The sequence below is a fragment of the Pseudophaeobacter profundi genome, from assembly GCF_029697505.1.
In the GTDB taxonomy this organism is placed as follows: Bacteria; Pseudomonadota; Alphaproteobacteria; order Rhodobacterales; family Rhodobacteraceae; genus Pseudophaeobacter; species Pseudophaeobacter profundi.
Genome location: NZ_JARJEF010000003.1, coordinates 226,551 through 340,126, shown reverse-complemented (window position 1 = coordinate 340,126; position 113,576 = coordinate 226,551). Strand labels below are relative to the sequence as shown.

Sequence of the window (113,576 nt, the reverse complement as noted above, 5' to 3'; positions counted from 1 at the left end):
AGCACTGGTGCTCGCCTCGGGTGTTCCAGATCAGATTGGTCAAAAAACTCTGGGGGTTGTAATCGCGCAGCTTGGCGCAGTCAGTCAGCGCCCCATTGATCATGGTGCTGCCCTGGACCAGCTCTGCGCGTTCTGCCGCAAACAGATGCCCATGCACCCTGGCCCCGGAAATCTGCGCCAGCCAGGTTTCAAAATCCTCAAACAGTTCGGAAAAGCCCTGAAACACCGAATAGCGGTTCGACGTAACACTTTTGACCGACCAGTGGCTGGGAAACCGGCTTTGCATGTACAGGCCGGGGCGACTGCGCGTGCGGCGCTCTACCGCCTTGGCAAAAATGCGGTCGATCTTGCCGGGGTTGGGTTCGGTGCGCGTCAGCGCCCTGGCACCATCGGTCAAGAACGCCTGATACAACCGATCCGCCCGTGGCCAGATCTTGCGCGCGACAAAACAGTCAGAGCGCCGCAGCAGTTGCAGGTGGTCATCGTAGAACACATGCGGTTTGCCCTGAAAATCGAATTTCGACAGGGTCAGAGAGCGGCTCTCGATCCGGCTGGAATGTTTCCGCGCCAAGGTCTGAAAATAACTTTCGTCCGGGATCCAGACCTTTTGGAAGTAGCGATCATAGCGCGCGCGTTCGCGATCCTGCAGGATCGCCGTCAGGGTCTGCCGGGTCAGGCACCACCATTGGCTGCCCATATGCGGCACCAGGCCCGCCGGGATGCGCCGACGCATCCCCAGCCTGCGCTGCAGATCGACATAGCGGTCAAACAGATAGCGATGCCTTTTCCATGAAAACGGAAACCGCAGGGTAAAGCGTTCCACATCCAAACCGCCGACGATCCAGGGCACATCAGCAGTGGTGGCGCTTTCGATGAAATCGGTCTGCGGCCGCGCCTCCAGATAGGCGGCCAGCTCCTCTGCCGGGCGTAGCGGCAGGCAAGACCCCGAGGACAGGTAGACATGGCGGACCTCTGCAAAGTCCTGCAACATCAGGGTCGCGGCAGATTGCGACGCCGCGACAATGCCCCAGGTGCCCCATTCGCAGCGATGCCGTGTGCAGAACCGGACCAAGGGATCTGACGCCAAACCTTGACGAAACCTTTGAAAGACGGCCTCATCGACGTTCTTGTCCACATGCAGCACCACAGGACAACCCGCTGCCGTCCAGTGTCGCGCCACCTGTTCCGCCCGCTCCAGAGCAGTGTGCACCAGCATGACAATACCAACCGAAGCGGCGCTCATGCCCAGTTTCCCTTGGACATCAGGCCCAGGATCTCTAGCTGACGCCAGTTGATGTATTTCTCGCTCCATTTGCACCACAGCTCTGGCTGCTGTTCCAGCGCTTCGGCATAGGCCTTGTATTCGCGGGAATTGGCATAGTGCTCGCTGCGCGCCAGCTCTTCCTGAGCCTTGGCCCCCAGCGTATCAAGAAACTTGGTATGCAGCAGCGCGCCGCTGGCTTTTTCACCGCCGTCGGTTTCGTAAACCTGGTTCAAGCCGCGCGGCAACAAGGCATGTGTCGAGCTGACATAGGCATAGCGGCGATCCCATTTCACCAGCGGGATCTTGTTCAGGGCAGGCGCATTGCGCGGCGCATCGGCAAAGAACACCCGCGCGCGTGGCCCGCCCTGGATCCACAGATTGCCATACATCGGGTTCTTGCTGATGGTGTAATTGCCGCTATCAAACCAATTGGCGATCTCCAGCGGGTTTTGCCCAGCGTGATAGGGGGTCTCGCCCAGCGGCCCCTTGGGGTAGGTATCTATCAACATGGCAGAAAAACTGCGGATGGCCGAACTATCCAGCCAATCGGTCAGTGCCTGAATGGGCCGGGTATCACAGAAGGGATAGATAAACAGCTCATCCGGGTCGACCACCAGAACCCAATGCCCATGGGCGTATTTGCGTTTCAGGTAGTTCATCCAATCAACGCCATAATGCGCCCGCCGATAGCTCGCCTGGGTTTGCCACAGCGACACGTCATCCATGCCCTGCAGATAGGCCACCGTATCATCGTCAGAATCGTTGTCGACAAACAGGAAATGGTTGATCCCGAGCTTGCGGTAATAGTCTAGAAAATAGGGAAGCCGGATCTGTTCGTTGCGCATGGTGCAGACCAGCAGAACATCACTAGGCTGGATCGCGCGCGTATTGTCCTGCAGGCAGCTCAGCTCAGCCGATTTACGTAGCGCCCGCACCAGCCTGCGCTTGCGCCGAACCCGCATACGGTAAGAATCCCAAAGCCCCACAGTCCCTCCACGCCTGTTCTATGCCCCGTACCAGACGCAATGGCACATACTGCGACACATTCTGTAGCAGGGCCAAATCGGCATGGACCCAGGGTAATTCCAGGGCCGCGAAACGGCCTACCACAGGCCGCAATATGTCATGGAAAACTTCTATAAACAACGAATTTAGAAGCGGTTAGGCGGCCTCTTTACGGCTGACTATTGTCTGCCTGCCCCCATGCGCCCGGTTCGGGTGACCTTACCACTGCAACCGTGGCATCAACCCCGCCGCACAGAGCTGCGCCGGGCCACGATAGAGCTGCGCCTTTTCATGCCATAAATCCGGCGCGCCCATCAGCCTGTCATAGTAGCCATCAAAATCTTGCGGTGTGTGAAAATGCTGCTGGCGCTGCTTTTCACTTGCCGATTTACCAACAATCTCCGGCAGGAACTTGCTGTGCAGCAAAACGCCCGCAGGCTGCAGCCCGCCCGGCCCCTCGTATATCTCGTTCAGGCGCGGCGGCAGCAGGGAATGGGTTGAGTTCACATAGGCATACCGTCGATTCCAACGAACCAGTGGAATCTTGTTCAAGGTCGGAGAGCGCTCTGGGCGGTCTGCGAAAAACGCCCGTTCCCGTACCCCCCCCTGTAGCCAGAGACTGCCCATCGGGCTCTGGCGGGTGGCGCGGTAGGGGCCTGTGTCGAACCAGTTCAACACCGCGCAGGGGTCCTGCCCCGGCCTATACTGGTGGCTGTCCAGCGGCCCCTTGGGGAACAGATCCAGCATCATCGCGCCAAAGCCGCTGCGCCCCTGCGCCGCCAGATGCGCCGTCAATGCCTGCAGATCATGGCTGTCAATGCCATCATAGGTCAGCAACTCATCCGCATCGACCGTCAAACACCAATGCCCATGACCATAGCGCAGCTGCAGCCAGGCACTCCAGTCCAGGCCAAAGCGCGCCGCGCGATAGCCATCTGCAACCTGCCATAGCGAGACATCCGGTTGATCGGTCAGATAGGCAGCGCTGCCATCCGTGCTGGCATTGTCGACCACCAGAAACTGCGAGACGCCGAGGCGGCGATAATAGTCCAGAAAATAGGGCAAGCGCACCGCTTCGTTGCGCAGCACCACAAAGGCCAGAATATCCTGCGCTGCAATCTCGCTGGTGCGGTCCACCAGGGGCATCAGACGGTGCCGCGCCCGCAGGGCACGCCACAGAAGTTTTCGACGCTTCAGGCGCAGCCGATAGCGCGCAGCCCAGCCCGGCAGGGCGGATGCGGCGGCATGGGGCTGCGCCACCAGATCAGGCCTCGTAGTGGCCCGTCTGGTGCCAGGCCCAGGCGTCGGCAATCATGGTATCCAGGGTTGACCGGCGCGGTTCCCAGCCCAGATCGGTGACCGCGCGGGTCGAGCCAGACACCAATTTGGTACAGTCACCAGCCCGGCGCGGGCCGGTATTGCAAGGCACCGGGCGGCCCGTAACCGCAGCGCCACGGTCCATGACTTCGCGCACCGAAAAGCCGCTGCCGGTGCCCAGGTTGAACACCTGGCTGCCCTTGCCATCCTCTAGCCACTTCAGGCCCAGAACATGCGCGTCAACCAGATCGCAGACATGCACATAATCACGGATGCAGGTGCCATCAGGCGTGTCGTAATCGGTGCCAAAGATGGTCAGCGCGTCGCGCTTGCCGTCGATCGCATCCAGCACCAGTGGCACCAGATGGGTCTCGGGGCGGTGGAATTCACCCACCTCGGCCTCGGGGTCGGCACCGGCCACGTTGAAATAGCGGAAGATCACCGAATTCAGCCCGGCAGAGGCGCCAAAATCCTGCAGGATATCTTCGACCGCACGTTTAGAGGCACCATAGGCATTCAGCGGCAGTTGCGGCGTGTTTTCATCCAGGACCACGTTGTCGTGTTCACCATAGGTGGCGCAGGTGGAAGAAAAGACAAAGTTCAGACAGCCCGCCGCCACGGCTGCCTCGATCAGGTTAAGCGAGCCACCGGTATTATTCGCCCAGTAACGGCCCGGTTCGCTCATGGCTTCGCCAACCTGGCTAAGGGCGGCAAAATGCATCACTGCCACCGGCTTGTACTTGGCAAAGACCTCGTCCAGCCGGGCACGATTCTTCAGATCCCCCTGTTCAAAGGGACCAAATTTAACCGCATCCTTCCAACCAGTTACCAGGTTATCATAGGTGACAGGTGTATATCCCGCCGCTCTTAGCGCCTTGCAGGCATGAGATCCGATATAGCCGGCACCGCCGGTCACAAGAACAGTCGTCACGTTGATTTACGCCTTTCACAGCCCTGGTATCTATTGGTCACTGCGGGCATGCGATCAACAGATGTTTTCATCTAAAGCCTTCCGCCGTCTCGCTTATTCAGCGGCCTTGTCGATCTGGGTGACCTTGTTCAGATGCGCCATCAGATCGTCGCGCAAATCAGGACGGGACAGGGCAAAGGACACCGTCGCCTGCAGGAACCCGGCCTTGGAGCCGCAGTCAAAGCGCTCGCCCTCGAAACGGAAACCCGAAACCGGCACATCCGAGCCAATATCCTGGGCGATCGCATCGGTCAGCTGGATTTCCCCACCAGCCCCAGATTTCATCTGGCGCAGGTTACGCAGCACCGATGGCCCAAGGATATAGCGCCCGATCACCGCCAGGTTCGACGGCGCCTCAGAGGCTTTGGGCTTTTCCACCATACCCTTGACCGACACGACAGAGCCGTGATCTTCGGCAACATCCAGCACCCCGTAAGAGCTGGTCTGTTCCGGGGCCACTTCCATAGCTGCAACCATATTGCCGCCGGTTTCGTCGTAGGCTTCAACCATCTGCTGCAAGCAGGGTTTCTCGGCGGCGATGACGTCATCCGGCAGAATCACTGCAAAGGGTTCATTGGCAATCAGGCGACGGGCGCACCAAACAGCATGGCCGAGCCCCATGGCGCGGTGCTGGCGAATATAGGCGATGGCGCCGCTATCCATATAGGTGTCTTTCAACACCTCCAGCAGTTGGTCCTTGCCCTTTTTGCGCAGCTCCTGTTCCAGCACTGGAGAGTGATCAAAATAATCCTCCAGCGCGCCCTTGCCGCGCGAGGTAACAAAAATGAATTCCTTAATGCCAGCCGCGCGGGCCTCGTCGATGGCATATTGCACCAAGGGACGGTCAACCAGTGTCATGATCTCTTTGGGGACCGATTTGGTTGCCGGCAAAAAACGCGTGCCCAGACCGGCCACCGGGAAAATTGCTTTTGTTACTTTTTTACGCATGGAGTTCTCACTCTTTCACATCAATAATTTGGTCAAATATCACAGGACGTCTACCGATCAGTCCGCAATACAAGCGCTCCACATTCATTGTCTCGCCATCGGCCGCGCCCAACATTCATGCAGGGAAGGCCTGAGCCTCCCCTATCATTATTGTGAACCGAATCCATGACTGATCTCAACTACAGCGCGGCAAAACGAGACAAAACCTGCTCATTTCAGGGAATATTTACGCTAATTTTCACCCATTTTCGCCATCATCGCCTCTAGTCGCGCCACATCTTCGGGATTGTTCAGCTCCCAGAACTCTCGCCCGCGCGCGGAAACCTCAACACAGAGAATCTTGCGGCCATTTTCCAGGAAGCGCAGCTGCTCCAGCCCTTCCAGCTGTTCCAGCGGGCCAACTGGCCAGCTGGGATAATCCGCCAGGGCATCCGGCCGATAGGCATAGACCCCGACATGATGAAAGACCGGCGTCAGGTCCTCGGCGGCAAACTGTTCAGCGCAAAAAGGTACCACCTCCTTGGAGAAATACAGCCCGCTGCGATCGCGGCCAAAAACCGCAGTGGTGCCGCCAACGCGCCCCGCCGCCCGATCAGCCAGCAGGCTGTTCAGCGTTGCGCCGTCACATTGCAGCACCGGCGTTGCCAGGCCCATTTCAGGCGCAGCGCGCAGCCCCTTGACCAGGTCTTCGATAAACCAATGCGGGGTCAGCGGCGCATCGCCCTGCAGATTTACCACCACCTCATAGCCGCCGCCCAAGGCGGCATGGGCTTCGGCGCAGCGTTCGGTGCCATTGCCACAGCTTTCGGCGGTCATCACCACCTCGGCACCAAAGCCTTCGGCGGCCTGACGGATGCGGTCATCATCCGTTGCCACCACCACCCGATCGACCCCCTGCACCGCACAGGCAGCACGCCAGGACCGTTCAATCAAGCTGCGCTTTTCACCGCTCGCCCCGGTCAATGCGACCAGCGGTTTGCCGGGGTAGCGCGTCGAGGCATAGCGGGCAGGGATGACGATCAGGACGGACATCAGGCTTCTTTCAGTTCAACATCAGGGGCATAGGCAATGAAAAAGGGATTGGCATAATCCTCTTTGCCGTAGAGCAGCGGCGAATGATCGTCAAAGCGTACCACTTTGCCGCCCGCACCAGACAAGACCGCGTGGCCTGCAGCGGTATCCCATTCCATGGTGCGGCCAACGCGGGGGTAGATATCCGCCTCGCCTGTGGCCACCAGGCAGAACTTCAAGGAAGATCCCGCGCTCTTGCTGTCTTTGACGTTATACTTGCCAATGTAGTCCTCTGTCGCCTGATCGCGGTGCGATTTCGACGCCACCACCATCAGCGCGGTATTGTCGCTTTGTGCAACGCTCAGGACGCGGGTCTCGCCGATCACCTGCGGATCAAAGACGCCGGCTGCGCTGGTTTCTTCCACGGTAGAGCCATCCGCCAGGGTAAAGAACATCCGCTGTTTCGCAGGCGCATAGACAACACCACGGGTGGGTACACCTTTTTCAACCAAGGCAATATTCACAGTGAAATCACCACGGCGGTGGATGAATTCTTTGGTGCCATCCAGCGGATCCACGATCAGGAAGGTATCGCCACGCGTCTTGTGCGATTCGGATTGCTCCTCGGTCACCAGCATTATGTCAGGGAAGGCACTGCGCAGACCGGCCGAGATCAGGGCATCGGCTGCCTCGTCCGCAGCGGTCACCGGGCTGTCGTCAGACTTTACCTTTACGTCAAAATCGTCGGAATTGTAGATTTCCATGATCTTGTCGCCAGCTTCGATTGCCAGGCGACGGATCACCGGAATTAGTGCTTCATAGGTCATGCACAGCCCCCACGTTGAACGGGTTAATTGAAAATTTTTCTCTGCCCCCTTATGCTGATTACAGGATGGATCAGCAAGAAGTCCGTTCAGTTATCAGCAGGCTCGTGTGGCCACAGCACAGATCGCAGGCAAAATGTTTCAGGTTCGCCCCGAAGAGACGAGGTTTTACAGCGCCATTTCGCTGCTGGAAGTAGTATTCCACTCTATCGTGCGCAGCGTCCGTTCCAAGCATAACAATGCGCTGATCGCCCTGGCGATGAACATCATGCAGGCGGTGATCTTTGTTGCCCTGTTCTACGTGATGTTTGCAGTGATCGGGCTGCGTGGCTCGGCGATCCGGGGGGATTTCCTGCTCTACGTGATGTCGGGCATCTTTCTGTTTCTGACCCATACGAAAACCGTTGGGGCCGTGGCCGGTGCCGAAGGCCCTGCCAGCCCGATGATGCAGCATGCGCCGATGAATACCATGGTGGCGATTCTCTCGGCGGCGATTGGCTCGCTTTATATTCAGACGGTTTCGCTGTTCCTCATCCTCTTTGTCTATCATGTGGCCTTTACCCCACTAGAAATTGAACAGCCTATCCAGGCTTACGGCATGGTGCTGCTGGCCTGGTTCACCGGTGCGGCGGTCGGGCTGGTGTTTCTGGTACTCAAACCCTGGTCCCCCGGAACGGTTGGCATTTTGACAACTGTCTACCAGCGGGCAAATATGATTGCCTCGGGCAAGATGTTTTTGGCCAATACCCTGCCCAGCTCTATGCTGGCGATGTTTGATTGGAACCCGCTGTTTCACTGCATCGATCAGGCAAGGGGCTATACTTTTATCAACTACAACCCGCATTTCAGCAGCTGGCAATATGCCGCCTGGGTGGCGCTGGCGCTGGTCATGATTGGCTTGATGGGTGAATTCTATACCCGCCGCCATGCCTCTATCAGCTGGAACGCACGGCGCTGAAACGTATCGCCTTTATGTGCAGTCACGCGACTGGCTCTCCTGCTTTGATTTTGCATGTTCAAAGCGTTCGTCCATAAACCTGAAACACAGGTTTGTGGCAGCACGCCCTTTCCATTGAGAGGTCATGCCACGCGCCCCCGGTCCCGCTGCGGGGCTTGGCGGGGGCTCAGGTCACCACCCGCAGCGTCAGATTGATCCGCCCGCCCTTGGGCAGCAACCGGGAAGAGCCAAAGCGGATCCTGTCCACCCCATGATAATTCAGCCGCGCCGCGCCGCCCATCACCACCACATCGCCTGAATTCAACCAGAGCCGATCCGTCGCCCCACCTCGGCGGGTGTCGCCCATGCGAAACAGCCCGTCATCGCCCAGGCTGATCGACACCACGGGATAGGAAAAATCCGCCTCGTCCTTGTCCTGATGCAGCCCCATCCTGGCATCCTTGCCATAGTAATTCAGCAAACAGGACTCTGGCTGCCGCTCCAATCCGGTGAGATCCTGCCAGATATCCAGCACCGGCTGCGGGATATCTGGCCAGGCCTGACCCTTGGGGTGGCAATCGGCATAGCGGTATCCAGCCGCGTCGGCATACCAGCCAAAATCGCCAGCCGAGGTCATCCGCACCGACATCTTGCCGCCACCTGGCACCGCAGGCGAAAACAACGGTGCCGCCCGCAGAATCGGTCGCAACACATCGATCAGGGTGCGCTGCGCCGCAGGACCCAGATACCCTTTGTGAATTTCAAACCCACGCAATCGCAGCATGCTCATGGTGATTAGCCCGTTCTTAACCCTCTCCCGTGCAAAAAAGCGCACTGAATCGCAATTCTCGATGCGTTCAGGCGGTTGCAGGGGCAATTTCTGCTCCCTATATACGCCGTGACGCAGTGAGGTGCAGACCCCACTGCAACAAAATCGGGGCCTGGATGCCACAACGGGTTCAGGCCGCGGGTAATCGCCTTAGTAAGTAAAGGGATCAAAATGAGCAAAGTTATCGGGATCGACCTCGGAACCACCAACTCTTGTATCGCCATCATGGATGGGTCGCAGCCGCGCGTTATCGAAAACGCCGAAGGCGCACGCACCACACCATCGATTGTTGCCTTCACCGACGACGAGCGTCTGGTCGGCCAGGCTGCCAAGCGTCAAGCTGTAACTAACCCTGAAAACACCGTCTTTGGTGTCAAGCGTCTGATCGGTCGTCGCTTCAACGACGAAGACCTGGCCAAAGACAAAAAGAACCTGCCCTTTGCCCTGGTGAACGGTGGCAATGGCGATGCATGGGTTGAATCCAAGGGTGAGAAATACTCCCCTTCGCAGATTTCTGCCTTCATCCTCGGTAAGATGAAAGAAACCGCCGAGTCCTATCTCGGCGAAGAGGTGACACAGGCCGTGATCACCGTTCCTGCCTATTTCAATGACGCCCAGCGTCAGGCCACCAAAGATGCCGGCAAGATTGCTGGCCTCGAAGTGCTGCGCATCATCAACGAGCCAACAGCCGCTGCGCTGGCCTATGGGCTCGACAAGGAAGAAACCCAGACGATCGCGGTTTATGACCTTGGTGGTGGTACCTTCGACGTGACCATCCTGGAAATCGACGATGGCTTGTTCGAAGTGAAATCCACCAACGGCGACACCTTCCTTGGCGGTGAAGATTTTGACATGCGCATCGTCAACTACCTGGCGGGCGAATTCAAAAAAGAACACGGCGTTGACCTTACCAAAGACAAGATGGCACTGCAGCGTCTGAAAGAAGCCGCTGAGAAAGCCAAGATCGAGCTGTCCTCTTCCAGCCAGACCGAAATCAACCAGCCCTTCATCTCGATGGATCCTTCCTCGGGCCAGCCGCTGCACCTGGTCATCAAACTGACCCGTGCCAAGCTGGAAAGCCTAGTAAACGACCTGATCAAGGCCTCGATGAAGCCCTGCGCCGCCGCTCTGAAAGACGCCGGCCTGTCCGCCTCTGACATCGACGAAGTCGTTCTGGTCGGCGGTATGACCCGGATGCCAAAAGTCTTTGAAGAGGTAACCAAATTCTTCGGCAAGGAGCCACACAAAGGTGTGAACCCTGACGAAGTGGTTGCCATGGGTGCTGCCATTCAGGCCGGTGTTCTGCAAGGTGACGTCAAAGACGTTGTTCTGCTCGACGTGACCCCGCTGTCCCTGGGCATCGAAACTCTGGGCGGTGTCTTCACCCGCCTGATCGACCGCAACACCACCATCCCGACCAAAAAGTCTCAGGTCTTCTCGACCGCCGAAGACAACCAGTCGGCTGTGACCATCCGGGTTTTCCAGGGTGAGCGCGAAATGGCGGCTGACAACAAGATGCTGGGCCAGTTCAACCTGGAAGAAATCCCACCAGCGCCTCGCGGCCTGCCACAGATCGAAGTGACCTTTGACATCGACGCCAACGGCATTGTGTCGGTTTCGGCCAAGGACAAAGGCACCGGCAAAGAGCAGGTCATCACCATCCAGGCTTCCGGTGGTCTGTCCGACGCTGACATCGACCAGATGGTCAAAGACGCCGAAGACAATGCCGAGGCCGATAAGGAACGTCGCGAGCTGATCGAAGCCCGCAACCAGGCCGAAAGCCTGATCCATTCGACCGAAAAGCACGTCGAAGAGCATGGCGAAAAAGTGGATCCTTCCACTGTCGAAGCCATCGAGCTGGCCCTGGCTGCTCTGCGCGACGATCTGGAAGGCGAAAATGTCAACGCCGAAAAGATCAAGGCAGGCATCCAGAACGTCACCGAGGCCTCCATGCGTCTGGGCGAAGCCATCTACAAGGCTGCTCAGGAAGAGAGCGGTGAAGAGCCATCTGCTGCCGACAGCAATGAAGGCCCCGGCGATGATGACATCGTTGATGCCGAATTCGAAGATCTGGACGGCGACAAGCGCTAAGGTCTGAACACTTGGCCGCAACGGGCCGGTCCGAGCACGGGCCGGCTCGTTGTCGTTGAGGCAGCAGGGGTAAACCGATGTCGAAACGCGATTACTACGAGATTCTCGGCGTAGCCAAAGGCGCCAGCGCTGATGAAATCAAGAAGGGCTTTCGCAAGAAGGCCAAAGAACTGCATCCGGACAGCAACAGCGATAACCCGGATGCGGAAGCACAGTTCAAAGAGGCCAACGAGGCCTATGACGTCCTGAAAAACGCTGAGAAAAAGGCCGCCTATGATCGCTTTGGTCACGCTGCCTTTGAAAACGGCATGGGCGGTGGCGGCGGCGGCCGTGGTCCCGGCGGCCCAGGTGGCGGCAATGGCGACTTCTCCTCTGCCTTCTCTGATGTCTTTGACGACCTGTTTGGCGATTTCATGGGGGGCCGTGGTGGTGCTCCGGGCGGCGGGCGTCAACGCGCCTCTCGCGGGGCTGATCTGCGCTACAACCTGCGGGTCTCTCTGGAGGAGGCCTATTCCGGGCTGCACAAGACCATCAAGGTGCCCACCTCAGTGGCCTGTACCGCCTGCGACGGATCCGGCGCCGAAGGCGGGGTCGAGCCAACCACCTGTCCGACCTGCTCGGGCATGGGTAAAGTACGCGCCCAGCAGGGGTTTTTCACGGTAGAACGCAGCTGCCCGACCTGCTCGGGGCTGGGCCAGATCATCAAGAACCCCTGTAAATCCTGCCATGGCCATGGCCGCACCGAAAAGGATCGCTCCCTCTCGGTGAACATCCCGGCCGGCGTGGAAACCGGCACCCGCATTCGCCTTGCTGGCGAAGGCGAAGCTGGCCTGCGCGGTGGGCCTCCGGGCGATCTCTACATCTTTGTCGAGGTAGCGCCACACGGTCTGTTTGAACGTGACGGCAACAATCTGTATTGCCGGGTACCCGTCTCGATGGCCAAAGCGGCCCTGGGCGGCGCCATAGAGGTGCCCACCATCGACGGTGGCCGTGGACGGGTCCAGATACCCGAAGGCAGCCAGTCCGGCCGCCAGATGCGCCTGCGCAGCAAGGGCATGCCCGCCCTGCGTGGCGGCGGTGTTGGCGATATGTTCATCGAACTGGCGGTGGAAACCCCGGTGAATCTGACCGCCCGGCAAAAGGACATTCTGCGCGAATTCGAGGATCTGTCGGAAGACACCACCAACCCCGAATCCCGCAGCTTCTTTTCCTCGGTCAAGGGCTTTTGGGACGGCATGAAGGGGTAAGCGGCCATCCCGGAAACGCCTTCGTCTGGCGTTTCGGCGCTCAATCAAAATGCTACCATCAAAAGCGCCCCTCCGGGGGCGTTTTTCTTTTGCCTCTCTCTCTGTCCGCCTAAGCTGAAAGCCTCTGCATCCGCAAAGGAAAGGAATCATGGCACAGGGTAAGACACGCAATGCAGCCACCCTGCCCCTGTTTCCAGATGCCCCCCTGACCGGGGACCGCCCGGCCAAAGCCGGTGCGGCTCTCTCCACCGGTCGCCTGCCCTCCTACATCAAAGATCACCGCAGTCGGCTGCGGGACCGGTTTCGCGACGGGGGCGCCGCTGCCATGCCCGATTACGAACTGTTGGAACTGGTGCTGTTTCGATCGCTACCGCGGCAGGACGTCAAACCGCTAGCGCATCAGCTGCTGAAACAGTTTGGCGATTTCAGCCGGGTTGTAAGCGCCCGCCCGGAACGGTTGGCCCAGGTTAAAGGTGTCGGCGAAGCCTTGATCACCGATCTCAAGGTGCTGGAGGCCGCCGCCCAACGCATGGCCCGCGCCAAGGTAATGCGGCGGCAGGTAATTTCCAGCTGGGACGCCCTGCTGGACTATTGCCACACGGCAATGGCCCATCGCAGTACCGAGCATTTTCGGGTGCTGTTTCTGGACCGCAAGAACTGCCTGATCGCGGATGAGGAACAGGCGCGTGGCACCGTCGATCACGTACCCGTCTACCCGCGCGAAGTGGCCAAACGGGCTCTTGATCTCAATGCCAGTGCGGTGATTCTGGTGCATAATCACCCATCGGGCGATCCTTCGCCCTCGGCCAGTGACATTGACATGACCGAACGGGTCAATCAGGCGCTCTCTCCCTTGGGGATTGTCCTGCATGACCACCTTATCATCGGCAGCGCCGCAGAGCTCAGCTTTCGCAGCGAAGGCCTGCTATAGTGCCACCGCACGGCAAGGCCGCGCCAAATGACGCTAGCGCACCCAGACTTCGACCCTGCGGTTGACCTGTCGGCCCCAGTCGCTGTCATCGCAGGCCATGGGAAGGGCCTCGCCAAAGCCATCGACCTCTAGATCTACACGTTCGACCCCGATGGTCTCTGCCGCTTCCAGCACCGCCCGCTGCACCCCTTTTGCCCGTTTGATGGCAATGGCACGGTTGCCAGAGGCTGGGCCTTCGCCATCGGAAAAACCAACGAATTTCAATGTTTTTCCATCATATAACCCGGTTTCCAACGCCCGGGCCAATTGCGCGATATTGCTGCGTGACTGGGCGTCTGGCCGGGCCGATCCGGTTTCGAACCGAAACGAGATACTCAGCCGCTGAAACCCGGAAAGCACCTGTACCAGCCGCTGCAGCTCTGCCAGATCCACCTCTGGGCCAGCGGCAAGGATGGCATTGCTCAGCCGGTCGCCCTGGGCATTCAGTGAAATCATCTCGGGGGCCTGATCGACAAACCCGGCGCGGCGAATAACGATCTGTGCCCCCGGACCGCGCACATAGCCCAGGAAATCGCGCGCAACCTTGGGCAGGCGGCGCTGAGGCAGATACAAAAACATCGGCGCGGTCAGCGGGTAGTCTTCGGTCTTGATCCCGCGGCGATTAGCCCGCAGGGAAAAGCCACAAGGCCCCGTCAGCGTCAACATGCGCGCGGTGCCTGTGTCAGAAAAGCTTGCCATTCCAATCGCAAAAGGATCTGTGGCAACCCGCCGTACCAAGTTCTTTTCCCGTTCGTGATAGCGCAGCCCCCCTGCCAGCTGCCGATCTGAGGCGGCCAGCACCCGATCTTGAAAGGCCTGGGTCATCCCCGACCCCGCCACTGGCAAATGCAGCGAAATCGGTGCATCCGGTCCGCCCAGGACCTGCCAGTTGTCGATCTCGCCAGAAAACACCGCCGCCAGTTGCGGTAGGGAAATCCGCGTCACCGGGTTTTCCCGCGATACCACCGGCACCATGGCATCCAGCGCAACGATCCTGCTGCGGCTGGCCGTGGTCATGTCACCAAGCCCCACCGCACGGGCCTGGGTCTGCTCTCCCGGTCGCATCTCGCGTAGGGCCATGACGATATCAGCCTCCTGCGCGATCAGATCACGAAAGCCATCATCCGTTGTGCCAACCAGAAAGGAAAACCGCGCTGCCGGGGCCCCGTCCGGGCGCAGCAGAGTATAGTCGAAATCACCGCCGGACAGTGTCTCGCGGCGGGTTTGATAGCCATTGCGCAGTGCAAAGCCTTCGATCAATGCCGGCAGCAGAACCTCTGCCATGTTTGCAGACCCCGACAGGGTCACTTCGGCGACAAAATCAGACAGGCTGGGGCAGCCCGGCCCGTCACAACTGACACCAGATCCATCCAGGGTCAGCTCTCCGAACTTTGTCTCAACCCGGTAGAATTCACCGTCGAATCCCAACAGGTTACCGGTGATTTCAACCACACCGTCCGGCGACGACAGGGTAACATCCTGCGCCTGCGCGAATTTCGGAGAGACAAAGAGGAGCAGTGCGGCGCAAACCGCCGCACGAAAATCGAGCATGTGAAATCCTGAAGTAGCCGAAAATTACCTAGAGGCGATTTTCAGGTTTTCTACCAGATTATTCAACACCAGAAAGTCACCCGTGGCACTGCAATCTGGCACGGTGAGGGTTAAATCGCGGCTTTGCACCCGTCCGTCCGATATACGCAGGCTTTGCGCGGCGATTTCACGGCCACAGTTGATCTCGGTAATTTCGGTCTCGATGCTGATTTCGATATCGCCTGCCGCCTTGGCCCCTGCATGATCCGCATCGCGGCTAAAGCTGTAGATCTCGGCCAGGTGCGGCACCAATTGCGCCGGATCCCCTAGTTGCAGCAACAGCCCGGCCCCCTGCGCCGGATCCGCACCATGCCAGACATGGCCCGCTTCGCCATATTGGGCGCCAAATTCACGTGCATGGATTTCAAAGCCGCTGTTGCCGCGCCATTGCAGCACAACCCGATCAACGCTGGCCATATCGGGTACTGTCACCTGGACAACCCTACCCGCCGAGGCCAGCGCGACAGCCGGAGCAGACGATGACGATGACGATGACGATGACGATGACGAGGGCACCACGATAAAGGTTGCAGTACTGGCAAGCGCAGGGACCACCAGATCCAATGCGCCGTCTTCATCCAGCGTTTCTGTAACCATCATGCCCTGGTGGTGCAGGGTAATACGTTCCCCCGGACGACAGGGAGCAGAAACCTGTAGCTGCACCAAAGCGCCGGGCAGCGTCTTGCCCTTAGCCTGAAGCGCACAACCGGCAACCGGAACCGCCGGGACAGCCTGGACAGCCCCCTCTGGGGCAGAGATCTGCGGCTTGGCCGAGGTGAGTGTAATTTTTTCAATCGCAACGGGTTGAGCCAAAGCCGGATCCTGCGGCAGCTGCGGTTGCGCGGCCTCTGCCTGTCGCATCTGCGGCTGGTGATCCGCAGAAGGCTGCATCATGAAACCGATTCCCAAAGCACAGGCGGCAGTCGCGGCGCTTATCAGAATGACACGTTTATTCAGCATCTTACCCTCCAGAACCAAGCATCAACATTTACATTTGGCGCCTTGATTTAAGGCTGTAAAAGAGGCCGGTTTATGGCCACCACCTGAAGAGATTCAGGCATTCGCCCGTCATTTCCGCCTGCAAAACCCCCGTCACAAGGGGTGGGGCAAGCGGTGACGACATTGAAAATATGATTGGCCAAAAAGAATTAACCCCAGCCAAGGGCCGGGGTCATTCACGCGGATTTTATGGCTGCCCTGACCGCAGCTGCGGTCAGGGCAGGATCATTGCTGGCTGGGGGCTTAGGTGATGCGCCCGTGGCAGTGTTTGAACTTTTTACCAGACCCGCAGGGGCATTTGTCATTGCGCGAAGGGTTGCCCCAGGTCTGTGGATCATCTTCGACAAAACCGGGTGCCGCATCCTCGGGGGTGCCTGCCGGGGCAGGCGCGCCCCCCAGGGCCATCTGCTGCATGGCCGCCTGACGCGCCGCCATTTCCGCCAGCATTTTTTTCTGCTCTTCCTCGGTCATCGGCCGCACACGGCTGAGCTGCTGGGTCACATCCTGACGCAGCGAGTCGAGCATGGTTTCAAACAGCTGAAAGCTTTCGTTTTTGTATTCGTTCAGCGGATCGCGCTGCGCATAGCCACGGAACCCCACAACAGAGCGCAGATGCTCCAGTGTCAGCAAATGTTCACGCCATTTGGCGTCGATGGTCTGCAACAGCACCTGCTTTTCGATGTTGCGCATGCTTTCCGGGCCGAAGGCTTCGGCTTTTTCCGCCATCATCTGATTGGCGGCATCATTCAGGCGCTCAGCCATCTGTTCATCATCGACGCCTTCTTCGGCGGCCCAGTCGGCAACCGGGGCATCCATGCTCAGCTTTTCCAGAACAGCCGCGTGCAGCCCATCGACATCCCACTGTTCGGCATAGGTTTTTGGCGGCATATAGGTGTCGATAATCTCTTCGATCACCTCTTCACGCATATCGCCAACAATCTCTGACAGATCCTCGGCGGCCATAATTTCACGACGCTGACCAAAGATCACCTTCCGCTGATCGTTCATCACATCGTCAAACTTCAGCACGTTTTTACGCATGTCAAAGTTACGGCCTTCGACCTTGGCCTGGGCGCGTTCCAGCGATTTGTTCACCCAGGGGTGAATGATCGCCTCGCCTTCCTTCATGCCAAGGCTGGACAGCACTTTATCCAGACGTTCCGAGCCAAAGATCCGCATCAGATCGTCTTCCAGGCTCAGATAGAAACAGGTGCGCCCCGGATCGCCCTGACGGCCAGAACGGCCGCGCAGCTGGTTATCGATGCGGCGACTTTCGTGGCGCTCAGAGGCCATCACACAGAGACCGCCGGCCTCAAGGACCTTTTTCTTTTCTTCCGCGTGTCTGGCTTCTTCATCGGCGCGCAGGGCGACAGGATCGGCATCCGGGTTGGCCTCTAGCGCGGCCATCACCATCATATCGACGTTGCCGCCAAGCTGAATATCGGTGCCGCGCCCCGCCATATTCGTGGCGATTGTCACCGCGCCAAGCCGACCGGCATCCGCCACAATCTGCGCTTCCTGCTCGTGATGGCGGGCATTCAGCACATTGTGTTTGATGCCTTCACGCTCCAGCATCTGGCTCAGCAGTTCTGATTTTTCAATCGAGGTGGTGCCCAGCAGAACCGGCTGCCCCTTGGCATGGGCTGTTTTGGTTTCATCCACCATAGCCTGAAATTTTTCAACCGCGGTGCGGTAGACGCGGTCGTCTTCGTCGACACGGGCAATAGGTTTGTTGGTGGGTACTTCGACCACGCCCAGACCGTAGATTTCGGTAAATTCTTCGGCTTCGGTCAGGGCGGTGCCGGTCATGCCGGACAGCTTGTCATAAAGGCGGAAATAGTTCTGGAAGGTAACCGAGGCCAGCGTGGTGTTTTCCGGCTGGATGGTGACCTCTTCCTTGGCTTCGATCGCCTGGTGCAGCCCCTCAGAGAGGCGGCGCCCCGCCATCATCCGGCCAGTAAATTCATCAATCAAGACCACTTCGCCATCGCGCACAATGTAGTCCTTGTCGCGCTGGAACAGCTTGTGCGCCCGCAAGGCGGAGTTGACGTGATGCACCACTGTGGTGCTCTCGGGATCATAGAGCGACGCTTCCTCATCCAGAAGCCCATGCTCTCGCAGGGTTTTCTCGAGAAAATCGTTACCCTCTTCGGTGAAGGTCACACCGCGGGTCTTTTCATCAATCTCAAAATGCTCTTCCGACAGGAAGGGGATCATCTTGTCGATGGAAATATACAGTTCCGAACGATCCTCGGCCGGGCCAGAGATAATCAGCGGCGTGCGGGCCTCGTCGATCAGGATCGAGTCGACCTCATCCACGATGGCAAAATTGTGCTGTAGCTGGAACACCTGGTCCAGGCTGGGCTTCATGTTGTCGCGCAGGTAGTCAAAGCCAAGTTCGTTATTGGTGGCATAGGTGACGTCGCATTTGTAAGCGGCCATCTTTTCATCTTCGGGCTGGCCCGACCAGATCACGCCGGTTGTCATGCCAAGGGCGTCAAAGACCTTGCTCATCCATTCCGAGTCACGCTTGGCCAGGTATTCGTTCACCGTCACCACATGGACACCGCGCCCAGTCAGCGCGTTCAGATAGGCCGGGAAGGTCGCCACAAGGGTTTTGCCCTCGCCGGTTTTCATCTCGGAAATGTTACCCTGGTGCAGAAAGATGCCGCCCATCAGCTGGGTGTCAAAGGCCCGCAACCCCAGCGCCCTGCGCGCGGCTTCGCGGACATTGGCAAAGGCCTCTGGCAGCAGGGCGTCCAGGTTTTCGCCGTCCAACGCCCGCTTGCGCAGTTCTTCGGTCTTCGTTTTCAGCCCCTCATCGCTAAGCTTTTCGAACGTCTCTTCCAGCGCATTGATCTTTGCAACCAGCGGCCGTGTCGCCTTGATTTTGCGGTCATTCGGTGTTCCGAAAACCTTTTTGGCGAGTGTTCCGATACCCAGCATGTGTTCTCCAACGATCCTCTTATTGGCCTCTGTATCAGGCAGGCTTGCCCGTCGCGGTCTCAACCCATAAACAACGGGGGAAACGACGGTCCTGCCCTAGGCCTCTTTGGGATGTAAGGGGCAGGAAAATAAGTGTCAACGCCGCGCCCCGTTGCGGCCCGGGAATAGGAAGAATTCAATGCGTAAAGGCCTCACTTTTCTGCGTGGTACAGCACTGGGCATATTTTTGGCCCTGCCCCTGCCTGCATTGGCTGCGCCACATGCCAATACCGTGATCGCAACCGTTAATGGCGAAGCCATCACCCTGGGTCACATGATCATGGCCCGCGACAGCCTGCCCGAGCAGTACAAACAGCTGCCCGATGATGTGCTGTACAACGCGATCCTTGATCAGCTGGTGCAACAGACCGCGCTGAAACAGGAACTGCACGGCGGCGTGCCCCAGTACGTAAAACTGGCCGTCGACAACGAAGAGCGCGCCCTGCTGGCCGCCAATGTCATCGACAAGGTAATGGAAGCCGCCAGCCAGGAGGACGACCTGCGCCAAGCCTATGAGGATAAATATTCCGATGGCGATGGCGGCGATGAATTCAACGCAGCGCATATTCTGGTCGAAACCCAGGAGGACGCGCTGGAAATCAAGACAGAGCTGGACAGCGGCGCTGACTTTTCCACCATGGCCAAGGAACGCTCTACCGGACCATCCGGGCCAAATGGCGGCGATCTGGGCTGGTTCACCCGCGGTCGCATGGTCCCTGAATTCGAAGAAGCCGTGCTGGACCTGCGGGCCGGCCAGATCTCTGCCCCGGTTGAAACCCAGTTCGGCTGGCACCTGATCCTGCTGAAAGAGCGCCGCAAGACCGCCGCCCCCGCCTTTGAAGAGGTCCGCGAAGTGCTGAGCCAGGAACTGAAAGATGCGGCCGTCGAGGCCCGCGTCAGCGACCTGACCGCCGCCGCCGTGATTGAACGCCCGGAGATTGAAGATTTCGACCCGGAAATCCTGCGCGACCTTAGCCTAGTGAGGAACTGATCATGGGCAACAGCCTGCCCCGCTCTCCGCTTGCCCCAGCGGCCTTTCCGGATTTGCCGGTGATCAAGGGCCTGCGCCTCTGCGCTGGCTCCGCTGGTGTCAAATATAAGGATCGCAACGATGTCATGCTGGCCGTGATGGATCCAGGCACCACCGTCGCCGGCACCTTCACCCGGTCCAAAACCCGATCAGCACCAGTGCGCGACTGCCAGGCCAAATTGGGCGGCGACAGCAGTACCGGCGCTGCCATTCTGGTGAACTCTGGTAATTCCAACGCCTTTACCGGCCATTATGGCCAAACCTCGGTGGCGGAAATCACCGCTGCGGTGGCGCAGATTACCGGGCTGCCGTCTGCACGCGTCTTTACCGCCTCGACCGGGGTGATTGGCGAACCGCTGCCGCATGACCGCATCATTGCCCAGATTGCGGCGTTGAACGATGGGCTGCAGGATACCGCGCTTGAGGCCGCCGCCGAGGCGATCATGACCACCGATACCTTTGCCAAGGGCGCGTCGGCCAAGGTTACCGTTGAGGGCAAGACCGTCTCTATCGCCGGTATCGCCAAGGGGTCGGGCATGATCGCACCCGATATGGCCACCATGCTGGTCTATATCTTTACCGACGCCAAAATCCCGCAGGAGCCACTGCAGGCAGAGCTGAGCCGCCTCTGCGACCGCAGCTTCAACTGCATCACCGTGGACAGCGATACCTCTACCTCGGACAGTCTGATGCTCTGTGCCACCGGGGCCTCTGGCGTTGATGTCACCAATCAGCCTGAGTTTTCCCAGGCACTAGAAGCTGTTATGCTCGATTTGGCGCATCAGGTCGTGCGCGATGGTGAAGGTGCCACCAAATTTGTCGAAATCCAGGTCACCGGCGCCGTTTCAGATGCAGAGGCCAAGACACATGGGCTAGCCATTGCCAATTCACCGCTGGTGAAAACCGCCATCGCCGGGGAAGACCCCAACTGGGGACGTGTTGTCATGGCCATTGGCAAATCTGGTGCGGCAGCGGACCGCGACCTGCTCTCCATCTCTTTTGGCGATGTTCTGGTGGCGGAAAAGGGCTGGGTCAGCCCCAGCTACCGCGAAGAGGACGGGGCCGCACAGATGCGCCGTGACGAGATCACCATCAAGGTGGATCTTGGCCTTGGCGAGGGGCACTGCACCGTCTGGACCTGCGACCTGACCCACCAATATATCACCATCAATGCGGACTATCGCTCATGAAGGTGGTTCTGGTCTCGGCGGTTGCCTTGATTGATGTCGAGGGGCGGGTGCTGCTGGCACAGCGGCCAGAGGGCAAATCCATGGCCGGACTTTGGGAGTTTCCCGGTGGCAAGATCGAGCCAGGCGAAACCCCAGAGGCCGCCCTGGTTCGTGAGCTGCAAGAGGAGCTGGGAATCGATACCTGGTCATCCTGCCTCGCACCGCTGACCTTTGCCAGCCATAGCTACGATAGCTTCCACCTGTTGATGCCGCTGTTTGCCTGTCGCAAATGGAACGGTATTCCCCAGGCCCGCGAAGGGCAGACGCTGAAATGGGTGCGCCCGCAAGAGTTGCGAAACTATCCAATGCCGACGGCCGATATTCCGTTGATCCCCATTCTGCGGGACTGGCTCTGAACGAGGGGTTGCAGCCAACGGGCTGCGGCCCGCCCCTGCCCCTTTGCACTGTGCTGGCAACTCGTCCCGTGGGGTTGCCTTTTGCTCCGGCAGACAACCGGCGCCAACCATCGACCCTCCGTAAAAATACTCGGATTGGCAAAATAACCCGCCGCGCGAATCGCTGGAAACCTTTTGTTAACCAATTTGGCAAAATATGGGCGCAGTCTTAACAAGCCCACCCAGAGCCAACGGCTTTCCTGGGCAGATCCTAAGCCGATAGCTACCCCTCTGCGGGGTCTTTGCAAGGGATCTGCGGAGCGGCCATACAGGCAATACCTATCTACGCAGCCCGCTGCGGAGCGCATATAAAGGTCCCCAAGGTCCGCCCGCGCTCTACCATATTTCAAGACCACCACTCACTCGCAGAACCGGGGCGGCCAATCTGGCCGCCCCAAGCGTGCTCGCCGCGCAGCCCTAAGCGTGCTCGCCGCGCAACAGCGCCGCTGGAGCGGGCAGAAACGCATACGCGCCCCCAGACGCAGCAAAGGCCCCCCAACCATCAATGGATCGCCAAACACATCTGCCAGGGCGCTGCATGTGCAAAAGCCCCGGCATTTCTGCCGGGGCTTCTTGATTTCAGATCCAGACGCTTGCCCAAAATCAGGCGGGCTGTAGATCGATATTTCAGGATCAGATCAATCCAGGCTACGTTCAACTTCCTGGCGTTCAAAGATCTCGATGACGTCGCCTGCGCGCACATCTTCGTAGTTTTCAAAGGCCATGCCGCATTCCTGACCGGACTGCACTTCGGCAACCTCGTCCTTGAAACGCTTCAGGGTCTTCAGCGTACCTTCGTGGATAACCACGTTGTCACGCAGCAGGCGCACACCAGCGGACCGGCGGGCAACACCTTCGGTAACCAGACAGCCTGCAACCTTGCCAACGTTAGACACCTTGAAGACATCCTTGATCTGCGCGTAGCCGATAAAGGTTTCTTTGATCTCGGCGCTGAGCAGACCGGAAGCGGCCTTTTTCACATCGTCGACCAGATCGTAGATCACCGAATAATACCGGATCTCGACGCCCTTTTGGTTGGCCGTGTTCCGGGCCGAGGTATTGGCCCGGACGTTAAAGCCCATGACCGGTGCGCCGGAGGCTTCGGCCAGGCCGATATCGGTTTCGGTGATGGCGCCCACACCAGAGTGCAGCACCCGGACGCGGACTTCATCGTTGCCGATTTTTTCCATCGCCTGAACGATGGCTTCGGCAGAGCCCTGCACGTCAGCTTTGACCAGGATCGGCAGCTCAGAGACGGTTTCGTCATCTTTCGCCTTCTGCATCAGCTGTTCCAGGGTTGTCGCAGCGCCGGCAGCGGCGCGCTTATCCTTGGCAGCCTGAGCACGATATTCAGCAATCTCGCGCGCCTGGGCTTCGGTTTCTGTCACGTTCAGAACGTCGCCCGCTTCAGGTGTGCCGTTCAGGCCAAGGACCTCAACAGGGACCGAAGGGCCGGCTTCTTGCACGCGCTCGCCCTTGTCGTTGATCAGCGCACGGACCTTACCGTATTGCTCACCGACAACAAAGATATCGCCCTGACGCAGGGTGCCGTTCTGAACCAGAACAGTGGCGACGGGGCCACGGCCCACATCCAGCTGCGCTTCGATCACGGCGCCCTGGGCAGCACGATTCGGGTTGGCCTTCAGTTCCAGGATTTCAGACTGCAGTGCAATGGCTTCCAGCAGTTGGTCCAGACCCTGGCCAGTATGGGCCGAAACCTCGACGTCCTGCACGTCGCCAGACATCGCTTCGACGATGACTTCATGCTGCAGCAGATCGGTGCGGACCTTCATGGGGTCAGCAGCCGGTTTGTCGCATTTGTTGATCGCCACGATCATCGGAACCTCGGCCGCCTTGGCATGCGCGATGGCTTCAACGGTCTGCGGCATCACCGCGTCATCCGCCGCGACAACCAGAACCACGATATCCGTGACCTGTGCACCGCGCGAACGCATCGAGGTAAAGGCTGCGTGGCCAGGGGTGTCGAGGAAGCTCAGCACCGCGCCACTTTCGGTGGTGACCTGATAGGCCCCGATGTGCTGGGTAATACCGCCGGCTTCACCGGCCACAACGCGGGCGTTGCGGATGGCATCCAGGATCGATGTCTTACCGTGGTCGACGTGGCCCATGATGGTGATGACAGGTGGGCGTGGCTGCAAGTCTTCAGCCTTGTCTTGCACTTCGTTGATCACATCTTCGACGTCAGACGCCGAGACACGCACCACTTTGTGGCCGAATTCTTCGATGATCAGTTCCGCAGTATCAGCATCAATGGTCTGATTCTGTGTCACCATCATGCCCATGTTCATCAGCGATTTGACAACCGCGCCAACACGTTCGGACATCCGATTTGCCAGCTCGGAAACCATGATGGCTTCGGGCAGCTGCACTTCGCGCAGAACCTTTTCGCGCTCGACCGTGCCCATGGCTTTTTGCCGGGCGCGCTCTTGCTTGCGCTTCATCGAAGCCATGGAGCGGTGACGGTTGCCCGCGCCGCCGGTGGCCTGACCCAGTGTCAGCTTGCCGGAACGACGGCTGTCATCTCCGGTCCGCCCCTTGTTGCTGCGACCACGCTCTTCGCGTTCACGATCAGATTTTCGCGGGGTCTGGGCAGGTGCCGGTTTGGAAGCGGGCGCACGGGGGGCCGCAGCTTCGGAAGGGGCCGCAGCAGCCTTGCTACTGGCAGCGGGCTCGGCAGAGCGCTTGGCTGCCTCTGCGGCTTCAAGCTTCTTGCGCTCTTCCTCTTCGGCCTTTTGACGGGCGCGCTCTTCGGCTTCGCGCTGTTCGCGTTCCTTGGCCTCGGCCTCGGCCCGGCGACGGGCGCGGTCTTCTTCGCGGGCTTTCTCTTCAGCGGCACGATTGGCCGCGTCTTCGACTTCACGCGCCTTGGCAGCCTGCAACGCCTTCAGGCGGCGGCTCATCTCTGCATCGGTAATACCAGCGGGCCGACGGGATCCGTCGGTTGCAGGCGCGGCATTGCCGCCCTTGTTGCCACCCGGCTTTGGCACCACAACGCGCTTGCGCTTGGTTTCCACCACGACATTCTTGGTCCGCCCGTGGCTAAAGCTCTGTTTTACATTCCCAGGCCGGGAACCGCCGCCACGCAGACCCAAGGTCTTTTTGCCGTCACTATCGCTCATAAAGCTCTTTATCCTTCTGTGCGGCCGTTGCCGCCCACCATTTCGCGCAAACCCTGCAATCGTTGCGCCTCGTCTACAACACGTTTGCTGAGTCCACCAGAGGCGAGCGCCGCATGTATCACAGTTTGGCGCCCAAATGCCATCCCCAGCTCGTCAGCCGTCAGGCACCCGATGAATTTTCCCCGATGCGGGGTACTCAATTTTGATTTGCCACGCCCTGATCCATCACTTGCTTGAATCAGGACCGTGGCTTGTTCTTTACCCAGCCAATCCTTGACTTTTTCATAGCCACCAACGGCCTGGCCCGATTTTCGCGCCAGGCTCAGCAGGTCCACCAGGCGGCGCAGTGTCTGCCGCTCCACCTCATCGGGCAAATCCTCCGGCAGAGTCACCGGCGCTTTGAAACCACGGGCAAAGAGTTTTTTCTTTACCGCCAACTCCAGCGCTTCGCGGCTGGCTGTCACATAAACCCCACGCCCCGGCAATTTGCCAAAGATATCGGGCACAACCTGCGACTCAGGCCCCATCACAAAGCGGAGCAGGCCCTGCTTGGGCTCTGACTCGCCGGTCGCAATACATTTGCGTTCCGGCCCATCTTCGTGATTTTTGCTGGCGCCTGCGCGACCCATATCGTTCTCTCCTGTCCGAAACCCGAGGCTTACGCCTCGGCTTCCTCTGCATCATCTTCAATGCTGTCTTCAGCATCATCGCTATTGCCAAGCAGATCATCAGGATCCACCCAGCCCAGCATGACCCGTGCGGTCATCACCAAGTTCTGTGCCTCTTCCAGGCTCATGCCAAAGGGCTCCAGAATGCCGTCGTCCTTGATCCGCTCGCCGTTGTCATTGGTCCAGCCACCGGCCAGTTCCCAATCTGCACAGGTTGCAAAATCTTCCAGCGTCTTGATGTCGTCCTTGGCCAGGGCCTCGATCATCGGCGGGGTCAGACCTTCAAACAAGATCAGGCTGTCCTCGGCGCCCAGCGCGCGGGCGGCATCAATCGCGGCCTTTGCCTTGGCTTCCAGATGGTCGCGGGCACGGGCCTGCAATTCAGAGGCCGTGGCCTCATCCACACCATCAATCACCAAGAGCTCGTCGAGCTCGACATAGGCGACCTCTTCAAGGTTGGTAAAGCCTTCGGAAACCAGCAACTGGGCAAAGAATTCGTCCAGATCCAGCGTTTCCATGAAGAGACCGGTGCGCGCTTCGAATTCCTTCTGGCGGCGGGCCGATTCTTCTTCTTCGGTCATGATGTCGATATCAAGCCCGGTCAGCTGCGAGGCCAGGCGCACGTTCTGACCACGGCGACCAATCGCCAGGCTCAGCTGCTCTTCCGGCACGACAACTTCGATCTTGCCGGCTTCTTCGTCCAGAACAACCTTGGACACTTCGGCGGGCTGCAGCGCGTTCACCAGGAAGGTGGGCTGATCATCGTTCCATGGAATGATGTCGATCTTTTCGCCCTGCAATTCGTTCACAACAGCCTGAACCCGGCTGCCGCGCATACCGACGCAGGCACCAACCGGATCAATCGAGCCGTCGTTGGAGATCACGGCAATCTTGGCGCGCGAACCGGGGTCGCGGGCAACCGCCTTGATCTGGATAATGCCGTCATAGATTTCGGGCACTTCCATTTTGAACAGTTCGGCCATGAATTCTGGCGCGGTCCGGCTCAGGAAGATCTGCGGGCCACGGGGCTCGCGGCGCACGTCCTTGATGTAGCAGCGGATACGGTCATTGGGGCGATAGCTTTCGCGGCCAATTTTTTCATTGCGACGCAGGATGCCTTCGCCCGCACCCACATCAACAATGACATTGCCGTATTCTTCGCGTTTGACCAGCGCGTTGATGATGGTGCCCGCGCGATCCTTGAACTCTTCGTACTGGCGGTCCCGTTCTGCTTCGCGCACCCGCTGCAGAATAACCTGCTTGGCCGATTGCGCCGCGATACGGCCCATTTCCACTGGCGGGACCTCTTCGACAAAAGTGTCCCCGACCTTGGGGTCTGCCATATATTGCTTGGCCTGCTCGACGGTGAATTCAGCCTGGTAGTTTTCCAGCGCGTCATCCTCGACGACCGAGCGCACACGGGTAAAGGTCGCCTTGCCGGTCTTGCGGTCGATCGACACGCGGATGTCCATCTCGCTGCCATAGCGGCTCTTGGCGGCGCGGGCGAGGCTTTCTTCCATCGCGTCAACCACCAGACCGGGGTCGATCATCTTTTCGCGTGCCACAGCTTCGGCAGTTTGCAACAGCTCTAGCTGGTTTGCAGAGGTGATAGCCATTACTTAGTCTCCCCTTCGGGCTCTTCGGCCTCGATCTCGTCAAATGCGTCTTCGTTCAAGGTGCCGGCCGCTTTGCGCTGACGCAGCATTTCCGTGATCAGATCATCGGTCAAAACCAGCTTGGCATCGGACAGCCAGTCAAATTTCAGACCAATGGTAACGGTTTGGCCCTGATCGTCGATATTGATCAGAACTTCATCATCTTCGGTGCCGGCCAGCTCACCCTTGAAGCGGCGACGGCCCCCGACCAGCTCATCTGTTTCCAGCTTGGCCTCGTAGCCTTCGAACATATCAAAGTCCTTCAGCCGGGTCAGCGGCCTGTCGATACCGGGGCTTGATACCTCCAAAGTATAAGCATCCAGAATCGGGTCTTCAACATCCAGCGAGGCGCTGACTGCGGTGGAAATCGCCGCGCAATCATCCACCTCGATGCCGCCGTCTGGCTTGTCGGCCATGATCTGCAGCGTGGTGGTTTTGCCGGACATCAGGCGAATACGAACCAACTCATAGCCAAGATCCTCGATCACAGGGATAAGGATTTCGGCCAATCGGCGGTCAATCGCAGCTTTGGCAATAAGGTCGTTGGTCATTTGACTTCCCACAATCGGGTTGGCCACAATCGGGTTGGGCATTGGATTTAGCGTCCCATCAGGACACAAAAAAACGGGCGCGCGGCCCGTTGACTAATCCGGTGGTGTCTTGAACCAGAGCTCAACACGCCGCTGTTGAATTGCCATATACGCCCCTTGTTCCGAATCTGCAAGGGGTGGAGAGTATTGTTCTCCACCCCCCACTCAGTTTACTCAGTTACAGGAGCATTTCCTGACGCCTTCATGATGTCGATTCCTCGACGGCAATCAGACTTGTTATGATAGCCCTCACTTGAAACCGAGATAATGTTTCCATTTGCGGCAACATAGCGCCAGCGCCACTCGCCTGCGGCGTCATTGTACATTTTGTACATTGCTGATCCCCTTTTGATGTCAGCATTCAATTTTGCCGATTAGCACTTGACGGAGTCCATCCATCGTGAGAATCTCACGGTGTCAGATACAGACATCCGTCGCCAACCGACGGTTTAAAGGTGCTCACGCGGGTCGAATCGGTGAGTACCTTTTTATATTTACCGCTAACTTTCCCTTACGTCGAGTCCAGCGACACACTATTTGGTGGGTGATATTTTTTCTTTGCACTACAATTAGTGGTTAAGCCAAGCGTAAAGCACTCTAAGTTCGCCACCAGCGCTCGGCGATACGGCCATCGTCCAGGGCGGATTGCTGCCCCACCACGCGGGGAATGCCCACATCCGATCGGGTCGCCAAGGCCATATCCTCGGCTGAGGGGTGATAAAGAAAGCCACCGCGTTTCAACAGCTCGGCTGGCTGCGGCAGGGCCGCCACATCGACAAAGCCATCACGCAGGGCCTCAGCCCGGACAGCGGCATCGGGAATGACAATCACCTCCAGGCTGTCGACCCACCCATCCTGACCGTCCTTATAGTGACCCGCCACCTTGGTGGCGCGAAAGTGCCGCCCCTCCTGGGCGCGGTCCACCTGATAGCAGCCGGTACCGATCAGCTGTGCCAGCGGCAGATCAACTGCACCCTGCGGCGCAATTGCATAGCCCGCCCCCGCCAGCAGATAGGGCAGATGCGGATTGGGATGGGACAGGTGGAATTCAACCTGATGCGCCCCCAGTGCAACCATCGACAGCTGTTCAACACCCGGCACGACCAGATTCACCAGCGAGGCCACAACATCTGCTGCCTGCAAGGGGCTGCCATCATGGAAGACAACATCCTGGCGCAAATCAAACTGCCAGATGCGGGCGTCCGAACGGCTGTGCCAGCTGCTTGCCAGTTCGGCCCGCAACAGGCCATCCGGGGCAATTTCGGTCAGACAGTCCAGCACCGCACCGCGCGCCACCAGATCCAACAGCCCACCATCGCGCGGCAGCGCCAGACGCAAGGTGCCACCGGGCCGCGGTGAAGCAGCCAAAGAGGTTCCTGTCGCGGCCAGCAGGGCTGCGGCAGCACCAGAGGTAAACAGCGCGCGGCGGTCGATACGGGTCAAGGCAACAGTTCCTTGGCAATACGGTCCATGGCCAGCACCAGCTCTGCACTGATTCCCGGCTCTGACAAAGCATGCCCCGCATTGCGCACCATGATCAATTCGGCATTTGGCCACAGCTCTGACAGTTTCCAGGCGGATGCGGGCGGGCAGATCATATCATAGCGCCCCTGCACGATCACGCCCGGAATATGTGAAATCCGGCCGACATTGGCCAGGATCTGCCCGTCAAAATCGAGAAAGCCACCATGGGTGAAATAATGGTTCTCCAGTCGGGCAAAAGCGCGGGCATAATCGCCGGGCCCCTCGACAGAGGTGCCATTGGAATGGATCGAGGCCAGGGCATTTTCCCAGGCGGACCAGCTGCGGCCCAGCCGGGTTTCTTCCGCCCTGTCGCCCGAAAACAGCCGGGCATTATAGGCGGCGATCATATCGTCGCGCTCTGACTGCGGGATCGGAGCGACAAATTTGGCCCAGGGCTCCGGCCAGAACCGCCCAGCGCCGCCACCGTAAAACCAATCAAGTTCGCCTTTGGTCATCAAGAAGACACCGCGCAGCACGATCTGCATCACCCGCTCCGGGTGGGTCTGGGCATAGATCAGTGACAGGGTTGCCCCCCAGCTGCCGCCAAAAACCACCCACGTCTCTATCTCTAACTGGCGGCGAATGAGTTCCATGTCGGCGACCAGATGCCAGGTGGTATTATCTTCACAAGAAGCATGCGGCTGTGAACGGCCACAGCCACGTTGGTCAAACAGGATGACGCGATAGATCTTGGGGTCAAAATAGCGCCGCATTGCCGGGCTGCTGCCGCCCCCTGGCCCACCGTGACAAACCACCACAGGGATGCCACGTGGATTGCCAGATTGCTCAACATATATCTTGTGTCCCTGCCCCACCTCGATCATTCGCTGATCGAAACTGTCAAGCGGGGGGTAAAGATAGTGCACAGCGCGCTTTTGATCCGTGTATTTGTCCATTACTGACCTAGATGACATCATAGGCTACAAAAGAACATACGGAGACAGGAATGCAAGCGCCTCAATCCACGGTCGACCCGGCAGAAATCGCAAAATTCGAGGCCATGGCCGCTGAATGGTGGGATCCCAATGGCAAATTCAAGCCATTGCACATGCTGAACCCCTGCCGTCTGGACTATATCACCAGCCAGATCGCCGCCGAGTTCGATCGGGATCTGACCCAACCAGAGCCTTTTGCTGGGCTGCGCTTACTGGATATCGGCTGCGGTGGCGGGCTGTTGTGTGAACCCATGGCACGGCTTGGCGCCAAAGTCACCGGCGCCGATGCCGCCGCTGGCAACCTGCCGGTGGCGCGGCTTCATGCCGAACAGACCGGGCTGCAGATCGATTACCGCCATACCACCGCCGAAGACATGGCCGCGGCTGGCGAACAGTTCGACGTGGTGCTGAACATGGAGGTGGTGGAACATGTCGCCGATCCGCTCAGCTATCTGACTGCGACGCAACAGCTGTTGAAACCGGGCGGGCTGGAAATCTGCTCCACCATCAATCGCAACCCCAAAAGCTATGCCATGGCAATCTTTGGTGCCGAGGTGGTGATGCGCTGGCTGCCGCGCGGCACCCATGAATGGCATAAATTCATCACCCCCGATGAATTGGCAGAGCTGTTGCAGCAGGCCGGGCTGACCCCGGTAGATCGCAAGGGGTTTGTCTTTAACCCGCTTAGCTGGAACTGGTCGATTTCCGACCGTGATCTTTCGGTCAATTACGTAACCGCCAGCATCAAAAAGGCGTAGTCTGCGCTGGGTTTTGCCTATCTCTTCTGATGCGATGCAGCTCGAGTTGCCCCTCCTATCCTTTTGTATAGGAGGCCTGCACCTTTGCGGCCTTGGGCTTGGGGGGCAAAGCCTATAGGGCCATTTCAAATAAGGCTTTTGCGCCTGTCTTCACGCCAGTGATCACAGGCCGCAACACACCTTTTTGAGACCCCGCCCAGGGCTTGGCCCTGGTTCTGCCACCACTCACACCTCGACAGGGGGCTCAAACGCAACAAGGGATGCCTGATCGCAGGCATCCCTTGCTTTTTACTACCGAACTATTTCCGATTTCTTGCGGCACAGTCGCAAGGCCCAGAGGCCGGTTGCGTCGCTTCAGCGGGCCGCGTCAGGCGTTGGATTCCAGCTTTACCCGCAGTTCACGCAGAATTGGCAAGGTCGCCCGGACGCGTTCACCACCCAGATCGCTGACCACTTCAGAAATCAGCGGCACGATGCTGGCCAGCGCCGCATCACGGGCCTGTCGTCCAGCCGGGCTGATCGCCACCATCTTGCGCCGGGCATCATCCCAATCCGGGCGGATATGCACGTAGCCGGCAACTTCCAGTTTGTTCAGCGTATTGGTCATCGCGCCGCGCGTCACATGAAAGGCCTTGGCCAATTGCGCCGGGGATCGCTCAACCCCGGTACGTGTCAGGTGATTGAGCACGGAAAAATGTGACAGTTCCATCCCCTTTGGCAGGGCTTTGCCCAGACGGGCCCGCGCCAGCTGGTCCGCCATCAGGATCTCGCTGAACAGCGAAACCGCCAGGGAGTGGGTTTCTTCCATCACGGACTGTCAAACTCTCGGTCATGGGTCAGAGCGGGGATACGCCTGCGTGCTTGTGCCACTTTATCACGGTCAAGATCAACGTAGCTTATCCCCGGTTCGCGCCCTGCATCCGACAGGATTGCACCCCAGGGATCCACCACCAAAGAATGGCCATAGGTCTTGCGCTGCGCGCCCCGGCTGGTTTTGTGCAGACCCGTCTGGGCAGCGGCCAGAACATAGCAGCCGGTTTCGATAGCGCGGGCCTGTAGCAGGGCGTGCCAATGGGCCGCACCGGTCACGGGCGAAAAGGCTGCTGGCGCAATCAGGATCTCGGCCCCTGCCTTGGCCAGCGCCCGGTGCAGATGGGGAAAGCGCAGATCATAACAGATGGTCAGCCCCAGCGTGCCAAAAGGCGTCTTGGCGATCACCGCGCGATTGCCCGGCCGGTAGCCATCTGATTCGCGAAACGTTTCTTCCGGGGTGACCGCCACATCAAACATATGAATCTTGTCATAGCGTGCCACCACCTCGCCCTGCGGCGAGATCAGGAACTGGCGATTGGCAAAGCGGCCATTCGCATCGTCACCGGTCTTTACCCCGAAAGATCCCAGCGACAGCCAGATTCCATGCTTGGCGGCACAATCGCGCAGGGCGGCAAGGCTGGGGTCTTCGGCTTCCAGATGAAGCACTGACTGCTGATGCGTGCGGCTCAGCGAGACACAGTTGGAGACCTCTGGTGTCAACACAAACCCGGCGCCATTGGCCGCAGCCTCTCCAATCAGGCGCTGTAACAGGGCCAGGTTTTCTACCGGGCTATCGCTGGAGGTGATCTGCAACAGGGCAGCGCGCATCAAATATCCCTTCTGCTATTTGGGTTTACCTCAGACAGCAAGCAGGGCGTCCAGCTTGCCGGCCTGTTCCAGCGCGTACAGATCATCACAGCCGCCTACATGGGTGTCACCAATAAAGATCTGCGGCACGGTATAGCCGCCATTGGCCCGCGCGATCATCTCGGGTTTGCGCTCCGGATTGGTCAGCACATTGACCTCGGAAAATTCCACGCCCTTCTTGTTCAACAGGCGTTTGGCCGCGTGGCAAAATCCACAAAGCGGCGAGGTATAAATTTCAACCATAGTCTTCCAAGGCTCCATATCCGGTTGCTGAGTTTCTGAGGTATATGGGGGGATATTGCAATCTTTGCCAGTAGCTGCCCGGTAAATCACGCCCGTGTGACCCGCGCCAAAACCGCGACCCGCACCTCTGCGGCGCCCGCCCCCAGGCAGGCTTCGGCGCAGGCCGACAGCGTCGCCCCCGATGTCATCACATCATCAACCAGCAAAACCACCCGGCCCCTCAGGCTTTCGATCTGGCGCGGATGCACTGCTATGACATCTTGCATCACTGCAAATCGCTGCGCCCGCGTCTTGCCCTCTAGGCTGGGGGTCTGTTTTGTCCGCTTCAACAGGTCGGGCCGATAGGTCAGCCGCGCCTGACGCGCCAGTTTTTCTGCCAAAAGGGCCGATTGATTGTAGCGTCGTTTCAGCAAACGCGACCAATGCAACGGCACCGGGCAGATCAACGGATCACCGCACAGCAACGGCGCGGCCACCCGTTGCAGCCAGATTGCAGCAGGCGCGGCCAGCTCGGTGCGGTCGCCATGCTTCAGCGCCATCACCAGGCTGCGTGCCGTTTCCTTGTAGATCATGGCTGCCCGCCCCCGGCTCCAGGGTCGCGGTTGTTGCATGCAATCGTCACATTCCAGCCGGTGGTCATCTGCCTCACCGGGCAGCGGCAGGCCGCAGCCGTCGCAGGTGGTGCCACTGATGAAATGCGCCCCGACCCAGCAGGTGCCACACAGGCCGAAATCCTGTTCCACCAAATCGCCGCAGCCCAGGCATTTGGCGGGATAAACAAGTGAAACAGCAGTTTGAAACTGCGCGCGCAACATTTACATAGCTCCTATGACGCAAGCACCCAAATCACAGCCCGACCTGTTTGACCGCCAGACCCTGGCGACCCATCGCAGCCGCCACCAGCCTGCGGCGCTGTTTCTGCATGACCTTGCCCGCGACGAGGTCGAAGATCGCCTGAAACTGGTAAACAGAGTCTTCAAACACCCTTCGATTGTGACTCCTTTTTCGCAGGTTTGGCAGGATTCGTTTCCCAAGGCCAAAATCATCCCCGACGCGGATGTGCTGGATCTGCGTCCCGGCAGCCATGATCTGATCATCCACGCCATGGGGCTGCACTGGGCCAATGATCCGGTTGGCCAGCTTATCCAATGCCGCCGCGCCCTGACCGAAGACGGCTTGCTGCTGGCGATCATGCTGGGCGGGCGCACCCTGCACCAGCTGCGCAGCGCCCTAGCCGAGGCCGAAACACAGGTCTGTGGCGGGCTGTCGCCGCGTATTGCCCCCATGGGGGAGGTCCGCGATCTGGGTGGGCTGCTGCAACGGGCGGGATTTGCCCTGCCCGTGGCCGATGTGGTGCCGCTGACGGTCGAATACCGTGACAGCCTGCATCTGATGCGGGATCTGCGCGCCATGGGCGAAGGCAATGCGCTGAGCACGCGGCTGAAACAGACCAGCCCCAGGGCGCTCTTTTCCCGGACCGAAGCGATCTACCGAGAGCACTTTGCCACCAAGGACGACCGCCTGCCTGCCACCTTTGAGCTGGTCTGCCTGACCGGCTGGTCGCCCTCGGACAGCCAGCAGCAGCCCCTGCGCCCCGGATCCGCCAAGATGCGCCTGGCCGAAGCCCTGAAGGTGCCGGAAACAAAACTACCCGATTAGCGCCCTGGCGAGCGCCCCGCACTGTTCCATAAGAAAAACAAATGCCTGCGCCAATGTGATCCGATTGGCCTTTGGCCTCGTAACACTCTATCTTATGGCGAATTGTGACTTTCGCCATGGTTTCCATACGCAAAGCTTTGCCGCAGATACAGGACCACCACCCCCATGCTGGATTCTTCCCCCCCCGCCACCTGCCCCGCCCATGCACCAGCCGATCACCCCAAGATCAAGGGCGAGAAGGTCGGCGTTCTGCTGGCAAACCTCGGCACGCCGGACGATTATAGCTATTGGCCAATGCGCCGCTATCTGAGCGAATTCCTGTCGGACAAGCGGGTGATCGACTACCCCGCCTGGAAATGGCAGCCGCTGCTGCAGCTGATCATCCTCAGCAAGCGGCCGTTTTCATCCGGTGCGGCCTATAAATCCATCTGGAACCACGACAAGGGCGAAAGCCCGCTGATGACCATCACCAAGGATCAGACCGCCAAAATGAAATCGGTCATGTTCGAACGCTACGGCGATCAGGTCATGGTGGATTTCTGCATGCGCTACGGCAATCCGTCGACGCAGGAAAAGGTCCGCGCCATGGTTGCGGCAGGCTGCACCAAGATCCTGTTTATGCCGCTTTATCCGCAGTACGCAGGTGCCACATCAGGCACCGCCAACGATCAGTTTTTTCGCGCCCTGATGCAGGAAACCTGGCAGCCTGCGGCCCGCACCATCCCGGCCTATTTTGACGATCCCGCCTATATCGAGGCCCTGGCGCGTTCGGTCGAGGAGGCCTACGCAAAGGCCGACAAACGCCCCGACATTCTGGTGGTCTCCTACCACGGTATGCCAAAACGCTATCTGATGCAGGGCGACCCCTATCATTGCCAGTGTCAGAAAACCACGCGGCTGCTGCGTGAACGACTGGGCTGGGACGGGACTGAAATCACCACCACCTTTCAATCAGTCTTTGGCCCCGAAGAATGGCTCAAACCCTATACCGTCGATCACGTTGCCACCCTGGCCAAGGAGGGCAAGAAAAGCATCGCGGTAATGGCCCCGGCCTTTTCCGCCGATTGCATCGAAACCCTGGAAGAGATCAACGAAGAGATCAAAGAAAGCTTTGAAGAAGCTGGCGGCAAGGAGTTTCTGTATATTCCCTGCCTGAACGACGACGACGATCACATCGCTGCCCTTGCCGGCGTGATCGAGAATAATCTTAAAGGTTGGCTGGACTAATCTGTCTTCCCCTGTCCAAATAGGATCCAATATTGGATTGTCGTGACAGCGACAAACGGGGAGAGAAATAAATGAGTCTTGCGCATTGGGTCGATGCCCTGAAATCCCATTGGGGCATCACCGCCGAGCTAAGCCGGCTTGATGGGGAATATGACCTGAACTTCAAGGCCCAGGCCAGCAATGGCCGGGGCTATATCCTCAAGGCCATGCGCCCCGGCTGTGACAGCTGGCTGGTTGAAATGCAGGTGCAGGCCTTTCAGCATATTGCCAGCCGCGCCCCCGATCTGCCCTGCCCCAGGGTGATTGCCGCCAGCGACGGCGCGACCATGTGCCTGATCACCGATGAGACGGGCGCTGAACGGCTGTGCTGGATGCTCGAATGCCTGCCGGGCAAATGCTACGCCAGGACCAACCCCAAGCTGCCCCCCCTGATCCATGAGATCGGAGCAACACTTGGCGGTGCGGGCAAGGCGCTGGCCGATTTTCAGCACCCCGGACTGGCACGTGACTTCAAGTGGGATCTGATGCAGGCCGACTGGATAGGCTCTGAACTTGCCGCCATATCAGAGCCTGCACGGCAGAGCCTGATCCGCGACATAGACACAGAATTTTCCAAGTTAGAGCCTATTTTGGCGCAGTTACCCAAGCAGGCCATCCACAATGACGCCAATGATTATAACATCATGGTCGCGGGTGAGCTGACAGAGCCGCGCCAGGTCTCGGGCCTGATCGATCTGGGCGATATGTGCGCTGCGCCGCGGATCTGTGATCTGGCCATTGCCGCCGCCTATATCGTGCTGGACCAGGCCGACCCCGAAGCCGCGCTGGCCGCATTGGTGGCCGGATATCACGCGGCCTATCCGCTAACCCCGCAAGAGATTGATCTGATCTATCCGCTGCTGCGGGCGCGACTGGCGGTTTCGGTGGTGAATTCCACCCTGATGGCCCGCGAAAATCCCGATGATCCCTATGTGACCATCTCGCAGGCACCAGCCTGGCGCTTTCTTGAAAGCCATGATCTGAATCCCGCATTGGTTTCCGCCCGCCTGCGCGCTGCCTGTGGCCTGCCAGTTGTTGATGGTGCCGATCGGGTCATGGACTGGATCGCATCCGAACGCGGCAATTTTGCCCCACTGATGGGCGAAGATCTTGGCGCGGCACCAATGGGCGCGCTCTCGGTTGAACATTCGACCTGGCCGCAAAACCCCTTTGACATGCCCCTGAGCGAGGCTGCCCGTGTGGGCGAAGAATTTGAAGACGGCGGGCGCATCTGGCTGGGCTATTACCACGAACCCCGGCTGATCTATGCCGAACCCGCCTTTCGCAAAGGCCCCTACAAGGCCAGCAATCGGCGCACCGTGCATTTGGCGGTGGATGCCTTTGCCCCGGCGGGCACGCCGATGTTTGCGCCGCTGGCAGGCGAGGTCTTTGTGGTGGAAAACCGCACCGGGCATCTGGACTATGGCGGTGTCATAATCCTGCGCCACCAGACCCCGGCAGGGGATGCCTTCTATACGCTCTATGGCCACCTGGACCCGGAATGTTGCGACAGGCTGCAGCCCGGCGACCAAATCGACAAAGGCGCCGAATTCTGCCGCCTGGGCGATGCGACCCAGAATGGCGGCTGGGCGCCGCATGTGCATTTCCAACTGGCACTCACCACCAAGGGCATCGAGGCCGACTGGCCCGGTGTTGGCGACCCGGATGAAATGTACATGTGGCGGGCGATCTGTCCCAATCCTGCGGCGCTGTTGAACCTGCCGGATGAAAAATGCTGCTTTGCCCCGACGAGCAAGGATGACATCCGCCAGGGACGGCGGGATCACTTTGGCGGCAATCTCAGCCTGACCTACAGCGATCCGGTGATGCTGCTGCGCGGCTGGAAGCACCACCTGTTTGATGAATGGGGACGCCCCTATCTGGATGCCTATAACAACGTGCCCCACGTCGGCCATGCCCATCCGCGCATTCAGGCCGTCGCGGCAGATCAGCTCAAGCGGATGAATTCCAACACCCGCTATCTACACCCGGCCCAGACCGCCTTTGCCGACAAGATTCTGTCAAAGATGCCCGGTCATCTGGATGTCTGCTTCTTTGTCAATTCCGGCACCGAAGCAAACGAACTGGCGCTGCGACTGGCCCGCGCCCATACAGGCGCCAAGGGCATGGTGACACCGGATCACGGCTATCACGGCAATACCACCGGGGTGATTGATGTCTCGGCCTATAAATTCAACGCGCCGGGCGGGGTTGGCCCCTCGGACTGGGTTGAACTGGTCGCGGTGGCTGATGACTATCGTGGAGCGTTCCGCCGCGATGATCCGCAGCGGGCCCAGAAGTTTGCCGATCTGGTGGATCCCGCCATTGCCGCACTGCAAGCGCGGGGTCAGGGCATTGCCGGCTTCATCGCGGAAACCTTCCCCTCGGTTGGCGGCCAAATCATCCCGCCAAGGGGCTACCTGCCGGCCGTCTATGAAAAGATCCGCGCCGCTGGCGGCATTTGCATTGCCGATGAGGTCCAGACCGGACTGGGCCGTCTGGGCGACTATTACTTTGGCTTTGAACACCAGGGGGCCAGCCCCGATATCGTGGTGCTTGGCAAACCCATCGGCAATGGCCACCCCCTTGGTGTGCTGGTCACCAGTCGCGCCATCGCTGACAGTTTTGCCAATGGCCCAGAGTTCTTCTCCACCTTTGGCGGATCGACCCTGTCGTGCCGCATGGGCAAGGAAGTGCTGGATATTGTCGATGACGAGGCCCTGCAGGACAATGCCCGCCAACGCGGTGCGGCATTGATTGCAGGCCTAAAAGCGCTTGAACAGAGATACCAATCTGTCGGCGATATCCGCGGCATGGGGCTGTTTCTAGGGGTAGAGTTGATCAACCCGGACGGTTCCGAGGCCACGGCGCTGTGTTCCTACGTCAAGAACCGCATGCGCGACCACCGCATTCTGATCGGCAGCGAAGGACCCAAAGACAATATCCTGAAAATCCGCCCCCCGCTGACCATCGACGCCGAAGGGGTCGAGATGATCCTGGAGGTGCTGGACAGGGTTCTAGCCGAAGCAGAGCCGGGCTAAAGCGGCGCTTTGCACCCTGCTGCCTTATCAGACCTGCCCAGCGGGTTTGATAAGGTGGGCCAAGTCAATTCAAGTGCGGTCAATTCAAACGCGGTCAAATTACCGGCAGCCGCAAATAAAAAAGGCGGTGATAAATCACCGCCTTTTCTAAATCATATGCAGAGCAATTAGCTGCTTGCAACAGCTGCGCCAACCAGGACGAGCAGCAGCAGGGGCAGAATGATGCCGCTGGAAGAGCTGGTTGCAGCTTCTTCGATTACGACGGGCTCTACGATAGGCTCTGCCAGGTTGCCAGCAGTAGCGGTGGATGCAGCAGCGGTCAGAGCGGCTGCGAGTACAAGTTTGTTCATGTTAACCTCCAGAATTAGCGCAGACCCAATAGATCTACGCAACCAAGACTTACCTCGTGATTTTTTCTAACCAGTAAACCCTCAGAATTGCAATTGCTTGTTGCGCTTTTTCGCCCCTCTGACAGTGCGATGTGGTTAAATAAGCAACACTTGTGTGCCCACCTGTGTCAGGGCAAACAGCTCTGAGATGTGCTCGTTATAAAGCCCGATACAGCCGTTCGAGGATTTGCGGCCAATCTTGCGTGTGTCATGGGTTCCGTGGATGCGGTAGAACTTCCAGCTTAGATATAAAGCGTGTGTTCCCAGTGGGTTATCAGGTCCAGGTGGAATGTAAGACGGCCATTCTGGATTGCGCTTTAGCATATTTGGCGTTGGTGCCCAGCCGGGACCGTCCACTTTACGGATGATTGATGTTCGCCCCCGACGGGTCAGATCATCGGACAGCGGCACGGAAGAGGGGAAAAGCCGGTAGTTATTCCCATCTTCAGACCAGTAGTGCAAAGCGCGGCTATCGATATCGACGAGAATCGCCCCTTTGCGCAGGTGATCAAAGTAGGGCTGCCAGCGTTTTGCCCGAAAGGCCGAGATATTGCGCTTTACCGGCGGCTCTGGCTCGGGCGGCGGGCGCAGCGGGTCAAAGGCTTGATCATCCTCAGGTTCTGGCGCCACCTGAGACAGTGCAGGCGTGGCAATCATGGCAGCAGAGCCAGCAAGAAACTGCCGACGGGTGCCGCTAGCTAATAGTGTAGGTTTCATCTGAAATATATCCTGCGCGTATTCATCCGGGCTGGGTCATAGTATGGCCGGAATGCCTCAGTCGCAAATCAAACCATGTATTTTCCCTGCAGTTTTCTGCCGGCCTGTTTGCGCAACCGCCACAGGAAGGCTAAGTGCTGGTGCGAATGATAAAGTGAGAAGCAAGATGAAGCGCGTTTTTCTGATCTTGATGGCTGCCACCCTGACGCTGGCAGCGGCCTGTACGCCCACATCTGAAACCGGCAGCGGTGGCAAGGCCTACCGCATTCGCAACGCCGATAAGGTACAGTTGCGCATGCTTGATTCCGTCAATGCCCTGCGCCAGGCCTCGGGCGCGGCACAGGTGCAGCTGAACGCGCAGCTCAATGCTGCGGCGGCCACCCATTCACGCGATATGTCGGTACAAAACCGCCCCTGGCATTTTGGCTCTGACGGGTCCTCGCCTTTGGACCGGGTTGCACGTACCGGCTATAGCGGCACGGTACAGGGGGAAAATATCTCTGAAACATACGAGAACGAGCTACAAACCCTGACCGCCTGGATGGAAGAGCCAAGCACCCGTGCGGTGATTCTGGACCCGAAGGCGATCAACATGGGATTTTCCTGGTTTCAGGAAAACAACGGCAAGATCTGGTGGACCCTGGTGATGGCCAACTAAGCCAGTCCCGTGCATCTGCATTCACGGGACTTGTCCTCCCGGCTTGATTTCGCATGTTTTCAGACGCGCAAGAGCGGTACTTCTCTCGCGCGACATGCCCTGGTCTTGGCCTGACCAGCCGGTCATCCGCTAGCCAGATCGCGCCACGGCTAGCTGCGGAAGCTCCATAAGCATAATCTTCCAGAGGATGTCGGGGCTGCAGGCGAAACCGCCTTTCGTGCTTGGCTTTGGAACTGAACGGTGGCCGGGCAAGGCATCCCCTGCCCGACCGGTTTCTCAGCCCTTCAGTTGCAAAGCAGCGTTTGGGAACGGATAGCCAAAATCATCCACTTCACGCCGGGAAACCTGTTGGAATCCAAGCGACATGTAGAAGCCGAAAGCCTGTTGATTCGCGATGTAAACCTCAAGGGATAGCTCCCCTTTCTGGTCCAGCGCATGCGCAATGAGCCTGCGCCCAACGCCCATACCTTGCCTGTCTGGCGCAATGAATATCCCGCCGATATAACTGCCCAGCAAGCTGATAAAACCAAGAGCCTCGCCGTTATGGCAGGCAACCCAGGTCTCGGCTGTTGGCAAGTATTCTGTCTCGATCAGGCGACGTTGCTCGATAAGCCTTGGCACACCGATGAACGGATGTGCCTTCAGCGAGGCGGCAAACCAGATGCCCAACAGGTTTTCGACATCCGTCTCTCTATCGAAAGGACGGATCAATATGTTTTGAGTTTTCATGGAAACTCCGAAGAAGTCATACACAATGGTTCGGCTACTAAATGTGCCGAGCGATACCGCCAGATGCGGTGAAATCTAGACCTCTGTGCATAAATCTCCTTCTGTGATCGCCCCAAAGTAAATCGCAGGGCCGATGTTCGCAACCAAAACTGTCGGCTCCGCGCCGACAGTGTGCTCTGCAAACCCTTTGTTTTCCTTCAGATAGTCCGCCCAGTCCGCACTCTGGTCAGCGCGGTAGCGGATCACTAGGCCCGCAGGGCGATCGGGGTGCCATCGCGCACCATGGCGTAGATTTCCTCGATCTCTTCGTTGCGCACGGCAATACAGCCTGCCGTCCAGTCCGACACCCGCCCTGCGCGCTTGCGGGCCTTCCTGTCGTTTGGCTCACCATGGATGAAGATTTCCCCGCCCGGCGTTTTGCCAAGGGCTGCAGCACGGGCGCGATCTTCCGCATTGGGATAGGAAATCCCCAGCGACAGATGAAAGGCACTGTTCGGGTTGCGCCGGTCGATACGGTACACCCCTTCTGGCGTTTTGCCATCGCCTTCGACCCGTTTGGGGCCCTGCGGCGCAAAGCCGAGATCCATCTTGTAATCGCGCAGAACCTCCTGCCCATGCAGAAGATAGATTTTGCGCGCGCCCTTGTTGATCACAAGGCTGGTCACCTCTGGTCCGGTATAAGACTTAAACCGGCTGACCTGAGTTGGCCCGCCGCACCCTGCCACTGCCACACTCGCAACTGCGCTTAATCCGAATGCCCGTCTGTCCATGTGTCTTCCTGTCTGACCTGCCAATATCTGGGCTGTATCGCCCTTGTCAGCGCCATACCGCAAATTGAAGCAAAGTCAAAATCACAACTTGTTATCTTTTGGCTGATCCGCTGCCCGGGCTGAAACAACGCCTGAACCCGGCAGCGCGGACCGATCCGCGTTGACCATGTTTTCAATGGCTTTCAGCCGCTCCAGTACCTCGTCACGATAGGCATCGGTGCGCTCGCCCTCTTCGGCGGAATGTGCATCCTGCATCGAGTTGACGATCAGACCCACCAGCAGGTTCACCACCGCAAAGGTGGTCACCATGATAAATGGCACAAAGAAGGCCCAGGCATAGGGGTAGACCTCCATCACAGGCCGCACGATCCCCATCGACCAGCTTTCCAGCGTCATGATCTGGAATAGGGAATAGCCGGATTGCCCAAGACTGCCGAACCATTGTGGAAAGCTCGCGCCAAACAGCTTTGTTGCCATCACCGAGCCAATGTAGAAGATGATCGCCATCAGCAGAAACACCGACCCCATGCCCGGCAGCGCGGTGACAAAGCCTTCGACCACCCGGCGCAGGCTGGGGGCAACGGACACGACCCGCAAAACCCGCAGGATACGCAGCGCCCGCAAGACCGAAAACCCCTGCGCGCCTGGCACCAGGGCAATGCCCACGATGACAAAATCAAACAGGCTCCACCCGCTAAGGAAAAACCGCAGGCGGCGCACAAACAGTTTAATCAGGATCTCGACGATAAATATGCCAAGGCAGATCTTGTCGATAAGATGGACCATCTCGCCCATCCGCGCCATCACTGGCTCAGAGGTTTCCAGCCCAAGCGTCACCGCGTTGACCAGAATAACCGCCATGATGAAACGGGTAAATCGCGCGTCTTGCAAAAGCCCATCCAGGCGTTCGGTCACTGTCATCAGATTCTATCCAAGTTCGGTCTTGCAGGCGGCTGCGCATGGGCTGCAGCTGCGGTCAATCATTCAGGGTGAAACTGGCAACCAGTTCAGTATGAGCGGACCATCTGAACTGATCCACAACCTGCACCCAATTCAGCCGGTAACCCGCAGCCACCAGCGTTTTGGCATCACGGGCAAAGGTCACAGGGTTGCAGGACACATAGGCAATCACCGGCAGGCGCGCGGCCGCCAGCTGCGCCACCTGGGCCTCGGCACCGGCGCGCGGGGGATCAATCACCGCCGCCTCATAGTGGGCGCCAAAGGGTTTCAGATCTTCCGGCAGCAGCGGATTGCGGAACAGATCACGCACCTCGGCCTGTAGCTTCTTCAGCCCTTTGCCCTGACGCCAGCCCGCCTGCAGCGCGGCAATCATATCGGCCTCACCCTCCAGCGCGTAGACTTCGGCATTGGCAGCCAGTGGCAGTGAAAACGTCCCGCAGCCGGCAAAAAAGTCGACGATGCGCTTGGCGCCCATGGTGATTTCTTGCACGGCGGCCAGCAGCGCCGCTTCGCCATCACGGGTGGCCTGCAAAAAGGCACCGGGCGGCGGGCAGACGCGAGCCGAGCCAAAACTATGCAAGGGCGGCTGTTCCATCGCCACCTGCTCGTCCTGCCAGGTGAGGCGAGCAACCCCGTGCTGCCCCCCAAGCCCGGCCAATTCGGCCCGCAGATCACTGTCCAGCGGCTTGCCGTCACGCACCAGCACATCCAGCCCGGTTTCAGACTGGGTCAACGTTACCGATAGTGGCGTTTTGCGGCTGGCCCCCGCCATTGCCAGGGCCTCGGCCAGGGGGATGGCCGCAATCAGCGCCGGGTCCAGCAAAAGGCAATCGGGAATCGGCGTGATCACCCCAGAGGCACGGCCATGAAACCCGGCCATGGCCCCCTTTTTGGTGCGCCGGACAGCCAGCGTGGCGCGGCGACGCGACTGCGACGGAGACGTATGGATCGGGCGGAAGCTGGTCTCCAGCCCCTGTGCCTCCAGAGCATTTTTCACGATATCCTGCTTCCAGGCTGCGACAAAATCATCGCTGGCGTGCTGCAACTGACAGCCACCGCAGGATTTATAGTGGCGACAGGGCGCCTGAATGCGGTGCTCGGATGGCGTCTCGATCCGAATATCGGTCAGCTGCGTGCCCTGCCGCACACCGCTGACCTGTTCATCTGGCAGGGTACGGGGCGCAAAAAGCGGGCCGAGGGCGACACCATCGCCTTGGTGTCCAAGGCGGGTGATGGTTGCTGTGGTTCTGGCTACATCTGTCATCTGGGCTAGATAGCGACTGTCGGCCCGCTAAAAAAGGTGAAAACCCGGCCAAGGCAACAGAAAGCCGGTTTTAGTGCAAATACACAGCCCCGCCACCGATTGCCCGCCAACTCACTCGGCCAACTCACTCGGCGGCTGTGCTCTCTTCCTCATCCGTGCAGATGAAACCGCCGGACTGACGCGACCAAAACTGCGCATAAAGCCCACCCTTGGCCAAAAGCTCGGCATGGCTGCCAACCTCGGCGATTTGGCCCTGCTCCATCACGATGATGCGGTCCATTTCGCTTAGCGTGGACAGACGGTGGGCGATGGCCAGAACCGTCTTGCCATGCATGACCCGCTCCAGGGCCGACTGGATCAATGCCTCGACCTCGGAATCCAGCGCAGAGGTTGCCTCATCCATGATCAGGATCGGCGCATCCTTCAGGATTGCCCGCGCCAGCGCGATCCGCTGCCGCTGCCCGCCCGACAGTTTCACGCCCCGCTCGCCCAGATAGGCGTCATATCCCTGCCGCCCCTGCCCGTCTTGCAGATCCAGAATGAAATCATGCGCCTCGGCCTGTTTCGCCGCCGCGATCAGCTCTGCCTCGCTGGCGTCAGGGCGACCGTAAAGAATGTTCTCACGGGCAGAGCGATTGAACATCGCGGTTTCCTGCGTGACCATGCCGATCTGGCTGCGCAGACTATCCTGCGAGACCGTCGCGATATCCTGACCATCAATCAGGATCCGGCCCTCTTCCCCCTCATAGAGCCGCAGTAAAAGCGACACGAGGGTGGATTTCCCTGCGCCGGAGGCCCCGACAATACCCAGTTTTTCCCCCGCTTTGATCTGCAGGGATACATTGCGCACCCCACCCACATCGCGCCCATAGGCAAAGCCCACATCATCAAAGGTGATCTGCCCTGCGGCCGCCGACAGGGGCGTCGCTTCGGGGCGATCTTCAACCCGATCCGGACGGCTGAGGGTCTTCATGCCGTTTTCAATCTCGCCAACGTTTGAATAGATCGCCATCAGGGTAAAGCTGACCCAGCCGGTCATCTGTGCAATCCGAATGGAAACCGCACCAGCAGCCACGATATCGCCCTCGGTGGCGGATCCGTCGCGCCACAGCATCAGCGTCGCACCAATCAGCAAGACCGGCAGCAGCCCCGCCAGCGTCATCAGGCAAAACCGGAAGGTTGCCGCCAGATAGCCAAACTCCAGCGCAGTCTCGCGGAATTGCACCATCGCATCCTGGGCGCTGCGTTCCTCATGGTCGGCATGGGCAAACAGCTTGACGGTTTTGATATTGGTGATGGTATCCACCACCTGCCCCGAAACCATGGCCCGTGCCCCGGCCCGTTTGCCCGACCGCTGCCGCACCCGCGGCAAGAACCAGCTGATCATGGCAAAATAGCCCAGCAGCCAAAGGCCAAACAGCAGCGTGATGCGCAGATCGATTGCCCCCAACAAGGCCATCGACCCCGCCAGAGATGCCAGCGCAAAGGCCACCACGTTGATCACTTCGGTCGCCACCGAGGTCACCGCCGAGGCCGTCTGCATCTGTTTCTGCGCAATACGACCCGCAAAATCATCGTCAAAGAAGCGCACCGACTGACCCAGGGTCCAACGGTTGAGCCGCGACAGTACCAGCGGATTCACATTGGGCTGCACCACAATCGCATTGGACGCCGCCGACAGGCCAAACAGCACTGGCCGCAGGATCAGGAAAAAACCCAATGCGCCCAGAATGACCACAATATTGCCCATGGTGAAAAACTGCTCTGGCCCGCTTGCCAGAGAGGTATCAATCACCAGCCCCAGGATATAGGCGGTGCCGGCCTCCATCGCGCCGGCCAGGGCAGAAAACCCCGCCGCCAGGATCAGCATCGGCCAGGCACCCGACAGGCACCACATCATAAAGGCGCCCAGGGTATTGGGGGGGGCGCCCTTGGCGGGCTGAAATGCGTCGATGAGATTGCCTATCTTCATTCTGCTGCCTCGATATTCAAAAACCCACCAGATTGCCGGGCCCAAAACTGGGCGTAGAGCCCTTGGGCCTGCAGCAGATCCACATGGCAACCCTGTTCTGCAATCCGGCCCTGATCCAGTACCAAAATGCGGTCCATCTGTGCGATGGTGGACAGCCGATGTGCAATTGCAATCACCGTCTTGCCCTGCATCATCCCATAGAGCGTCTGCTGAATTTCGGCCTCGACCTCGGAATCCAGTGCCGAGGTGGCCTCGTCCAGCAGCAGGATCGGCGCATCCTTTAGAATCACCCGCGCCAAGGTCACCCGCTGGCGTTGCCCGCCCGATAGCTTCACGCCACGCTCGCCCACATGGGCATCATAGCCGCGCCTGCCCTGGGGATCTTCGAGATCCAGAATGAAATCATGCGCCTGCGCCTGTTTGGCGGCAGCGATGATATCCGCCTCGCTTGCATCAGGGCGGCCATAGAGCAGGTTATCGCGCACTGATCGGTGCAACAGGGCGCTGTCCTGCTGCACCATGCCGATGGCGCTGCGCAGCGAATCCTGCGTGACATGGCGAATGTCCTGATTATCTATCAGGATTTGCCCGGCATCGGGGTCGTAAAACCGTAAAAGCAGCTTGACCAGCGTTGACTTGCCCGCGCCAGATCGCCCTACAAGGCCAATCTTTTCCCCAGGCTTGATCGCCAGATCAAGGTGATCCAGACCGCCGGCCTCGCGGCCATAGTGATGCGACAGATCCTTCAGCACAACCGCGCCCTGTGTCAGCTGTAGCGGCTTGGCCTCCTTGGCATCCACCAGATCAATCGGTTGCGCGATGGTCTCCATCCCCTCGGCCACTACGCCAAGCTGGCGGAAAAACGACGTCAGCGCCCACATGATCCAGCCGGTCATCGCGTTCAGCCGCAGGGTCAGCGCCGTCGCCGCCGCCACCACCCCGGCAGAGGCCGCGCCAATCATCCACAGATGCAGGGCCCAGCCCACCACACCCACAATCAACAGCCCGTTCAAGGTAACGAGAACAGCATCCATCACAGTGAAAATCCGCATTTCCTGCTGAAAGGTCTCGCGGGTGTTTTCAATTGCCTCTTTTGCATAGGATAGTTCACGGTCGTCATGGGCAAACATCTTGACCGAATGAATATTGGAATAGCTGTCCACCACCCGGCCCGTTACGGTTGAACGCGCATCGGACGCCGCCTGGCTGGCCGGCCCGACGCGCCGGATCGTCCAGCGCACCAGCAGCGCATAAAAGCCAAACCAGACCAAAAGCGGCAGCATCAGCCGCGCATCGGCCACCATCAGCATGATCGCCGCGCCAACCAGATAGGCCAGCGAAAAGGTGATGGCGTCAAAAACCTGAAACACCACCTCGCCCGCTGCTGGCGGCGTTTGCATGATGCGGTTGGCAATGCGGCCGGCAAAGTCGTTTTCAAACCACGACACAGACTGGCGCAGCACATGTTTATGGGCGCGCCAGCGGATCAGGGTGCCGAAATTCGGCAGGATCGCATTATTCAGCAACAAGACATCAGCCAATTGCAGGATCGGCCGCAGCAGCAGAATGAACAGCCCCACCAGGATCAGCTCTGTCCCGTGCTGCTGCCAGACCTGCTCGGGCGTCTTGCTCAGCAGATCCACCACCCGGCCCATGTAATAGATCAGGCCAACCTCGATCGCCGCAACCACCACCGACATGCAGGCCGTCAGTATGAAAACCATGCGAAACGGCACAGTATAGGCCTTTAGAAAGGGCCATAGCCGGGTCGGCGGTTGGTCCGTTTCGCGATAGTCGCAATAGGGATCAACAAGATTTTCAAAAAAGCGAAACATCGGAAGTGCGCTCCAACGGATGTGATCAAATGAGACGTGCAGTATTGCAGATAAGGCGTGATACGATGCCCGCCAAGGCGCGGGCGCGATAACCTTAGCTGGACCAAATGCAGTGGTGCATATGCATCCCACCCGGCATAAGTGTCTTGGCTCTGCTCCGGATACTTAAAATATCTCTGACTGTCACCCCCGGCTAGGCCCCGCAGCTACGCCCCGGTGGTTTCGGTCTGGGGATGCCGCGCGTTATTTCAACCGCTGCAACAGGTCTTCGCGGGTCAGCTCAAAGCCGGACTCAATCCAGGCCTGCTGCAATTTCTTCAGCGCAGCGCCAAGCGCGGGTCCAGACAGATCCGGCATCAGATCCGCCGCCACAACCGGAAAGACAGCCGCAGCTCCGCGCGCCAGATCAGGCTCTAAATAAGGGGAAACCGGCTGTTCCATCAAGGCTGCGCGCAACAGACAGGCAGATCGTGCCATGTCAGATCCCAACTGATAGCTCAGCTTGCTGGCCCTGTCGGAACCAGTCGCAGCGCTGCGCAGCTGCTGCAATCGGCGCGCCTGCGCCTTGCTGAGGCGCAGATAGGGCAGCAACTCTTCGCCGCCCAGCGCCGCCAGTCTGCAGATAGGATCGGGTTTTATGGCAGCCCCAGGATTATCCTGGCACTGCACATCCTGCAGATGAACCAGCGGCGCCAGGGCGCGATCATGGCTGCCGGGCAACACCTGCCCCAGCACCCCCAGCTGGCGCATCACCGCAATCGCCGGGGCGGGATCAGCGGCAGCAAGCAGTTTCAGCATTTCGCTGCTGACCCGTTCAAGTGAAAGCTGCGACAGCCCTTCCAGATTATTCGCAATCGCCGCCAGAGCATCAGGATCAAACCCCGCCTGGGCATCGCCATACCAGGCGTGAAAGCGAAAATACCGTAGGATACGCAGGTAATCTTCGCAGATGCGATTCCCTGCCGTACCGATAAAGCGCACCCGCCGGGCCTGCAGGTCAGCCAGCCCCTGCAGCGGGTCAACCAGGCTGCCATCGGGGCGGGCATAAAGCGCATTCATGGTGAAATCGCGCCGGGCGGCGTCCTCGGCAATATCTTGGGAAAAGGCCACGACAGCGCGGCGACCATCGGTGGTCACATCCTTGCGAAAGGTGGTCACCTCATGCGGGATATGATTGGCCACCAGCGTCACGGTGCCATGGTCGATCCCGGTGGGGATCGCCTTGATCCCCGCCGCCTGCGCCAGGGCCAGCACCTCTTGCGGCGTGGCATCAGTGGCAATGTCGATATCCGAAACCGCCACCCCCATCAGCGCATTGCGCACACAGCCGCCGACAAAATAGGCCGCCGCACCCTGTACCGTCAGCGCCGCGCAGACCTGCTGCGTTGCCGGATTCTGTAACCAGGGCTGCGCCGCAAGAGAGGTCATTTCTGCATCACTTTAGCAAGGTTGAACAACATCCGCGCGGTGGCGCCCCAGATGTAATAGGGCCCAAATGGCACGGTATAATAATGTCGGCGGGTGCCGCGCCAACTGCGCGCAGTGACGGTATATTTTGCCGGATCCAGCAGATGCGACAGCGGCACGGAAAAGACTTCGGCAACCTCGCCGACCTCTGGCCGGATCTCAAAATCTTCATGCAGCAGCGCCACCACCGGGGTCACCTGAAAGCTGGTCACGGTTTCATGGCTGGGCAGCTGGCCGATAACATCGGGCAGGTCTTGCGGCAGGCCAATTTCTTCCCAGGCTTCGCGCAGGGCCGCGGCGATCACATCGGCGTCGCCTGCATCAACCTTGCCACCGGGAAAAGCGATCTGGCCAGGGTGGTGTTTCAACGCCGACGACCGTTTGGTCAGGATCACCCGTGGCTGATCAGCCTGGGCCAATGAAATCGCCACCAAGACCCCGGCCGGACGCAGCCTGCGCGGGCGAGGCACCACAAGATCGGGGTTGAGGTCAAAATCCGAAGACCCGGCCTGCCCTGCCTCGCCCGCCTGCCCCTGGGTCTGTGACTTGGACAGGGCGGCCTGCAATGCCTGCCGCAGATCAGTCACCTGTTGCGGTTTCCGCTTCAAAGCCAACGCTCGCCGGGTCCAGATCGTAATGGGCGCTACAGAACTGGCAATCCGCCGTGACACGGCCCTCGTCGGTGGTCATGGTTGCGATGTCCTTCGCCGAATAGATCGACAGGCTTTGGCGCACGCGTTCTTCAGAACAGGTACAGCCAAAATGCACTGACTGGGCATCATAGACCCGTGGCTGTTCTTCGTGGAACAGGCGCAGCAGCAATTCGGTTGGCGTGACCGAGGGTCCGATCAGTTCCAGCTCTTCGACCGTGGCCATCAAGGTATTGACCCGGTGCCAGTTCTCGGCGGCTTCGCCTTCAACAAGATCCTCTGGCTGAAGCGTGGAGCCCGTGCCCTCGGCTCCGCCCGCCACAAACGGAGAGGCCTTGGGCATATGCTGCAGCATCATGCCGCCGGCACGCCAATGTTCTGCCACACCGGGACTGGACGATTTGCCAAAGCTTAGGCTGAACACCGTCGGCAATTGTTCTGACTGGGCAAAATAGGCACCGGCACAGGCCGCCAGCGACGGCCCGTCCAGGGCAGCAATGCCCTGATAGGGTGTGGTATCTTCGCCCTGGTTAATCATCACCGCAAAATAGCCCTCGCCCACCTGATCAAAGGGGGCTGCATCGGTCAACCGATCCGCATCATAGCTGGCATAGGCGCGAATGCGTGCGGGATCGCCCTCTTTTTGCGGCGCATAATAATCAGTGGCGATCATCCGCACCGCGCCTTTGGACTGAACCTGCAGCGACAGTTTCCAGCGCAGCTTCACCGTCTGGCCGATCAAGGCGGTCAGCAGGGCCATCTCGGCGACCAGGGCTTCGACCTGCGGCGGGTAATTGTGCTGTTTAAGGATACCATCCAGCGCAGAATCCAATCGCACCACACGACCGCGCATATCCGACGCATCAAGCTGAAAGGGCAGGACGGTATCGTCCCATGCGATTTTTGATCCAAGCGTCATTTTTGATCCAAGAGCCATGGGGGTTTCCTTAAGCGCCGAGGGTTGGCATATCGAGCCTATATAGGGTTTTCCACAATAGAGTGAAGGGGGCGATATGATCAGACGATTCGGAGAGCGGCCACAGCTGGGTCAAAACTATCGCATGCGCCCCGGTGTCTATGCAATTTTGCCCCGTGATGGCCAGGTCTTGCTGACCCGCCAGCTAGAGCCCGGCCCGGAAATCCAACTGCCCGGAGGCGGCATTGATCCAGGCGAATCGCCCCTTCCGGCGCTGCACCGCGAAGTGTTTGAGGAAACCGGCTGGTCCATTGCGGCCCCCCGGCGGCTGGGCGCATTTCGCCGCTATACCTTCATGCCGGAATATGACCTCTGGGCCGAGAAGCTCTGCCAGATCTATGTCGCCCGCCCCCTGCGCCGGTTGGGCCCACCCGCCGAAAGCCAGCATCAGGCCGTCTGGTTGGCACCACAGGATGTCATATCCTGCCTGGGGAATCCGGGGGATCGGCATTTTGCGCAGCAGTATTTCTGCAAGCGCTAGCGCGGCGCGATTTTCGCGCCGTTTAAGACCCTAAATCAGGGACCTTCGAATTCAAACAGGGTCGCAGAGACGTCATCTTCCAGCCCGTGTTCCGACGACATGATCTGCGTCAGGTTCCAGTATAGGTCATCCAGGAATTCCTTGCCGCTCTGGCCCCGATCACATTTGTCGATCAGGTCCAGCAGCCCCTCTGTCTCCAGCATCTCGCCGTTTTCCAGCCGCGCCTCGGTGAAACCGTCGGAATACAGCAGTAGGCGATCGCCTTTTTCCAGGTGGATTTCTTCTTGGCTGTGGCTGATATCCGGCACCAAACCGATCGGCACACCGCCCTTGCCAAGGAATTCGGTGGTGCCATCACGGCGCAGCAATAGCGGGTGCGGATGTCCGGCCTGCACCATTTTCAACAACCCATTGCGCAGATCGACGATGCAATAGGCCATGGTGAAATATTCTTCGATGCCAGTATCCGCAATCAGGCGCGCGTTCAGCAGCCGCGCCACCTCATCCGGTTGCCGCAGGGCATAGAACCGCTTGAATCTCTGCTCCATCCCGACGTTCTGATCATAATAGGTCGAAGAGAGATAGCCGCCCAGACGGGCCGTCATCATCGCCGAGGTAATGCCATGCCCCGACACATCAATCGAATAAAAGCCAATCTGATTCACACTGGGGCAGAACATGCCAACCAGGTCACCGCCGATATGGCCACAGGGCTTCAGCAACAGGCTCACCGTGGAAGAGCCAAACTCTTTCGACAGCTCCGGCACCAGTGATTCCTGGATTTTGCGGGCCTGGATAAGATCCTTGTCGATGGCGTCATAGACGCGCTGCAATTCGTCCAGCGTGTCGGAAACGATACGATTCTTTTCCGACAGCTCTCGCTGCATGCGCAGGATACGTTCACCGGCAGAGATCCGCGCCCGCAGCTCATCCGAACTGACTGGCTTGGTCAGGAAATCATCGGCGCCGGCATCCAGACCTTCGGCAACCTCGTTCTTTTCGCTCTTGGAGGTCAGCAGAATGAAATAGCCGTAGTTGTCTTTGGATTGTTCGCGAAAGGCCTGACAGAATTCCAGCCCATTCATCCCCGGCATCATCCAATCGCTGAGAATCAGGTCCGGCGGCTCTTGGCGGCAAATCTCCATCGCAGCCTCGCCGCTGTCTGCCTCGACGACATCGAACCCCCACTTTTGCAAGGAGGCAACAAGTATCCGGCGCTGCAAGCGGCTGTCGTCGACAACCAGCACACGGCTAATCGACCCGCTCATGGCGTGTTCCTCGTTGTCCGATGAACTGTCTTGCAGCACCCTTGGTACCTCATAAAAAATGATCGCGGCCTTATCACTGCTATTATTATCCGTGCAGACCTTTAATACGATGTGAACGTGAAAATTTGTCCTGTTGTCGATTTTTCATCATAAGTTTACTATATATAGCCAAGCTAACCTCCGCAAACTGAAGGCAAACAGGAACACGACGATGATAAATTGGCCTCGGGTAAAAGAGTTGAAAGACGAAATTGGGTCCGATGGATTTGACGAAGTTGTGGAACTTTTTTTAGAGGAAGTCGACGAAATTATTGAAAAGCTGCGCGGTGAAGATCGCGGCCAGCTGGAACAAGACCTGCATTTCCTCAAGGGATGTGCCTTGAATCTTGGCTTTGACCGGTTCTCGGACCTTTGCCTCAAAGGCGAACGCCAAGCAGCCGGGGGCGCAGCAGATACTGTCGATCTGCCTGGAATTCTGGCAAGCTTCGATCAGTCAAAGCAGGTCTTCCTGGCAGAAGTTTCCGACCATTAATTGCCAGTAGAATTCTGTATTAAATCAAGAATTGCGCCAGTGTCTCATCACTGGTGATATCTGTATAGGACATGCCCGCAGCATCCAGGCGGGCAAAAAAGTCGGAAAAATTCTCTGGCCGCTTGGTCTCTATCCCGATCAGGACCGAGCCAAAGTTTCGGGCCGATTTCTTCAGATATTCAAACCGCGCGATATCATCCTCTGGCCCCAGCATGCCAAGGAACTCTTTCAAAGCGCCGGGCCGCTGCGGCAGACGCAAGAGAAAGTACTTTTTGACGCCGCTGTAACGGAGTGCCCGTTCCTTGACCTCTGGCAGGCGTTCAAAATCAAAATTCCCGCCCGAGGTGATACAAACAACCGTCTTGCCGCGGATCCAGGACCGCAGATCGCCCAGCGCCTCAATCGCCAAAGCGCCCGCCGGCTCCAGCACAATCCCTTCAACATTCAGCATCTCGATGATGGTGGCGCAGACCCGATCTTCTGCCAGGGAAATGACATCCGGTAACAGCACATGTTTCAGCGCCTCATAGGGACGCGCACCAAGGCGACCCACCGCAGCGCCATCGACAAATGTATCCACATGGTCCAGCGCCACCGGTCGCCCGGCAGCAAGTGCAGCACGCAGGCAGGCGCCGCCAGCCGGTTCGACATAAAGACTGTGCACCCGATCACCAAACCAGGTGGTGACACCAGCGGACATGCCACCGCCGCCCACTGGCAGAACCACATGGTCCGGCACCCGGCCCAGCTGCGCCTCGATCTCGACCGCGATAGAGCTTTGCCCCTCAATCACATCCGCATCGTCAAAGGGCGACAGGAAATGCCCACCTTCACGGGCGCACCAATCCTGTGCAGCGGCCAGCGTGACGTCAAAGTAGTCGCCAACCAGATGGATCTCGACATTGTCACCGCCAAACATCCGGGTTTTCTGAATTTTCTGCTGCGGTGTCGTCACCGGCATAAAGATCACGCCCATGACGCCCATATGTTTGCACATGAAGGCCACGCCCTGCGCGTGATTCCCCGCCGAGGCGCAAACAAACAACTGCTGATCAGGCTGTTTGCGCATGGCGTTAAAGGCACCACGAATCTTGTAGGATCGCACCGGGCTCAGATCTTCGCGCTTGAGGTAGATATCAGCCTCGAACCGTTCAGACAGATGCACATTGCGCTGCAATGGCGTTGCGGGAAAAACATCGCGCATCGCTGCTTCGGCGGCACGGGCGGCAGTATGAAAAGGGGTGTCTGGATTGCTCATGCGCTATTGAGTGACCCAAGCCAGCCCCCAAGGCAAGGGGGCTGGCTAATGTCAGGCGTAAAGCAGCCCCGATTACAGCGACCGCCCCTGGATACTGATGCCATATACAGTGGTCAAAATACTGATCCCAACCATGGTATAGGCCCATTGCAGCGCAGCAATCGCCGCCAGCCCCAGCGTAATGCTCAGCGGAATCAGCACAAAAGCCGCAACAACCCCGATCGCCACGGCCGACAAAGCCAAGAACAATACCGCCATCAAGACGGCCCCCGAAATCTGTGCCGTGGCTTCCCAGGCTTCTTTCACGCCCAGCTTTTCACCCAGGGCCGCCGCGGGCAACAAAGGCGACAACCGGTAGAACATCCAGATTGCCACAACAACCAGCGCAAACAGCAACACGAAAAACACTGGCATCAGGTTATAGGTAACCATTCCGATCACTGCCCCAGCAATGCCAACAAGCAGCCCGATGCCAAGACCCAACAAAACTGCAGTAAAGAAATAGGCAAGCATACGCATGCCATGAAACGGCGGGATAGGACCGGATGCCTCCTCTAGCAGTACATAGCGATGCCAGGCGACGGCAACCCAGACACCGGCAACCGCCATGGCCAGCTGCAACAGGATATCCGCACCAGTTACCTGTTGCGCCGCAGCAAAATCACCGCTGACGTCAGCCGAGCTGCCGAAAATGAACCCCAAAACAGTGATCAAGATCAGCGGCCAGGAAATCCGAACCGCATCACTAAAATTATGTTTCAGCAAGAAAACTGAATGAGAAAAAATCTTCCAACCTGTCACGGCCAACACCCCACGAAAGAACTGCATATATTTTGTCACGTTATGCGAGTGTATAGGAAAGGAAAACCCCGCCAAACCTTGCCCTCGCACGTGAAACCCGGTATCGCCCAGTCGATCTGACTGAGAGGAAATTCCATGTCCGCGCCCAAGAAAGTTGTGCTGGCCTATTCCGGTGGCCTTGATACCTCAATCATCCTGAAGTGGCTGCAGACCGAATACGGCTGCGAAGTTGTCACCTTCACCGCCGACCTTGGCCAGGGTGAAGAGCTGGAGCCCGCCCGCAAAAAGGCAGAGATGCTCGGCATCAAACCGGAAAACATCTATATCGAAGACGTCCGCGAAGAATTCGTGCGGGACTTTGTCTTCCCAATGTTCCGCGCCAATGCGGTCTATGAGGGTCTCTACCTGCTGGGCACCTCAATTGCGCGGCCGCTGATCTCCAAACGTCTGGTGGAAATCGCCGAAGCCACCGGCGCCGACGCGGTTGCCCATGGCGCCACCGGCAAGGGCAACGACCAGGTTCGCTTTGAACTGGCCGCCTATGCGCTGAACCCCGACATCAAGGTCATCGCGCCCTGGCGCGAATGGGATCTGACCTCGCGCACCCGCCTGCTGGAATTTGCCGAGGCAAACCAGATCCCCGTGGCCAAGGACAAGCGCGGCGAAGCCCCCTTCTCGGTGGATGCCAACCTCTTGCACACCTCTTCCGAGGGCAAGGTGCTGGAAGACCCCGCCGAAATGGCACCCGATTATGTCTATCAGCGCACGGTTAATCCCGAAGATGCACCAGACACACCCGAATTCATCGAAATCGGCTTTGAAAAAGGCGATCCCGTCTCCATCAATGGCGAAGCCATGTCGCCCGCCACCGTGCTGACAGCGCTGAACGAATATGGCCGCAAGCATGGTATTGGCCGCCTCGATCTGGTCGAAGGCCGCTTTGTTGGCATGAAATCGCGTGGCATCTACGAAACCCCCGGCGGCACCATCCTGCTCGAAGCGCACCGCGGCATTGAATCCATCACCATGGACCGGGGTGCAATGCATCTCAAAGATGAGCTGATGCCAAAATATGCAGAACTCATCTACAATGGCTTCTGGTACAGCCCCGAACGCGAAATGCTGCAAGCGGCAATCGATGCCAGCCAGGGTCATGTTACCGGCACCGTGCGTCTCAAGCTCTACAAAGGCATGGCCTCGACCGTTGGCCGCTGGTCCGATCATTCGCTCTATTCCGAGGCCCATGTAACCTTCGAAGAAGATGCCGGCGCCTATGACCAGACAGATGCGGCGGGCTTCATTCAGCTCAACGCGCTGCGCCTGAAACTGCTGGCAGCCCGTGATCGTCGGTTGAAAAAATGAGCGACTTTGACGACATGGACGGTGATTTCGAAGACGACTTCGAAGAAGAGCTGGAGATGTTTGTCGAGGCCCAGGATACCGTTTGGCCGGATGTCCTGGCAGAGCTGAGCGCGGGTAAGAAGACGGGCCACTGGATGTGGTTCGTCTTTCCCCAGCTGGCCGAACTGGGCCAGTCACACATGGCGCAGCTCTACGGTATCGAAGACCTGGCAGAGGCCACCGCCTATCTGGGTAACGACACCCTGCGCACCCGCTTGGTTGAAGTCAGCCAACTGATGTTGACCCATCAGGGGCAAGAGGCCGCCAGCATCCTTGGTGCAACCGATGCCAAGAAACTGCGATCCTCGATGACATTGTTTGCCGCAGTTCCCGGCGCGCCCGATGTCTTTGCCGAAGTTCTGGCAATCTTCTTTGCCGCCAGCCCCTGCGACGTGACGCTTCAAGCCATCGCCTGAACGACGAAACAGGCTCTGATTCTGGGCATTTTTCCTTTTGCCCTGCCCCTGCCGCCCCGTCAGGCTTGTCGGCTATCGCGGGCTGGCCTATCCCTTTGTGTGACATTCCAAGGGGACAATCCGATGGTGCTACAAGACATTGCAAACGGCATTTCTGACGGGCTTCACGGTAAGACCTTTGAAGGATCTCTGAAATTTGACTGTGGCAAAGATGGCGTCATCATTCTGGCCGATGGCTGCGCTACAACAACGGATCGCGACACCGATTGCACCATCAAACTCACCCAGGATAATCTGATCAAACTGCTCACAGGCAAGCTCAATCCGATGACCGGGGTGATGATGGGCAAGTTGAAAATTTCCGGCGATATGACCACCGCAATGAAGCTGGGAAAACTGATCGGCTGATCTATTTCATCTTACCATAAATACCTTGGGGGGAGCGCCCCCAGGCGCGGGGGGCAAAGCCCCCGCAAATACCTTTCAGATCTTTTGCGCCTTCATCGCCTCATAATAAGGCAAAGCTGCATCCAACACTGGACGCAACGTATCAGGCACTTGCGGCAATGGACCTTCAGCACCGGCAAAACCCGTTGAATTCCACACGGCACCGTACCAGACAGGGGCCCAGACGCCATCATCCGGGTGGCCGCCCTTGGGCCAACTCAGCATCTTGGGCGAAGGCGGCAGGCCAATCGCATCGCAGAGCTGCGGAAGCTTGGCACCAGGGTCTTCGCGGATGTCGTGACTATCCACAACCACCGGCACCTGCCCCCAGCTTTGGCACAGCTCAAACAGCTCTGCCTGTTGGCGAAAGCCAATATCATCCAGCGTCGGGTTCTCTCGTTTCGCCGCATAAGAGGCGATGACCCGTGCCGGATGGCGGATCAGGAAGACATTTGTGACCTCACGCATCCAATCCCGCGGCACCCCGGCGATCATGTGCTGGGTCATATGCTTTTGATAGAAATAGGGCTTGGCCGCAGGCACCGGTCCCAACAGGGTCTTTGCCACGGCTTTGGCATCCTGTGGTTGGCTTTCCAGGATTTCTGCCTGCATCGGATGTGTCAGGCCCGTCATGGCCAGATAGGCCGCATAGAAGGGTTCATCCACCACCGCGCAATCACCACGATTGCCAAAGGCATACATCATTGCCGTCGACAGGTTACGCGGGCCGGACCACATGGCGATCCGCATCAGGCGCACTCCGCTTCGATCATGTCCTTGTACAGCGCACGAATACGCTTGGTCACGGGTCCCATTTCCCCGCTGCCGATCTGGCGGCCATCAATATCCCCCACAGGGGTCTGCGCACCAAATGTACCGGTCAAGAAAGCCTCATCGGCGCCGTAGGTATCCACCAGCGAATAGTTGCGTTCAAACACCGGAATATCATTGGCACGGCACAGGTCGATGACCTTTTGTCGGGTAATGCCATTCATGCAGTAGTCCCCGGTCGACGTCCAAACGGCACCGCCGCGCACAATGAAAAAGTTGCAAGCATTGGTGGTGTTCACAAAGCCGTTCACATCCAGCATCAGCCCTTCGTCCGCACCGGCCTTCTCCGCTGCGATACAGGCCAGGATGCAGTTCAGTTTGGAATGGGAATTCAGCTTTGGATCCTGGGTCATCGGCAGCCCACGCAGATGCGGCACGGTTGCCAGCCGGATGGGGCGCGGCAGGTTGGGTTTTGAATGTTCCATGATGATCACCATGGTCGGCCCCTGCTGCGACAAGGACGGATGCTGGAACGGCCGTGTCTTTACCCCCCGCGTCAGCATCAGCCGGGCATGGGCATCTGTGGTCATGCCATTGGCCTTTTGCGTCTCTAATATAGCATTTTTCACGCCATCTCGGTCCAAACCGATGTCCAGGTCAATCGCCTTTGCGGCCTCGAACAGACGATCAAGATGGGCGTCAATAAAGGCCCATGTGCCATTATACAGCCGCAGCCCTTCCCAGACCCCATCGCCCAGCATGAAGCCGCTGTCATAAACGCTGACCGTTGCCTCGGCCTTGGGCACGATTTTACCATTCAGATAGATCAGGATCTCTTCGTTGCGCTGATCTTCTGCAGCCTGATGGGTGCTCATTTTTTCTGACATGGTATCCTCCGTTTGACGGCACGCTAGAAGGATTGGATCCAATTTCCAAGCGGTAACTTGCCCTCACCTCTGCGTGAGATTTGATGTCACCGGGTTGCGGCAATACCGCTGCCGCCGCAGAGTACGGAAATACTGCAAGATGGAGGGTGCAATGCCCCATTTGAACACTGTGAAACCCATCGCGCTGACCCTGTTTATGGTGTTGGCCCTGGTCCTGCGCAGCCATGAGGCAAAGACCCAGGCCATAGAGGCATTGACCGTCGTGGGCAGCTGTTTCTGGTGCGTTGAGAGCATTTTTTCATCGGTAACAAGCGTCATTTAGACGCTTGTCGCAGCCATGCAACGCGCCATGCCCAATTTACGTGACACGCTTTGGGACATCCCTGGTGCCATCGGCAGTGTGTGATGACGGGCTATCCCCACCAAAGACCATTACCAAACCTGTGAGGACCCCGATGGGGCCAGCCCCCTCTTGCGCCCAGGCGCAATTCACCCCCGGGATATTTCGAGCCAAATGAAGGCGCGACGGATCTGCGTCAAAAGCGGGCGTTCTGCACCTCTTTCAGATCGGGAATCACATCAGCTGTGCCGTGACGCATCACCATCAGGGCAGCCGCACGAGCCGCCAGCGCCAGAGCCTGTGGCATGGGCAAGCCGCGATCCAATGCGGATAGAACATAGCCCGTGAAGGTATCACCGGCCCCGGTGGTATCGATAGCTGTAACTGGCAGGGCCGGTACATCCTGCACCAGAGACGTCATGCTGCTGTAATGACGCGCCCCACGGGCCCCCAGCGTGACAATCACATCCGCGATGCCGAGCCCATCGGGGGCCTTGCCGGTGGCCTGCTGCAACTGCTGTGCCTCCACCTCGTTCAGGAACAACAGATCGAGAAAGGGCAGCAGGGCCTGCACTGCCTTTGCGTCGAACGGGGCGGCAGCATAGGCCACTTTCAGACCTAGATCTTGTGCCATCTGCGCCGCCTGGGCCTGCATGTTTGTTTCATTTTGCAGCACCAGCATGTCGCCAGCATTTGCGGCGCTCAGTGCCTGACCGATCTGATCCTGGCCGATGGCCCGATTGGCACCGGGAAACAGGATGATCTGGTTTTCGCCGGAAGGGTCCACAGCGATTATGGCATGGCCAGTGGGCTGGTCGAGACTGGCTATATGGCGGGTATCGACGCCATATTCCATCAGCCGTGCCACCGCCCAGCCGCCTTCGGGGCCAACCGCGCCAATGTGATGCACCACCGATCCAGCGCGGGCGGCGGCGACCGACATATTGGCCCCCTTGCCACCCAGAAACTGGTCCAGCCCGGTGGCCGCAAGGGTTTCACCCGCGCCGGGTAGGTGCGGCAGGGCATAAACCATATCTGCATTGATGGACCCGAGGTTCCATATTGCCATGTGATCTACCCGATATTGCAGGCCGCCAGAACGGCCATGTTCAGCACGTCATTGGCGGTGGAGGTGGTGGAGCAAATCTGGATCGGCTTATCCACGCCCGAAAGGATGGGGCCAACAACGGTCGCACCGCCCATTTCCTGCATCAGTTTCACCGAAATAGAGGCCGAGTGCCGGGCCGGCACGATTAGAATATTGGCCGGACCAGTCAGGCGCTGGAAGGGATAGGCGTCTTGCGCGGCAGCGTTGAGCGCCACATCAACGGTCATCTCGCCTTCATATTCAAAATCCACCCTGCGGCGGTCCAGCTCGGCTGGAGCCAGGTGCATTTTTTCGGCCCGTTCCGAAACCGGATAGCCAAAGGTCGAGAAGCTGACAAAGGCCACCCGAGGCTCCAACCCCATATGGCGTGCCACACCAGCGGCACGTTCGGCAATATTGGCCAGGTCGTTTTCATTGGGCCATTCATGCACCAAGGTATCGCCGATCAGCACAATCCGCCCCTTGTGCAAGAGTGCGGTCACCCCGGCGGCGCCATGGCTGCTGTCGGCGTCAAACACATGGTTGATCTGATCCAGAATATGCGCCGATTTGCGTGTCGCACCGGTGACAAGACCGTCCCCATGGCCATGGGCCAGCATCAGGGCAGAAAACACATGCCGGTCGCGCCCGACCAGGCGGTGCACATCCTTGCGATCAAAACCTTTGCGCTGCAAACGCTTGTAAAGAAAGTCTTTATAGACTTCAAAATGGCTGGTGTTGGCGGCATTGACGATCTCAAGCTCGCGCACGGCATCGCCGAGACCGGCGGCTTCCAACTTTTGCTTTACGTCTTCATTGCGCCCCACCACCAGTGCCTTGCCAAAGCCAGACCGCTGGTAGTTGACAGCGGCGCGCAGCACCCGTGGATCATCACCTTCGGCAAAGATCATCCGGCTTTGCGCGGAACGCGCCCGTGCGTTGAGACCGCGCAGGATAGAGGCAGTCGGATCCATCCGCCCCTTCAGACCAACCTCGTAGGCCTCCATGTCGATAATCGGGCGGCGCGCAGCACCGGTATCCATGCCCGCCTTGGCCACGGCGGGTGGAATACGGTGGATCAGACGCGGATCAAAAGGCGTGGGGATGATATAGTCGCGACCAAAGGTCAGCGATTTGCCATAGGCCAGCGCCACCTCATCCGGCACGTCTTCGCGCGCGAGAGCGGCCAGCGCATGGGCGCAGGCGATCTTCATTTCGTCATTGATGGCGCGGGCGTGGATATCCAGCGCCCCCCGGAACAGATAGGGAAAGCCCAGCACGTTGTTGACCTGATTGGGATAATCGGACCGTCCAGTGGCCACGATGGCATCAACGCGCACCTCGTGGGCCTCTTCCGGGGTGATTTCCGGGTCAGGGTTGGCCATGGCGAAAATGACCGGATTGTCGGCCATGGATTTGACCATATCCTGGGTCACCGCACCCTTGACCGATACGCCAAGGAAAACATCGGCCCCCTCCATCGCCTGCTCCAGGCTCCGCAGGTCCGTGGTTACAGCATGGGCCGATTTCCACTGGTTCATGCCCTCGGTCCGGCCCTGATAGATCACGCCTTTGGTGTCGCAGACGATGCAGTTTTCGTGCCGCGCGCCCATGCGTTTCAGCAGTTCGATGCAGGCGATACCAGCCGCCCCTGCCCCGTTCAGAACGATGCGCACGTCTTCGATCTTTTTGCCCGAAATATGCAGCGCATTGATCAGCCCTGCCGCACAGATCACCGCTGTACCGTGCTGGTCATCGTGGAACACCGGAATATCCATCTCTTCCTTGAGCTTCTGCTCAATGATGAAACATTCAGGTGCCTTGATATCTTCGAGGTTGATGCCGCCAAATGTTGGCCCCATCAGGCGCACGGCTTCGATGAATTTATCCGGGTCTTCGGTGTCCAGCTCGATATCAATCGAATTCACATCGGCAAAGCGTTTAAAGAGAACAGATTTGCCCTCCATCACCGGTTTCGACCCTAGCGCGCCAAGATTACCCAGACCCAGAACCGCCGTGCCGTTTGAAATTACCGCCACAAGGTTGCCCTTGTTGGTATAGTCATAGGCAGTTTCGGGGTTGGCGGCGATCGCCTCGCAGGGGACCGCCACACCGGGCGAATAGGCCAGCGACAGATCGCGCTGCGTCGTCATCGGAACGGTGGCATTGATCTCCCATTTCCCTGGCGTTGGATCCAGGTGAAAGGCGAGGGCTTCTTCATCAGTGATCTTTGCTTTGGGCATCGTATCCGTCGTTCTTTTTCCAAGGGCGCTGGAACTTCATAGCCCAGCCCGTGGGTTGCCACAACGACTATACGTTTTCACCTTTCGTCGCAGGTCGGCGGTTTGTATGGTCGCCCGACAAAACCCACCCCGATACGCGGAGATCTCTTTTGGCCACAGTCACGCCGATGATGGCGCAATACCTCGACATCAAGGCACAATATCCGGATGCGCTGCTGTTTTACCGGATGGGCGATTTCTACGAGATGTTTTTTGACGACGCGGTCAATGCCGCCGAAGCGCTGGACATCGCCCTGACCAAACGCGGCAAGCACAACGACCAGGATATCCCGATGTGTGGCGTGCCGTTTCATGCCGCCGAAGGCTATCTCTTGACGCTGATCCGCAAGGGTTTTCGCGTGGCGGTGGGCGAACAGCTGGAAACCCCCGCCGAAGCCAAGAAACGCGGCGGAAAATCGGTGGTCAAACGCGATGTGGTGCGGCTGGTCACCCCCGGAACCCTGACAGAAGATTCCCTGCTGGAAGCGCGACGCCATAACTTTCTGGTGTCATACTGCGTGTTGCGCGACGAGGCAGCCCTGGCCTGGGCCGATATCTCCACCGGGGATTTTCACGTCATGCCGATCAGCCAGCTGCGGCTGTCGCCAGAACTCGCCCGCCTTGCGCCATCCGAACTGATCGTCGCCGAAGGCACCTCCTATGACGCGGCAGCCCCCCTGGCTAGTGAATACAAGATCCCCCTGACCCCGCTGGGCAAGGCCAGCTTTGACAGCACCGCCGCAGAAAAGCGCATCTGCAATCTGTTCTCCGTCAGTGCGCTGGAAGGTTTTGGCACCTTTTCCCGCGCCGAAATTTCCGCCATGGGGGCGCTGATCGACTATCTGGAAATCACCCAGAAGGGCAAATTGCCACTGCTGCAGCCGCCGCAACAGGAAGCCCAAGATCGGGTAGTGCAGATTGATGCCTCGACCCGCGCCAGCCTTGAACTCACCCGCTCTCTTTCAGGGGGGCGGGCAGGATCGCTGCTCGCAGTGGTCGACCGCACCGTCACCCCCGGCGGCGCCCGCCTGCTGGAACAGCGGCTCTCCAGCCCTTCGCGCAGCCTCGATGTAATCAATGCCCGCCTGGCGGCACTGGATTTCATGGTGGACCGCGACCAGCACTGCGAAGAGCTGCGCAGCGCCCTGCGCAAAACCCCCGATCTGGACCGTGCCCTGTCGCGCCTGGCCCTGGATCGCGGTGGCCCCCGCGATCTGGCCGCAATCCGCAACGGATTGGCCCAGGCCAGCGCCATAGCTGCATCCAATCACAACCAAGAGCTACCGCCGCTCATTGCCAGCGCAACCCAGGATCTGACTGGCTTTGACGCCCTGCTCGATCTGCTTGACAGCGCCCTGATTGCCGAACCACCCCTCTTGGCCCGCGATGGCGGTTTCATTGCGGCAGGCTATGACGACGACCTGGATGAGGCCCGCACCCTCCGCGATGAAGGCCGCTCTGTCATTGCCACCATGCAACAGACCTACGCCAGTGAAACGGGCATTGCCTCGCTCAAGATCAAGCACAACAATGTGCTGGGTTATTTCATCGAAACCACCGCAACCCATGCGGACAAGATGCTGTCGCCGCCGCTCTCCGACAAATTCATCCACCGTCAAACCACCGCAAATCAGGTGCGCTTCACCACGGTAGAACTCAGCGAGATCGAAACCCGCATCCTCAACTCTGGCGGCCGTGCGCTAGAGATCGAAAAGCGGCTCTATTCCAGGCTATCTGCGGCAGTTCTGGATCAAGCCCCCCGGCTGAACACCGCAGCGCGGGGCCTGGCAGAACTGGATCTTGTCTGCGCCCTTGCCGATCTGGCACGGGGCGAAAACTGGGCCCGCCCCAAGGTCGACACCTCGCGCACCTTTGACATCACCGGCGGGCGTCACCCGGTTGTGGAACGCGCCCTGCGCCAGCAGGGCGGCGATACATTTGTCGCCAATGACTGCAATCTCAGCGCCACAGATGGCGCCGCCGTCTGGCTGTTAACCGGCCCCAACATGGCCGGTAAATCGACTTTCCTGCGCCAGAACGCCTTGATCGCCCTGCTGGCCCAAATGGGCAGCTATGTGCCATGTGAAACGGCCCATATCGGGTTGATCAGCCAGCTCTTCAGCCGCGTCGGAGCCTCGGATGATTTGGCCCGTGGCCGCTCCACCTTCATGGTCGAAATGGTCGAAACCGCCGCCATCCTCAACCAGGCTGACGACCGCGCCCTGGTCATTCTCGACGAAATCGGCCGCGGCACCGCCACCTATGACGGGCTCTCCATCGCCTGGGCCACCCTAGAACACCTGCACGAGGTGAACCGGTCCCGGGCCCTCTTTGCCACCCACTACCACGAATTGACCCAGCTCTCGAACACACTCAACGGTGTCGAAAACGCCACCGTCGCGGTCAAGGAATGGGAAGGCGAAGTGATTTTCCTGCACGAGGTCACCAAAGGCGCCGCTGACCGGTCTTATGGTGTGCAGGTGGCACAATTGGCCGGCCTGCCTGCCAGCGTTGTCGCCCGGGCCCGCGATGTGTTGAATATGCTGGAAAAAGGCAGCCGCGAAGGTGCCGGTGTCAAAATCCAGATCGATGACCTGCCACTTTTTGCCGCCGCCCCACCGCCACAGGAAAAAGCCCCATCAGGCCCTTCCCCGGTGGAACAGCTGCTGTCAGAAATTCACCCGGATGAGCTAACACCACGTGAAGCCCTAGACCTGCTCTACCAACTGAAAGACACAGCAAAATAACAGAAGGCGGCCCACAAAGCCGCCTTTCTCTTCATCTTACTAAAAATACCTGCGCCGCAAGCCGGCCCCAGCGGGGCCGAAAATTCAAGAGCCCGCGATCAGCTCGCCGGTGTAGAAGACACCCCAACCTGCGCGGGGCGCAACAGCCGATCATGCAACATGAAACCCTCGGCCGATACCTGAATGATATCGCCAGCTTTGGTGCCTGGCACCGGCGCTTCGAACATTGCTTCATGCAGCTGCGGATCAAAGCGATCACCGACCTTTGGCGATACAACCCGCACGCCGTGTTTCTCAAACACGCCAACCAGTGCCCGCATGGTCAGCTCAACACCTTCAATCAAGGCACCAGCAACTTCCTTCTGTTCATCGGTGGTGGATTCTACCGCACGTTTTAAATTGTCAAAAACCGGCAACATGTCGCGTGACAGTTTTGACCCACCGTACTGTTCAGCCTCCCGGCGTGCCTTCTCGCCCCGTTTGCGGGCATTTTCCGCATCGGCCAGCGCCCGTATAAAGCGGTTTTTGTATTCGTCACGCTCCGCTCGCAACTCATCCAGCTCAATCGCAGCATCGTCCAATTCAGCCATCTCCGATGCCAGCTCTTCCGCTTCGACATTTTCGATGTCGTCCAAAAAATCGTCGTTTCTGGGCTCTGCCATTTGTTCACCTCTAGCTCCGGTCAGATAGTAACCGTCCAACCAGTTGCGCCGTGTAATCCACAATCGGCACAATCCGTCCGTAATTCAGGCGGGTCGGGCCAATCACGCCAACCGCGCCAATGATCTTTCGATCCGAGTTCATATAGGGAGAGACCACCAAAGAGGAACCCGAAAGTGAGAAAAGTTTGTTCTCAGAACCGATAAAAATGCGAACGCCCTCGCCATCTTCGGTCAGTTCCAGGAATTCGGCAATATCTTGCTTGCGCTCCAGGTCATCGAACAGGCTGCGGATCAGATCCAGTTCCGCCGGCACGCCGCCCTCCCCCAAGAGATTCGCGCGTCCGCGCACGATCAGCCGCGCCTTATCGGCATCATCGGCTTCCCAGGCCGCCAAACCGCTTTCGATCATTTCCTGCGCCAATACGTCAATCTCTTGTCGGCGGGCGTCGATTTCCTTTTGCATATCGCGCCGCAATCCGCCCAGGGTGCGTCCCTCAATCAGCGAGTTCAGAAAATTTGCTGCCTCGCGCATCGAACTGGGCGTCTGCCCAGGCGGCGGGGAAAACAAGCGGTTTTCCACATGCCCATCGGAAAACACAAGAACCACTAGCGCCCGGTCCTGCGCCAGTGACACAAACTCGATATGCCGCAGCTCACTTTCCTGCTTTGGCGTCAACACCAGAGATGCGCCCTGCGTCACCCCCGACAGCGCCGATCCAACCCGATCCAGCATACCGCCGACATCGCCACCGTTCTTGCCCAGGGTCGCATCGATCTTTGCCCGGTCGCGGGCTTGCAGATCTTCGACCTCCAGCAACCCGTCTACAAACATCCGCAGCCCCATCTGGGTTGGAATACGCCCGGCACTGACGTGCGGACTATCAAGCAACCCCAGGAATTCCAGGTCCTGCATCACATTGCGCACCGTCGCGGCGCTGACCTTTTCGTTCAAAGATCGCGTCAGGGTGCGACTGCCCACAGGCTCGCCGCTTTCAAGATAGCTTTCAACAACGCTCCGGAACACCTCGCGGGAACGATCGTTCATATCACTTAGTATTTCTTTGGCATTTGTCATCAGCGGTTTTACGGTCACATTTTGCAGTTACGGGATCCCCTACCCAATTTGCATTAAAGAGCGATATGGGAAAAGGTCAATCATGCTTGCATCCCCGCGCCCCCGGCGGCTATCCGAAGGGCAGCAAAAAAAGGATAGCCCATGCGACCTTCTAACAGAGACCTGAACGAAATGCGCGCCGTGTCGATCGAGACCGGTTTCACCAAACACGCCGAAGGCTCTTGCCTGATCAAAATGGGGGAAACCCATGTTCTGTGCACCGCCACCCTGGAAGAACGCGTGCCGTCCTTTATCAAGGGATCGGGCCTTGGCTGGGTGACGGCAGAATATGGCATGCTGCCCCGCGCCACCAATACCCGGATGCGCCGCGAAGCTGCTGCCGGCAAACAGGGTGGCCGCACCGTGGAAATCCAACGCCTGATTGGCCGGGCCCTGCGCGCCGGGGTGGATCGCGTTGCCTTGGGCGAACGCCAGATCACAATCGACTGTGACGTGCTGCAGGCCGATGGCGGCACCCGCTGCGCCGCGATTACCGGTGGCTGGGTCGCCCTGCGCCTTGCCGTCAACAAACTGATGAAGGTCGGCGACGTCAAAATTGACCCGCTGATGGATCCTGTTTCCGCTATCTCTTGCGGCATCTACGCTGGTCAGCCAGTGCTTGATCTGGATTATCCGGAAGACTCTGAGGCCGGCGTTGACGGTAACTTCATCATGACCGGATCGGGCAAGCTGATCGAAGTACAGATGTCGGCAGAGGGATCGATCTTTTCGCGTGACCAGATGAACCAGCTGATGGATCTGGCGGAAAAAGGCACGTCAGAATTGGCCGCCCTGCAAAAGGCAGCCTGCGCATGACCCGCAAATTTGAGGGCGACCAGATTCTGGTCGCCACCCACAATGCCGGCAAACTGCAGGAAATCACCGAGATCCTGGCGCCCTTTGGCGTCAAGGTCATCGGCGCTGCCGCGATGGACCTGCCCGAACCGGACGAAACAGAAGACAGCTTTGTCGGCAATGCCCGGATCAAGGCCCATGCCGCCGCCAAGGCCACAGGCCTGCCTGCACTATCAGATGACAGCGGCATCACCATCGACGCACTGGATGGCGCCCCTGGTGTCTATACCGCCGATTGGGCGGAAACTGGCAATGGTCGCGATTTCATGCTGGCCATGACCCGCGCCAATGATGAAATTACCGCAAAAGGCCCGGATGCCCCCCGCAGCGCCCAGTTCCGCTGCACTCTGGTTCTCGCTTGGCCCGATGGGCATGACGAAGTGTTTGAGGGTGTGATGCCCGGAACACTGGTTTGGCCCATTCGCGGCGAAGGCGGCTTTGGTTATGATCCAATGTTCATGCCAGACGGCTATGACATTACCTGCGCCCAGATGGCCAAGGAAGAAAAGAACCAGATCAGCCACCGTGGCCGCGCCGTCAGCGCCTTTGTCAAAGGCTGTTTCAGTGGATGATTGGCGCCAGGGTGGGTTTGGTCTCTACGTGCATTGGCCCTTTTGCCAGGCGAAATGCCCCTATTGCGATTTCAACAGTCACGTCACCAATAATATTGATCAAAAACGGTGGGTTATCGCCTATCTGAGCGAACTGAAGCGCTGTGCGCCTCCGCTGTCAGGGCGGGTGCTGAATTCCATTTTTTTTGGCGGAGGCACGCCCTCTTTGATGATGCCGGAAACCGTCGCGGCCGTGATCGAAGGCGCACGTGAAATCTGGCCGTTTGCCAATGACATCGAAATTACCCTGGAAGCAAACCCAGGATCGGTCGAGGCCGGGCGCTTTGCCGGCTATCGCGATGCCGGGGTAAACCGGGTCTCTATGGGCATTCAGGCCCTGAACGACGAAGACCTGCGCCGACTTGGTCGGCTTCATTCTGTTGCCGAGGCCCGTGCCGCTTTTAACATTGCCCGCAAATGTTTTGACCGGGTCAGCTTTGATCTGATCTATGCCCGCCAGGGTCAGGACCTTGCCCATTGGCAGGCAGAGCTGACCGAGGCACTGTCAATGGCAATCGATCACCTGTCGCTGTACCAGCTGACGATCGAGGAAGGCACCGCCTTTGGTGATCGCTACGCCCGAGGCAAACTGCGCAATCTACCCAGCGACGACAGCGCCGCCGACATGTATCAGGCCACCCAGGACATCTGCGGAGCCCAGGGTATGCCCGCCTATGAAATATCCAACCATGCCCGCCCCGGCGAAGAATCACGCCACAACCAGATCTATTGGCGCTATGGCGACTACCTTGGTATCGGCCCGGGCGCCCATGGCCGATTGACGCTGGATGGGCAACGCTACGCGACGGAAACCCACCGCGCACCGGGGGCCTGGCTCCAGGCTGTCGCGGCAGGATCCGGGGAAAGCCTGTGCCAACCCCTACCCTGTGAAGATACCGCAATCGAATACATGATGATGTCGATGCGGCTGCGCGAGGGCATGAATATTCCCCGCTATATCGCCCTGGCCGGCAAGGATTTACCCCTGGCGCAGGTTGCGCATCTGGTAGATTTAGGCATGGTTACCCACACAGATCAGACACTATGCGCCACGGATCAGGGTCGCGCAGTTCTGAATGCCGTGCTCCGAGAGCTCTTGGTTGACTGACCAAGCTTGCAAGGATTGGACAGATTGATGCGCCTTCTCTATGCCACTCTTGCGTTTCTGTCGCTGATGCTTGCCCTGATCGGGGCGATCTTGCCACTGGTCCCGACGGTGCCCTTCCTGCTAGTGGCGACCTTCTTTTCGGCAAAATCATCAGAACGGCTGCACAATTGGCTGCTAACCCATAGGGCCTTTGGTCCGATGATCCAGGATTGGCAAAGCCGTGGCGCCATTCGACCCGCCGCAAAAAAGGCGGCAACCCTATCGATTGCCGCCGTCTTTCTTGTGTCTCTGTTCTTTGGTGCGCCTGCCCATGTGCTTGCCATTCAAGCTGTCGTTCTGACAGCAGTGTTGACCTTTATCTGGACCCGCCCAACAGCCTGATTACTTGCTCAGGATGTTGCAAATCTCATCAAGTTGATCAAGCGTCTCATAGCTGATGGTCACCGAACCGGATTCGCCACCCGATTTGTGATCGATAGAGACCTTCATCCGCAGAATTGCAGCAAGATCGCCCTCCAAGGCCTTGGTATCAGCGTCTTTTTCACCTGACTTTGCTGATCGTTTCGGCGCAGAGGTCTGCAGCCCCGCTGCATCCTTTTTTACCAGGGCTTCGGTTGCACGCACCGACAGCCCACCCTTGACGATTTTCGCCGCAAGATCAGAGGCATTATCCGAAGTAATCAAAGCCCGCGCATGACCAGCCGACAGCTTTCTTTCATGCACCAGGGCCCGTACATCCTCTGGCAGATGCAACAGACGTACCAGGTTGGCAATGTGGCTACGGCTTTTGCCAAGGGCCTCGGCCATCTTTTCCTGCGTATGGCCAAAACGTTCCATCAGTTGCTTATAGCTGTGCGCCTCTTCCATCGCATTCAGGTCAGATCTCTGAATGTTTTCGATGATCGCAACTTCCATCATCTCTACATCGGAATAATCCCGGATCAGTACCGGAACTTCGTGCAGCTGTGCCGCCTGGGCTGCCCGCCAACGCCGTTCCCCAGCGACGATTTCATAGATATCGCCATCACGAGGCCGCACGATCAAGGGCTGTAAAACGCCCTTTTCCTTAATTGAGGCCGTCAGATCATCCAGATCTTCCTGCAAAAACTGTCGACGTGGCTGATCAGGGTTCGCAATCACCTTTTCGATTGGAACCAGGACCTCTGCATTACGCGGTGTCTGAGGCCGGGCGTCGGTGCTGACCGGATCAGGATTTACATCCGCCATCAGGGCAGACAGCCCACGACCCAGCCCACGGGGCTTATTTCTCTTATCTGACATGTCGTACTCCGTGCTCAGGCCGCAATTTGTTGATTTTTAGAGATCAGCTCAGCTGCCAGGGCACGATAGGCCTTGGCCCCAAGCGAGTTGCTATCATAGTTCAGCACCGGCAAAGCATAAGATGGCGCCTCACTGACCCTGACATTTCGCGGAATCTTGGTTTCAAACACTAGCTCTCCCAGGTTTTCGCGCGCGTCCTGTTCAACCTGTTGCGACAAATTATTGCGACGATCAAACATGGTTAGAACCACACCTTCGATCCGCAATCCGGGATTCGCCGATTGCCGGACCTCTCGAATCGTCAGCAACAGCTGCGACACCCCTTCCAAGGCAAAGAACTCGCTCTGCAAAGGAATCAGCACAGAGTGTGAGGCAACCATCGCATTCACGGTCAAAAGGTTAAGAGAAGGCGGACAATCGATTAAGATATAATCCCAATCATAGTCATCCATGGCTGTCTGCCGCAGGGCGTCATGCAATAGAAAACTGCGCTTTTCATTGGCGAAAAGTTCAATATCAGCCGAGCTAAGATCAACAGTTGCAGGGATAACGCAAAGGTCTTCAATCTCTGTTGTGCGAATGACTTCACTCAGCGGGGCATCATCAACCAACAAATCGTAGGTAGTAGAATCACGATCGGCGCTGTCGATGCCCAATCCGGTAGAGGCATTGCCCTGCGGATCCAAATCAACAACCAAAACGCGTAAACCGGTTTCGACCAGGGCCGCAGCCAGGTTGATTGCCGTTGTTGTTTTACCTACTCCACCCTTTTGGTTTGCAACCGCGATGATTCGTGGCCCCTCCGGGCGGGATAAATCAGGCACGAGTGACTCCCTTGATTTTCAAAACAACTGCTTCACTTTCAGTCAAACTTGTAATCGGTTCAACATCAAATCGCCATCGTAAGCCCGCGTTATCCACTTCTTTTTTCCAACTTGCGCCTTTTGGAAACAGTGCCGTGCCCTGCTCTGCCAGATGTCGTTCAGCAAATTCCAGCAGGATATCAAGATCAGCAACAGCGCGTGCTGATAAAATACCTGCTTTTTGCCCAGGAACTTTCTCAATACGTTCATTCAAAACTGATATATCGATACCACACTCTCGCGCCGCACTGCGCAGAAAGGCAGACTTCCTTTGATCACTTTCGATCAAGGTAACCTTTGTTTTCGAAGCGATTTCAGCCGCAAGAATCCCAACAATAATACCGGGAAATCCACCACCACTGCCAATATCCACCCAGGTATCGACTACCTCGTCGGCACAGCGAAACACCTGTATCGAATCAGCGATATGTCGTTCCCAAAGAAAAGGCAGGCTATTTTTCGAAACCAAGTTGATGCGCGGGTTCCACTTTAGAAGGATCGCCTCGAAGATCTCCAGCCGTTCCAGTGTTTCACGTGAAACATCAAACTGATCCAGTATCACCTTGTGCTTCATCCAACCTTCTCCTGCAGTTTTTTATCGCGCCGCAACCGCGCCAAGACAAGGGCAAGCCCAGCGGGTGTCATCCCATTGATCCGGCTAGCTTTTGCCAAAGTTTCGGGTCGTGCAAGCGTAAGCTTTTGCTGCAGTTCAGATGACAAGCCATCGATACCGCTATAGTCAAAATCCGCCGGAATTCTATATCCTTCGTCGCGTTTCACCGCGGCAATTTCCTTTTCCTGCCGGGCGATATAATGGACGTACAGCGCATCACGCTCTAGCTGGCGCCGCGTCACATCATCCGCGTCGGCGCACGTCGGCAACAGTGGAATAAGATCGCTAAAACTCACATCCGGGAAGGCCAAGACTTCATAAGCAGTTCGCTTGTTGCCATCTTGATTGACGTAAATTCCTGATTCCGCAATTTGTTTTGGTGTAAAAACATTTTCTTCCAAAACCTGCCGCGTGGTTTCAAGACGCTCCATCTTTTCGCCAAACTGTGCCGCCCGTTCTTCTGAAATACAGCCCAACGCGGCCGCAAGCGGGGTAAGACGTTGGTCAGCGTTGTCTGCCCGTAGTGACAGGCGGAACTCAGCGCGTGAGGTGAACATCCTATAGGGTTCTGTCACGCCATGGGTTGTCAGGTCGTCGACCATCACACCGATATAGCTGTTGGCGCGTCCAAACAGGATAGGATCCTTGCCAAGACACTGCGCAGCGGCGTTCAAACCTGCAACCAAGCCCTGGGCAGCCGCCTCTTCATAGCCGGTAGTCCCATTGATCTGACCCGCCAGATAAAGACCGGGAACGTCTTTCAGCGATAGATCAAGCGACAGCGCGCGTGGGTCGATATAGTCGTACTCGATTGCGTAGCCTGGTTGCAGGATTTCAGCCTGTTCCAGCCCAATAATAGATCTGACGTAATCTTGCTGCACATCAACGGGCAGACTGGTTGAAATCCCGTTGGGATAGACCGTGTGATCTGTTGCACCTTCGGGCTCCAGAAAGATCTGATGGGACGTCTTATCCGCAAAGCGAATGATTTTGTCTTCGATAGACGGACAATAGCGCGGCCCGACCCCATCGATATGACCACCATACATTGCAGATCGAGATAGATTCTTGCGAATGATCTCATGCGTATTTTCATTTGTATGGGTGATGCCACAGACAACCTGCTTGGCTGACAATCCCTTGGTCATAAAGGAAAAGAATGTCGGATCATCATCCCCTGGCTGGCCTTCCAGAATATCCCAATTGATTGTTCTGCCATCCAGGCGCGGCGGAGTGCCCGTTTTCAATCGCCCCATCGGCAGACAGAAGCTATCTAGACGTTCCGCCAGCTTGACCGAGGGGCGATCCCCCATGCGGCCACCAGGTTTGGATACATCACCGATATGAATAACGCCGCGCAGAAAAGTACCTGTGGTCAGAATGACCGCCTTGCAGTGAATTTCGCTGCCATCCGCCAAGCATACCCCGGCGACACGAGAACCCGACATAATGAAGTCAGTCGCTTCGTCTTCGATAATCTGCAACCTGTCTTGGGCTTCAGTTGCTTTCAACATCTCGCGCCGGTAGATACCCCGGTCTGATTGCGCGCGCGGCCCCTGTACTGCTGGGCCCTTCCGTCGATTGAGCAGTCTGAACTGGATACCGGCCAGATCTGCCACCCGGCCCATCACGCCATCCATGGCGTCAATCTCTCGGACCAAATGCCCTTTGCCCAATCCGCCGATAGCGGGGTTACAGGACATTACGCCGATTCCATCTTTGGTCAATGTCACCAGGGCTGTGCGCGCCCCCATGCGGGCGGCGGCATGGGCAGCTTCGGCGCCGGCGTGACCACCACCAATGACAACAACATCAAAATTTGAATGTTTCACGTGAAACACTCCCTATTTTCCAAGACAGAAACTTGAGAAAATCTCATCAAGGAGATCTTCCACACCAACGCGACCAACCAACATTTCAAGCGAGCGAATCGCAGAGCGCATATCTTCGGCGGCCAGATCATAGAATTCAGAGCCACGTTTCAATACGGTCTGCGCCTCGGTCAAGCTGCTGAGGGCTGAAAGCATCATATCGCGATGGCGGGCGCGCGTCGCCACCCCAACCTGGGTTGAGCGCGTTTTTAGCACATCTGAAATATGGCTGACCAGCTGGTCGACCCCTGCCCCGGTCTTGCCGGATATTGCGCCGGCAAGATCCGGCCGCATATCCGCCTTTGGAGAAAGGCAAATATCACCATCGCGCAGCTCCATATCCAGGGCCTCGTCCGGTTCCGCCAGAAAGACCCGCAGATCTGCCTGATCGGCCCGTTTGCGCGCCAGTTCAATGCCGATACCTTCGACATGGTCATCTGTTTCGCGCAGGCCGGCAGTATCCAACAGCGTTACCGGCAGGCCGGAAAGTTCCATCCGAACCTCGATCACATCGCGCGTGGTACCCGCATATTCCGAGGTAATCGCTGCTTCCCGACCAGCTAAAGTATTGAGAAGAGTTGATTTTCCTACGTTTGGGGCACCAATGATGGCGACTTCAAATCCAGCCCGAATGCGTTCGGCAATTTTCACACCTTGGGTTTCGCGGCGCAAATCACGGGCAACGCCGGCCAGTAATTCCGTCACCTCTGGGGTGACATCGACGGGCACATCCTCATCAGCGAAATCAATGGTCACTTCAATAAGAGACGCCGCGCGGATCAGGTCAAGCCGCCATTGTTCGGCCAATTTTCCCAGCCCCCCGGCCAGTACAACCTGTGCCTGGCGGCGCTGTGCCTCTGTTTCGGCATCAATCAGATCTGCCAGGCCTTCAACCTGTGCCAGATCCAGCTTGCCATTTTCAAGCGCGCGCCGGGTAAATTCCCCTGGCTCTGCCAGGCGAAGCCCCTCTAGCTGCGACAGGGTATCAAGGAGAGATGACACAACAGCCGTGCTGCCATGCACCTGAAATTCAATGACATTCTCTCCGGTAAAGCTGGCCGGCGCCGCAAAACTGAGGACCAGCCCTTCGTCCAAATGCCGACCAGCAAGGTCGGTCAGCACACGCAGACCGCGCCCTTTTTCCGCCATCGGGCGATCGCAAAGCTGATTGGCAGCCACCAGGGCCAAAGGGCCAGACACACGTATTACAGAAACCCCAGCCTTCCCCTGCGCGGAAGCCAGTGCAAAGATCGTATCCATCTTGGCCTTCCTCTTTCGCCGGCCGGTGAATTCTAGGTGTTCATCGAATCAAAGAAATCCGCATTGGATTTGGTTTGCTTCAACTTGCCTAGCAAGAATTCTACCGCGTCTGTGGTGCCCATGGGGTTGAGAATTCGGCGCAGAACAAAGGTCTTGGCCAGATCGGCCTTGTCGACCAAGAGTTCTTCTTTCCGGGTGCCGGATTTAAGGATGTCGATGGCAGGATAGACCCGTTTGTCGGCGATTTTACGATCCAGAACCAGTTCAGAGTTACCTGTGCCTTTGAATTCTTCAAAGATCACCTCATCCATACGGCTGCCGGTGTCGATCAGCGCGGTCGCGATGATGGTGAGCGAGCCACCCTCTTCGATGTTCCGGGCAGCCCCAAAGAATCGCTTGGGGCGTTGCAGGGCGTTTGCGTCCACACCACCGGTCAAAACCTTACCAGAAGAGGGCACAACCGTGTTGAAGGCTCTACCAAGTCTTGTGATTGAATCAAGCAAGATAACAACATCTCGTTTATGTTCGACCAGACGCTTTGCCTTTTCGATCACCATTTCAGACACCGCAACGTGGCGTGTCGCAGGTTCATCAAAGGTGGAGGAAACCACCTCCCCCTTGACCGAACGCTGCATATCGGTGACTTCCTCGGGGCGTTCATCAATCAGCAGAACGATCAGATAGCACTCTGGGTGGTTTTTCTCGATAGAGTTTGCAATATTCTGCAAAATCATTGTCTTACCGGTACGTGGTGGCGCCACGATCAGCGAACGCTGGCCTTTGCCGATGGGCGCAACCAGATCAATCACCCGCGCGGATCTGTCCTTCAGCGTCGGGTCTTCGACTTCCATCTTCAGCCGCTCATCCGGGTAGAGCGGCGTGAGGTTGTCAAAAGCGATCTTGTGGCGGGCTTTTTCCGGGTCTTCAAAGTTGATCTTGGTGACGCTGGTCATGGCAAAATAGCGCTCTGCCTCCAGCGGGGCCTTGATCTGGCCTTCGATGGTGTCACCCGTGCGCAGCGAATGTTTGCGGATCATTTCAGGCGATACATAGATATCATCCGGGCCGGGCAGATAGTTGGCCTCGGGTGAGCGCAGGAAACCGAATCCATCCTGCAACACTTCCAAAACGCCATCACCGCCAATTTCCCAGCCTTCGTCTGCGCGTTCACGCAGGATTTGGAACATCATCTCGCCCTTGCGCATGGTCGAGGCGTTCTCGATCTCCAGCTCTTCTGCCATAGACAGAAGGTTTTTTGGGCTTTGCGCCTTTAGATCGGACAGATTAAGGGATTCGACGGTCATCAATATATGGCCTTTATGCCCCGGCTATTGGGGGAGAAGTGTTTTATCAAGTTCGGAGAACACGAGTGCCCGGACGGGCCTGTTGGGCGCCATACATAGGGGTTGCCCCCCCGCAAGTCAATCTGCTTGCAAATCCCTACTCATGGCACCGTAGCCCCCCCTACAGAGGCGCATGGTCACCTACAAAATGGCCGGGGCTAAAATTTGAAGATCACCGAAACAACGATCACCACCATCAGCAGCGTAGGAACCTCGTTCATCAGCCGATAGTGCCGCCCTGACAGCGCGTTCTGCCCCTCTGCAAAGGCGCGCTGGCGGCGCGACAGCCAGATGTGGAACCATGTCATGCCAATCACCGCCAGGGCCTTGCTCCAGGGCCAGAACAGGCCCCAATCGACAATGCCGGGGGTAGCCACAAGAAACAGCCCTGCCCCCCATGTGACCATCATTGCAGGCCGCATGATGAAACGCAGCAGTTTGTATTCCATGGTGACAAAGATCGCCAAGCTTTCAGGAACCTTCTCTGCCTGCTCCACGTGATACACGAACAGACGTGGCAGATAGAACAGACCCGCCATCCAGCTTAGCACTGCCATGATGTGCAGCGATTTTGCATAGGGATAGAGGGTAAACATCCAGTCTGTCAGGTCCATGGCTCTGTCCTTTGGCGTGTGATGGCCCACCCTTATAATAATAAAGAAAGATTAAAAGGATGATGTTTTTGTAGGGGCAGCGATTTCGGTGGATTATTCAGTTTCTCACCAGCTTATCCCCAGTGGGGACATATTCTTGGGTCTGGTCGGCCATATTGGTGACACATTGGTTAACCGGCTTGCAAATAAGGGGGATTAACGACCCGTTAACAGGGCCAACCGTGGGGATAACTGTGGGAGGAATCGTGGAGATCAGAGATATCCCGTTTTTCAAAGTTATCCCAATCCCCGGCGGAGGAATCAGCGCGCAGTTTCGTGGAATTTCAGCTTTACCTGTGCACTTGCGAAAATCGCGGAAAACCATACAAACCATCCTACAAGCTTGCGTATCTTTTCCATGGGGTTTTCCACATGTCTGCCCACATCCTTCTGGCCTCTGGCTCAGAGATCCGTGCCCAGTTGCTGCGACAGGCGGCAGTGCCGTTTGAAGCAGAGGTCGCCCGCGTCGATGAGGCTGCAATCAAGGCGGCGCTATTGGCCGAACAGGCCAGCCCGCGTGATATTGCCGATGCTCTGGCCGAGGCAAAGGCCCGTAAAATCAGCGTAAAAAGACCCGGTCGACTGGTTCTGGGCTGTGATCAGGTGCTGGATTTCGAAGGCGAACTGCTGTCAAAACCCAAAACCCCCGAAGAGGCGCTGAGCCAGCTTAGCGCGATGCGTGGCAAACGCCATATCCTGCTGTCGGCTGCGGTGATCTATCGCGATGGTGAACCGATCTGGCGCCATGTTGGCCAGGTGCGACTGCGGATGCATCAGTGTTCGGATGACTATCTGTCCTCTTATGTGACGCGCAACTGGCATAGCATTCAACATGCGGTTGGCGCATACAAGCTGGAAGAAGAAGGCGTGCGCTTGTTTTCAAACATCGAAGGCAGTTACTTTAACGTACTGGGACTACCCCTGGTAGAACTGCTCAACTATTTGGCTCTGCAGGGGGTAATTGATCAATGAGCGATAAGAAAATCCCGCTAGCCGGGGTGATTGGCAGCCCTGTGGCGCATTCCAAATCACCACAGCTGCAGCATCACTGGTTGGCAGCCCATGATATTGCGGGGCACTATGTTCCCATGCATGTGGAGGCGGAAGACCTTGAGCATGTGATCAGAACCTTGCCCAAGGCCGGGTTTGTTGGGGCCAATGTCACCATCCCGCACAAAGAAGCAATGATGCAGATCGCCGATAAGGTCACAGATCGGGCCAGACTGATGGGCGCGGCAAATACTCTGATCTTTCGCAGTGACGGCAGTATTCTTGCAGATAATACAGATGGCTATGGCTTTATCACCAATTTGCACCAGGGCGCGCCCAATTGGGTGCCCGATAGCGGCCCGGCTGTTGTGCTGGGCGCGGGTGGTGCCTGTCGCGCGGTGGTGGCCTCTTTGCTAGAGGCAGGTACGCCCGAGATTTTGCTGACCAACCGTACCCGCGCCCGTGCTGAGCAGCTTCAGAAAGATTTTGGAAATCGTATCACGGTGGTAGATTGGGTTCAGGCGGGTAACATCATTGAACAGGCGGCGCTGGTTGTGAACACAACCTCGCTGGGTATGCAGGGCAAACCCCGGTTGCGCGTGCCGCTTGATGGGCTGCGGCCACATATGGTTGTCACCGATTTGATTTACACGCCGTTGAAAACCGATCTGCTGCAAGCTGCTGAACAGGTAGGCTGTACTGTGGTTGATGGGCTTGGCATGTTGCTGCATCAGGCGGTGCCTGGGTTTGAACGCTGGTTTGGCCAACGCCCCGAAGTGGATGAGGCGGCGCGGGCGGCGGCGCTGAAATGACAGTCTCTCTTGGTTTGACTGGCTCTATCGGGATGGGCAAAAGCACGACGGCAGAGATATTTGCCGATAACGGCTGCGAGATCTGGGATGCGGATGCGGCAGTGCACCGGCTTTATGCCAAGGGCGGCGCGGCGGTGGTGCCGATGCAAGCGGCTTTTCCGGATGCGGTAATTGACGGTGCGGTCAGCCGTGATGCGCTCAAGCAGATCCTGGCTGCAGCTCCTGCGGAGTTTGCCCGGCTAGAGGCCATTGTTCACCCGTTGCTGGCGGCAGATCGTCAAGCCTTTCGCGATAAGGCCCGCAGCGATATTCTGGTGTTTGATATTCCGCTACTGTTTGAAACTGGCGGCGATGCGGCCATGGATGCCGTGGTCTGCGTGCATGTGGATGCCCAGACCCAGCGGGACAGGGTGCTGGCGCGCGGAACCATGACAGAGGCCCAGTTTGAACAGATCTTGGCAAAACAGATGCCGATTGACGAAAAATGCGCCCGTGCCGATTTTGTCATAGAAACAGATACGCTGGACCATGCGCGCCAGCAGGTGAGCGCGGTACTGGAACAGATCAGAAAGATGCAGGCAGATGCGTGAAATTGTGCTTGATACCGAAACTACGGGTTTTGATCCGTTTTCCGGTGACCGGATTGTCGAAATCGGTGCGGTTGAACTGTTGAATCACATGCCTACCGGCGAAACCTATCACGTCTACATCAACCCCGAGCGCGGTATGCCGCAAGAGGCCTTTGGCGTGCATGGTATTGGTCCCGATCTTCTGGAACCACCGCAACGGCCGGAACCAGGCCAGGTCACCCTGCGTGACAAACCCGTCTTTGCCAAGGTCGGCCAGAGCTTTCTGGATTTTGTCGGTGATTCCAGGATGGTGATTCACAACGCCAGCTTTGACATGAAGTTTCTCAACGCTGAACTGGATTGGATGGGACTGCGGCAATTGCCGATGGATCAGGCGCTGGATACGCTGGCCATTGCCCGCAAACGCTATCCCGGTTCACCCGCCACGCTGGATGCGCTGTGCCGACGGTTTCACATTGATAACAGCAACCGAACCCTGCACGGCGCCCTGCTCGATTCCGAAATCCTGGCCGAGGTCTATCTGGAGCTGATCGGCGGGCGGCAACCTGATTTTGGTTTATCGACCAGCACATCGGGCAGCGGCGAAATCAGCGATGATTGGCGCCCTACCCCGCGCGCAACTCCGTTGCCAACGCGGCTCACCCCGGAAGAACGCGCCAATCACGAAGCCTTTGTTGCCAAGCTGGGCGAAGATGCGCTTTGGCTGCAGGACCGATCGTAAGGAATATGGGATTTTCCGACAAAAAAACGCCGCTGAATAATCAGCGGCGTTTTGCATTCGGGCAGATGCAGATCGTTTACTGCTGCGGTGCGGCCTCAGCCTGACGGCGGGCCAGTTCGTTGCGGTAAATTGCAACAAAATCGATGTTATCAAGGTTCAGTGGCGGGAAACCACCATCACGGGTGACATCGGACACGATCCGGCGCAGGAAGGGAAAGGTCATGCGCGGGCATTCGATCAGCAGGAAGGGGTGCAGTTGATCTTCTGGCACGCCAGAGATGTTGAAAACGCCGACATATTCCAGTTCCAGCACAAACAGAACGTCGCCGCCCTCTTTGTTTTTGGATTCGATGTTCAGCTTGGTCATCACCTCGTACTGGTTTTCGACCGACCGCTTCTTGGCATCGAGGTTGACCGCAACGTTGACGTCAGGCTGAACCTCGCCACCAGCGCCATTTTGCGCCATGACGTTTTCAAAAGACATGTCACGGATGTATTGACCCAAGATATTCATCTGGACCTGAGGCTGCTGTGCGCCTTCGGTTGCGCCATTTTCGGCCATTGAGATACTCCTACAAATATGTTTGGTCCGTGCTTATCAGCTTGGCTCGGGTAGCTCAACGGGTGGCGATAACGGCAGGGAGTAAAGGCCTATTTTGGTCCTTCAACCCAGCCGGATGGCTTACGATTGGAATTCTGGGGATCCTTTGGCGTGACCTCTTGATAATCGCCATCAATGATATCGCCCTGCCCGGCGGGATGCGTTCGCTGACCAGGGCGGGAATGTCGCCCCTGCATGGGATCGGGACCCATCTGAAATTGCGCCACGGTGATCCGCTTGCTGATATAGCGATAGACCGCCATGCGTACGGGCGGCATCAACAGGGCAAAGCCAACAGCATCGGTGAAAAATCCCGGCGTCAGTAACAGCGCGCCGGAAAACAGGATCATCGCCCCATGGGCCAAGGGTTCAGTCGGGTTGCCGAGTGTTTGAAAAGAGTTGCGCACCTGCCCCAGTGCCAACCGCCCCTGCGCGCGTACAAGCGCCGTGCCAAGGATCGCGGTCAGTACCACAATCGTCAGCGTTGGCCATAGGCCAATTGCGCCACCGACCTGAATGAACAGACCAATTTCAATAAGTGGCACCATCAGAAAGGCGATGAAAAGATACATTTGGTGGTTTCCTGTGATCATGCGCTGGACGGTAGACTTGCCCCCCCCAAGCACCTACATAAGGAGGGATCGGCCAGGTTTCAAATCGGGCCTGTAATATCCAGCGAGAGGTTCTTATGGAGTCGCCCTTGATTAGTCTTTTGGTTCTGGCCGGTATCGCGGTGTTTTTGATCCTGCGCCTAAGAAGCGTTTTGGGCACCCGTGAAGGTTTTGAAAAACCTCCGGTGGCCCCAACACAGAAGAGCCGCCGCCCCGATCTGGAAGTGATCGAAGGTGGTCCCGACCGCGACATTACCGATTATGTCGAAGAGGGCAGCGCCCAGGCCACGGCCCTGGCCGCGATGAAGCGCGCCGAGCCTTCGTTCCAGGTGGGGGAATTTGTGCAGGGTGCCCGCAGCGCCTATGAAATGATCCTGATGGGTTTTGAGCGCGGCGAACTAGACAGCCTGCAGGGCTTTCTCGCCGAAGATGTGTTCGACAGCTTTGTAGAGGCCGTGGCGCATCGCGAAGATCAGGGTCTGACCATTGAGGCCGAATTCATTGGCGTGCGTGAAACCGCTGTGTTGAATGCACATTTTGATGAATCAACCCGGATGGCGGAAATCACCATGCGGTTTGTCGGCGAACTGACATCAGTGGTGCGCAACAGCGCAGGCGAGATCATTGAAGGCGACGCCAATGCGGTCAAGCGGCAGAAAGACTCCTGGGTCTTTGCCCGCAGAATGGGTGTAGATGATCCAAACTGGCAGCTGATCGCCACGGACGGGTGAGTGCGGTGCTCCGGGATTTTTTCCGGGCAAAGGCACAGGCCGCTGCGCAGGCCGCCGTTATGGCGGCCTCAGTGCTGGGGGCTGTGATGACAGGATCGGGCGCGGCTGCCGAGGTCAGCTATACGATGTTGGATTTCTCTCAGCTCGACGGCTGGGAGAAAGATAACCACGCCTCCGCGCTCAAGGTATTTTTGGAAACCTGCCCCGATCTGAAAGATCAGGACTGGCATAGCCTCTGCGCCCTGGCGCAATCGCAGGCCCCAAAATTGGCACAGCCAGATGGTAGCCTGGCTGCCCGCAGTTTTTTTGAACTGTTCTTTCGTCCGGTGCTGATCGAAGATGGTGCCCCTGCCCTGTTCACTGGCTATTTCGAACCAGAGCTGGAGGGGTCGCGCTATCGCACCGCCCGCTACCGCTATCCGGTCTATAAAATGCCGCCAGAGGCGAGTATCAACAGCCCCTGGCTGTCGCGCCGCGATATCCTGACCGGTGATGCAATGCAGGGTCGTGGGCTGGAAATTGCCTGGGTGGATGATCCGGTAGAACTGTTTTTTCTTCAAATTCAAGGATCTGGCCGCATCAAGCTCAACAGTGGTGGCACCCTTCGGGTTGGCTATGGCGGCGCCAATGGTCATCCGTATCGCTCTATCGGTATGGAAATGGTACGGCGCGGCATCTACAAGGCGCATCAGGTCAGTGCCCAGGTGATCAAATCCTGGGTGCGGCGTAATCCGGTTGATGGCAGCGAGCTGCTGTTGCACAACCCGTCTTATGTGTTCTTTCGTGAAATCCGTAAAATCCGCCCGTCAAAAGGACCGCTTGGCGCTATGAACAGGTCGATTACGACGCTGCGCAGTCTGGCGGTGGATCCCAAATATACGCCACTTGGGGCGCCGGTCTGGGTTGAAAAGGACGGTGAAACCAAGATGCGCCGCCTGATGATCGCGCAGGATACCGGCTCTGCCATCAAGGGTGCCCAGCGGGGGGATATATTTTATGGCACCGGCGACAGCGCCGGACAGGCAGCCGGGCGTCTGCGCGACCCTGGCCGCATGGTGGTTCTTTTGCCTATTCAACGTGGCTTTGCGCTTGTGCCGGATGGTTTCTGATGAGCCGCCGCAAATTGACATCCGAAGAGATTACGCTTTGGCATCAGGTGGTTGAACATGCCGAACGGCTGCATCCGGGCAGCCATTCGACGCCTCCTGCCCTGCCACTGCCCAAGCCAAAGCCGAAAAAACAGCCAGAGCCCCGGTCAGAAAATCTGCTGGAAGCCTTTGAACTGGGCAGCCGCGCCAAACCCAAAGCGGCGCGCCATGATCTGAAGCCCAGCCCGGCAAAGTCCTTGTCCGCGCAGTCGGTGCAGATGGATGAAAAGGCCTTTCGTCGAATGAAACGCGGCAAACTGCGCCCAGAAGGCAAGCTGGACCTGCATGGCATGCGGGTTGATAGCGCCCATCCGGCGCTTACCCGGTTTATCCTGTCGGCGCAGGCCTCGGGGAAGCGGCTGGTGCTGGTGGTGACGGGCAAGGGCAAAGACCGGGATGAGCCAGGCCCAATCCCGGTGCCGCGCGGGGTGCTGCGCCATCACGTGCCGCAATGGCTGGCGCTGCCCCCCTTGGCGCAGGCGGTGCTGCAGGTCAGCCAATCCCATGTCAGCCATGGCGGTGCCGGTGCCTATTACGTCTATCTGCGGCGTACCCGCTGATAGTGCCGCGTTCATTTTCAGGCAGGCGACAAGCGCTCCCCCCTTTTGATTTCTTGAAAACCCGTAGCTACCTTTGCGCGATATGCGCTAGCGGCTTCCGCCTGTCAGGGTCAGCACCTCAGCTTGACCTTCCCTGCGGGTTATCAGGGCAGTTTGCGGCAGTGCGGCCCCGATGTCGATAACGCGCGGATTAACCGAAAAGGCATCATGCGTTGCCTTTGCCTGATTGAGAAGCGACAGCAACGCCGGAGAGGTCGCAGTCACAAAATGGCTGGAGTCGGCATTCTTGGCAAAGGCTGTTGTATCGATGATTTCGATAGGCAAGTCAGCCACCTGATCGGCTGAACTCAGATTGCCCAAACGTTCACGGCTATAGGTGCCGCGCAGCCGCTGAGACAGGTTGAGGATGGTATCTTTGCGCGACACAAAGACCAAAAACGGCTGCGGGACCCGCTCCATACGACGCATCTGGCTGTGAAAGACATCAAGATCCAGGTCCGGCGACATCAGCACCACGCCGGCCAGGTTCTCGTCAGACCAGCTTGGCGTCTTGATCTCGATCTGTCGCAAGACCTCCATTGTTAGCACCGTGCCCATGGAATGGGCCGCCAGAACGATGCGTCCGGCCCCGGCCTTTCTAAGGTGGCGCAGCAGGTCTTCCAATCCGTCGCGGGCAAACATGACGCTGTCGCCATCATAGGCATAGCCCAGCGGGCTGCCGAGGCTTGGCCAGGAATAGATCACCGTTGCGCCCGGCGTATTCAGATCATGGGTAAGCTGGGCCGCACGAAAGGCTGTTTCGGTCTGGGTGGAATTGAAACCGTGCACAAAGACCAGCACATCGCGTTCATTGGGGGAATAGCGGTTAAGCTGCTCATTCAGCCGACGATCAAACGCCGCTTTGTTTTCAAACCGATGACGTGCTGCCAGGGTAAATTTATTCTGGGGATCCGGGTCGCCATAGCCAAACTCCAGCTGTCCTGGTGTATGGTTTGGCGGAATAGACACGGTGAGTTCCAGCAGGCTGTTTTTGCCACTGCGCTCTGGCCCAAAAGAGCCATCAGGTAGTTCTGTCCGGTTGGTGGCAACAAAGATTGTCTTTGGTGTGCCCACCTGCAGGGCCTGAGGGGTCACCGGAGACAGGCTGCGGTCGGTGCAGCCGAGCAGTACCAGAGACAGGCCAAAAGCGGCCGCCAAACGAAGAAAGACCATGCTGAACCCTTGTTGAACCCGACCTGGTCAATCTGACCTGGGCTATTGCCTGCCCATAGGCTAGCAAGCCTATGGGCAGATTTGAACCCACGTTATTGCTGTTGAAACTGGCTATAGCACATAGCGGCTGAGATCGCTTTTGCTCGCCAGCTCGCCCAGATGTTTGCTGACGAACTGTGCATCGACGGTGATCTGCTCGCCGCTGCGATCCGGCGCACTGAAAGAGAGTTCCTCGAACACCCGTTCAATCACTGTATAGAGCCGCCGCGCACCAATGTTTTCCACCGCGTGATTGACCTCTGCGGCGATCTTGGCCAGCGCGGCAATGCCGTCGTCGGTAAAGGTGACATCAACCTCTTCGGTGCTCATGAGGGCAGTGTATTGCAGCGTCAGCGCATTGTCGGTTTCGGTCAGGATGCGGACGAAATCATTCTCGCTCAGCGCGCGCAGATTGACCCGGATTGGCAGGCGGCCCTGCAATTCGGGCAACAGATCCGACGGTTTCGCGATATGAAAGGCACCAGAGGCAATGAACAGGATATGGTCGGTCTTGATTGGCCCATGTTTGGTGCTGACGGTGGTGCCTTCGATCAGCGGCAACAGATCGCGCTGCACCCCTTCCCGGCTGACATCGCCGCCGCGCGCATCAGAGCGGGCGCAGACCTTGTCGATTTCATCCAGAAAGACGATGCCGCTCTGCTCTACCGATTCAACCGCGGTGCGGGTGACAATTTCGTCATCCAGCAATTTGTCGGCCTCGTCACTGATCAGCACATCATAGCTTTCGGCGACAGTCATCTTTTTGCGTATTGTGCGCCCGCCCATGGCCTTGCCAAAGATATCGCCAAGGTTCAGCATCCCCATATTGCCGCCGCCGGGCTGGCCGGGGACATCAAACATATTGCCCATGGGGTTTGATGTATCTGCCACGTCCAATTCGATCAGCGCATCGTCCAGCAGGCCGGATTTCAGCTTTTTGCGGAAAATCTCGCGGGTGGTTTCGCGGGCATCTTCGCCGGCCAGGGCAGTGATCACCCGGTCTTCCGCGGCTTGATTGGCCTTGGCCCTGACATCTTCGCGCATGAATTCACGGGTCTGCACGATGGCGCTGTCAACCAGATCGCGGATGATCTGTTCCACATCGCGCCCGACATAGCCGACCTCGGTGAATTTTGTGGCTTCGACCTTGATAAACGGCGCACGTGCCAGTTTGGCCAGCCGCCGCGAGATTTCGGTTTTGCCGACGCCCGTGGGCCCGATCATCAGAATATTCTTGGGGTAGACCTCGTCGCGCAGATCATCGGACAACTGCTTGCGGCGCCAGCGGTTGCGCAGGGCTACGGCAACGGCGCGCTTTGCATCGTTTTGGCCGATGATAAAGCGGTCAAGTTCAGAAACGATTTCACGGGGGGTAAGATCAGTCATGGCAGGTCTCGTTTCAGTGTGAAGGAGGAAGCCGGTGCAGCGGCAGCACACCAGCCAAAGGAGAGAGCAGGACAGCCCGGATCGGTGCCCAGAAGGCACCCAGGATCACCAGGACAAGACCAAGCAACAGGATGGTCACCGCAGCACCTTCGCCGTCAAAGACAGTGCTGGCCAGCGTGACGCTATAGCCGATGGCGGCGATCAGAAAGGACCGGCGGTCGATGATGATGGCCACCAGGGCAAACCCCAAGAGCACCGCCATCAGCGTTAGTTGCCCCTGGGTTGTACCGTCCTGCAACAGGTTGAGAGCAATGGTATTCACCAAGGCCGGCGCGGCCACCACATGCAGCCAAAACCCCTGCGCCGAACGGCGGGTCACCCGATGCGGATCGCTAAGGTCAAACCCCATGGCGACGCCAAACACAGCCAGCCCCACCAAGAGTGTCACCCAGGCAAAGGGGCCGGATGCTGAAAACAAGAAGAAATCACTGATGCCAGCCGGGCTACCGGCCTGTTCGGCGGCGACCATAAGGGCAAAGGCAAAAATCCCCAGCGCGATCAGTGCCATGGCAAAGGGAACGCGAAAGCGCAGCCAGAACAGCGTCATGGCCAGGGTGGTCAGCGCCATGGGCAGTGGCAGGCTGGAATAATCGTTCTGCGCCACCATGAAGGGTTCCGAAAAAAAGGTCGTGATGCCGACACCGGCATTCCCAGCCCATAGCAGCGACAGTGCAACTGCCGGGGCGACCATGCGGCGGCGGCGAATGAAGTATTCGGCAAATCCCCACAGGACCACCGCGCCCAGAGCCGAAGAGTAGATGGTCTTGTCAACATAGCCACCCAGGCTGCCTGCGATATAGGCAGCTGTCACCGCCGCCCAGCCCGAGGCCAGGATCAGCATGCCGATGACGATGAAAATCTCGTTGAAACCTCGGAACAGTTCAAAAGGTTCATCGCCGGGGGCCAGGTTTTCGCGCGCCCCACGGCGGCTCTGGGCCATGGCCACCAGAGAGGTCGCCTGAGCTTCGCTGATCAGGCCAGAGCCAACGGCTGCGCGAATGTCATTCTGGTCGATCAGGCTCACTTCAGTGCTCCGGTTTTCTGGTTGGGTCGCTGCCATCGGCGGCAATGGCTTCAACCGTCAGGCGCCCATTGGTATAGACGCAAATATCTGCGGCAATTGCCATCGACTCGCGCGCCACTTCTTCGGCAGAACGTTCACTGTCAAACATGCCACGCGCCGCTGCGAGCGCAAAGTTGCCGCCCGATCCGATCGCTGCCACGTTATGTTCCGGTTCCAGCACATCACCGGCCCCGGTGATCACCAAGAGCTCGGTTCCGTCGGTGACAATCAGCATCGCCTCTAGTTTTTGCAGATATTTGTCGGTGCGCCAGTCCTTGGCCAGTTCAACACTGGCGCGGGCCAGTTGGCCGGGGGTCGCTTCCAGCTTTGCTTCCAGACGTTCTAGCAGGGTAAAGGCATCGGCGGTTGAACCAGCAAAGCCGGCAACCACGTCGAACCCGCCGGGGGACAGGCGGCGCACCTTGCGGGCGGTGCCCTTGATCACGGTTTGCCCCAGGGAAACCTGTCCATCGCCGGCGATGACGACCTGGCCGCCTTTCTTGACCCCGATGATGGTGGTTCCGTGCCAGCCGGGGAATTGATCCTCTGCCATTTATGCCTCCAGTTTTGTTGCCCCCTATATGGAAGCATCGCCAGCGCTGTACAAGGCTCGGCTGCTGCGGGGGAATAGAGGGGCGTTAATATGCTGCTTACTTGCTATGCATCCAGCGCATTTCGGGACTGTTTAATAGGCAATTGTGAGACTCACATCGCTCTCCTACATGGAGGTCACAGACATACACTGTGCTCAACACTCTTCACTTTAAGGACTCGTGCAATGACGACCGCAAACCTCCATGCGCCGCTGGGCGCAGTCTCCGTTCTTCGCCTGGTAGACTTCATCTACAACGCCAAGGAAAACCTGGTTGAGTGGAACGAATCCCGCCAGACCCGCAAGGCGCTGTCGCAGCTTTCGGCTGCTCAGCTGGAAGATATCGGCCTCACCGCCGAAGATATCGCCAAACTGTAACAGCAGTCTGGTCCGGGCGCAGCCGCGCCAGAGATAGGATGAGCCGCTCCCATTTTGGGGCGGCTTTGTCTTTTGGCGCACCCACTTCAGGAACTGAGCCTGTAATGCGCTGCCAGATCCGGCAGCCAGGCTTCGATTGCGGCAGTGGCAACGACATGCGGGCTGCCAGATCCGGCATCGGCCACATCCAACCCGCCTTTGACCGCTCGCACCGATGCACAGCCGCGCGGCAGATCCTGCGCCACCAGATCACAATCTACCAGATCTGGCTGTTGTACCGCGATGGTGACAGCGACCCGCATCTTGTTGTGATCGACACCCAGCTTGGCAAACAGCGTGATCGATGAATGATGCAGCGCGTCCTGCACCGCGCGCCGCGCTGCCTTGGTATAGTCCTGACCGTAGAGATCGTTGCCAGTGCCCATTTCCAGGATGATGCGTTTTTCGCCCATGTTTTGTTCCATCATATGGTCTCCATATCAAAAGAGACACTTACAGCAGCATTGGCAATCACTGTGCGCCCTGCCCCATCTGGTTTTTCCACATCCAACCCGCCCTGGCTGACAGTGATTTCCGGCTGGCCATAGGGAAAGATCGCCTTCAGCGCGGCCAGATCAACCTGATCAGGCCGGGCCACGCCCACCTCGGCATCAATAATCATCGCCTCTTTCGGAAAATCAAACAGCTCTGCAACATTCACCGAATTATGCCAAAGCGCATCTTTGATCGCGCGTTTTGCCGCCTCGGTGTAATCCTCGCGGCGCAGCGAGGTGCCCATGCCGAATTCCACCAATACCCGTGTCTTGGCCATCCCTGCCTCCCCGTTTCTGTTCTGCTCACTCTCCGCAGCAGGCCGCAAAAGAAAACCCCATATTTTCATTTGGCAAAAAATATCCCGGGGGGTGAGGCCCGTTAGGGCCGAACGGGGCAGCGCCCCTTAGGATAGACATCTTCCCGGCAAAGCATCGCTGTGTCCGGGTCAGACATACTAGGCGCCGGTTTCCAGCATGTTGCGGATTTTCACGGCCTTTTCAAAATGGTCCAATTGATGCGTTTCAATCCACCAGCGGGCCACCTGCATCAGCAGCAGGGGATCATCATTGCGGTTTTTGAAAAAGGCATAAAACGACAGGCCAACGCCTTCGCCCTTTTTGGCGATCTTGACGGTGCAGATGGAAATGGCCTTCTGGCGAAAATCGGGTGTCATAAACTGTCCTTTGAAATGAAAAAGACGCCCTCAGCGAGGGCGCCTTTGAAATCCAGCGGATCGCTTGGATCAGATAGAATCGTTGATCCAGCTTTGCAGCGCCGCCTTGGGGGCGGCGCCGGCGCGGTTGGATACAACCTCACCATCCTTAAAGATGAACAGCGCCGGAATGCCACGCACGCCCATGGCGGCGGCGGCATTTGGGTTGCTGTCGACATCAACCTTGGCAATCTTCAGCTTATCGCCATATTCTGCAGCCAGTTCTTCCAGCGCGGGGCCGATCTGTTTGCAGGGACCGCACCATTCGGCCCAAAAATCGACCACAACGGGGACAGAGGAGTTCTTGACTTCGGCGTCAAATGTTTCGTCGGTGACGGCTACGGTGGACATGGAAATGTCTCCTGAGATCTATGGCAACTGAGGTTGGAACCTAGGTAGGGCTTAACGGATCGTCAAGGTCCAGCACCGGCTTCAGCGCATCTGTCACAAGATCGTGCGGCAGCGGCATGAGGCTGGCACTACGGGTCCACAAAAGCGCGGTGTCGATCCTCCGGTCCGGGTAGATCTGTTTCAACGCATGGGCATAGGCCCCCATCTGGCGCAGCAGCCCCTTGGGGCAAGTTTCCGCGCGGTCCGGCACCTGGGCATTCGATTTGAAATCCACCGCCAGCACCCGTTCCGGTGTCACCACCAGCCGGTCGATGATGCCAAAAAGGCGGCTGTCGCCTAGCTGCGCCGTAACTGCCACCTCGGCCAAGGCATCGGCGGCAAAGATATGCGCCAGGGCCGGGGCTTGCAGCACTGCGCTTGCTTCGGCCAGCAGCTCTTCGCAGTCTTCGGCCCCGGGTAGCAGGCGTCCTGCCAGTATGGGCCAATCGGTGCTTGGTTGTGCGGGCAGATGTTCCAGCAGCAGATGCAACCGGCTGCCGCGTGCCTTGGCGTCTTCTTCCTCCAACCCCTGGTCCCCCGGCAGCGCCTTCGCCCCGCCCAGATCCGATGGATTCAGCGCAGTATCCGGGGCCTGATAGGCCGGGGCAGGCTGGCCAAAGACTGCAGGCAGGCTGGCGCGGGTCCGCTGGGTGACCTCATGCGGGACAAATTCCAGCCCCTCCCAATCGCCATGCGACAGCCGCAGGCCTTCGCCGCCGGGCAGATCACAGGCGCTGGCGCCGGCTTCGCGTAGGGCGGTTTCCACCCGTTGATACCAGCTGTCGCCCTCTTTCGACAGCGTGCCGGCCGTGGCGACGATCAGCCATTTTTCCGCCCGGGTCAGGGCGACATAGAGCAGGCGCAGCCGTTCATTTTGCTGTTTTTCCTGGGCCAGTTCACGGGCGGAAAACAACAGATCCGGCATTTGGTCTTTGGGCAGTTTCCACAGTGGTGTGCCCTCGGCCAGCATGATTTCGGCGTCACTGGGGGCATTGCGCTTGGCGGTGTCCGGCAGGATGACGATCGGGGCCTCCAACCCCTTGGATCCATGCACCGACATCACCCGGATCATATTGCCCGCAGCGCCCATCTGGCGTTTGATTTCCAGATCATCTGTCTGCATCCAGACCAGAAATCCGGTCAGGCTGGGAATGTCTGATCGTTCATAGGCCAGCGCCTGCGATAGCAGTGCATTTATGCCATCTTCGGCCTCTATCCCCAGACGGCCCAATAGTTTTTGCCGCCCTTGGTGCCGGGTCAGGATGCGTTCGATCAGATCGAATGGGCGCAGGAAATCGGTCTGGCTGCGCAGATCGTTCAGCACCGCCATGGTGTCTGCAAACTCTGTGCTGCGTGCCCGCAGGGCGGCCCAAAGATGTTGCCCCCCGTCGCGGCGATGGGCCAGGTCAAACAGCATTTGTTCCGACCAGCCAAATAGCGGCGATTTCAGGGCCTCGGCTAAGGATAGCGAATCTTCCGGCGTGGCGAGAAATGACAAGAGCGCCGCAATATCCTTTACCGCCAGTTCCGCCCCCACCTTCAGCCGGTCGGCGCCGGCGATGGGCAGGTCGGCGGCTTTGCAGGCGCGGATGATTTCGGAAAACAACTCGGATCGGCGCTGCACCAGAATGAGAAAATCGCCGGCATGCACGGGGCGGCGCTGGAATGTGCCGCGTGTGGCGCTGTCCTCTGGGATGGTGACCTGACTGACGATCATTTCCTTGATCTGTGCCGCGATGCGTTCGGCCAGCACCACGGTGTGATGGCGGCTGCCGGGACGATCAACCGGATCGGTCCAGTCGCTGTCCTCTTCGTCTTCGCTCTTCTCCACCGCGGGCCAGAGATCAACCCGGCCGGGCAGATCGGATTTGAAGGCACGGTGCAGGGCGTCGCTGTGAAACCCGGCGCGCGGGCTATCTTGGAACACCAGATCAACCAGTCGCAGGATCGCGGCAGAAGAGCGAAAGGAAAATTCCAGCGCTGCGTTCTGCAGCCCATCGCCGGATTCGGCCAGACGATTGGCAAATTCTACCTGCATCCTGTCAAAGGCATCCGGGTCGGCCCCCTGGAACGAGTAGATCGACTGCTTCTTGTCGCCAACCACAAAGATCGTGCGCTCCACATCAGAGCGCGCGCCTTCCCCGGCGGTGAATTCCTGCGCCAGGGTTTCAATCACATCCCATTGCACCGGGCTGGTATCCTGGGCCTCGTCCACCAGAATGTGATCAATGCCGCCATCCAGCCGGTACAGCACCCAGGCTGCCACTGCCGGGTCATTCAACAGCTGGCGGGCATTAAGGATCAGATCGTCAAAATCCAGCCAGCCGCGCAGGCGTTTGCGGGCCTCGTATTCCGGTAGGAAGGCAGCGGCAAAGCGGTGCAGATCATGCGATTTTTGCGCTGCCACCAGCGCCAGCCGCTTGGCACGGGCATCTTCCACCCGCAGCATCAGGGGTTCCAACTGGTCCATCAGGCCCAGATTGGCCTCTCGCAGTTTCTTGGTAGGGAATTTGCCAATTTTTGCAGAGAAAGGCGACGCGGCGCTTGCTCCGGTCAGAAAGATGCTTTCCAGCGCTGGCAGGTCAGCCAGGGTTGGCGCGGTAAGTCCTGCCAGCTTGTCAGCGGCGCGTTGATCGGTGGTGCCGCCTGCGGCCAACATATCGCGGGTGGCTTGCAACAGCTCTGCCTCGCCACCCAGAAAGACCAGCTGTTCCAGCGCGCTGCGGTCAAACCCCGGCGGCAGATCAAACCGCGCCAGCAGCTCGGGCCAGTCCAGCGGCGCATCAAAGGCGGCGCGGCGTTGGCACAGGGCTGCGGTGAGGTCTTCGAAATCGCTGCCCCCCACATGGCGCGCCAGAGGTTCAATAAGATGCGCCAGTTCACCCTTGGCAAAGTCCTCGACAATTTCCGCCCGTAATAGCGCGGCGGCGCGGTCTTCCATTTCTGAAAATTGCGGGCTGACGCCTGCCTCTAGCGGGAAACGACGCAACAGGGACGAACAAAAGGAATGGATGGTCTGAATTTTCAGCCCGCCAGGTGTTTCGATGGCACGGGCAAACAGGGTGCGCGCCTGGGCCAGACCTTCCGCAGATATCGCATCATCCGCCCCCAGATCGCTTAGCGCGGCGGTAAGCTGATCATCGCGCAGCATGGCCCATTCGCCAAGGCGCTTGAACAGCCGGTTCTGCATCTCGCTGGCGGCGGCTTTGGTATAGGTAAGGCACAGAATATGCTGTGGTTGCACCCCCTTGAGCAGTAGCCGCGCCACCCGGTCGGTCAGCACCTTGGTCTTGCCAGAGCCGGCATTGGCCGCCAGCCAGGTCGAGGCGTCGGGACGGGCCGCGCGAAACTGCGCCTCAGAGGCGGCATCGCGGGGTTTGGCGGTTGGGCTGCTCATGTCAGATCCTCGGGGCTGGGCATGGCGCTGCGATCCCATTCGCCAAAACGGGCCAGGTGATCGTAATCGCCGGCAAAATCATCGCGGTGCACCATGCGGCGGCTGGAATAGCCCTGTTCCTGTTCAAAATAGGCACCGATCAGGGTTTTTAGTTCTTCCCAGATCTTGGCGGGGGGCTGATCCTGCAGCGGCGCGGGCACCTCTTTCAGGCTGCTGCCCAACCCGATAAAGGCGGCGCTGGCCACCTCGGCGGGGCCAATCTCCTGAAAGGCGCCTTCCTCGGCCATGGCGGCCTCGATCAACAGCTGTTTTTCAAACTTCTTTTGCTGCGATTCCGAAGGCGGAATGCCGGTTTTGTAATCATAGAGATGCAGAAAACCACGATCATCCTGGTCAATCCGGTCAGCCCGGCAGGCGATAGAGAAATCCAAAGGCGCCAGCTGTGCTTCGCCCTTCGCTTCCAGTTTCAGCGGTTTGCCACGGCTTTGGCGGGCCTGTTCGGACAGAATGAAATCTCCTGCGATCCGCTCAATCCGCGACAGCCAAAGCATGCGGGCCACCGGCCAGGGCACATCGCGTTCCAGCAGGGTGCGGGCCGTTCCAATCAGGTGATCAGTGGTGAGCAGCCCAGGATCCTGCAGCGTATCGCGAATGAAATCTTCAAATATTTCATGTACAACCGTGCCGCGCAGCAGGGCGTCAGGTTCCTGCACCAGCGGGTTCAGCTTGCGCAGGCGCAGCACGTGTTTGGCATAGATCGCATAGGGGTCGCGGATCAGTCGCGGAATTTCGGTGATGGTCAGCCTGCGGGGGCGGCTGGCCAGGGGCGGGCGCGGAGCAGGGCGATGGGCGGCTGGAAGTTCGATCGGATCTTCCAGCGCTTCAGCCCAATCCAGCCAAGTCTGTCCGCGTGCTTTCATCGCATCCAAAGCCGCTTTGCCGCCTTGATCTGGCAGGCCTTTTAAAAGGTTTGTCAGGCGGTTAAGCCAGCGCGAGGCAACGGTATCGGCCTCGTCTGTGCGGGCGGCGCGCGTCAGCCAGACCTCGGGTGCGGCGACGGCCTGTTGGAAATCATGCGCTGACAGGCCGATGCGGCGCTCCGGCAGCAGCAGCCCGGCCTGATGGCGCAATTGTCGGTTCAGCCAGGGATCGGGCTTGGCGGCTTCGGGCCAGCTGCCTTCGTTCAACCCACCGAGGATGACCAGATCGGCACCCTGCACGCGGGCCTCTAGCGTGCCCCAGATCATGATCGAACCATAGGGGGTGTCGCGGTCGCGCACTTCGGCCTGTGACAACAGCGCCGAGAGCAGATCGGCAAAATCGCGCGCTGACATTTCGCCGCCATATGCGGCTTCTGCTTCCAGGTTGGCAAAGACCTCATGCGCTATTTGACCGGCCTTTTTGTCCCACAGCGTGCCGCTTGCCCCGGTCAAGGTGATCTGGCTGCCGGCTGCGATGGCTTCGGCTCGGCTGCGTAACAGAGCGACCCAATCGCTCAGGTGGAGGGGGTGCTGGACCTGTTGGTTGGCAAAGTTATGTGCCAGCCAGCTGGTCCAGCCCGGTGTCAGATCCTGTTTGGTGCCAAAGGCTGCAAAGCTGTTAGCGTCGGGGAAGGGTGGGCCATTGCGGCGCAGGTCCAGTTCAAAATCGCGGGTATGGCGCAGGTGTTCACCGCGCGCGGCATCCGGGCTGGTGCCGTCATGGGTCAGCGGGTGTTTCAACAGGGTCAACAGCGCATCGGCGGTCAGCGGGCGGCAGAACAATTCGGCGACATGCCGTAGGAAACGCCCCGGAGGCGTCAGCTGCAGCGGTAGACCGGCGGAATCATCGGGCAGGATGTCCCAGCGGTCCAACGCCACCGAAACCAACCGGGTAAGCATCCGATCCGGCGAGATCAGCGCCGCGGTCTTGCCGTCTTCGGCGGCCTGGCGTAGTCGCAGGGCAATGGCCAGTGCCTCGGCGCGCGGGGTGGGGGCCTCGACAAGGGTGACATCGGCGCAGGCCCTGTCCAGATCGGTGAGATCGGGGCCTTCGCTCATCCAGGCGTCAGTGACCGGAGCCGGGCGCAGGGCTAGGGAAATCAACCGGTTGCGCGGCACCGAGGCAGGTTCGGCTGTGTTCCAGCGGCGCACCATATCCGGTGTCATATCAAGATCGGCGATCAGCTTGGCAAAGCGATACTGCGGGTGGTCTTCGCTGGTCAGCGCATCATGCAGGTGCTGCCAGACAGGGCTGGGTTGCTCAAAATCATAACCGGGCAGCACCACGGCCCCCTGCGGCAGCCGGGCGATGGCCTGCATCAGCAGCAGGGTGGTGCCGCGCGACCCGGTAGAGCCGGCCAGAATGACCGGATGCTGCGGCGGTGTATCTTGCCAGGTCTCGATCAGGTTCAGTACCATCTGGCGCTGGCGGGCTTCGGCATCCATGGCGCCATCATGGCCCTCGATGAAATCATCTGCGATGCCAATGAAAGACTGCGCCCGGGCCCAGTGGCCCGACATATCGGAAATATCAAGATTGCGGATCACGTCGGTGCTGACGCCTTCGCCCTGCATTTCGTCAATCAGCGCCGCCAGACTGTCCGACAGATCATAGAGCGAAGACCGGGCGGCCAGATCGGGTTGCGCATCCAGCAATTTGGCAATCAGCTGTGACAGTTCCAGTCGCCGCCGCAGTGGCGGTAGGGCGGGGGGCAGGCCCTGCAGGCTGGCCTCATGGGCAAGATCGGTCAACAGGCGCATGCGTGGCAGCAGCAGGGCCGGGCCTTCTTCAAACAGCGCGCGACAGCGGCGCATCATCCGAGAGGTGTTGAGGATCACTTCGACCTGCGCCAGGCCTTCGGGCGGCAGCGCATGCGCCCGGTGCTGCAGCCCCTGGGCCAGCGCACGGGGGAAATCGACGCCAATGGGAACAGCAAAGATGCGGGGCGTATCCTGAGGTTCAAACAACATCATTGGCAATCAGATCCTCGGCAATGGCAATTCCTTCGGGATGGCCCACATCGCACCAGTGGCCAGGGTATTCCACCGCAAAAAGCCGCCCATCGCGCGCCATATCGTTCCACAACAGGTTGAGTGAAAAGACATCTTCTTTAATCGACGCAAGTCCGGCGGTTTTGACAATTTGCACCCCGCCATAAACCAGCTCGCCGCCCCGGCTGATTCGCCCATTGGAATCGCGGGTGAAATCGCCGGCCCCGCTGCGGCCATGGCAGCGGGGGATTGGAATGCAGACCAACAGCGCGTCCATGCGGGCCGGATCCCAGGCGTTCAGGGCAACCTGAAATGGGTTTGGCCCCTTCCAGATCACATCGGTATTGGCGGTAAAGACCGGCGCCGACCCCAAGAGGGGCAGCGCATGACGCAGCCCGCCGCCGGTATCCAGAACCTCTGGGCTTTCCTGGCTGAGCAGCACGCCTTTGGGGGCGAGATGCGCCGCGAGGATATGCGGCAGATAGTGCAGATTGGCCACGATATGGCGTGGCTGCATGGCCTGGGCCAGGGTCAGCGTATGGTCAATCAGCGGCTGGCCGGCCACGGCGATCATCGGCTTGGGGCAGGTCTGTGTCAGTGCCTTCATCCGGGTGCCAAAGCCGGCGGCAAACAACAGGATGCTTTCGGGGCTGTCTTGCGGGTGGGTGGCGTTGGTCATCGGCGCAGCTTTGCCAGGTTTTCCGGGCTTGGCGGGGGCAGGTCCTGTTGCAGCCAACTGGCCAGCGGTGCCAGCGCCGGGTGTTCCAGGCCGTTGATTACATGGCTCCAGACCCGTGGTATCAGTTCCAGATACTGCGGCTTTGCCTGCTCTAGCGAGAGCCGGGCAAAAACGCCAAGGATGCGCAGATTGCGCTGCACCCCGATCACCGCATAGGCGCTGCGAAAGCTGGAGCCGTCGATTGGGCTGGCCGCAAGGTAGCGGTTGATCATCTGCGCCTCGATTGCGGCGGGCACATCGCGGCGGGCATCCTGCAAGAGCGACACCAGATCATAGGCGGGATGGCCGACGCGGGCGTCTTGAAAATCAATCATGCCGACCTGGGCAAGCCCGCTGCGATCCGGCAGGTACATCAGGTTTTGCACGTGAAAATCCCGATGCACAAAAACCATTTCGCCGCGCAGGGTCTGGCGCAGGATGTCTTCGAACTGGTTTTCAAAGCGGTGTTGCAGGTCGGTGTCGACGCCACCGCGCAGCGGGCCGCAATAGTGGCTGATTACCAGACCGGACATTTCCGCCATGGCGCGCGGTCCAAGTGGCTCTAGTGCTAAGGGGATGCTGGTGGCGGGCTGCTGGTGCAGATGCAGCAACAGGTCGGTGGCCAGGCCATAAAGCGGCTTTTCCTGGCTGGGATCCGCCTGCAGGACTTCGTAAAATCGCTGGTCGCCCAGGTCTTCGATCAGCAAAAAGCCAGCTTCTGGGTCTTGGGCAAGGATGGCAGGCGCGCTAAGCCCTTGATCACGTAGAAAATTGGCGATGCGCACAAAGGGGAGAATGGTTTCGCCGCTGTCAGGCGGGGCATCCATCAACACGAGGCTGCGCCCATCCGGGCTGGTCAGCCGGTCATAGCGTCGCGCCGATGCATCGCCCGCCAGTGTTGTGCGCTGCCAATCGCCGTGGCCGCTACGCTGTAAGAATGCGGTTATCTGGGTGTCACGACTGGTCATCTTGGCTCTCACTTGGGGTAGGCTGTGCAGGGGGCGAACTGGCCCGGCAGAGGCAGGCGATCTGATCCAGCCGGTGCTGCCATTTCGGATCCGTCCATGTCAGGGTCAGGTGGCGGCTGTCTTCCTGCGCCGGGTCCAGCGAGAGTGACAGCTGCAGCGCATGGGCCGGAGTCAGCTCAGCCAGGCGGTCAGGCCATTCAATCAGGCAAATGGCTTCGTCAAAGGCCTCAACCAGGCCCAGTTCCTCGATCTCTTCCAGGGCGGCAAGACGATAGAGATCCGCGTGCCACAGGTCGCAGCGCGGCAGCTCATAGGTTTGCACCAGGGTGAAGGTGGGCGAGGGTACGTCCTCGGGCACTGGCATCAGGGATTGGATCAGGCTGCGGGCAAAATGCGTTTTACCGGCCCCGATTGGTCCCGCCAGAAGCAGGCAATCGCCGGGCTGCAACTGTTCCGCGATCCGCCGTGCCAGTTCTGCAGTTTCCTCGGCAGAGGTAAGGTCGCAGGAAAACGGGCTGCTGGGGGAGGCGGTGGTGCCGCTGTCCGGGGGGGAGGCAGTATCAGGGCTTTCAGTCATGGCGCCACAATGCCTCTGGCCGGGCTGCGCTGCAAGCGGGAAGGGCGCGACCAGCCCCCGCTGATCGCGCCCTTTTTGTGCCAATGATTGGCCTGATGTGGTGCCAGGCTTCAGGTCTGTCCGGTCTGGTCAGTGATGGCGAATTTTTGCTGCTCCAGCGGTGGCAGACCGGGTTCTGGCGCCTGAAAGCTGACCATGGTTGCGCCGTTCTGGATTGCGGTGACCTTGCAAAGCAGCGGCGTGCCGTCGCGCAGTTGCACCTGGGTCCACCATGGCCTGCGCCCATCGCTGGCGGCCACAAAATCGCGGATCTCACCCCAGGCGGGGTTGGGGCGACAGGTGTCTTGCCAGATGCGGGCCGCATCCATGATAGAGACCTTGGCAAAGCTGGCGTCAGGATCCATTTTCCACAGCGAATGATAGGTTTCATTCGAAAAGCTCATGGTGCCATCATTGGCAAAGACCGCAATGGCTTCGTCCATCTGATCCATGATCGACTGGCCCAGTTCCAATTCAGAGCGGAACTGCCGGGTGAGCGTGACCTCGGCGGTGATATCTTCGAACAGGAAGGCGATGGCCCCATCGGGGTGGGGACGGCCAGAGACCGAATAGACCGAGCCGGAGGGCAGCGACCAGGTGTCCTGGTAGCGGCCTTCTGCGGCGGCTTCCAGCAGGTCTTCGATCTGGTGGCGCCAGCTGGAATAGTTCTTTGGTTCAGGCATCAGCCGCTGGTCGCGCAGTCGATCAAAGAAGGTCATCAGGCTGGGGCGCGAGCTGAGGAAATCTGCCGGCAGGGCAGTCAGGTCGATTAGCACCGGATTGAACAGCACCAGCTGGCGGTTGCGGTCAAAAATCGCGAGCCCGATGGACAATTGGGCAAAGGTTTTTGCCAGCGTCTGTACAAAGTTGCGCTGTGCAACCTCGGCATCGACCACAGCGTTGACGTCAACTGCATGGCATAGCCAGCCGGCCTCGGTTTCGGTGGTCGAGATATTGTACCACAGGCGCTTGGTGCTTTCGGGCATCGGGATGAACAGCCGCTCTGCCTTGCCGCTGGCTTTGGGTTCTTCAAGATTGTCGAACAGCGGGATGGAAAAATCGGCATCGCGTCCGCGCAGTTTATGGCTGAGATCATCATAGGCCAGGTTCGACCAGGTGACGGCACCCTCGTCCGATTGCAGCCAGACCGGATAGGGGGCCTGATGCACCGCAGCGCGCAGGGTGGTCAGCTCTTGGTCGAGCGATTTGTTCTGCTCTTCCAAGGTGCTGCGGCGCAGTTGCACGCGGGTGATCCCATCTATCCATTCGCAATGGGCCTCGCGGCTTTCGGCAGAGGCGGTTCCGGTCAGCACAAGCGGGCCGATATCTTTCAGAAAACCCGGGCTTTGCGGCAGGCCTGGATAGTTGCGGGCGAGTTGGTCGCGCAGCATATTCCAGCTGAAATGTTCGGCATGTTCGCCGATGAATTTTCGCGCGCCCGAGGACCACCCGATCAAGCTGGTGTCATCAAAGAGAAAAACGGCGTCGGTACGGCCATCGCCAACCAAAAGATCCTGCTCCATACTCTTGGAGCGCTGTTCTGGTGACAGCCACCAGACGGCCGCTGCTGCAGTTGCACAGCAAAGTGTGGCCAGCATCAACCACTCGATCGAGATGAGGTTCTGCATATTGTCCTGCCTATTTCAGTGCTCGTTTTTTTCATGGTGGACCACAAATGGTTAACTGCAGTTTAATTAATTACCTAAAAGTGAACAGCTAAACTTCTATCCACTTATTTTTCCCCTTCGGAACGGCATTTTCCCCGAACTGGGCGTCAATTTTGCCGCGCGGCCAGGATACCACAACGATGGCGCCGGGGCGATCAGATGGGTGTGGCGGCGGTTCACTGGCCCCATTGGCGAATTTCAACTCGGCTCCGGTGCGCTCTAGCAGGGTTTTGGCAATGAATAATCCCAAACCCATGCCCTGATATTCCGGGCGCTGTTTGCGGTCGGTTTCGCTGCGGCGGCGACGCATGAAGGGGTCACCAATGCGGCCCAGCAGATGTGGGGAAAACCCGCGCCCGTCGTCGTGGATATTCAGAGTGATCTTTTCGTCGTTCCAGGTTGATTCTATCCAGACGGTCGTGCGCGAGAAATCAACGGCGTTCTGCACCAGATTGCGCAGCCCATGGATGATTTCCGGTTTGCGTAGGATGGTGGGTTGCTGGAAACTGCCATCTTCCAGCGGGGCCTCGTCGAAATGGATCTCCTTGCCGCGATTGATATGCGGTTCGGCGGCTTCGTGAATAACGGTGGACAGCGGTGCCTGGCGCAGGTGCAAATCGTCTTTGCCGGCCCGGCCCATGTCGCGCAGGATATCGCGGCAGCGCTCCGCCTGCTCGCGGATCAATACCGCGTCTTCGCGCAGGTCAGGCAGCGCGTCCAATTCGTCGATCAGTTCACCACTGGCCAGCTTTATGGTGGCTAGTGGTGTGCCCAGTTCATGCGCGGCGGCCGCAACGACCCCGCCCAGATCGGTAAGCTTTTGTTCCCGTGACAGCGCCAGCTGGGTGGCAGCAACCGCATCGGACATGCGCCGCATTTCGGTGCTGATGCGAAAGGAGTTGGCGCCGATAAACAGAATGGCGATGACGATGGCGGTCCAATTGCCAAAGATAAAGACATCTGGAATACGCAGGACAAATCCCTGTGCAGTGCGCAGCGGAATGTGGAATTCAGCCAGTAGCGTCACCAGAATGATTGCTGTTCCCCCCACCACCAGCGTCGAGCGCAGCCCCATCATTGCGGCGGAAATGGTCACCGGAGCCAGCACCAGCAGGGTAAAGGGATTGTTCAGCCCCCCCGTCAGATAGAGTAAGAACCCCAGTTGCAGCAGATCAAACAGAACCATCAGCAGGTTTTCAAACTCTGATAGGCGCTTGTTGACCGGAAAGACAAAGATCGCCAGCATGTTGCTAATCACCGAGATTCCGACCGCAAGCAGGCAGAGGACCAGATCCAGCTGTAGATTATAGAGCTGCTGCGCCACAGTGATGGCAATCAGCTGGCCAGTGATGGCCACCCACCGCAGCACAATCAGGGTGCGCAGCCTAATCCAATGGCTGCGTTCCTGCCCCTGCATCAGGTCAATTTGCCTATCACTCATGCTATCGCTCCTGCAGCCTGCGCAAACCGGGGTCGGCCTCGCACAGCTGTGATGTTTTGGCGTAGTTGCATTGCCTGTGTTTCTTGATAGGTCTGGCGGCAGAAACGATCAACTCTCCTCCTGCAACATAAAGTGTGATCACATGACCCGTCTCTATTCGATTCTTGCTGTCCTTTTTGTCGCTGCCCTGGCCGGCGGCACCTGGTTCTTCACCCGCAGCAGCGGCGATGATAAATTCGCGCAGTGTGGCAGCAGCACCATTGCCAGCGGTGGCGATACGATTGGCGGCCCCTTCGAGTTGATCAATGCAAAGGGAGAGCTGGTAACCGACCGCGATGTCTTTACTGAACCGTCGATCCTTTACTTTGGCTATACCTTCTGCCCGGATGTCTGCCCGTTGGACGTGACCCGCAACGCCGATGCCGTCGATCTGCTGGCGGAACGTGGTATCAGCACCACACCGGTTTTTGTCTCGATCGATCCTGAGCGCGACACCCCCGAAGTGATGGGGGATTACGCTGAAAATATGCATGAAAAGATGATTGCGCTGACCGGATCGCTTGAACAGGTAAAAGCAGCCAGCCGGGCCTATAAAACCTATTTCAAACGCCAGCCCGGCGATGAAGATTATTACCTGGTCGATCACTCGACATTTGCCTATCTGGTGCTGCCCGAGATCGGTTTTGTGGACTTCTTCCGCCGCGATGAAACGCCCGAACAGGTCGCAGACAAGGTCAGCTGCTACGTCGAGAATATGTAAAATAGCCTAGGCTGTTTGACCTTGCTGGCGGGGTCGCTAGTATCGCCTTCAATGATCTGCGTAACCTTTGCGCAGAATTCGCGGAGAACCGGGCATGACCGAAGACGCACTGCAGGAAATTGGGCCAGACAAGTCGCTGTTGCTGGTTGATGATGATGAACCCTTCCTGCGGCGTCTTGCCAAGGCCATGGAAAAACGCGGCTTTGATGTGGAAACTGCCGATTCAGTTGCCGGTGGATCTGCCATCGCAACTGCCCGCCCGCCGGCCTATGCGGTGGTGGATCTGCGCCTGGAAGATGGCAATGGCCTGGATGTGGTCGAAGTTCTGCGCGAAAAACGACCCGACAGCCGGGTGGTGGTGCTGACCGGATATGGCGCCATCGCCACTGCGGTTGCGGCGGTCAAGATCGGTGCCACAGATTATCTGTCAAAACCGGCAGATGCGGCGGATATCATGAATGCCCTGCTTAGCGGTGATGACGAAATGCCGCCGCCGCCTGAAAACCCGATGAGCGCAGATCGCGTGCGCTGGGAACATATCCAGCGTATCTATGAGCTTTGTGATCGCAACGTATCCGAGACCGCGCGCCGGTTGAACATGCATCGCCGGACGCTGCAGCGCATTCTGGCCAAACGCAGCCCGCGCTAGGGGCTGCGGGATGTTACCGTCATCTCAGCCAGAAATCATCGACCCGGCCTTGCAGCCCCTGCCAAGTGGCGGCTGGTCCGAAAACATGCAGATCTTGGCCGATGCCTGCGTAGTGCCGCCGAAAATCAGCGCCTTGGTACAGCCAGCCGGTGTGCTGTACAGTGATGGCAGCTATTGCCCCGAGGCGGCGCTCTGGCGTAAATTCCGCCCCATCACCATCGCACCTGAACGCCCTGGGAAGGTTCGCAGATCCCTGCAGGGCCGTTGGCTTTGGGGCGGTGTGCTGTGGGCACATTTTGGCCATTTCCTGGTCGAAAGCTCTTCTCGGCTCTGGGCTTTGTCGCGGGTGGAAGACGATATTCGCGGCATTTTGTTCATCCCCAAACGACCCAAGGTGGGCGATGTGGTGCGTGGCTACCAGCGGGAATACCTGTCGCTGTTTGGCAGCGATCTGCCCATCCACGTCGCGACTCGCCCGACCCAGGTGGAAGAACTGGTGGTGCCGGGGCAGGGGTTTGGCCTGGGAAAAATCACCCGAGGTACAGGAAAATTCCGCCAGGCGGTCCACAGCCGATTTGCCTGCGATGTCGTGGCCGAGGGGGCGGAAAAGCTGTATATCTCGCGGTCCAAACTGGGCCTGGGTAAGGGCGGTCTGCTGGGCGAAGAACGGCTGGAAACCCTGCTAGAGGCCGAAGGATATGAGATTTTTCACCCGCAGGAGCACAGCCTGACGGTGCAGGTTGCGCGTTACAAGGCGGCGCGCAAAGTGATTGCTGCCGATGGATCGGCGTTGCATCTGTTTGCCATGGTGGGACGGGCCGACCAAGAGGTGGTGATGATCCTGCGGCGCAGCTCTGGTGCCAATAATTTGCTGGCGCAGCATGTCGAAAGCTTTTGCGAACGCGCCCCGGTGGTGATTGGCGGTCTGCGGGCGGAATGGGTGCCCCAAGCCAAGCAAAAATCCAGTCGGCTGAGCTTTGGTGAATTGGATCACCAGGTCATTGGCGACACCTTGGCGCGGCTTGGCTTTATCTCGCAGACCACGGGTTGGACCACCCTGACAGAGGCAGAGCGCAACCAGATCCTGCAGGACAAAGGTCTGGGCGGGCAGGCCGGGTTTGTCGAGGCTAAGCCTCGAAAAAAGCGCGGTGAGGCAGCCTAGGCCTAGAGGCGGGCTAGCAAATCCGCATGGCGGGCGATAAAGGACTGGCGCACCTGTAGCGGTGGGCGCAGGTCAATGGCCAGCCCGGCGATCACCTCGGTTCTGGGGCGGCCAAACAGCTTGTTGGCCTCGGCCTCGGAAAAGCCGGCAATCTGCACCGCCTCCATCCAGGCGCTGGTTTTGTCGGCCCGTTTGATCTGCGCCTTGATGGTTTTGGGCAGTTGGGCTGGCAGGCCGAATTTGATGTGAATGGCCGAGGTCAGCCGCTGATCCAATTCGCCATAGCCCGGCCCCACCGCTGCCTTCACCGGCGAGATCATATCGCCGATGACATATTCCGGCGCATCATGCAGCAGCGCCGCCAGCTGCCATTTCACTGGCGCTTTGGGGTGCATGCGCGAAAACAGTTCTTCCACCAACAGCGAATGTTCGGCGACGGAATAGGCAAAATCCCCCTGCGTCTGACCGTTCCAGCGCGCGACAAAGGCAAGGCCGTGGGCGATATCGCTGATCTCGATATCCATCGGCGTCGGATCCAGCAAATCCAGACGACGACCAGAGAGCATACGTTGCCAGGCGCGGACGGGTTTAGGGGGCATCGGGCGTAATTCCGGTGATTAGCAGACCTTCTCTGCCTATCTGTTTGGTGACCCAGAGGTAAACCGCGAAGCGCAGCAAAGCCGGATTTTTGCCGACAACAGCGCAAGTGTTTTGCAGGGCGGTTGCAGGGTCCCCGACGCGAAGGTGATCCGCCGTGAGATTGAAATTCCCGGTTCAAGGCCTAAATCATATACCAGAACAGGGGCGCTATTCGCCCGGATAATGCGCCCCTAGTAGTGAGAGAAACCTCTACAAAATAGGAGCTTATCATGTTTAAACGTCTCTTCTCATCCGCCCTGATCTTTGGCATGGCTGCAATGGCGCCGCCGGCCTTGGCTGCAAGCTGTGCGCCGCGCGAAGGGTTGGTAGAACAATTGCAAGCCGCCTTTTCCGAAAGCCTGTCCTCGGCCGGCCTGCAGAACTCTCAGCCTGTTGATACGATGATCGAGATCTGGAGTTCCGCCGATAGCGGGACCTTTACCGTGCTGGTGACCTATCCTTCGGGTATCAGCTGTATCGTCGCCTCCGGTCAGAATTATTTCAAAGTGACAAAGACAGGTTCCCAGTCCGGAGTGCCCAGTTGATGGCGGGTTTGCCGGGAACGAATCCGGCATGCCATCGCAGCTGCTATCTTCGTTGCTTGTAAACCATTGCGGTGTTACCTCCTGCTGCCAAGAGAACTCGTAACCAGAACGGAGCGGACCATGGCCGAGGATTATATTGTAAAAGACATTGCGTTGGCTGAATTTGGCCGCAAGGAACTGGATATCGCCGAGACCGAAATGCCAGGCCTGATGGCGCTGCGCGCCGAATATGGGGATAGCAAACCGCTGGCAGGGTCTCGTATCGTTGGCTCGCTGCATATGACAATTCAGACTGCGGTGCTGATCGAAACGCTGGTGGCGCTGGGCGCAGATGTGCGCTGGGCCTCTTGCAACATCTTTTCGACCCAGGATCACGCGGCTGCGGCCATCGCTGCAGGTGGTACACCCGTCTTTGCCATTAAAGGCCAGACGCTGGTTGAACATTGGGACTATCTCGACCGCTCCTTCATGTTCCCCGAGGGTGCCAATCTGATCCTTGATGATGGCGGCGATGCCACGCTTTATGTGCTGCTTGGTGCCCGTGTTGAGGCCGGCGAAACCGATCTGATCGAAGTGCCAACTTCGGAAGAAGAAGAAGCCATCTTTGCCCAGATCAAAAAGCGTATGGCGGCAAGCCCCGGCTGGTTCACCAAGACCCGCGAATCCATCCTGGGCGTTTCGGAAGAAACCACCACTGGTGTGCACCGCCTGTATGAGCTGCAGAAAAATGGCCAGCTGCCTTTCCCTGCGATCAACGTGAACGATTCGGTCACCAAGTCGAAGTTCGACAACAAATATGGCTGCAAGGAATCGCTGGTCGACGGTATCCGCCGTGCCACTGACACCATGATGGCTGGCAAGGTTGCTGTTGTTTGTGGCTATGGCGATGTGGGCAAAGGCTCTGCTGCGTCCCTCTCCGGTGCTGGCGCCCGCGTCAAAGTTACCGAAGTTGACCCGATCTGCGCCCTGCAGGCCGCGATGGATGGCTTTGAGGTGGTGCGCTTGGAAGATGTCGTCGATAGCGCCGATATCTTCATCACCACCACTGGCAACAAGGATGTGATCCGCATCGAGCACATGCGCGAGATGAAGGACATGGCGATCGTTGGCAACATCGGCCACTTTGACAACGAAATTCAGGTGGCCAGCCTGAAGAACCACAAGTGGACCAACATCAAAGAACAGGTCGACATGATCGAGATGCCTTCGGGTAACCGTTTGATCCTGCTGTCTGAAGGGCGTCTGCTGAACCTTGGCAATGCGACCGGGCACCCGTCTTTTGTGATGTCGGCCTCCTTCACCAACCAGGTTCTGGCCCAGATCGAGCTGTGGCTGCGCGGCGATGAGTACAAGAACGAAGTCTATATCCTGCCCAAGCATCTGGATGAAAAAGTCGCCCGTCTGCACCTTGATCGGATCGGCGTCAAACTGTCTAGCCTAAGCCCAGAGCAGGCCGCCTATATCGGTGTGACCCCGGAAGGCCCCTTCAAGCCAGAGCACTATCGCTACTAACTGTGTAGCCTATAGGTCGTAAGGCCCTTAGATCCTTCGCAAGATACTATCTTGCGGAGGATTTTTTTGTTGGCGGGACCGGCACGGCTTTGGCGCGGCTTATGCTGACCTGTCTTTTCCAAAGGAAGGCATTGATCTTATAGCGGGGAAGGGCTGAAGCAGCGTGAGTTCGGACCGCCAAAATTCCCAGTTGCTCTGTGTGTATCTGCCTCTAAACTATAGGTGGCAACGATATAGCCGGAAGGATCCTGAACAAGATCCAACCCAGAAGGGAGAAAAGATTTTGGGAAAACGTGATGACCTGATCGCGCAATATGCTGATGATCTGAAAAACAAATGCGGTATGGAACCAGATATGGATCTGCTGACCAAGGTGACCATTGGCTGCGGCCCGGCGATCTATAATGCCGATGCCTCTACCGTGGCGGCCACCCAGGACAGTGAACTGGAAACCGTCAAGGAAAACTTTCTGGTCAAGAAACTTGGCCTGGCGGATGGTCCAGAACTGATGGAGGCAATCTCTAAGGTTGTAGAGATCTACGGAAAATCCGAGCGCAACAAGTATCGCGCCGTTGTCTATTACATGCTGACCAAGCATTTCGGCAAAGAAGCCGTCTACGGCTAAGCCACATTTTTTGTGGATTTGTGGCTCTGCGCCAGCGATACAGGGCGCGACACAAGACCAGGAACACTCGGCAGGCGTGCCGGGTGTTTTTTATTTGAATTGAATTGTCTGTGGATAGAGTTTGCCACCACAACCCCAAGTAGGCTATGAAATGTATACCAGCCAGGATGGCTAGGACGGAATTTTCATACGCGTGTGGTGGACTGTGGAGCACGCGGGGTGAAAGGGAAGATCCTACTATCCTGTAGGGTCTTCCCTTTTTTATGTCTGATCCTCTTTGGGCCTGTGGCAGCGTCAGCAGCAGGGCCGCCAGCCGTTTCAGAACAGCGTCAGCACCAGGCCAATGGTGGCGCAGGCCAGGCTGGCATAGCCGCCATCAATCAGCGTGAGTTTGACAGGGCGTCCGCCAAAGAGATTGTTCAGCGCAATCCATGGGCTGATAAAGAATAAGCCAACACCCAGACCAGCCACCAGACCGGCACCTGCGTCAGAGATGCCTGACAGGGTGAAAACATGGCGCATCATGCCCGCCACAACCAGTTGCAGGCAGAAGCTCAGCACAAAGATCAGCGGTTTTTGGCCGCCTTCGGGTTTGCCATCGGTGCCACGTCTAATCCCGGCGGCCACCATCCAGGGTTCTGCCAGGATCCCGTAATAGACAGCCCCCAGCGCAAAGCCGGCAAGGGCTGCGATGACTACATTCAAAAGTTCCAAGACGTTCCTCCCATTTCAGCACTCTAGAGCAGATCTGAATCAGGCCAGGATTGGGCCAGGATCAGACCCTGGACAACGCGACCCCGGATCACTCTGGATCGGTTTGTCCCATTGCGCAGATCACCTGCCATTGTTCTGCACTGACGGGCTGCACCGACAGGCGGGGGCTTTTGACCAGCGGCATCTCTGCCAGTCGCGGATCGGATTTGATCTGCTGCAGCGTCACGGGCTGTTCAAAGCTGCGCACTGCCTTGATATCAACGCAGTCCCAGCGGTCATCAGCTGTGGTGCTGTCGGGATGTGCTTCGGCGCAGATCTCTACAATGCCGACCACCGCCCGTTCCTTTTGCGAATGATAGAAAAACCCCCGGTCCCCAAGGGTCATGTCTCGCATGTGATTGCGCGCCTGATAGTTGCGTACGCCGTCCCACTCCTCGCCCGCGTCACCCTTGGCGACCTGATCTGGCCAGCCCCAGGTTGAAGGTTCCGATTTGAACAGCCAATACCGCATCAGCCGATGACTTTCTTCCAGGTGATCAGCTCTACCGATTCAAACAGGCCGGCCAGTTTATAGGGATCAGCTGCAGCCCAGGCTTCGGCTGCCGTCATGTCTTCAACATCCAGAATGACCAGCGACCCGGCCATATCGCCGTTCTGATCCAGCAGTGGCCCAGCCTGCGCAACAGCGCCAGTTTCTTCGATATAGGCCAGGTGGGCGGCGCGGTTGTCGACGCGGGTCTGTAGGTGCTCTGGTTTGTCGCGGGCGATCAGGGCAATCAGCATGTTATTCCTCTTTCAATGGGCGCGCCAACAGTTGAGCGCTGGCGCTGGCAATCGTCAAGTCACCATTCAGCAGCCCGACAACGGTTTCTGTCAGGGGCATATCCAGCCCCATGGTTGCGGCCTTGGCTGCGGTGGCGCGGGCGGTGGCGGCACCTTCGACGGTGATATTGGGGTCAAATACCTCGCCCCGGCCAATCGCCAGCCCCAGCTGATAATTGCGTGACAGGGCAGAGCTACAGGTCAGGGCCAGGTCGCCAAACCCGGACAGGCCAGCCAGGGTTTCAGGCCGGGCACCACAGGAAAGGGCCATGCGCTGCATCTCGGCATAGCCGCGTGTCATCAGCGCCGCACGGGCGCTATCGCCAAGGCCTGCCCCAATTACGGCACCGCAGGCGATGGCGATAATGTTTTTCAGGGCCCCGCCCAGTTCGGCACCGCTGGTGTCGGTTGTACGGTAGAGCCGCAGGTTGGCGGTGGTCAGCTGTTCCTGCAAGCGATGGCAAAGTACGGCATCGGCGCAGGCCAGGGTCAGCGCCGTCGGCAATCCGCGGGCAATGTCGGCGGCAAAACTGGGGCCGGTCAGCAGCGCAGGTCGGGCCTTGGGCAGGGTCTCGGCGATAACCTTGACGGGGCCAAGGCCGGTTTTCAGTTCAATCCCTTTGCAGCAGGCCACCAGCACCTTATCGGTCAATTCGGCCTGATAGGTGGTCAGAACAGCGCGCAGTTTCTGCATGGGCACCGCCAGCAGCAGCACCTGTGATTTTGCGGCGCTGGCAATATCATCCGTCAGATTCAGCCCTGCTGGCAATGGCACATCGGGCAGACGCGCCGTGTTGCAGCGTTCAGCCTGCATCTGCGCCACATGCGCCGGATCGCGCGCCCAGAGGGTGACGGGTGTTTCCTTGGCCAGTGAAATGGCCAGCGCGGTGCCAAAGGCCCCGGCACCCAGAACCGAAATACTCATGCCTTTGCCCCTTTGCGGCCCGACCCCAGCATGGCGGGGCTGGTTTGATCCAGTGGCCAGCGGGGGCGGGCAGTCAGATCCATGCCATCGCGCGCACCTGCGCGAAACCGCTCTAGGCCGGCATAGGCGATCATCGCAGCATTATCGGTGCACAGGGCCAGCGGCGGTGCAATGAAACGGGTGTTTTCCGTGGCACAAACCGTCTCTAGTGCAGCGCGAATGGCGGTATTTGCTGCGACGCCACCAGCCACGGCCAGGGCTGGAAATCTGGGGGCGTCCTGCATGTAGATCGCCAGCGCGCGGCGCGTTTTAGAGGCTAGGACATCGGCAACCGCAGCCTGAAACCCGGCGCAAAGATCGGCCCGGTCCTGCTGTGTCAGGCCTGATTTTTCGGCAACGATCTGATCGCGCATCCGCATCAGCGCGGTCTTCAATCCCGAAAAGGAAAGGTCGCAATCATCCCGGTTGATCAGTGGTCGGGGAAAGCGAAACCGCTTGGGATCGCCGGTTTCGGCCTCTTTCTGCACCGAGGGACCGCCAGGTTGCGGCAGGCCCAGCAGGCGCGCGGTTTTGTCAAAGGCTTCGCCAGGGGCATCGTCAATGGTACCGCCAAGCCGGGTGAAATCTTCGGGGCCCCGCGCGATCAGATATTGGCAATGTCCGCCAGAGACCAGGAGCATCAGATAGGGATAGGCCAGATCATCGGTCAGCCGTGGGGTCAGCGCATGACCGGCCAGGTGGTTGACGCCAACCAGCGGCAGCCCAGTGGCAGCGGCAATGCCCTTGGCGCACATCACCCCAGACATCACCCCGCCAATCAGCCCTGGCCCGGCGGTAACCGCAATCGCGTCCAGATCGCGCAGGGTGACATTGGCAGCCTGCAGCGCGTCGCGGACGCAGTGATCCAGCTTTTCCGCATGGGCGCGGGCGGCAATTTCCGGCACCACCCCACCAAAGGCGCTGTGCAGCTCGGTTTGGCCAAAGACAATAGAGGAAAGAACCTTGGCCCGCTGGCCCGGTTCCTGCCGCACCACGGCGGCGGCGGTATCGTCACAGCTGCTTTCCAGCCCCAAGAGTGTCAGGCTTTGTGTCATGCTCTACCCGTTGCATCGAATTGCTGGTGGAGCTAGCACCTATGCGACATGCAAACAATCCCAGGAGCAACAGGCATGGACAGTGCCAGCGACCCATCGCCGCGCCAGGTGGCCTTGTTGATGACCCGACCCAAAGCGGCGGCGGCCCGGTTTGTTGCAGAGCTGCCAGCGTCGCTGCGCGCAAAGTTGCAGCTGATCAATGCGCCGCTGATGCAGGTGCAGGGGTTGGAGGCAGAGGTTTCATGTGCCGATTACGGCGGGGTGATCTTCACCTCTGCCAATGGGGTTGCAGCAGTCACCGCCGCTGGCGAGATCCCAGCCTATTGCGTGGGGCAGCGCACCACCCAGGCGGCGCAGGCGGCGGGCTGGCAGGCGCAGTGCTGCGGCGCCAACGGCGCAGAACTGGTGGCGCAATTGATCAAGATGCGGCCGACCAGCCCGCTGCTGCATCTTCATGGCCGCCATACCCGTGGCGATATCGCGCCCCGGCTGAGCGCAGCTGGCCTGCCCTGCCGAGGCCAGGTGGTCTATGAACAACAGCTTTTGCCGCTGGGGGATGCGGCCCGGCAACAGATCGGGGCGCAAAGCGATATAATCGTGCCGCTTTTTTCACCACGCACTGCGCGGCATTTCGCCAGCCTGGGGCTCGACACGGCGAATTTGTCTTTGATTGCAATAAGCCAGGCCGTTGCTGCAGAGTTGCAGGGCTTGAAATGCAAGGGCTTGCAGGTCAGTAAGAAACCAGACGCGGCCAGTATGGCTGAGATGGTCCGTGATGCCGCAGTCCGCCTGACGCGGCTTGAGGGTGGAGATTCTGCGCAGTAGGATCACAGAAATCCCGGTGCGTTTGGGTGATTTTTAGAATCGAGGGGAGGCCGGCGTGGCTGACAAAAAGACTGCCGACAATATGACCAAGCCGGAGGTCGAAACGCCGGACACTGACTCGCAGACGGCCAGTGGACACGCAACGGATACGCCGGAGTTTGCGGAGCCCGAAGGTCTGAACGAAGATCAGACCCCCGCCGAAACGGTTGATCTTGATGCGCAGGATGAGGTGTCTTCTTCCGAGACCGAGACCGAG

General features: G+C 58.6%; 111 protein-coding genes (2 of these 111 cut by a window edge). 39 read left to right on the top strand and 72 right to left on the bottom strand.

The features are described 5' to 3' along the window. The 7 genes from P2081_RS07560 to cysQ form a co-directional block, all read right to left on the bottom strand. Positions 1-1,243, bottom strand: partial view of a DUF5927 domain-containing protein gene (locus P2081_RS07560; protein WP_278922257.1) — the 5' portion only. Its footprint begins 461 nt before the window's first position; 1,243 of the gene's 1,704 nt are visible here — the first part of the coding sequence; it begins with the start codon at positions 1,241-1,243; the stop codon falls past the left edge of the window. Next, positions 1,240-2,226, bottom strand: a complete 987-nt coding sequence (locus tag P2081_RS07555; protein WP_278922357.1) for a glycosyltransferase family 2 protein — start codon at positions 2,224-2,226, stop codon at positions 1,240-1,242. The genes P2081_RS07560 and P2081_RS07555 overlap by 4 nt, the downstream gene beginning before the upstream one ends. 262 nt (positions 2,227-2,488) lie before the next feature. After that, positions 2,489-3,529 carry a glycosyltransferase family 2 protein gene (locus P2081_RS07550; protein WP_278922256.1) on the bottom strand — a complete coding sequence of 347 codons (1,041 nt, stop codon included), beginning with the start codon at positions 3,527-3,529 and terminating at the stop codon, positions 2,489-2,491. 4 nt (positions 3,530-3,533) lie between these two features. After that, complete coding sequence (gene galE, locus P2081_RS07545) at positions 3,534-4,517, bottom strand: UDP-glucose 4-epimerase GalE (RefSeq protein ID WP_278922255.1); 984 nt, start codon at positions 4,515-4,517, stop codon at positions 3,534-3,536. Positions 4,518-4,610: 93 nt separating this feature from the next. After that, a complete protein-coding gene (gene galU / locus P2081_RS07540) occupies positions 4,611-5,504 on the bottom strand; it encodes a UTP--glucose-1-phosphate uridylyltransferase GalU (RefSeq protein ID WP_278922254.1) in 894 nt (297 codons plus the stop codon). Positions 5,505-5,735: 231 nt separating this feature from the next. Beyond that, a complete protein-coding gene (locus P2081_RS07535; RefSeq protein ID WP_278922253.1) occupies positions 5,736-6,536 on the bottom strand; it encodes a 3-deoxy-manno-octulosonate cytidylyltransferase in 801 nt (266 codons plus the stop codon). Next, positions 6,536-7,342: a 3'(2'),5'-bisphosphate nucleotidase CysQ gene (cysQ, locus tag P2081_RS07530; protein WP_278922252.1), complete on the bottom strand. Its 807-nt coding sequence runs from the start codon at positions 7,340-7,342 to the stop codon at positions 6,536-6,538. The genes P2081_RS07535 and cysQ overlap by 1 nt, the downstream gene beginning before the upstream one ends. A 133-nt stretch (positions 7,343-7,475) precedes the next feature. On the opposite strand from cysQ, the gene P2081_RS07525 reads away from it, so the two are divergent. After that, positions 7,476-8,297, top strand: a complete 822-nt coding sequence (locus P2081_RS07525; RefSeq protein ID WP_278922356.1) for an ABC transporter permease — start codon at positions 7,476-7,478, stop codon at positions 8,295-8,297. 166 nt (positions 8,298-8,463) lie between these two features. Here the strand turns inward: P2081_RS07525 and P2081_RS07520 are convergent, their stop codons facing one another. After that, positions 8,464-9,066 carry an alpha-ketoglutarate-dependent dioxygenase AlkB family protein gene (locus P2081_RS07520; protein ID WP_278922251.1) on the bottom strand — a complete coding sequence of 201 codons (603 nt, stop codon included), beginning with the start codon at positions 9,064-9,066 and terminating at the stop codon, positions 8,464-8,466. Positions 9,067-9,276: 210 nt separating this feature from the next. Between P2081_RS07520 and dnaK the strand changes: the two genes are divergently transcribed. From dnaK to radC, 3 genes are all read left to right on the top strand, one after another. Continuing rightward, positions 9,277-11,196: a molecular chaperone DnaK gene (dnaK, locus tag P2081_RS07515; protein WP_278922250.1), complete on the top strand. Its 1,920-nt coding sequence runs from the start codon at positions 9,277-9,279 to the stop codon at positions 11,194-11,196. Between the two features lie 77 nt (positions 11,197-11,273). Beyond that, positions 11,274-12,443: a molecular chaperone DnaJ gene (gene dnaJ / locus P2081_RS07510; protein ID WP_278922249.1), complete on the top strand. Its 1,170-nt coding sequence runs from the start codon at positions 11,274-11,276 to the stop codon at positions 12,441-12,443. 148 nt (positions 12,444-12,591) lie between these two features. Continuing rightward, positions 12,592-13,374, top strand: coding sequence for a RadC family protein (radC, locus tag P2081_RS07505; protein WP_278922248.1), 783 nt, complete (start codon positions 12,592-12,594; stop codon positions 13,372-13,374). A gap of 33 nt (positions 13,375-13,407) precedes the next feature. On the opposite strand, the gene P2081_RS07500 is transcribed toward radC, so the two are convergent. From P2081_RS07500 to secA, 3 genes are all read right to left on the bottom strand, one after another. After that, entirely contained in the window at positions 13,408-14,964 is a 1,557-nt protein-coding gene (locus P2081_RS07500) for a phosphate ABC transporter substrate-binding/OmpA family protein (protein WP_278922247.1), read from the bottom strand. Positions 14,965-14,988: 24 nt separating this feature from the next. Further along, positions 14,989-15,963, bottom strand: coding sequence for a hypothetical protein (locus P2081_RS07495; RefSeq protein ID WP_278922246.1), 975 nt, complete (start codon positions 15,961-15,963; stop codon positions 14,989-14,991). 282 nt (positions 15,964-16,245) lie between these two features. Continuing rightward, the gene (gene secA, locus P2081_RS07490) at positions 16,246-18,948 is read right to left on the bottom strand and encodes a preprotein translocase subunit SecA (protein WP_278922245.1); all 2,703 of its coding nucleotides are present in this window, start codon (positions 18,946-18,948) and stop codon (positions 16,246-16,248) included. Positions 18,949-19,126: 178 nt separating this feature from the next. Between secA and P2081_RS07485 the strand changes: the two genes are divergently transcribed. The 3 genes from P2081_RS07485 to mutT are packed head-to-tail and all read left to right on the top strand — an operon-like array spanning position 19,127 to position 21,602. Beyond that, on the top strand, positions 19,127-19,978 hold the full coding sequence (locus tag P2081_RS07485) for a peptidylprolyl isomerase (protein ID WP_278922244.1): 852 nt from the start codon (positions 19,127-19,129) through the stop codon (positions 19,976-19,978). A 2-nt stretch (positions 19,979-19,980) separates the two neighbouring features. Continuing rightward, positions 19,981-21,207 (top strand): bifunctional glutamate N-acetyltransferase/amino-acid acetyltransferase ArgJ, encoded by a 1,227-nt coding sequence (argJ, locus tag P2081_RS07480; RefSeq protein WP_278922243.1) that lies wholly within the window; start codon positions 19,981-19,983, stop codon positions 21,205-21,207. Beyond that, positions 21,204-21,602: an 8-oxo-dGTP diphosphatase MutT gene (mutT, locus tag P2081_RS07475; protein ID WP_278922242.1), complete on the top strand. Its 399-nt coding sequence runs from the start codon at positions 21,204-21,206 to the stop codon at positions 21,600-21,602. The genes argJ and mutT overlap by 4 nt, the downstream gene beginning before the upstream one ends. A 677-nt stretch (positions 21,603-22,279) precedes the next feature. On the opposite strand, the gene infB is transcribed toward mutT, so the two are convergent. The 7 genes from infB to pip all read right to left on the bottom strand — a co-directional run bounded on the left by infB (position 22,280) and on the right by pip (position 30,114). After that, the gene (gene infB / locus P2081_RS07470) at positions 22,280-24,781 is read right to left on the bottom strand and encodes a translation initiation factor IF-2 (RefSeq protein WP_278922241.1); all 2,502 of its coding nucleotides are present in this window, start codon (positions 24,779-24,781) and stop codon (positions 22,280-22,282) included. 8 nt (positions 24,782-24,789) lie between these two features. Further along, the gene (locus tag P2081_RS07465) at positions 24,790-25,410 is read right to left on the bottom strand and encodes an RNA-binding protein (protein ID WP_278922240.1); all 621 of its coding nucleotides are present in this window, start codon (positions 25,408-25,410) and stop codon (positions 24,790-24,792) included. 29 nt (positions 25,411-25,439) lie between these two features. Next, complete coding sequence (nusA, locus tag P2081_RS07460; RefSeq protein WP_278922239.1) at positions 25,440-27,065, bottom strand: transcription termination factor NusA; 1,626 nt, start codon at positions 27,063-27,065, stop codon at positions 25,440-25,442. Continuing rightward, positions 27,065-27,655, bottom strand: coding sequence for a ribosome maturation factor RimP (rimP, locus tag P2081_RS07455; protein WP_278922238.1), 591 nt, complete (start codon positions 27,653-27,655; stop codon positions 27,065-27,067). Before rimP ends, nusA begins: the two co-directional genes overlap by 1 nt. 209 nt (positions 27,656-27,864) lie before the next feature. Further along, entirely contained in the window at positions 27,865-28,020 is a 156-nt protein-coding gene (locus tag P2081_RS07450) for a YegP family protein (RefSeq protein ID WP_278922355.1), read from the bottom strand. 271 nt (positions 28,021-28,291) lie between these two features. After that, positions 28,292-29,137: an ABC transporter substrate-binding protein gene (locus P2081_RS07445; protein WP_278922237.1), complete on the bottom strand. Its 846-nt coding sequence runs from the start codon at positions 29,135-29,137 to the stop codon at positions 28,292-28,294. Next, positions 29,134-30,114, bottom strand: a complete 981-nt coding sequence (gene pip, locus P2081_RS07440) for a prolyl aminopeptidase (protein ID WP_278922236.1) — start codon at positions 30,112-30,114, stop codon at positions 29,134-29,136. The genes P2081_RS07445 and pip overlap by 4 nt, the downstream gene beginning before the upstream one ends. A gap of 50 nt (positions 30,115-30,164) precedes the next feature. Here pip and ubiG point away from each other — a divergent pair, with 50 nt between their 5' ends. Continuing rightward, a complete protein-coding gene (ubiG, locus tag P2081_RS07435) occupies positions 30,165-30,911 on the top strand; it encodes a bifunctional 2-polyprenyl-6-hydroxyphenol methylase/3-demethylubiquinol 3-O-methyltransferase UbiG (protein WP_278922235.1) in 747 nt (248 codons plus the stop codon). A 367-nt stretch (positions 30,912-31,278) separates the two neighbouring features. On the opposite strand, the gene P2081_RS07430 is transcribed toward ubiG, so the two are convergent. The 4 genes from P2081_RS07430 to P2081_RS07415 form a co-directional block, all read right to left on the bottom strand. After that, positions 31,279-31,719: a MarR family winged helix-turn-helix transcriptional regulator gene (locus P2081_RS07430; RefSeq protein ID WP_278922234.1), complete on the bottom strand. Its 441-nt coding sequence runs from the start codon at positions 31,717-31,719 to the stop codon at positions 31,279-31,281. Then, positions 31,719-32,552, bottom strand: coding sequence for a carbon-nitrogen hydrolase family protein (locus P2081_RS07425; RefSeq protein ID WP_278922233.1), 834 nt, complete (start codon positions 32,550-32,552; stop codon positions 31,719-31,721). Before P2081_RS07425 ends, P2081_RS07430 begins: the two co-directional genes overlap by 1 nt. A 30-nt stretch (positions 32,553-32,582) precedes the next feature. Next, positions 32,583-32,834, bottom strand: coding sequence for a glutaredoxin 3 (gene grxC, locus P2081_RS07420; RefSeq protein ID WP_417700101.1), 252 nt, complete (start codon positions 32,832-32,834; stop codon positions 32,583-32,585). Between the two features lie 86 nt (positions 32,835-32,920). After that, entirely contained in the window at positions 32,921-33,649 is a 729-nt protein-coding gene (locus P2081_RS07415) for a ComF family protein (RefSeq protein ID WP_278922231.1), read from the bottom strand. A 13-nt stretch (positions 33,650-33,662) separates the two neighbouring features. Between P2081_RS07415 and P2081_RS07410 the strand changes: the two genes are divergently transcribed. The 3 genes from P2081_RS07410 (at position 33,663) to P2081_RS07400 (ending at position 38,800) form a co-directional block, all read left to right on the top strand. Continuing rightward, entirely contained in the window at positions 33,663-34,493 is an 831-nt protein-coding gene (locus tag P2081_RS07410) for a methyltransferase domain-containing protein (protein ID WP_278922230.1), read from the top strand. Between the two features lie 165 nt (positions 34,494-34,658). Beyond that, positions 34,659-35,720: a ferrochelatase gene (gene hemH / locus P2081_RS07405; protein ID WP_278922229.1), complete on the top strand. Its 1,062-nt coding sequence runs from the start codon at positions 34,659-34,661 to the stop codon at positions 35,718-35,720. A 71-nt stretch (positions 35,721-35,791) separates the two neighbouring features. Further along, the gene (locus tag P2081_RS07400; protein WP_278922228.1) at positions 35,792-38,800 is read left to right on the top strand and encodes an aminotransferase class III-fold pyridoxal phosphate-dependent enzyme; all 3,009 of its coding nucleotides are present in this window, start codon (positions 35,792-35,794) and stop codon (positions 38,798-38,800) included. A gap of 167 nt (positions 38,801-38,967) precedes the next feature. On the opposite strand, the gene P2081_RS07395 is transcribed toward P2081_RS07400, so the two are convergent. Together P2081_RS07395 and P2081_RS07390 are read right to left on the bottom strand one after the other, a co-directional pair. Then, on the bottom strand, positions 38,968-39,150 hold the full coding sequence (locus tag P2081_RS07395) for a hypothetical protein (protein WP_232401332.1): 183 nt from the start codon (positions 39,148-39,150) through the stop codon (positions 38,968-38,970). 135 nt (positions 39,151-39,285) lie between these two features. Beyond that, positions 39,286-39,906, bottom strand: a complete 621-nt coding sequence (locus tag P2081_RS07390) for a L,D-transpeptidase (RefSeq protein WP_278922227.1) — start codon at positions 39,904-39,906, stop codon at positions 39,286-39,288. Positions 39,907-40,072: 166 nt separating this feature from the next. Here P2081_RS07390 and dalA point away from each other — a divergent pair, with 166 nt between their 5' ends. Beyond that, positions 40,073-40,564 carry a divisome-associated lipoprotein DalA gene (gene dalA / locus P2081_RS07385; RefSeq protein ID WP_278922226.1) on the top strand — a complete coding sequence of 164 codons (492 nt, stop codon included), beginning with the start codon at positions 40,073-40,075 and terminating at the stop codon, positions 40,562-40,564. Positions 40,565-40,840: 276 nt separating this feature from the next. Here dalA and P2081_RS07380 read toward each other — a convergent pair whose 3' ends face one another. From P2081_RS07380 to hslO, 9 genes are all read right to left on the bottom strand, one after another. Beyond that, a complete protein-coding gene (locus P2081_RS07380) occupies positions 40,841-41,293 on the bottom strand; it encodes a GNAT family N-acetyltransferase (RefSeq protein WP_278922225.1) in 453 nt (150 codons plus the stop codon). A 245-nt stretch (positions 41,294-41,538) separates the two neighbouring features. Then, positions 41,539-42,063: a L,D-transpeptidase family protein gene (locus tag P2081_RS07375; RefSeq protein WP_278922224.1), complete on the bottom strand. Its 525-nt coding sequence runs from the start codon at positions 42,061-42,063 to the stop codon at positions 41,539-41,541. A gap of 81 nt (positions 42,064-42,144) precedes the next feature. Beyond that, positions 42,145-42,984, bottom strand: a complete 840-nt coding sequence (locus P2081_RS07370; protein ID WP_278922223.1) for an ion transporter — start codon at positions 42,982-42,984, stop codon at positions 42,145-42,147. Between the two features lie 55 nt (positions 42,985-43,039). Beyond that, positions 43,040-44,287: a class I SAM-dependent RNA methyltransferase gene (locus tag P2081_RS07365; RefSeq protein ID WP_278922222.1), complete on the bottom strand. Its 1,248-nt coding sequence runs from the start codon at positions 44,285-44,287 to the stop codon at positions 43,040-43,042. A 124-nt stretch (positions 44,288-44,411) separates the two neighbouring features. Beyond that, positions 44,412-46,259 (bottom strand): ABC transporter ATP-binding protein, encoded by a 1,848-nt coding sequence (locus P2081_RS07360; RefSeq protein WP_278922221.1) that lies wholly within the window; start codon positions 46,257-46,259, stop codon positions 44,412-44,414. Further along, positions 46,256-48,094, bottom strand: coding sequence for an ABC transporter ATP-binding protein (locus P2081_RS07355; RefSeq protein ID WP_278922220.1), 1,839 nt, complete (start codon positions 48,092-48,094; stop codon positions 46,256-46,258). The genes P2081_RS07360 and P2081_RS07355 overlap by 4 nt, the downstream gene beginning before the upstream one ends. Positions 48,095-48,337: 243 nt before the next feature. Further along, positions 48,338-49,522, bottom strand: coding sequence for a CCA tRNA nucleotidyltransferase (locus P2081_RS07350; RefSeq protein WP_278922219.1), 1,185 nt, complete (start codon positions 49,520-49,522; stop codon positions 48,338-48,340). Beyond that, positions 49,519-50,148 (bottom strand): CoA pyrophosphatase, encoded by a 630-nt coding sequence (locus P2081_RS07345; RefSeq protein WP_417700118.1) that lies wholly within the window; start codon positions 50,146-50,148, stop codon positions 49,519-49,521. The genes P2081_RS07350 and P2081_RS07345 overlap by 4 nt, the downstream gene beginning before the upstream one ends. Next, complete coding sequence (gene hslO / locus P2081_RS07340) at positions 50,141-51,130, bottom strand: Hsp33 family molecular chaperone HslO (protein WP_278922353.1); 990 nt, start codon at positions 51,128-51,130, stop codon at positions 50,141-50,143. Before hslO ends, P2081_RS07345 begins: the two co-directional genes overlap by 8 nt. A gap of 94 nt (positions 51,131-51,224) precedes the next feature. Between hslO and P2081_RS07335 the strand changes: the two genes are divergently transcribed. After that, positions 51,225-51,668 (top strand): NUDIX hydrolase, encoded by a 444-nt coding sequence (locus P2081_RS07335; protein WP_278922218.1) that lies wholly within the window; start codon positions 51,225-51,227, stop codon positions 51,666-51,668. A gap of 35 nt (positions 51,669-51,703) precedes the next feature. Here the strand turns inward: P2081_RS07335 and P2081_RS07330 are convergent, their stop codons facing one another. Further along, positions 51,704-52,936 (bottom strand): PP2C family protein-serine/threonine phosphatase, encoded by a 1,233-nt coding sequence (locus tag P2081_RS07330; RefSeq protein ID WP_278922217.1) that lies wholly within the window; start codon positions 52,934-52,936, stop codon positions 51,704-51,706. 211 nt (positions 52,937-53,147) lie between these two features. Here P2081_RS07330 and P2081_RS07325 point away from each other — a divergent pair, with 211 nt between their 5' ends. Continuing rightward, the gene (locus P2081_RS07325) at positions 53,148-53,468 is read left to right on the top strand and encodes an Hpt domain-containing protein (protein ID WP_278922352.1); all 321 of its coding nucleotides are present in this window, start codon (positions 53,148-53,150) and stop codon (positions 53,466-53,468) included. Between the two features lie 19 nt (positions 53,469-53,487). Here the strand turns inward: P2081_RS07325 and ilvA are convergent, their stop codons facing one another. Next, the gene (ilvA, locus tag P2081_RS07320; RefSeq protein ID WP_278922216.1) at positions 53,488-54,726 is read right to left on the bottom strand and encodes a threonine ammonia-lyase IlvA; all 1,239 of its coding nucleotides are present in this window, start codon (positions 54,724-54,726) and stop codon (positions 53,488-53,490) included. A gap of 72 nt (positions 54,727-54,798) precedes the next feature. Beyond that, the gene (locus P2081_RS07315) at positions 54,799-55,440 is read right to left on the bottom strand and encodes a hypothetical protein (protein WP_278922215.1); all 642 of its coding nucleotides are present in this window, start codon (positions 55,438-55,440) and stop codon (positions 54,799-54,801) included. 222 nt (positions 55,441-55,662) lie between these two features. Here P2081_RS07315 and P2081_RS07310 point away from each other — a divergent pair, with 222 nt between their 5' ends. From P2081_RS07310 to P2081_RS07300, 3 genes are all read left to right on the top strand, one after another. Continuing rightward, the gene (locus P2081_RS07310; RefSeq protein ID WP_278922214.1) at positions 55,663-56,889 is read left to right on the top strand and encodes an argininosuccinate synthase; all 1,227 of its coding nucleotides are present in this window, start codon (positions 55,663-55,665) and stop codon (positions 56,887-56,889) included. After that, the gene (locus P2081_RS07305; RefSeq protein ID WP_278922213.1) at positions 56,886-57,344 is read left to right on the top strand and encodes a DUF1810 domain-containing protein; all 459 of its coding nucleotides are present in this window, start codon (positions 56,886-56,888) and stop codon (positions 57,342-57,344) included. The genes P2081_RS07310 and P2081_RS07305 overlap by 4 nt, the downstream gene beginning before the upstream one ends. A gap of 123 nt (positions 57,345-57,467) precedes the next feature. Beyond that, positions 57,468-57,752: an SCP2 sterol-binding domain-containing protein gene (locus P2081_RS07300; RefSeq protein ID WP_278922212.1), complete on the top strand. Its 285-nt coding sequence runs from the start codon at positions 57,468-57,470 to the stop codon at positions 57,750-57,752. A gap of 75 nt (positions 57,753-57,827) precedes the next feature. Here P2081_RS07300 and P2081_RS07295 read toward each other — a convergent pair whose 3' ends face one another. After that, on the bottom strand, positions 57,828-58,541 hold the full coding sequence (locus P2081_RS07295) for a sulfotransferase-like domain-containing protein (RefSeq protein WP_278922211.1): 714 nt from the start codon (positions 58,539-58,541) through the stop codon (positions 57,828-57,830). After that, the gene (locus P2081_RS07290; RefSeq protein WP_278922210.1) at positions 58,541-59,449 is read right to left on the bottom strand and encodes a D-amino acid aminotransferase; all 909 of its coding nucleotides are present in this window, start codon (positions 59,447-59,449) and stop codon (positions 58,541-58,543) included. Before P2081_RS07290 ends, P2081_RS07295 begins: the two co-directional genes overlap by 1 nt. A 151-nt stretch (positions 59,450-59,600) precedes the next feature. On the opposite strand from P2081_RS07290, the gene P2081_RS07285 reads away from it, so the two are divergent. Continuing rightward, positions 59,601-59,771, top strand: coding sequence for a hypothetical protein (locus tag P2081_RS07285; protein ID WP_278922209.1), 171 nt, complete (start codon positions 59,601-59,603; stop codon positions 59,769-59,771). A gap of 214 nt (positions 59,772-59,985) precedes the next feature. Here P2081_RS07285 and P2081_RS07280 read toward each other — a convergent pair whose 3' ends face one another. Together P2081_RS07280 and P2081_RS07275 are read right to left on the bottom strand one after the other, a co-directional pair. Further along, on the bottom strand, positions 59,986-60,858 hold the full coding sequence (locus tag P2081_RS07280) for a ribokinase (RefSeq protein WP_278922208.1): 873 nt from the start codon (positions 60,856-60,858) through the stop codon (positions 59,986-59,988). 5 nt (positions 60,859-60,863) lie between these two features. Then, positions 60,864-63,119, bottom strand: a complete 2,256-nt coding sequence (locus tag P2081_RS07275; protein WP_278922207.1) for an NADP-dependent malic enzyme — start codon at positions 63,117-63,119, stop codon at positions 60,864-60,866. 167 nt (positions 63,120-63,286) lie between these two features. On the opposite strand from P2081_RS07275, the gene mutS reads away from it, so the two are divergent. Then, entirely contained in the window at positions 63,287-65,905 is a 2,619-nt protein-coding gene (gene mutS, locus P2081_RS07270) for a DNA mismatch repair protein MutS (protein ID WP_278922351.1), read from the top strand. Between the two features lie 98 nt (positions 65,906-66,003). Here the strand turns inward: mutS and P2081_RS07265 are convergent, their stop codons facing one another. Together P2081_RS07265 and hrcA are read right to left on the bottom strand one after the other, a co-directional pair. Then, the gene (locus P2081_RS07265; RefSeq protein WP_278922206.1) at positions 66,004-66,567 is read right to left on the bottom strand and encodes a nucleotide exchange factor GrpE; all 564 of its coding nucleotides are present in this window, start codon (positions 66,565-66,567) and stop codon (positions 66,004-66,006) included. A gap of 10 nt (positions 66,568-66,577) precedes the next feature. Beyond that, positions 66,578-67,642, bottom strand: coding sequence for a heat-inducible transcriptional repressor HrcA (hrcA, locus tag P2081_RS07260; RefSeq protein ID WP_278922205.1), 1,065 nt, complete (start codon positions 67,640-67,642; stop codon positions 66,578-66,580). A gap of 141 nt (positions 67,643-67,783) precedes the next feature. On the opposite strand from hrcA, the gene rph reads away from it, so the two are divergent. The 4 genes from rph to P2081_RS07240 are packed head-to-tail and all read left to right on the top strand — an operon-like array spanning position 67,784 to position 70,636. Beyond that, the gene (gene rph, locus P2081_RS07255; RefSeq protein WP_278922204.1) at positions 67,784-68,497 is read left to right on the top strand and encodes a ribonuclease PH; all 714 of its coding nucleotides are present in this window, start codon (positions 67,784-67,786) and stop codon (positions 68,495-68,497) included. Next, on the top strand, positions 68,494-69,108 hold the full coding sequence (gene rdgB, locus P2081_RS07250; protein ID WP_278922203.1) for an RdgB/HAM1 family non-canonical purine NTP pyrophosphatase: 615 nt from the start codon (positions 68,494-68,496) through the stop codon (positions 69,106-69,108). Before rph ends, rdgB begins: the two co-directional genes overlap by 4 nt. Beyond that, a complete protein-coding gene (gene hemW, locus P2081_RS07245; RefSeq protein WP_278922202.1) occupies positions 69,101-70,255 on the top strand; it encodes a radical SAM family heme chaperone HemW in 1,155 nt (384 codons plus the stop codon). Before rdgB ends, hemW begins: the two co-directional genes overlap by 8 nt. Before the next feature lie 27 nt (positions 70,256-70,282). Next, positions 70,283-70,636: a YbaN family protein gene (locus P2081_RS07240; RefSeq protein WP_278922201.1), complete on the top strand. Its 354-nt coding sequence runs from the start codon at positions 70,283-70,285 to the stop codon at positions 70,634-70,636. On the opposite strand, the gene P2081_RS07235 is transcribed toward P2081_RS07240, so the two are convergent. The 7 genes from P2081_RS07235 to P2081_RS07205 all read right to left on the bottom strand — a co-directional run bounded on the left by P2081_RS07235 (position 70,637) and on the right by P2081_RS07205 (position 78,100). After that, positions 70,637-71,536 (bottom strand): ParB/RepB/Spo0J family partition protein, encoded by a 900-nt coding sequence (locus tag P2081_RS07235; protein WP_278922200.1) that lies wholly within the window; start codon positions 71,534-71,536, stop codon positions 70,637-70,639. Between the two features lie 14 nt (positions 71,537-71,550). After that, on the bottom strand, positions 71,551-72,360 hold the full coding sequence (locus P2081_RS07230; RefSeq protein ID WP_232401381.1) for a ParA family protein: 810 nt from the start codon (positions 72,358-72,360) through the stop codon (positions 71,551-71,553). Then, positions 72,353-72,973, bottom strand: coding sequence for a 16S rRNA (guanine(527)-N(7))-methyltransferase RsmG (rsmG, locus tag P2081_RS07225; protein WP_278922199.1), 621 nt, complete (start codon positions 72,971-72,973; stop codon positions 72,353-72,355). The genes P2081_RS07230 and rsmG overlap by 8 nt, the downstream gene beginning before the upstream one ends. Next, the gene (gene mnmG, locus P2081_RS07220; protein WP_278922198.1) at positions 72,970-74,844 is read right to left on the bottom strand and encodes a tRNA uridine-5-carboxymethylaminomethyl(34) synthesis enzyme MnmG; all 1,875 of its coding nucleotides are present in this window, start codon (positions 74,842-74,844) and stop codon (positions 72,970-72,972) included. The genes rsmG and mnmG overlap by 4 nt, the downstream gene beginning before the upstream one ends. A 12-nt stretch (positions 74,845-74,856) precedes the next feature. After that, positions 74,857-76,143: a tRNA uridine-5-carboxymethylaminomethyl(34) synthesis GTPase MnmE gene (mnmE, locus tag P2081_RS07215; protein WP_278922197.1), complete on the bottom strand. Its 1,287-nt coding sequence runs from the start codon at positions 76,141-76,143 to the stop codon at positions 74,857-74,859. Positions 76,144-76,175: 32 nt separating this feature from the next. Beyond that, complete coding sequence (gene rho, locus P2081_RS07210) at positions 76,176-77,447, bottom strand: transcription termination factor Rho (protein WP_278922196.1); 1,272 nt, start codon at positions 77,445-77,447, stop codon at positions 76,176-76,178. Between the two features lie 197 nt (positions 77,448-77,644). Continuing rightward, on the bottom strand, positions 77,645-78,100 hold the full coding sequence (locus tag P2081_RS07205; protein WP_278922195.1) for a CopD family protein: 456 nt from the start codon (positions 78,098-78,100) through the stop codon (positions 77,645-77,647). Positions 78,101-78,511: 411 nt separating this feature from the next. On the opposite strand from P2081_RS07205, the gene P2081_RS07200 reads away from it, so the two are divergent. The 4 genes from P2081_RS07200 to dnaQ are packed head-to-tail and all read left to right on the top strand — an operon-like array spanning position 78,512 to position 81,252. Beyond that, positions 78,512-79,111, top strand: coding sequence for a Maf family protein (locus P2081_RS07200; protein ID WP_278922194.1), 600 nt, complete (start codon positions 78,512-78,514; stop codon positions 79,109-79,111). Beyond that, the gene (locus P2081_RS07195; protein ID WP_278922193.1) at positions 79,108-79,941 is read left to right on the top strand and encodes a shikimate dehydrogenase; all 834 of its coding nucleotides are present in this window, start codon (positions 79,108-79,110) and stop codon (positions 79,939-79,941) included. The genes P2081_RS07200 and P2081_RS07195 overlap by 4 nt, the downstream gene beginning before the upstream one ends. Next, positions 79,938-80,531 carry a dephospho-CoA kinase gene (gene coaE / locus P2081_RS07190; protein WP_278922192.1) on the top strand — a complete coding sequence of 198 codons (594 nt, stop codon included), beginning with the start codon at positions 79,938-79,940 and terminating at the stop codon, positions 80,529-80,531. Before P2081_RS07195 ends, coaE begins: the two co-directional genes overlap by 4 nt. Beyond that, on the top strand, positions 80,524-81,252 hold the full coding sequence (gene dnaQ / locus P2081_RS07185) for a DNA polymerase III subunit epsilon (protein ID WP_278922191.1): 729 nt from the start codon (positions 80,524-80,526) through the stop codon (positions 81,250-81,252). The genes coaE and dnaQ overlap by 8 nt, the downstream gene beginning before the upstream one ends. A 76-nt stretch (positions 81,253-81,328) precedes the next feature. Here dnaQ and secB read toward each other — a convergent pair whose 3' ends face one another. Then, positions 81,329-81,814: a protein-export chaperone SecB gene (secB, locus tag P2081_RS07180; protein ID WP_278922190.1), complete on the bottom strand. Its 486-nt coding sequence runs from the start codon at positions 81,812-81,814 to the stop codon at positions 81,329-81,331. Positions 81,815-81,903: 89 nt separating this feature from the next. Then, on the bottom strand, positions 81,904-82,425 hold the full coding sequence (locus P2081_RS07175) for an FxsA family protein (RefSeq protein WP_278922189.1): 522 nt from the start codon (positions 82,423-82,425) through the stop codon (positions 81,904-81,906). Positions 82,426-82,541: 116 nt separating this feature from the next. Between P2081_RS07175 and P2081_RS07170 the strand changes: the two genes are divergently transcribed. The 3 genes from P2081_RS07170 to P2081_RS07160 are packed head-to-tail and all read left to right on the top strand — an operon-like array spanning position 82,542 to position 84,903. Then, the gene (locus tag P2081_RS07170) at positions 82,542-83,195 is read left to right on the top strand and encodes a Tim44/TimA family putative adaptor protein (protein ID WP_278922188.1); all 654 of its coding nucleotides are present in this window, start codon (positions 82,542-82,544) and stop codon (positions 83,193-83,195) included. Positions 83,196-83,254: 59 nt separating this feature from the next. Then, the gene (gene mltA, locus P2081_RS07165) at positions 83,255-84,304 is read left to right on the top strand and encodes a murein transglycosylase A (protein WP_278922350.1); all 1,050 of its coding nucleotides are present in this window, start codon (positions 83,255-83,257) and stop codon (positions 84,302-84,304) included. Continuing rightward, complete coding sequence (locus P2081_RS07160; protein WP_278922187.1) at positions 84,304-84,903, top strand: Smr/MutS family protein; 600 nt, start codon at positions 84,304-84,306, stop codon at positions 84,901-84,903. The genes mltA and P2081_RS07160 overlap by 1 nt, the downstream gene beginning before the upstream one ends. Positions 84,904-84,990: 87 nt before the next feature. On the opposite strand, the gene P2081_RS07155 is transcribed toward P2081_RS07160, so the two are convergent. From P2081_RS07155 to hslV, 4 genes are all read right to left on the bottom strand, one after another. Beyond that, on the bottom strand, positions 84,991-86,115 hold the full coding sequence (locus P2081_RS07155; RefSeq protein WP_278922186.1) for an alpha/beta hydrolase: 1,125 nt from the start codon (positions 86,113-86,115) through the stop codon (positions 84,991-84,993). A gap of 111 nt (positions 86,116-86,226) precedes the next feature. Then, entirely contained in the window at positions 86,227-87,540 is a 1,314-nt protein-coding gene (gene hslU, locus P2081_RS07150) for an ATP-dependent protease ATPase subunit HslU (RefSeq protein ID WP_278922185.1), read from the bottom strand. Positions 87,541-87,553: 13 nt separating this feature from the next. After that, positions 87,554-88,624 (bottom strand): hypothetical protein, encoded by a 1,071-nt coding sequence (locus tag P2081_RS07145; protein ID WP_278922184.1) that lies wholly within the window; start codon positions 88,622-88,624, stop codon positions 87,554-87,556. A gap of 1 nt (position 88,625) precedes the next feature. Next, positions 88,626-89,216 carry an ATP-dependent protease subunit HslV gene (gene hslV, locus P2081_RS07140; RefSeq protein ID WP_278922183.1) on the bottom strand — a complete coding sequence of 197 codons (591 nt, stop codon included), beginning with the start codon at positions 89,214-89,216 and terminating at the stop codon, positions 88,626-88,628. Positions 89,217-89,441: 225 nt separating this feature from the next. Here hslV and P2081_RS07135 point away from each other — a divergent pair, with 225 nt between their 5' ends. Next, a complete protein-coding gene (locus P2081_RS07135; RefSeq protein ID WP_278922182.1) occupies positions 89,442-89,633 on the top strand; it encodes a DUF1127 domain-containing protein in 192 nt (63 codons plus the stop codon). Positions 89,634-89,719: 86 nt separating this feature from the next. On the opposite strand, the gene P2081_RS07130 is transcribed toward P2081_RS07135, so the two are convergent. The 11 genes from P2081_RS07130 to regB all read right to left on the bottom strand — a co-directional run bounded on the left by P2081_RS07130 (position 89,720) and on the right by regB (position 103,048). Further along, entirely contained in the window at positions 89,720-90,085 is a 366-nt protein-coding gene (locus P2081_RS07130; RefSeq protein WP_278922349.1) for a Lin0512 family protein, read from the bottom strand. Between the two features lie 11 nt (positions 90,086-90,096). Continuing rightward, positions 90,097-90,444 (bottom strand): Lin0512 family protein, encoded by a 348-nt coding sequence (locus P2081_RS07125; protein ID WP_278922181.1) that lies wholly within the window; start codon positions 90,442-90,444, stop codon positions 90,097-90,099. Positions 90,445-90,621: 177 nt separating this feature from the next. Beyond that, positions 90,622-90,840 carry a DUF6500 family protein gene (locus P2081_RS07120; protein WP_278922180.1) on the bottom strand — a complete coding sequence of 73 codons (219 nt, stop codon included), beginning with the start codon at positions 90,838-90,840 and terminating at the stop codon, positions 90,622-90,624. A 69-nt stretch (positions 90,841-90,909) separates the two neighbouring features. Beyond that, positions 90,910-91,230 (bottom strand): thioredoxin, encoded by a 321-nt coding sequence (trxA, locus tag P2081_RS07115; protein ID WP_232401411.1) that lies wholly within the window; start codon positions 91,228-91,230, stop codon positions 90,910-90,912. 40 nt (positions 91,231-91,270) lie between these two features. Then, complete coding sequence (gene addA / locus P2081_RS07110; protein WP_278922179.1) at positions 91,271-94,666, bottom strand: double-strand break repair helicase AddA; 3,396 nt, start codon at positions 94,664-94,666, stop codon at positions 91,271-91,273. Next, entirely contained in the window at positions 94,663-97,617 is a 2,955-nt protein-coding gene (gene addB / locus P2081_RS07105; RefSeq protein WP_278922348.1) for a double-strand break repair protein AddB, read from the bottom strand. The genes addA and addB overlap by 4 nt, the downstream gene beginning before the upstream one ends. Further along, positions 97,607-98,317: a nucleotidyltransferase family protein gene (locus P2081_RS07100; protein ID WP_278922178.1), complete on the bottom strand. Its 711-nt coding sequence runs from the start codon at positions 98,315-98,317 to the stop codon at positions 97,607-97,609. Before P2081_RS07100 ends, addB begins: the two co-directional genes overlap by 11 nt. Further along, on the bottom strand, positions 98,314-99,324 hold the full coding sequence (locus tag P2081_RS07095) for an aminoglycoside phosphotransferase family protein (RefSeq protein WP_278922177.1): 1,011 nt from the start codon (positions 99,322-99,324) through the stop codon (positions 98,314-98,316). The genes P2081_RS07100 and P2081_RS07095 overlap by 4 nt, the downstream gene beginning before the upstream one ends. Beyond that, positions 99,311-99,901, bottom strand: coding sequence for a tRNA (adenosine(37)-N6)-threonylcarbamoyltransferase complex ATPase subunit type 1 TsaE (gene tsaE, locus P2081_RS07090; RefSeq protein WP_278922176.1), 591 nt, complete (start codon positions 99,899-99,901; stop codon positions 99,311-99,313). Before tsaE ends, P2081_RS07095 begins: the two co-directional genes overlap by 14 nt. A gap of 110 nt (positions 99,902-100,011) precedes the next feature. Beyond that, positions 100,012-101,568 carry a PAS-domain containing protein gene (locus P2081_RS07085; RefSeq protein WP_278922175.1) on the bottom strand — a complete coding sequence of 519 codons (1,557 nt, stop codon included), beginning with the start codon at positions 101,566-101,568 and terminating at the stop codon, positions 100,012-100,014. An 88-nt stretch (positions 101,569-101,656) separates the two neighbouring features. After that, on the bottom strand, positions 101,657-103,048 hold the full coding sequence (gene regB / locus P2081_RS07080) for a sensor histidine kinase RegB (protein ID WP_278922174.1): 1,392 nt from the start codon (positions 103,046-103,048) through the stop codon (positions 101,657-101,659). Between the two features lie 142 nt (positions 103,049-103,190). On the opposite strand from regB, the gene P2081_RS07075 reads away from it, so the two are divergent. The 3 genes from P2081_RS07075 (at position 103,191) to P2081_RS07065 (ending at position 105,619) form a co-directional block, all read left to right on the top strand. Further along, positions 103,191-103,808, top strand: coding sequence for an SCO family protein (locus tag P2081_RS07075; RefSeq protein ID WP_278922173.1), 618 nt, complete (start codon positions 103,191-103,193; stop codon positions 103,806-103,808). A gap of 94 nt (positions 103,809-103,902) precedes the next feature. After that, positions 103,903-104,457, top strand: coding sequence for an ActR/PrrA/RegA family redox response regulator transcription factor (locus P2081_RS07070; RefSeq protein ID WP_278922172.1), 555 nt, complete (start codon positions 103,903-103,905; stop codon positions 104,455-104,457). A gap of 10 nt (positions 104,458-104,467) precedes the next feature. Next, positions 104,468-105,619 (top strand): glycosyltransferase family 61 protein, encoded by a 1,152-nt coding sequence (locus P2081_RS07065; RefSeq protein WP_278922171.1) that lies wholly within the window; start codon positions 104,468-104,470, stop codon positions 105,617-105,619. Positions 105,620-105,621: 2 nt separating this feature from the next. Here P2081_RS07065 and P2081_RS07060 read toward each other — a convergent pair whose 3' ends face one another. Next, positions 105,622-106,218 carry an HD domain-containing protein gene (locus P2081_RS07060; protein WP_278922170.1) on the bottom strand — a complete coding sequence of 199 codons (597 nt, stop codon included), beginning with the start codon at positions 106,216-106,218 and terminating at the stop codon, positions 105,622-105,624. Positions 106,219-106,488: 270 nt separating this feature from the next. Here P2081_RS07060 and P2081_RS07055 point away from each other — a divergent pair, with 270 nt between their 5' ends. The 3 genes from P2081_RS07055 (at position 106,489) to P2081_RS07045 (ending at position 108,940) form a co-directional block, all read left to right on the top strand. Then, the gene (locus P2081_RS07055; RefSeq protein ID WP_278922169.1) at positions 106,489-106,803 is read left to right on the top strand and encodes a hypothetical protein; all 315 of its coding nucleotides are present in this window, start codon (positions 106,489-106,491) and stop codon (positions 106,801-106,803) included. A gap of 120 nt (positions 106,804-106,923) precedes the next feature. Continuing rightward, complete coding sequence (gene ahcY, locus P2081_RS07050) at positions 106,924-108,315, top strand: adenosylhomocysteinase (RefSeq protein ID WP_278922168.1); 1,392 nt, start codon at positions 106,924-106,926, stop codon at positions 108,313-108,315. 283 nt (positions 108,316-108,598) lie between these two features. Further along, positions 108,599-108,940: a DUF2853 family protein gene (locus P2081_RS07045; protein ID WP_278922167.1), complete on the top strand. Its 342-nt coding sequence runs from the start codon at positions 108,599-108,601 to the stop codon at positions 108,938-108,940. Positions 108,941-109,258: 318 nt separating this feature from the next. On the opposite strand, the gene P2081_RS07040 is transcribed toward P2081_RS07045, so the two are convergent. The 5 genes from P2081_RS07040 to tsaD form a co-directional block, all read right to left on the bottom strand. Then, on the bottom strand, positions 109,259-109,654 hold the full coding sequence (locus P2081_RS07040) for a DUF1761 domain-containing protein (RefSeq protein ID WP_278922166.1): 396 nt from the start codon (positions 109,652-109,654) through the stop codon (positions 109,259-109,261). Positions 109,655-109,742: 88 nt separating this feature from the next. Continuing rightward, a complete protein-coding gene (locus P2081_RS07035; protein WP_278922165.1) occupies positions 109,743-110,165 on the bottom strand; it encodes an EVE domain-containing protein in 423 nt (140 codons plus the stop codon). Next, positions 110,165-110,437, bottom strand: a complete 273-nt coding sequence (locus tag P2081_RS07030; RefSeq protein ID WP_278922164.1) for a YciI family protein — start codon at positions 110,435-110,437, stop codon at positions 110,165-110,167. Before P2081_RS07030 ends, P2081_RS07035 begins: the two co-directional genes overlap by 1 nt. Position 110,438: 1 nt before the next feature. Then, entirely contained in the window at positions 110,439-111,401 is a 963-nt protein-coding gene (locus P2081_RS07025) for an NAD(P)H-dependent glycerol-3-phosphate dehydrogenase (RefSeq protein ID WP_278922163.1), read from the bottom strand. Then, entirely contained in the window at positions 111,398-112,495 is a 1,098-nt protein-coding gene (gene tsaD / locus P2081_RS07020) for a tRNA (adenosine(37)-N6)-threonylcarbamoyltransferase complex transferase subunit TsaD (RefSeq protein WP_278922162.1), read from the bottom strand. Before tsaD ends, P2081_RS07025 begins: the two co-directional genes overlap by 4 nt. A 75-nt stretch (positions 112,496-112,570) precedes the next feature. Between tsaD and P2081_RS07015 the strand changes: the two genes are divergently transcribed. Continuing rightward, positions 112,571-113,320: a uroporphyrinogen-III synthase gene (locus P2081_RS07015; RefSeq protein WP_278922161.1), complete on the top strand. Its 750-nt coding sequence runs from the start codon at positions 112,571-112,573 to the stop codon at positions 113,318-113,320. Between the two features lie 55 nt (positions 113,321-113,375). After that, a protein-coding gene (locus P2081_RS07010; RefSeq protein ID WP_278922160.1) for a COG4223 family protein crosses the window boundary here: on the top strand, positions 113,376-113,576 show its 5' end (the start). The gene runs 1,155 nt beyond the window's last position; 201 of the gene's 1,356 nt are visible here — the first part of the coding sequence; its start codon is at positions 113,376-113,378; its stop codon lies off the right edge, out of view.

Bases quoted from the DNA above. Each gene is read 5' to 3' on its own strand.
- P2081_RS07555 (WP_278922357.1), bottom strand. From the start codon at position 2,226: ATGCGGGTTCGGCGCAAGCGCAGGCTGGTGCGGGCGCTACGTAAATCG.
- galU (WP_278922254.1), bottom strand. From the start codon at position 5,504: ATGCGTAAAAAAGTAACAAAAGCAATTTTCCCGGTGGCCGGTCTGGGC.
- P2081_RS07535 (WP_278922253.1), bottom strand. From the start codon at position 6,536: ATGTCCGTCCTGATCGTCATCCCTGCCCGCTATGCCTCGACGCGCTAC.
- cysQ (WP_278922252.1), bottom strand. From the start codon at position 7,342: ATGACCTATGAAGCACTAATTCCGGTGATCCGTCGCCTGGCAATCGAA.
- P2081_RS07525 (WP_278922356.1), top strand. From the start codon at position 7,476: ATGTTTCAGGTTCGCCCCGAAGAGACGAGGTTTTACAGCGCCATTTCG.
- P2081_RS07520 (WP_278922251.1), bottom strand. From the start codon at position 9,066: ATGAGCATGCTGCGATTGCGTGGGTTTGAAATTCACAAAGGGTATCTG.
- dnaK (WP_278922250.1), top strand. From the start codon at position 9,277: ATGAGCAAAGTTATCGGGATCGACCTCGGAACCACCAACTCTTGTATC.
- dnaJ (WP_278922249.1), top strand. From the start codon at position 11,274: ATGTCGAAACGCGATTACTACGAGATTCTCGGCGTAGCCAAAGGCGCC.
- radC (WP_278922248.1), top strand. From the start codon at position 12,592: ATGGCACAGGGTAAGACACGCAATGCAGCCACCCTGCCCCTGTTTCCA.
- P2081_RS07500 (WP_278922247.1), bottom strand. From the start codon at position 14,964: ATGCTCGATTTTCGTGCGGCGGTTTGCGCCGCACTGCTCCTCTTTGTC.
- P2081_RS07495 (WP_278922246.1), bottom strand. From the start codon at position 15,963: ATGCTGAATAAACGTGTCATTCTGATAAGCGCCGCGACTGCCGCCTGT.
- secA (WP_278922245.1), bottom strand. From the start codon at position 18,948: ATGCTGGGTATCGGAACACTCGCCAAAAAGGTTTTCGGAACACCGAAT.
- P2081_RS07485 (WP_278922244.1), top strand. From the start codon at position 19,127: ATGCGTAAAGGCCTCACTTTTCTGCGTGGTACAGCACTGGGCATATTT.
- argJ (WP_278922243.1), top strand. From the start codon at position 19,981: ATGGGCAACAGCCTGCCCCGCTCTCCGCTTGCCCCAGCGGCCTTTCCG.
- mutT (WP_278922242.1), top strand. From the start codon at position 21,204: ATGAAGGTGGTTCTGGTCTCGGCGGTTGCCTTGATTGATGTCGAGGGG.
- infB (WP_278922241.1), bottom strand. From the start codon at position 24,781: ATGAGCGATAGTGACGGCAAAAAGACCTTGGGTCTGCGTGGCGGCGGT.
- P2081_RS07465 (WP_278922240.1), bottom strand. From the start codon at position 25,410: ATGGGTCGCGCAGGCGCCAGCAAAAATCACGAAGATGGGCCGGAACGC.
- nusA (WP_278922239.1), bottom strand. From the start codon at position 27,065: ATGGCTATCACCTCTGCAAACCAGCTAGAGCTGTTGCAAACTGCCGAA.
- rimP (WP_278922238.1), bottom strand. From the start codon at position 27,655: ATGACCAACGACCTTATTGCCAAAGCTGCGATTGACCGCCGATTGGCC.
- P2081_RS07450 (WP_278922355.1), bottom strand. From the start codon at position 28,020: ATGTACAATGACGCCGCAGGCGAGTGGCGCTGGCGCTATGTTGCCGCA.
- pip (WP_278922236.1), bottom strand. From the start codon at position 30,114: ATGGACAAATACACGGATCAAAAGCGCGCTGTGCACTATCTTTACCCC.
- ubiG (WP_278922235.1), top strand. From the start codon at position 30,165: ATGCAAGCGCCTCAATCCACGGTCGACCCGGCAGAAATCGCAAAATTC.
- P2081_RS07430 (WP_278922234.1), bottom strand. From the start codon at position 31,719: ATGGAAGAAACCCACTCCCTGGCGGTTTCGCTGTTCAGCGAGATCCTG.
- P2081_RS07425 (WP_278922233.1), bottom strand. From the start codon at position 32,552: ATGCGCGCTGCCCTGTTGCAGATCACCTCCAGCGATAGCCCGGTAGAA.
- grxC (WP_417700101.1), bottom strand. From the start codon at position 32,834: ATGGTTGAAATTTATACCTCGCCGCTTTGTGGATTTTGCCACGCGGCC.
- P2081_RS07415 (WP_278922231.1), bottom strand. From the start codon at position 33,649: ATGTTGCGCGCGCAGTTTCAAACTGCTGTTTCACTTGTTTATCCCGCC.
- P2081_RS07410 (WP_278922230.1), top strand. From the start codon at position 33,663: ATGACGCAAGCACCCAAATCACAGCCCGACCTGTTTGACCGCCAGACC.
- hemH (WP_278922229.1), top strand. From the start codon at position 34,659: ATGCTGGATTCTTCCCCCCCCGCCACCTGCCCCGCCCATGCACCAGCC.
- P2081_RS07400 (WP_278922228.1), top strand. From the start codon at position 35,792: ATGAGTCTTGCGCATTGGGTCGATGCCCTGAAATCCCATTGGGGCATC.
- P2081_RS07395 (WP_232401332.1), bottom strand. From the start codon at position 39,150: ATGAACAAACTTGTACTCGCAGCCGCTCTGACCGCTGCTGCATCCACC.
- P2081_RS07390 (WP_278922227.1), bottom strand. From the start codon at position 39,906: ATGAAACCTACACTATTAGCTAGCGGCACCCGTCGGCAGTTTCTTGCT.
- dalA (WP_278922226.1), top strand. From the start codon at position 40,073: ATGAAGCGCGTTTTTCTGATCTTGATGGCTGCCACCCTGACGCTGGCA.
- P2081_RS07380 (WP_278922225.1), bottom strand. From the start codon at position 41,293: ATGAAAACTCAAAACATATTGATCCGTCCTTTCGATAGAGAGACGGAT.
- P2081_RS07375 (WP_278922224.1), bottom strand. From the start codon at position 42,063: ATGGACAGACGGGCATTCGGATTAAGCGCAGTTGCGAGTGTGGCAGTG.
- P2081_RS07370 (WP_278922223.1), bottom strand. From the start codon at position 42,984: ATGACAGTGACCGAACGCCTGGATGGGCTTTTGCAAGACGCGCGATTT.
- P2081_RS07365 (WP_278922222.1), bottom strand. From the start codon at position 44,287: ATGACAGATGTAGCCAGAACCACAGCAACCATCACCCGCCTTGGACAC.
- P2081_RS07360 (WP_278922221.1), bottom strand. From the start codon at position 46,259: ATGAAGATAGGCAATCTCATCGACGCATTTCAGCCCGCCAAGGGCGCC.
- P2081_RS07355 (WP_278922220.1), bottom strand. From the start codon at position 48,094: ATGTTTCGCTTTTTTGAAAATCTTGTTGATCCCTATTGCGACTATCGC.
- P2081_RS07350 (WP_278922219.1), bottom strand. From the start codon at position 49,522: ATGACCTCTCTTGCGGCGCAGCCCTGGTTACAGAATCCGGCAACGCAG.
- hslO (WP_278922353.1), bottom strand. From the start codon at position 51,130: ATGACGCTTGGATCAAAAATCGCATGGGACGATACCGTCCTGCCCTTT.
- P2081_RS07335 (WP_278922218.1), top strand. From the start codon at position 51,225: ATGATCAGACGATTCGGAGAGCGGCCACAGCTGGGTCAAAACTATCGC.
- P2081_RS07330 (WP_278922217.1), bottom strand. From the start codon at position 52,936: ATGAGCGGGTCGATTAGCCGTGTGCTGGTTGTCGACGACAGCCGCTTG.
- P2081_RS07325 (WP_278922352.1), top strand. From the start codon at position 53,148: ATGATAAATTGGCCTCGGGTAAAAGAGTTGAAAGACGAAATTGGGTCC.
- ilvA (WP_278922216.1), bottom strand. From the start codon at position 54,726: ATGAGCAATCCAGACACCCCTTTTCATACTGCCGCCCGTGCCGCCGAA.
- P2081_RS07310 (WP_278922214.1), top strand. From the start codon at position 55,663: ATGTCCGCGCCCAAGAAAGTTGTGCTGGCCTATTCCGGTGGCCTTGAT.
- P2081_RS07305 (WP_278922213.1), top strand. From the start codon at position 56,886: ATGAGCGACTTTGACGACATGGACGGTGATTTCGAAGACGACTTCGAA.
- P2081_RS07300 (WP_278922212.1), top strand. From the start codon at position 57,468: ATGGTGCTACAAGACATTGCAAACGGCATTTCTGACGGGCTTCACGGT.
- P2081_RS07295 (WP_278922211.1), bottom strand. From the start codon at position 58,541: ATGCGGATCGCCATGTGGTCCGGCCCGCGTAACCTGTCGACGGCAATG.
- P2081_RS07290 (WP_278922210.1), bottom strand. From the start codon at position 59,449: ATGTCAGAAAAAATGAGCACCCATCAGGCTGCAGAAGATCAGCGCAAC.
- P2081_RS07285 (WP_278922209.1), top strand. From the start codon at position 59,601: ATGCCCCATTTGAACACTGTGAAACCCATCGCGCTGACCCTGTTTATG.
- P2081_RS07280 (WP_278922208.1), bottom strand. From the start codon at position 60,858: ATGGCAATATGGAACCTCGGGTCCATCAATGCAGATATGGTTTATGCC.
- P2081_RS07275 (WP_278922207.1), bottom strand. From the start codon at position 63,119: ATGCCCAAAGCAAAGATCACTGATGAAGAAGCCCTCGCCTTTCACCTG.
- mutS (WP_278922351.1), top strand. From the start codon at position 63,287: ATGATGGCGCAATACCTCGACATCAAGGCACAATATCCGGATGCGCTG.
- P2081_RS07265 (WP_278922206.1), bottom strand. From the start codon at position 66,567: ATGGCAGAGCCCAGAAACGACGATTTTTTGGACGACATCGAAAATGTC.
- hrcA (WP_278922205.1), bottom strand. From the start codon at position 67,642: ATGACAAATGCCAAAGAAATACTAAGTGATATGAACGATCGTTCCCGC.
- rph (WP_278922204.1), top strand. From the start codon at position 67,784: ATGCGACCTTCTAACAGAGACCTGAACGAAATGCGCGCCGTGTCGATC.
- rdgB (WP_278922203.1), top strand. From the start codon at position 68,494: ATGACCCGCAAATTTGAGGGCGACCAGATTCTGGTCGCCACCCACAAT.
- P2081_RS07240 (WP_278922201.1), top strand. From the start codon at position 70,283: ATGCGCCTTCTCTATGCCACTCTTGCGTTTCTGTCGCTGATGCTTGCC.
- P2081_RS07235 (WP_278922200.1), bottom strand. From the start codon at position 71,536: ATGTCAGATAAGAGAAATAAGCCCCGTGGGCTGGGTCGTGGGCTGTCT.
- rsmG (WP_278922199.1), bottom strand. From the start codon at position 72,973: ATGAAGCACAAGGTGATACTGGATCAGTTTGATGTTTCACGTGAAACA.
- mnmE (WP_278922197.1), bottom strand. From the start codon at position 76,143: ATGGATACGATCTTTGCACTGGCTTCCGCGCAGGGGAAGGCTGGGGTT.
- rho (WP_278922196.1), bottom strand. From the start codon at position 77,447: ATGACCGTCGAATCCCTTAATCTGTCCGATCTAAAGGCGCAAAGCCCA.
- P2081_RS07205 (WP_278922195.1), bottom strand. From the start codon at position 78,100: ATGGACCTGACAGACTGGATGTTTACCCTCTATCCCTATGCAAAATCG.
- P2081_RS07200 (WP_278922194.1), top strand. From the start codon at position 78,512: ATGTCTGCCCACATCCTTCTGGCCTCTGGCTCAGAGATCCGTGCCCAG.
- P2081_RS07195 (WP_278922193.1), top strand. From the start codon at position 79,108: ATGAGCGATAAGAAAATCCCGCTAGCCGGGGTGATTGGCAGCCCTGTG.
- coaE (WP_278922192.1), top strand. From the start codon at position 79,938: ATGACAGTCTCTCTTGGTTTGACTGGCTCTATCGGGATGGGCAAAAGC.
- dnaQ (WP_278922191.1), top strand. From the start codon at position 80,524: ATGCGTGAAATTGTGCTTGATACCGAAACTACGGGTTTTGATCCGTTT.
- secB (WP_278922190.1), bottom strand. From the start codon at position 81,814: ATGGCCGAAAATGGCGCAACCGAAGGCGCACAGCAGCCTCAGGTCCAG.
- P2081_RS07175 (WP_278922189.1), bottom strand. From the start codon at position 82,425: ATGTATCTTTTCATCGCCTTTCTGATGGTGCCACTTATTGAAATTGGT.
- P2081_RS07170 (WP_278922188.1), top strand. From the start codon at position 82,542: ATGGAGTCGCCCTTGATTAGTCTTTTGGTTCTGGCCGGTATCGCGGTG.
- mltA (WP_278922350.1), top strand. From the start codon at position 83,255: ATGGCGGCCTCAGTGCTGGGGGCTGTGATGACAGGATCGGGCGCGGCT.
- P2081_RS07160 (WP_278922187.1), top strand. From the start codon at position 84,304: ATGAGCCGCCGCAAATTGACATCCGAAGAGATTACGCTTTGGCATCAG.
- P2081_RS07155 (WP_278922186.1), bottom strand. From the start codon at position 86,115: ATGGTCTTTCTTCGTTTGGCGGCCGCTTTTGGCCTGTCTCTGGTACTG.
- hslU (WP_278922185.1), bottom strand. From the start codon at position 87,540: ATGACTGATCTTACCCCCCGTGAAATCGTTTCTGAACTTGACCGCTTT.
- hslV (WP_278922183.1), bottom strand. From the start codon at position 89,216: ATGGCAGAGGATCAATTCCCCGGCTGGCACGGAACCACCATCATCGGG.
- P2081_RS07135 (WP_278922182.1), top strand. From the start codon at position 89,442: ATGACGACCGCAAACCTCCATGCGCCGCTGGGCGCAGTCTCCGTTCTT.
- P2081_RS07130 (WP_278922349.1), bottom strand. From the start codon at position 90,085: ATGGGCGAAAAACGCATCATCCTGGAAATGGGCACTGGCAACGATCTC.
- P2081_RS07125 (WP_278922181.1), bottom strand. From the start codon at position 90,444: ATGGCCAAGACACGGGTATTGGTGGAATTCGGCATGGGCACCTCGCTG.
- P2081_RS07120 (WP_278922180.1), bottom strand. From the start codon at position 90,840: ATGACACCCGATTTTCGCCAGAAGGCCATTTCCATCTGCACCGTCAAG.
- trxA (WP_232401411.1), bottom strand. From the start codon at position 91,230: ATGTCCACCGTAGCCGTCACCGACGAAACATTTGACGCCGAAGTCAAG.
- addA (WP_278922179.1), bottom strand. From the start codon at position 94,666: ATGAGCAGCCCAACCGCCAAACCCCGCGATGCCGCCTCTGAGGCGCAG.
- addB (WP_278922348.1), bottom strand. From the start codon at position 97,617: ATGTTGTTTGAACCTCAGGATACGCCCCGCATCTTTGCTGTTCCCATT.
- P2081_RS07100 (WP_278922178.1), bottom strand. From the start codon at position 98,317: ATGACCAACGCCACCCACCCGCAAGACAGCCCCGAAAGCATCCTGTTG.
- P2081_RS07095 (WP_278922177.1), bottom strand. From the start codon at position 99,324: ATGACCAGTCGTGACACCCAGATAACCGCATTCTTACAGCGTAGCGGC.
- tsaE (WP_278922176.1), bottom strand. From the start codon at position 99,901: ATGACTGAAAGCCCTGATACTGCCTCCCCCCCGGACAGCGGCACCACC.
- P2081_RS07085 (WP_278922175.1), bottom strand. From the start codon at position 101,568: ATGCAGAACCTCATCTCGATCGAGTGGTTGATGCTGGCCACACTTTGC.
- regB (WP_278922174.1), bottom strand. From the start codon at position 103,048: ATGAGTGATAGGCAAATTGACCTGATGCAGGGGCAGGAACGCAGCCAT.
- P2081_RS07075 (WP_278922173.1), top strand. From the start codon at position 103,191: ATGACCCGTCTCTATTCGATTCTTGCTGTCCTTTTTGTCGCTGCCCTG.
- P2081_RS07070 (WP_278922172.1), top strand. From the start codon at position 103,903: ATGACCGAAGACGCACTGCAGGAAATTGGGCCAGACAAGTCGCTGTTG.
- P2081_RS07065 (WP_278922171.1), top strand. From the start codon at position 104,468: ATGTTACCGTCATCTCAGCCAGAAATCATCGACCCGGCCTTGCAGCCC.
- P2081_RS07060 (WP_278922170.1), bottom strand. From the start codon at position 106,218: ATGCCCCCTAAACCCGTCCGCGCCTGGCAACGTATGCTCTCTGGTCGT.
- P2081_RS07055 (WP_278922169.1), top strand. From the start codon at position 106,489: ATGTTTAAACGTCTCTTCTCATCCGCCCTGATCTTTGGCATGGCTGCA.
- ahcY (WP_278922168.1), top strand. From the start codon at position 106,924: ATGGCCGAGGATTATATTGTAAAAGACATTGCGTTGGCTGAATTTGGC.
- P2081_RS07035 (WP_278922165.1), bottom strand. From the start codon at position 110,165: ATGCGGTATTGGCTGTTCAAATCGGAACCTTCAACCTGGGGCTGGCCA.
- P2081_RS07030 (WP_278922164.1), bottom strand. From the start codon at position 110,437: ATGCTGATTGCCCTGATCGCCCGCGACAAACCAGAGCACCTACAGACC.
- P2081_RS07025 (WP_278922163.1), bottom strand. From the start codon at position 111,401: ATGAGTATTTCGGTTCTGGGTGCCGGGGCCTTTGGCACCGCGCTGGCC.
- tsaD (WP_278922162.1), bottom strand. From the start codon at position 112,495: ATGACACAAAGCCTGACACTCTTGGGGCTGGAAAGCAGCTGTGACGAT.
- P2081_RS07015 (WP_278922161.1), top strand. From the start codon at position 112,571: ATGGACAGTGCCAGCGACCCATCGCCGCGCCAGGTGGCCTTGTTGATG.